General features: G+C 35.0%; 106 protein-coding genes, 5 pseudogenes and 1 riboswitch (2 of these 112 only partly in view). Of the genes and pseudogenes, 57 read left to right on the top strand and 54 right to left on the bottom strand.

The annotated features are described in order from the left end of the window. Window positions 1-615 carry the end of a copper resistance CopC/CopD family protein gene (locus NKG37_RS20705; RefSeq protein WP_016203651.1) on the top strand. 1,020 nt of this gene lie to the left of the window's left edge, so 615 of the gene's 1,635 nt are visible here — the last part of the coding sequence; its start codon lies off the left edge, out of view; it ends in the stop codon at window positions 613-615. 165 nt (window positions 616-780) lie between these two features. On the opposite strand, the gene NKG37_RS20700 is transcribed toward NKG37_RS20705, so the two are convergent. Further along, on the bottom strand, window positions 781-1,374 hold the full coding sequence (locus NKG37_RS20700; RefSeq protein ID WP_016203652.1) for a biotin transporter BioY: 594 nt from the start codon (window positions 1,372-1,374) through the stop codon (window positions 781-783). A 151-nt stretch (window positions 1,375-1,525) separates the two neighbouring features. On the opposite strand from NKG37_RS20700, the gene NKG37_RS20695 reads away from it, so the two are divergent. The 4 genes from NKG37_RS20695 to NKG37_RS20680 all read left to right on the top strand — a co-directional run bounded on the left by NKG37_RS20695 (window position 1,526) and on the right by NKG37_RS20680 (window position 4,829). After that, window positions 1,526-1,855, top strand: coding sequence for a DUF3889 domain-containing protein (locus tag NKG37_RS20695; RefSeq protein WP_016203653.1), 330 nt, complete (start codon window positions 1,526-1,528; stop codon window positions 1,853-1,855). Window positions 1,856-1,936: 81 nt separating this feature from the next. Beyond that, window positions 1,937-2,650 carry an MOSC domain-containing protein gene (locus NKG37_RS20690; RefSeq protein ID WP_040343607.1) on the top strand — a complete coding sequence of 238 codons (714 nt, stop codon included), beginning with the start codon at window positions 1,937-1,939 and terminating at the stop codon, window positions 2,648-2,650. A gap of 524 nt (window positions 2,651-3,174) precedes the next feature. Continuing rightward, window positions 3,175-3,609 (top strand): MarR family winged helix-turn-helix transcriptional regulator, encoded by a 435-nt coding sequence (locus NKG37_RS20685; RefSeq protein WP_016203655.1) that lies wholly within the window; start codon window positions 3,175-3,177, stop codon window positions 3,607-3,609. Beyond that, window positions 3,606-4,829, top strand: coding sequence for an MFS transporter (locus NKG37_RS20680; protein WP_016203656.1), 1,224 nt, complete (start codon window positions 3,606-3,608; stop codon window positions 4,827-4,829). Before NKG37_RS20685 ends, NKG37_RS20680 begins: the two co-directional genes overlap by 4 nt. Window positions 4,830-4,895: 66 nt before the next feature. On the opposite strand, the gene NKG37_RS20675 is transcribed toward NKG37_RS20680, so the two are convergent. Then, complete coding sequence (locus NKG37_RS20675; protein WP_254415277.1) at window positions 4,896-8,063, bottom strand: S8 family peptidase; 3,168 nt, start codon at window positions 8,061-8,063, stop codon at window positions 4,896-4,898. Window positions 8,064-8,296: 233 nt separating this feature from the next. Here NKG37_RS20675 and manA point away from each other — a divergent pair, with 233 nt between their 5' ends. After that, the gene (gene manA / locus NKG37_RS20670) at window positions 8,297-9,241 is read left to right on the top strand and encodes a mannose-6-phosphate isomerase, class I (RefSeq protein ID WP_169188651.1); all 945 of its coding nucleotides are present in this window, start codon (window positions 8,297-8,299) and stop codon (window positions 9,239-9,241) included. 445 nt (window positions 9,242-9,686) lie between these two features. On the opposite strand, the gene NKG37_RS20665 is transcribed toward manA, so the two are convergent. Then, window positions 9,687-10,478 (bottom strand): histidinol-phosphatase HisJ family protein, encoded by a 792-nt coding sequence (locus NKG37_RS20665; protein WP_254415276.1) that lies wholly within the window; start codon window positions 10,476-10,478, stop codon window positions 9,687-9,689. A 373-nt stretch (window positions 10,479-10,851) separates the two neighbouring features. Here NKG37_RS20665 and NKG37_RS20660 point away from each other — a divergent pair, with 373 nt between their 5' ends. The 6 genes from NKG37_RS20660 (at window position 10,852) to spoIIP (ending at window position 16,242) form a co-directional block, all read left to right on the top strand. Continuing rightward, a complete protein-coding gene (locus tag NKG37_RS20660; protein ID WP_254415275.1) occupies window positions 10,852-11,619 on the top strand; it encodes an alpha/beta hydrolase family protein in 768 nt (255 codons plus the stop codon). A 148-nt stretch (window positions 11,620-11,767) separates the two neighbouring features. Then, window positions 11,768-12,541: a DeoR/GlpR family DNA-binding transcription regulator gene (locus NKG37_RS20655; RefSeq protein WP_016205400.1), complete on the top strand. Its 774-nt coding sequence runs from the start codon at window positions 11,768-11,770 to the stop codon at window positions 12,539-12,541. Then, window positions 12,538-13,410 carry a Cof-type HAD-IIB family hydrolase gene (locus NKG37_RS20650; RefSeq protein WP_016205401.1) on the top strand — a complete coding sequence of 291 codons (873 nt, stop codon included), beginning with the start codon at window positions 12,538-12,540 and terminating at the stop codon, window positions 13,408-13,410. Before NKG37_RS20655 ends, NKG37_RS20650 begins: the two co-directional genes overlap by 4 nt. A 451-nt stretch (window positions 13,411-13,861) precedes the next feature. After that, the gene (locus NKG37_RS20645; protein WP_101731111.1) at window positions 13,862-14,467 is read left to right on the top strand and encodes a lysophospholipid acyltransferase family protein; all 606 of its coding nucleotides are present in this window, start codon (window positions 13,862-13,864) and stop codon (window positions 14,465-14,467) included. Next, window positions 14,464-14,883: a 3-hydroxyacyl-ACP dehydratase FabZ gene (fabZ, locus tag NKG37_RS20640; RefSeq protein ID WP_040344370.1), complete on the top strand. Its 420-nt coding sequence runs from the start codon at window positions 14,464-14,466 to the stop codon at window positions 14,881-14,883. The genes NKG37_RS20645 and fabZ overlap by 4 nt, the downstream gene beginning before the upstream one ends. Before the next feature lie 219 nt (window positions 14,884-15,102). Next, complete coding sequence (spoIIP, locus tag NKG37_RS20635; protein WP_224428332.1) at window positions 15,103-16,242, top strand: stage II sporulation protein P; 1,140 nt, start codon at window positions 15,103-15,105, stop codon at window positions 16,240-16,242. Window positions 16,243-16,774: 532 nt separating this feature from the next. Here spoIIP and NKG37_RS20630 read toward each other — a convergent pair. Together NKG37_RS20630 and NKG37_RS20625 are read right to left on the bottom strand one after the other, a co-directional pair. Continuing rightward, entirely contained in the window at window positions 16,775-17,536 is a 762-nt protein-coding gene (locus NKG37_RS20630) for an N-acetylmuramoyl-L-alanine amidase (RefSeq protein ID WP_160549543.1), read from the bottom strand. Window positions 17,537-18,755: 1,219 nt separating this feature from the next. After that, window positions 18,756-19,736 carry a tyrosine-type recombinase/integrase gene (locus tag NKG37_RS20625; protein WP_254415274.1) on the bottom strand — a complete coding sequence of 327 codons (981 nt, stop codon included), beginning with the start codon at window positions 19,734-19,736 and terminating at the stop codon, window positions 18,756-18,758. Between the two features lie 75 nt (window positions 19,737-19,811). Here NKG37_RS20625 and NKG37_RS20620 point away from each other — a divergent pair, with 75 nt between their 5' ends. From NKG37_RS20620 to NKG37_RS20600, 5 genes and pseudogenes are all read left to right on the top strand, one after another. Continuing rightward, complete coding sequence (locus NKG37_RS20620; protein WP_169188650.1) at window positions 19,812-21,290, top strand: aminotransferase class V-fold PLP-dependent enzyme; 1,479 nt, start codon at window positions 19,812-19,814, stop codon at window positions 21,288-21,290. 268 nt (window positions 21,291-21,558) lie between these two features. Beyond that, window positions 21,559-21,657, top strand: a riboswitch (TPP riboswitch). 71 nt (window positions 21,658-21,728) lie between these two features. Beyond that, a pseudogene (locus NKG37_RS20615) lies at window positions 21,729-21,884 on the top strand (energy-coupled thiamine transporter ThiT); the annotation flags it as partial. 175 nt (window positions 21,885-22,059) lie between these two features. Next, on the top strand, window positions 22,060-23,772 hold the full coding sequence (locus NKG37_RS20610; protein WP_254415273.1) for a glycosyl hydrolase family 18 protein: 1,713 nt from the start codon (window positions 22,060-22,062) through the stop codon (window positions 23,770-23,772). Between the two features lie 146 nt (window positions 23,773-23,918). Beyond that, complete coding sequence (locus NKG37_RS20605) at window positions 23,919-24,608, top strand: DNA alkylation repair protein (protein WP_016203660.1); 690 nt, start codon at window positions 23,919-23,921, stop codon at window positions 24,606-24,608. Between the two features lie 133 nt (window positions 24,609-24,741). After that, entirely contained in the window at window positions 24,742-25,155 is a 414-nt protein-coding gene (locus tag NKG37_RS20600; RefSeq protein ID WP_254415272.1) for a CoA-binding protein, read from the top strand. 273 nt (window positions 25,156-25,428) lie between these two features. Here NKG37_RS20600 and NKG37_RS20595 read toward each other — a convergent pair whose 3' ends face one another. The 3 genes from NKG37_RS20595 to NKG37_RS20585 are packed head-to-tail and all read right to left on the bottom strand — an operon-like array spanning window position 25,429 to window position 26,591. Continuing rightward, complete coding sequence (locus NKG37_RS20595) at window positions 25,429-25,842, bottom strand: DDE-type integrase/transposase/recombinase (protein ID WP_254415271.1); 414 nt, start codon at window positions 25,840-25,842, stop codon at window positions 25,429-25,431. 57 nt (window positions 25,843-25,899) lie between these two features. Beyond that, entirely contained in the window at window positions 25,900-26,265 is a 366-nt protein-coding gene (locus NKG37_RS20590; protein ID WP_254415270.1) for an IS3 family transposase, read from the bottom strand. 8 nt (window positions 26,266-26,273) lie between these two features. Beyond that, window positions 26,274-26,591: a helix-turn-helix domain-containing protein gene (locus NKG37_RS20585; protein ID WP_101729091.1), complete on the bottom strand. Its 318-nt coding sequence runs from the start codon at window positions 26,589-26,591 to the stop codon at window positions 26,274-26,276. Window positions 26,592-27,233: 642 nt separating this feature from the next. Here NKG37_RS20585 and parE point away from each other — a divergent pair. From parE to NKG37_RS20510, 15 genes and pseudogenes are all read left to right on the top strand, one after another. Continuing rightward, entirely contained in the window at window positions 27,234-29,213 is a 1,980-nt protein-coding gene (gene parE / locus NKG37_RS20580; protein WP_016203662.1) for a DNA topoisomerase IV subunit B, read from the top strand. Then, entirely contained in the window at window positions 29,210-31,645 is a 2,436-nt protein-coding gene (gene parC, locus NKG37_RS20575; RefSeq protein WP_016203663.1) for a DNA topoisomerase IV subunit A, read from the top strand. Before parE ends, parC begins: the two co-directional genes overlap by 4 nt. A gap of 746 nt (window positions 31,646-32,391) precedes the next feature. After that, a complete protein-coding gene (locus NKG37_RS20570) occupies window positions 32,392-33,159 on the top strand; it encodes a hypothetical protein (protein WP_016203664.1) in 768 nt (255 codons plus the stop codon). Between the two features lie 131 nt (window positions 33,160-33,290). After that, complete coding sequence (locus NKG37_RS20565; RefSeq protein WP_169188646.1) at window positions 33,291-34,310, top strand: AbrB family transcriptional regulator; 1,020 nt, start codon at window positions 33,291-33,293, stop codon at window positions 34,308-34,310. A 270-nt stretch (window positions 34,311-34,580) separates the two neighbouring features. Beyond that, window positions 34,581-35,282 carry an HAD family hydrolase gene (locus NKG37_RS20560; protein WP_212119068.1) on the top strand — a complete coding sequence of 234 codons (702 nt, stop codon included), beginning with the start codon at window positions 34,581-34,583 and terminating at the stop codon, window positions 35,280-35,282. A 179-nt stretch (window positions 35,283-35,461) separates the two neighbouring features. After that, the gene (locus NKG37_RS20555; protein WP_016203667.1) at window positions 35,462-36,193 is read left to right on the top strand and encodes a class I SAM-dependent DNA methyltransferase; all 732 of its coding nucleotides are present in this window, start codon (window positions 35,462-35,464) and stop codon (window positions 36,191-36,193) included. 22 nt (window positions 36,194-36,215) lie between these two features. Then, window positions 36,216-36,857, top strand: coding sequence for a histidine phosphatase family protein (locus tag NKG37_RS20550; RefSeq protein ID WP_169188644.1), 642 nt, complete (start codon window positions 36,216-36,218; stop codon window positions 36,855-36,857). 120 nt (window positions 36,858-36,977) lie between these two features. Then, on the top strand, window positions 36,978-37,505 hold the full coding sequence (locus NKG37_RS20545; protein ID WP_016203669.1) for an AAA family ATPase: 528 nt from the start codon (window positions 36,978-36,980) through the stop codon (window positions 37,503-37,505). 106 nt (window positions 37,506-37,611) lie between these two features. Then, window positions 37,612-38,415: a PP2C family serine/threonine-protein phosphatase gene (locus NKG37_RS20540; protein WP_016203670.1), complete on the top strand. Its 804-nt coding sequence runs from the start codon at window positions 37,612-37,614 to the stop codon at window positions 38,413-38,415. 148 nt (window positions 38,416-38,563) lie between these two features. After that, complete coding sequence (locus NKG37_RS20535) at window positions 38,564-39,595, top strand: glyceraldehyde-3-phosphate dehydrogenase (protein WP_224427938.1); 1,032 nt, start codon at window positions 38,564-38,566, stop codon at window positions 39,593-39,595. 188 nt (window positions 39,596-39,783) lie between these two features. Further along, window positions 39,784-40,452, top strand: a complete 669-nt coding sequence (locus tag NKG37_RS20530) for a DUF975 family protein (RefSeq protein ID WP_302183196.1) — start codon at window positions 39,784-39,786, stop codon at window positions 40,450-40,452. Window positions 40,453-40,639: 187 nt separating this feature from the next. Then, window positions 40,640-41,353, top strand: a complete 714-nt coding sequence (locus NKG37_RS20525) for an ABC transporter ATP-binding protein (protein WP_016203673.1) — start codon at window positions 40,640-40,642, stop codon at window positions 41,351-41,353. Further along, window positions 41,346-42,515: an ABC transporter permease gene (locus NKG37_RS20520; protein ID WP_198013213.1), complete on the top strand. Its 1,170-nt coding sequence runs from the start codon at window positions 41,346-41,348 to the stop codon at window positions 42,513-42,515. Before NKG37_RS20525 ends, NKG37_RS20520 begins: the two co-directional genes overlap by 8 nt. 36 nt (window positions 42,516-42,551) lie before the next feature. Then, a pseudogene (locus NKG37_RS20515) lies at window positions 42,552-42,698 on the top strand (NUDIX hydrolase N-terminal domain-containing protein); the annotation flags it as partial. A 31-nt stretch (window positions 42,699-42,729) separates the two neighbouring features. Beyond that, the gene (locus NKG37_RS20510; RefSeq protein WP_367976111.1) at window positions 42,730-42,996 is read left to right on the top strand and encodes a nitroreductase family protein; all 267 of its coding nucleotides are present in this window, start codon (window positions 42,730-42,732) and stop codon (window positions 42,994-42,996) included. A gap of 42 nt (window positions 42,997-43,038) precedes the next feature. On the opposite strand, the gene NKG37_RS20505 is transcribed toward NKG37_RS20510, so the two are convergent. Beyond that, window positions 43,039-44,103, bottom strand: a complete 1,065-nt coding sequence (locus NKG37_RS20505; RefSeq protein ID WP_254415269.1) for a DmpA family aminopeptidase — start codon at window positions 44,101-44,103, stop codon at window positions 43,039-43,041. 410 nt (window positions 44,104-44,513) lie between these two features. Here NKG37_RS20505 and NKG37_RS20500 point away from each other — a divergent pair, with 410 nt between their 5' ends. The 4 genes from NKG37_RS20500 to NKG37_RS20485 all read left to right on the top strand — a co-directional run bounded on the left by NKG37_RS20500 (window position 44,514) and on the right by NKG37_RS20485 (window position 48,984). After that, window positions 44,514-45,296: a DeoR/GlpR family DNA-binding transcription regulator gene (locus NKG37_RS20500; protein ID WP_224427941.1), complete on the top strand. Its 783-nt coding sequence runs from the start codon at window positions 44,514-44,516 to the stop codon at window positions 45,294-45,296. Window positions 45,297-45,324: 28 nt separating this feature from the next. Next, on the top strand, window positions 45,325-46,629 hold the full coding sequence (murA, locus tag NKG37_RS20495; RefSeq protein WP_254415268.1) for a UDP-N-acetylglucosamine 1-carboxyvinyltransferase: 1,305 nt from the start codon (window positions 45,325-45,327) through the stop codon (window positions 46,627-46,629). Between the two features lie 149 nt (window positions 46,630-46,778). Next, the gene (locus NKG37_RS20490) at window positions 46,779-47,996 is read left to right on the top strand and encodes a threonine synthase (protein ID WP_254415267.1); all 1,218 of its coding nucleotides are present in this window, start codon (window positions 46,779-46,781) and stop codon (window positions 47,994-47,996) included. Window positions 47,997-48,327: 331 nt separating this feature from the next. Beyond that, entirely contained in the window at window positions 48,328-48,984 is a 657-nt protein-coding gene (locus NKG37_RS20485) for a DUF975 family protein (protein ID WP_016203683.1), read from the top strand. 512 nt (window positions 48,985-49,496) lie between these two features. Here NKG37_RS20485 and NKG37_RS20480 read toward each other — a convergent pair. From NKG37_RS20480 to NKG37_RS20470, 3 genes are read right to left on the bottom strand one after another with little or no spacing between them, the layout of a single operon-like run. After that, window positions 49,497-49,874 carry a hypothetical protein gene (locus tag NKG37_RS20480; protein WP_016203684.1) on the bottom strand — a complete coding sequence of 126 codons (378 nt, stop codon included), beginning with the start codon at window positions 49,872-49,874 and terminating at the stop codon, window positions 49,497-49,499. Between the two features lie 51 nt (window positions 49,875-49,925). After that, complete coding sequence (locus tag NKG37_RS20475) at window positions 49,926-50,774, bottom strand: SDR family oxidoreductase (RefSeq protein ID WP_318010510.1); 849 nt, start codon at window positions 50,772-50,774, stop codon at window positions 49,926-49,928. Continuing rightward, window positions 50,771-51,211 (bottom strand): MarR family winged helix-turn-helix transcriptional regulator, encoded by a 441-nt coding sequence (locus NKG37_RS20470; protein ID WP_016203686.1) that lies wholly within the window; start codon window positions 51,209-51,211, stop codon window positions 50,771-50,773. The genes NKG37_RS20475 and NKG37_RS20470 overlap by 4 nt, the downstream gene beginning before the upstream one ends. Window positions 51,212-51,661: 450 nt before the next feature. On the opposite strand from NKG37_RS20470, the gene NKG37_RS20465 reads away from it, so the two are divergent. Further along, window positions 51,662-52,849 carry an IS4 family transposase gene (locus NKG37_RS20465; protein WP_254414795.1) on the top strand — a complete coding sequence of 396 codons (1,188 nt, stop codon included), beginning with the start codon at window positions 51,662-51,664 and terminating at the stop codon, window positions 52,847-52,849. Between the two features lie 182 nt (window positions 52,850-53,031). Here the strand turns inward: NKG37_RS20465 and NKG37_RS20460 are convergent, their stop codons facing one another. Both NKG37_RS20460 and NKG37_RS20455 read right to left on the bottom strand, forming a co-directional pair. Beyond that, window positions 53,032-55,215, bottom strand: a complete 2,184-nt coding sequence (locus NKG37_RS20460) for an alpha-galactosidase (RefSeq protein WP_169188636.1) — start codon at window positions 55,213-55,215, stop codon at window positions 53,032-53,034. Window positions 55,216-55,293: 78 nt separating this feature from the next. Further along, the gene (locus tag NKG37_RS20455) at window positions 55,294-57,240 is read right to left on the bottom strand and encodes a sucrose-specific PTS transporter subunit IIBC (protein ID WP_169188635.1); all 1,947 of its coding nucleotides are present in this window, start codon (window positions 57,238-57,240) and stop codon (window positions 55,294-55,296) included. 220 nt (window positions 57,241-57,460) lie between these two features. Here NKG37_RS20455 and NKG37_RS20450 point away from each other — a divergent pair, with 220 nt between their 5' ends. Then, window positions 57,461-58,942 carry a sucrose-6-phosphate hydrolase gene (locus NKG37_RS20450; protein ID WP_101731133.1) on the top strand — a complete coding sequence of 494 codons (1,482 nt, stop codon included), beginning with the start codon at window positions 57,461-57,463 and terminating at the stop codon, window positions 58,940-58,942. Between the two features lie 6 nt (window positions 58,943-58,948). Then, window positions 58,949-59,926, top strand: a complete 978-nt coding sequence (locus tag NKG37_RS20445) for a LacI family DNA-binding transcriptional regulator (protein ID WP_224427944.1) — start codon at window positions 58,949-58,951, stop codon at window positions 59,924-59,926. Between the two features lie 53 nt (window positions 59,927-59,979). On the opposite strand, the gene NKG37_RS26405 is transcribed toward NKG37_RS20445, so the two are convergent. The 13 genes and pseudogenes from NKG37_RS26405 to NKG37_RS20390 all read right to left on the bottom strand — a co-directional run bounded on the left by NKG37_RS26405 (window position 59,980) and on the right by NKG37_RS20390 (window position 68,940). Further along, on the bottom strand, window positions 59,980-60,516 hold the full coding sequence (locus NKG37_RS26405; protein WP_367976438.1) for a phosphotransferase: 537 nt from the start codon (window positions 60,514-60,516) through the stop codon (window positions 59,980-59,982). 56 nt (window positions 60,517-60,572) lie between these two features. Then, a complete protein-coding gene (locus NKG37_RS20440) occupies window positions 60,573-60,854 on the bottom strand; it encodes a hypothetical protein (RefSeq protein WP_205835613.1) in 282 nt (93 codons plus the stop codon). Between the two features lie 279 nt (window positions 60,855-61,133). Continuing rightward, window positions 61,134-61,817, bottom strand: coding sequence for a DUF421 domain-containing protein (locus NKG37_RS20435; RefSeq protein ID WP_118889972.1), 684 nt, complete (start codon window positions 61,815-61,817; stop codon window positions 61,134-61,136). A 23-nt stretch (window positions 61,818-61,840) separates the two neighbouring features. Continuing rightward, window positions 61,841-62,155, bottom strand: a complete 315-nt coding sequence (locus NKG37_RS26190; RefSeq protein WP_283950795.1) for a CBO0543 family protein — start codon at window positions 62,153-62,155, stop codon at window positions 61,841-61,843. 560 nt (window positions 62,156-62,715) lie between these two features. Further along, window positions 62,716-64,233: a phospholipase D-like domain-containing protein gene (locus NKG37_RS20430; RefSeq protein ID WP_224428499.1), complete on the bottom strand. Its 1,518-nt coding sequence runs from the start codon at window positions 64,231-64,233 to the stop codon at window positions 62,716-62,718. Window positions 64,234-64,585: 352 nt separating this feature from the next. Then, window positions 64,586-65,092, bottom strand: a pseudogene (locus NKG37_RS20425) (DUF421 domain-containing protein). 115 nt (window positions 65,093-65,207) lie between these two features. After that, a complete protein-coding gene (locus NKG37_RS20420; protein WP_169188631.1) occupies window positions 65,208-66,068 on the bottom strand; it encodes a DUF421 domain-containing protein in 861 nt (286 codons plus the stop codon). A gap of 29 nt (window positions 66,069-66,097) precedes the next feature. Next, window positions 66,098-66,304: a DUF1657 domain-containing protein gene (locus NKG37_RS20415; protein ID WP_009336483.1), complete on the bottom strand. Its 207-nt coding sequence runs from the start codon at window positions 66,302-66,304 to the stop codon at window positions 66,098-66,100. Window positions 66,305-66,315: 11 nt separating this feature from the next. Then, window positions 66,316-66,666 carry a stage V sporulation protein AE gene (spoVAE, locus tag NKG37_RS20410; protein WP_098797242.1) on the bottom strand — a complete coding sequence of 117 codons (351 nt, stop codon included), beginning with the start codon at window positions 66,664-66,666 and terminating at the stop codon, window positions 66,316-66,318. Continuing rightward, window positions 66,663-67,682: a stage V sporulation protein AD gene (spoVAD, locus tag NKG37_RS20405; RefSeq protein WP_061794311.1), complete on the bottom strand. Its 1,020-nt coding sequence runs from the start codon at window positions 67,680-67,682 to the stop codon at window positions 66,663-66,665. Before spoVAD ends, spoVAE begins: the two co-directional genes overlap by 4 nt. Then, complete coding sequence (gene spoVAC, locus NKG37_RS20400) at window positions 67,682-68,161, bottom strand: stage V sporulation protein AC (RefSeq protein ID WP_066235783.1); 480 nt, start codon at window positions 68,159-68,161, stop codon at window positions 67,682-67,684. Before spoVAC ends, spoVAD begins: the two co-directional genes overlap by 1 nt. A gap of 17 nt (window positions 68,162-68,178) precedes the next feature. After that, window positions 68,179-68,652, bottom strand: coding sequence for a YhcN/YlaJ family sporulation lipoprotein (locus tag NKG37_RS20395; RefSeq protein ID WP_066235784.1), 474 nt, complete (start codon window positions 68,650-68,652; stop codon window positions 68,179-68,181). A gap of 81 nt (window positions 68,653-68,733) precedes the next feature. Then, entirely contained in the window at window positions 68,734-68,940 is a 207-nt protein-coding gene (locus NKG37_RS20390; protein WP_013352384.1) for a DUF1657 domain-containing protein, read from the bottom strand. Between the two features lie 738 nt (window positions 68,941-69,678). Between NKG37_RS20390 and NKG37_RS20385 the strand changes: the two genes are divergently transcribed. Continuing rightward, entirely contained in the window at window positions 69,679-71,160 is a 1,482-nt protein-coding gene (locus tag NKG37_RS20385) for a spore germination protein (protein WP_254415266.1), read from the top strand. Between the two features lie 8 nt (window positions 71,161-71,168). Then, complete coding sequence (locus tag NKG37_RS20380) at window positions 71,169-72,263, top strand: GerAB/ArcD/ProY family transporter (RefSeq protein ID WP_254415265.1); 1,095 nt, start codon at window positions 71,169-71,171, stop codon at window positions 72,261-72,263. A 323-nt stretch (window positions 72,264-72,586) separates the two neighbouring features. On the opposite strand, the gene NKG37_RS20375 is transcribed toward NKG37_RS20380, so the two are convergent. After that, on the bottom strand, window positions 72,587-73,774 hold the full coding sequence (locus NKG37_RS20375) for an IS4 family transposase (protein WP_254414795.1): 1,188 nt from the start codon (window positions 73,772-73,774) through the stop codon (window positions 72,587-72,589). 396 nt (window positions 73,775-74,170) lie between these two features. Here NKG37_RS20375 and NKG37_RS20370 point away from each other — a divergent pair, with 396 nt between their 5' ends. The 6 genes from NKG37_RS20370 to NKG37_RS20350 all read left to right on the top strand — a co-directional run bounded on the left by NKG37_RS20370 (window position 74,171) and on the right by NKG37_RS20350 (window position 80,112). Further along, window positions 74,171-75,487, top strand: a complete 1,317-nt coding sequence (locus tag NKG37_RS20370) for an ISLre2 family transposase (RefSeq protein ID WP_254415264.1) — start codon at window positions 74,171-74,173, stop codon at window positions 75,485-75,487. 115 nt (window positions 75,488-75,602) lie between these two features. Continuing rightward, the gene (locus NKG37_RS20365) at window positions 75,603-76,640 is read left to right on the top strand and encodes a Ger(x)C family spore germination protein (RefSeq protein ID WP_254416431.1); all 1,038 of its coding nucleotides are present in this window, start codon (window positions 75,603-75,605) and stop codon (window positions 76,638-76,640) included. A gap of 444 nt (window positions 76,641-77,084) precedes the next feature. Beyond that, the gene (locus NKG37_RS26185) at window positions 77,085-77,399 is read left to right on the top strand and encodes a CBO0543 family protein (protein WP_283950795.1); all 315 of its coding nucleotides are present in this window, start codon (window positions 77,085-77,087) and stop codon (window positions 77,397-77,399) included. A 23-nt stretch (window positions 77,400-77,422) separates the two neighbouring features. Continuing rightward, window positions 77,423-78,133, top strand: coding sequence for a tyrosine-type recombinase/integrase (locus tag NKG37_RS20360; RefSeq protein WP_254415263.1), 711 nt, complete (start codon window positions 77,423-77,425; stop codon window positions 78,131-78,133). Next, entirely contained in the window at window positions 78,120-79,103 is a 984-nt protein-coding gene (locus tag NKG37_RS20355; RefSeq protein WP_254415262.1) for a tyrosine-type recombinase/integrase, read from the top strand. Before NKG37_RS20360 ends, NKG37_RS20355 begins: the two co-directional genes overlap by 14 nt. Further along, the gene (locus NKG37_RS20350) at window positions 79,090-80,112 is read left to right on the top strand and encodes a site-specific integrase (RefSeq protein ID WP_016205460.1); all 1,023 of its coding nucleotides are present in this window, start codon (window positions 79,090-79,092) and stop codon (window positions 80,110-80,112) included. Before NKG37_RS20355 ends, NKG37_RS20350 begins: the two co-directional genes overlap by 14 nt. A 52-nt stretch (window positions 80,113-80,164) precedes the next feature. Here NKG37_RS20350 and NKG37_RS20345 read toward each other — a convergent pair whose 3' ends face one another. Genes NKG37_RS20345 through istA form a run of 3 tightly spaced genes read right to left on the bottom strand, consistent with a single transcriptional unit; the run spans window position 80,165 to window position 82,067 of the window. Further along, window positions 80,165-80,536, bottom strand: coding sequence for an ATP-binding protein (locus tag NKG37_RS20345; RefSeq protein ID WP_235678819.1), 372 nt, complete (start codon window positions 80,534-80,536; stop codon window positions 80,165-80,167). 2 nt (window positions 80,537-80,538) lie between these two features. Next, the gene (locus NKG37_RS20340; protein ID WP_254415261.1) at window positions 80,539-81,219 is read right to left on the bottom strand and encodes a hypothetical protein; all 681 of its coding nucleotides are present in this window, start codon (window positions 81,217-81,219) and stop codon (window positions 80,539-80,541) included. Beyond that, window positions 81,192-82,067 (bottom strand): IS21 family transposase, encoded by an 876-nt coding sequence (istA, locus tag NKG37_RS20335; protein ID WP_254415260.1) that lies wholly within the window; start codon window positions 82,065-82,067, stop codon window positions 81,192-81,194. Before istA ends, NKG37_RS20340 begins: the two co-directional genes overlap by 28 nt. A 536-nt stretch (window positions 82,068-82,603) precedes the next feature. Here istA and NKG37_RS20330 point away from each other — a divergent pair. Further along, a complete protein-coding gene (locus NKG37_RS20330) occupies window positions 82,604-83,173 on the top strand; it encodes a YitT family protein (RefSeq protein WP_224428600.1) in 570 nt (189 codons plus the stop codon). 126 nt (window positions 83,174-83,299) lie between these two features. Further along, window positions 83,300-83,707 carry a hypothetical protein gene (locus NKG37_RS20325; RefSeq protein WP_254415259.1) on the top strand — a complete coding sequence of 136 codons (408 nt, stop codon included), beginning with the start codon at window positions 83,300-83,302 and terminating at the stop codon, window positions 83,705-83,707. Here the strand turns inward: NKG37_RS20325 and NKG37_RS20320 are convergent. From NKG37_RS20320 to NKG37_RS20300, 5 genes and pseudogenes are all read right to left on the bottom strand, one after another. Continuing rightward, window positions 83,625-84,227, bottom strand: a complete 603-nt coding sequence (locus NKG37_RS20320; RefSeq protein WP_254415258.1) for a Ger(x)C family spore germination protein — start codon at window positions 84,225-84,227, stop codon at window positions 83,625-83,627. The two genes, NKG37_RS20325 and NKG37_RS20320, sit on opposite strands and share 83 nt — an antisense overlap. 14 nt (window positions 84,228-84,241) lie before the next feature. Then, window positions 84,242-84,598, bottom strand: coding sequence for a spore germination protein (locus tag NKG37_RS20315; RefSeq protein WP_254415257.1), 357 nt, complete (start codon window positions 84,596-84,598; stop codon window positions 84,242-84,244). After that, window positions 84,492-85,787 (bottom strand): spore germination protein, encoded by a 1,296-nt coding sequence (locus tag NKG37_RS20310; protein WP_254415256.1) that lies wholly within the window; start codon window positions 85,785-85,787, stop codon window positions 84,492-84,494. The genes NKG37_RS20315 and NKG37_RS20310 overlap by 107 nt, the downstream gene beginning before the upstream one ends. A 9-nt stretch (window positions 85,788-85,796) precedes the next feature. Beyond that, complete coding sequence (locus NKG37_RS20305) at window positions 85,797-86,840, bottom strand: GerAB/ArcD/ProY family transporter (RefSeq protein WP_169188622.1); 1,044 nt, start codon at window positions 86,838-86,840, stop codon at window positions 85,797-85,799. A 278-nt stretch (window positions 86,841-87,118) separates the two neighbouring features. Then, window positions 87,119-87,818: pseudogene (locus tag NKG37_RS20300) on the bottom strand (N-acetylmuramoyl-L-alanine amidase). Window positions 87,819-88,182: 364 nt separating this feature from the next. On the opposite strand from NKG37_RS20300, the gene NKG37_RS20295 reads away from it, so the two are divergent. After that, window positions 88,183-88,635 (top strand): hypothetical protein, encoded by a 453-nt coding sequence (locus tag NKG37_RS20295; RefSeq protein WP_060668915.1) that lies wholly within the window; start codon window positions 88,183-88,185, stop codon window positions 88,633-88,635. 254 nt (window positions 88,636-88,889) lie between these two features. On the opposite strand, the gene NKG37_RS20290 is transcribed toward NKG37_RS20295, so the two are convergent. Then, the gene (locus NKG37_RS20290) at window positions 88,890-89,465 is read right to left on the bottom strand and encodes a recombinase family protein (RefSeq protein ID WP_254415255.1); all 576 of its coding nucleotides are present in this window, start codon (window positions 89,463-89,465) and stop codon (window positions 88,890-88,892) included. A gap of 146 nt (window positions 89,466-89,611) precedes the next feature. On the opposite strand from NKG37_RS20290, the pseudogene NKG37_RS20285 reads away from it, so the two are divergent. Next, window positions 89,612-92,567: pseudogene (locus tag NKG37_RS20285) on the top strand (Tn3 family transposase). 84 nt (window positions 92,568-92,651) lie between these two features. On the opposite strand, the gene NKG37_RS20280 reads toward NKG37_RS20285, so the two are convergent. The 4 genes from NKG37_RS20280 to NKG37_RS20265 all read right to left on the bottom strand — a co-directional run bounded on the left by NKG37_RS20280 (window position 92,652) and on the right by NKG37_RS20265 (window position 94,973). Further along, window positions 92,652-93,302: a DUF2812 domain-containing protein gene (locus NKG37_RS20280; protein ID WP_254415254.1), complete on the bottom strand. Its 651-nt coding sequence runs from the start codon at window positions 93,300-93,302 to the stop codon at window positions 92,652-92,654. Then, a complete protein-coding gene (locus tag NKG37_RS20275) occupies window positions 93,253-93,363 on the bottom strand; it encodes a hypothetical protein (protein ID WP_254416430.1) in 111 nt (36 codons plus the stop codon). The genes NKG37_RS20280 and NKG37_RS20275 overlap by 50 nt, the downstream gene beginning before the upstream one ends. Before the next feature lie 305 nt (window positions 93,364-93,668). Beyond that, window positions 93,669-94,802 carry a polysaccharide deacetylase family protein gene (locus NKG37_RS20270; protein ID WP_254415253.1) on the bottom strand — a complete coding sequence of 378 codons (1,134 nt, stop codon included), beginning with the start codon at window positions 94,800-94,802 and terminating at the stop codon, window positions 93,669-93,671. A 3-nt stretch (window positions 94,803-94,805) separates the two neighbouring features. Continuing rightward, window positions 94,806-94,973 carry a hypothetical protein gene (locus NKG37_RS20265; protein ID WP_254415252.1) on the bottom strand — a complete coding sequence of 56 codons (168 nt, stop codon included), beginning with the start codon at window positions 94,971-94,973 and terminating at the stop codon, window positions 94,806-94,808. Between the two features lie 163 nt (window positions 94,974-95,136). On the opposite strand from NKG37_RS20265, the gene NKG37_RS20260 reads away from it, so the two are divergent. Both NKG37_RS20260 and NKG37_RS20255 read left to right on the top strand, forming a co-directional pair. Beyond that, entirely contained in the window at window positions 95,137-96,003 is an 867-nt protein-coding gene (locus NKG37_RS20260) for a permease (protein WP_169188619.1), read from the top strand. A gap of 15 nt (window positions 96,004-96,018) precedes the next feature. Further along, entirely contained in the window at window positions 96,019-96,861 is an 843-nt protein-coding gene (locus NKG37_RS20255; protein ID WP_254415251.1) for a TIGR03943 family putative permease subunit, read from the top strand. An 87-nt stretch (window positions 96,862-96,948) separates the two neighbouring features. Here NKG37_RS20255 and NKG37_RS20250 read toward each other — a convergent pair whose 3' ends face one another. Further along, window positions 96,949-97,470 (bottom strand): GNAT family N-acetyltransferase, encoded by a 522-nt coding sequence (locus tag NKG37_RS20250; protein ID WP_169188617.1) that lies wholly within the window; start codon window positions 97,468-97,470, stop codon window positions 96,949-96,951. 306 nt (window positions 97,471-97,776) lie between these two features. Here NKG37_RS20250 and NKG37_RS20245 point away from each other — a divergent pair, with 306 nt between their 5' ends. The 3 genes from NKG37_RS20245 to NKG37_RS20235 all read left to right on the top strand — a co-directional run bounded on the left by NKG37_RS20245 (window position 97,777) and on the right by NKG37_RS20235 (window position 100,329). Continuing rightward, window positions 97,777-97,995 carry a hypothetical protein gene (locus tag NKG37_RS20245; RefSeq protein ID WP_254415250.1) on the top strand — a complete coding sequence of 73 codons (219 nt, stop codon included), beginning with the start codon at window positions 97,777-97,779 and terminating at the stop codon, window positions 97,993-97,995. 134 nt (window positions 97,996-98,129) lie between these two features. Beyond that, entirely contained in the window at window positions 98,130-99,080 is a 951-nt protein-coding gene (locus NKG37_RS20240; RefSeq protein ID WP_016203700.1) for an L-lactate dehydrogenase, read from the top strand. 118 nt (window positions 99,081-99,198) lie between these two features. Continuing rightward, complete coding sequence (locus NKG37_RS20235) at window positions 99,199-100,329, top strand: glycoside hydrolase domain-containing protein (RefSeq protein ID WP_254415249.1); 1,131 nt, start codon at window positions 99,199-99,201, stop codon at window positions 100,327-100,329. A gap of 260 nt (window positions 100,330-100,589) precedes the next feature. Here the strand turns inward: NKG37_RS20235 and NKG37_RS20230 are convergent, their stop codons facing one another. The 12 genes from NKG37_RS20230 to NKG37_RS20175 form a co-directional block, all read right to left on the bottom strand. Further along, on the bottom strand, window positions 100,590-101,810 hold the full coding sequence (locus NKG37_RS20230) for an MFS transporter (protein WP_254415248.1): 1,221 nt from the start codon (window positions 101,808-101,810) through the stop codon (window positions 100,590-100,592). Between the two features lie 61 nt (window positions 101,811-101,871). After that, entirely contained in the window at window positions 101,872-102,171 is a 300-nt protein-coding gene (locus NKG37_RS20225; RefSeq protein WP_016203704.1) for a phospholipase A2 family protein, read from the bottom strand. 152 nt (window positions 102,172-102,323) lie between these two features. Then, a complete protein-coding gene (locus NKG37_RS20220; protein WP_016203705.1) occupies window positions 102,324-102,866 on the bottom strand; it encodes an aminodeoxychorismate lyase in 543 nt (180 codons plus the stop codon). Continuing rightward, window positions 102,863-103,237 carry a hypothetical protein gene (locus NKG37_RS20215; RefSeq protein WP_016203706.1) on the bottom strand — a complete coding sequence of 125 codons (375 nt, stop codon included), beginning with the start codon at window positions 103,235-103,237 and terminating at the stop codon, window positions 102,863-102,865. The genes NKG37_RS20220 and NKG37_RS20215 overlap by 4 nt, the downstream gene beginning before the upstream one ends. Window positions 103,238-103,507: 270 nt before the next feature. Continuing rightward, complete coding sequence (locus NKG37_RS20210) at window positions 103,508-104,776, bottom strand: sensor domain-containing protein (RefSeq protein ID WP_016203707.1); 1,269 nt, start codon at window positions 104,774-104,776, stop codon at window positions 103,508-103,510. 222 nt (window positions 104,777-104,998) lie between these two features. Next, a complete protein-coding gene (locus NKG37_RS20205) occupies window positions 104,999-106,114 on the bottom strand; it encodes an IS4 family transposase (RefSeq protein ID WP_118977695.1) in 1,116 nt (371 codons plus the stop codon). A gap of 391 nt (window positions 106,115-106,505) precedes the next feature. Continuing rightward, window positions 106,506-107,822, bottom strand: a complete 1,317-nt coding sequence (locus NKG37_RS20200; RefSeq protein ID WP_254414845.1) for an ISLre2 family transposase — start codon at window positions 107,820-107,822, stop codon at window positions 106,506-106,508. A gap of 702 nt (window positions 107,823-108,524) precedes the next feature. Further along, on the bottom strand, window positions 108,525-109,250 hold the full coding sequence (locus NKG37_RS20195) for an MBL fold metallo-hydrolase (RefSeq protein WP_254415247.1): 726 nt from the start codon (window positions 109,248-109,250) through the stop codon (window positions 108,525-108,527). Between the two features lie 137 nt (window positions 109,251-109,387). After that, window positions 109,388-111,265, bottom strand: coding sequence for a molecular chaperone HtpG (gene htpG, locus NKG37_RS20190; RefSeq protein WP_254416429.1), 1,878 nt, complete (start codon window positions 111,263-111,265; stop codon window positions 109,388-109,390). 570 nt (window positions 111,266-111,835) lie between these two features. Next, window positions 111,836-113,401: a catalase gene (locus tag NKG37_RS20185; protein ID WP_169188613.1), complete on the bottom strand. Its 1,566-nt coding sequence runs from the start codon at window positions 113,399-113,401 to the stop codon at window positions 111,836-111,838. A 102-nt stretch (window positions 113,402-113,503) separates the two neighbouring features. Next, window positions 113,504-113,917 (bottom strand): GNAT family N-acetyltransferase, encoded by a 414-nt coding sequence (locus NKG37_RS20180; protein WP_169188612.1) that lies wholly within the window; start codon window positions 113,915-113,917, stop codon window positions 113,504-113,506. A 120-nt stretch (window positions 113,918-114,037) separates the two neighbouring features. Continuing rightward, a complete protein-coding gene (locus tag NKG37_RS20175) occupies window positions 114,038-114,793 on the bottom strand; it encodes a DUF1129 family protein (RefSeq protein ID WP_169188611.1) in 756 nt (251 codons plus the stop codon). A 166-nt stretch (window positions 114,794-114,959) separates the two neighbouring features. On the opposite strand from NKG37_RS20175, the gene NKG37_RS20170 reads away from it, so the two are divergent. Next, window positions 114,960-115,343, top strand: the beginning of a protein-coding gene (locus NKG37_RS20170) for a DDE-type integrase/transposase/recombinase (protein ID WP_169187685.1). It continues 1,056 nt past the right edge of the window; only the first 384 of its 1,440 coding nucleotides appear in the window; its start codon is at window positions 114,960-114,962; the stop codon falls past the right edge of the window.

Below are 115,343 nucleotides of genomic sequence, written 5' to 3'. Positions count from 1 at the left end.
CTTTTCTCAGTTGCAGTTTTAGCTATTTCGGGAGTAATAAATGCTTCTTTATTAATCCCTGATTTTCATTCACTAGTAAGTACGGCATACGGAAAAACCTTGTTAATTAAAATTGGTTTGCTTGTATTTATGCTTATATTTGGAGCGTATCACTTGGTTAGTAGAATTCTATTAGGAAAGAAAGATTTCTATAAAAAATCAATAAAAATTGAAATCGGTCTAGGTATCTTAATATTACTTGTGACTAGTGCATTTACACAAATTCAAACACCAACCTTGCCAATTGATTTGCCTTTTTATAAAGAAGCAGAACTTGGTGGTTATAATGAAAATATTAGTTTATCGATTACACCGAAAAAGACTGGTGTGCAAAATCAATATGAAGTATTTGTATTTGATAATAATCGCAATCCAATCGATCCAATCGAACAAATTACGATTACGTTAAAGCATGGAGAAAAAGAAACTTCATTTCCTCTAACACAGGAAAAGGAAGGACACTATTTTGCAGAAAATCTCCAATTAAATCAGCCAGGAAAATGGGATGTGGAAATACATGTTTTGACCGATGAATTAGAATCGCTGGACTTTTCTTATCCTATCCAAGTAAGATAATGTTTCATTGATAGAATAATCGGGAATGGAAATAGGCAAGTATTTCTCGGGAAAGCGCAGAATCAGACAGGATTTTTAAATTAAACAGTCGTTTTATGGCGAAAAATAGAGGAAGTCGGCGGTTTTAGTAATAAACAAGTCCCCACAGATGTGGGGACTTGTTTATTACTGATTAGAATTAGAACTCCAATTTGTATGGAGCGCACTTTTTTTAACAACGGAATTATACAATCGATAACCAACAATTCCAGCGATAAACGTAAGAATGATATCTTTTACTAACGGAAGAACCATCCAACTCCACAATAGTTGATAAGTAAAGCCTTCTGGTGCAGCATACCAAAGTTTATATGCCATATACATCCAGCTAGTTCCGATTATGTAATTAATGATTAAACCGATGAATCCGCTAAAAATATAGACAGGAACAGATTGTTTTCTTTCAACTATTAATCCAACAAAGAAAGCAGTAATGATAAAAGCTAAAATAAATCCGAAAGATGGTTTTGTAATCGTAATAAGACCACCTGATATACCTGCGAAAATTGGAATGCCGATGAGACCAACGAGCATATAAACAATCATTGCAACACTACCGAGTCTTTTTCCTAAAAGTAATCCTGCAAGGATAGCAAAAAATGTTTGAAGGGTCACTGGAACACCTCCAATTACTAGAAAACTTGCTACATTCGCACCAACTGCCATAAAAGCAACAAATAAGGCAATCATCGTAATATCAATTGTTTTCCACTGTTTCAAGCTTGTCACTCCCTTTTATAATATTTACTTTATTTACTATACTTCCCGAAATAATTTATGTCAACCTGAAAATAATTTAGTTAACATATTAAACGTACATAATTTCTCATTCCATGTTCATACTAAAAATATGATGAAAGGAGATGATTGCATGAAAAAAATAAAGTTTCCATTCATAGGCATCTTATTGCTGAGTGTATTTCTTATGCAGTTACTTCCTCTACAAACAGAAGCAGAAGCATTACCTTCTTATGTTAAATGGGGCAGAATTGCCATGACAAAGGCTCAAGAAAAATACCCTAATAGTGAGGTTACCGATTATCTGCATGTTGGTAAGGAAGATAAAAAAGGAACTTCAGTGGAAAAGTTTAAGCTTATTGTAAAGCAGGATCAAAAAGAAATAGGTGTATTTGTCAACTTAACTTTTGATACGCGAACAGAACGTTTATTATCAGTTGAAATGAAAGAAACCCAACCTTAATATCCAAAGAACTCTCTAAAAGAATTGGTTTTAGGGAGTTTTTTTGTTTTAATGGAAGAAAGAGAAAGGTGGGGGAGAGTTATGATTGTTGGAAAGGTACATAAAATGATGCGTTATCCTGTAAAATCTTTTACCGGAGAAAGTATTTCGAAAGCACGAATCATGTCTTATGGTATATATGGGGATAGAAGTCATGCTTTTATCGATAAGTCGAGTAAGGACAAGCATTTAACGATTACTCAATATCCTAAAATGGTTACATACAAAGCAGCGTTTATAGGGGATGATTGTTTAGAAGCTTTTCCTAAAATGAAAATTAGTGCAAGCGATGGTTCGGAATACAATTGGGATGATTCAGCTTTATTAGAAAGGCTGGAAAAAGAAACAAATCGAACGTTGGAAACAATCACCTATTCTCCAAACTATGTTCCGTTCCCGGCAATTGAAGAAGACAATATTTTGTTAATCTCTACACAGGCACTATCCGAATTATCTTCTTCGTATGGTGAAGTAATTGATGAAAGGAGATTTAGAGGGAATATCTTATATGATTTACAAAATAGTATGAAGGAAGAAGACTTGATAGGAAAACAAATAAAAATTGGTACAGAAGTAATTCTTGAAATCAACAAGTATTGTGAAAGATGTATGATTATTACGGTCGATCCCGAAACAGGCACAAGGCAACCAAAGTTATTGAAACAACTTGTGAAAGACCAAAATAATCATTTTGGTCTCTATGCGAGTGTCATTCAAACCGGAACTATCTATGCTGGCGATGTAATTTCTATCTAATCAGAAGGATTAAGAAGGGACTGTGGACTTACGTCTGCAGTTTTTTATCCCACTCTTAACGGACAATAAGATTCCCTCCTCAAGCTTATGAGAATACGAGGAAGATAGGCGGGAGATCAACTGTCCGTAAAGGTCCGATTGGTTCAACTAACCATCAGTGGGGAGGAAGGAAAACCCCCTCTGATGGAAGTTTCACTTTATATAGACATAGAAATCAAAAATAATTCCATAAAGAACTAACAGCCTTATTAATCAAACGATTGATTAATAAGGCTGTTTTTAAATAAGGCTGTTTTCGTAAAGTTATACACTTCGCTTTCCGTGGGGCGAAGCTTGAGTCTCCTCACCGGGGTCTCAGACTGTCTCGCTAATCCCCGTGACGTCTTCGTGTATTCCGGCTGCTCCATTTTTCCTACTAATTCTTTTTCCTATTGAAAAAACACAATCCTTTAGTAATATATTGCTATCAGTCCTTAAAATATGATATAGTTACCTAGGTAATTAATTTTAGATCGGAGAAAGAGATGAACACGACTCATGAATTATTCCATTCTATCCAGCAGCTTGCAAGGCAATTTACAAAACACTTAAATACAGCATTAGAGCCCTTTGATATTTATAGTTCGGAATGGGCAATTTTGTTTGTATTAAAAAAGAACGGTCCGCTTACTCAAAAGGAAATTGCTGAATATTTATCCATAGAAGCACCACCTGTAACACGTACGGTGAAAAAGCTGGTTGAGAAAAAATATGTGCTTCAAGTAAAGGGAGAAGACAAACGCACGAACAAAGTGTTTTTGACGGACGTAGCATTACAAAAGTACGAAGAATGGGAAGTCGCTGTTTTACAGGCAAACCAAGAATTGCTTGCACAATTGCCAGTTGATTCTTGGGTATATTTGCAACAAACTATTTCGCAGTGGTCTCAATCATTAGCAAGCAAGGAGGAAAAAAATTGAATAAAGAACCATTATGGACAAAGGGGTTTATCCAAATATGGATAAGTAACTTTTTTTTATTTATGACGTTTTATTTTTTATTAGTATCATTACCAATTTATGCGATTCGAGAACTGAATGGAAAGCAGTCAACAGCAGGATTGATCGTTACGGTCTTCATAATTACTGCGATAATCATTCGACCAATAGCAGGTAATTTAATGCAAAAGTTTGGAAAGAAGGCCATATTTATAACATCCTTACTTATTTTCTTACTTGCCGCAATTTTTTATTTATTTACTGATTCTATTGAAGGTTTACTTGTGGTTCGTGCCTTGCACGGGATTGGATTTGGGATGGCTACCACTGCAACTGGAACCATTGTTGCAGACATTTTGCCGAGTTCCAGAAGAGGAGAGGGCATGGGGTATTATTCCATGAGTATGAACTTAGCAATGGTTGTTGGTCCTTTTATTGGATTGCAAGCTATTAACTCATGGGGAAATACAACACTATTTACATTAGCGCTTATTTTTGCATTTTTAGCTATTTTAACAGGTGGGTTCATGAAATTTGAGCCAGTGGTAGAAACGGAAACGGTCGAGAAAGAAAATAATAGTAAGAAGGGATTTAAATTCGAGCAAATCATGGAAAATACAGCGGTGAAAATTAGTATCGTTGCTGCGATGTTTGGAATCGTTTATTCGTCCATTCTTTCCTTTGTTTCTGTCTATGCAGAAAATATAGGGCTTGTTAGTGTATCCGGTTATTTCTTTGTAGTTTATGCAATTTTTATGCTTATGGCAAGACCTTTTGCAGGAAAATGGTTTGATCGATATGGAGCAAATAAAATCGTTTATCCATGCATCGTATTATTTGCTATTGGAATGATTGTCCTTGGAATGGCTCAATCAGAATGGATGTTTTTACTTTCTGCAGCATTAATTGGCTTAGGATATGGCTCTATGTTCCCATGTCTACAAACAATCGCCATCCAAAAAGCAGCTCCACAGAGACGGGGACTTGCAACAGCAACATTCTTATCAATTTTTGATATCGGGATTGGCTTTGGTTCATATATTGTCGGAATTATTGGCGACGCAATCGGCTTAAATACTTTTTATTCTTTAAGTAGCATTTATATTTTGATTGGTATTGTTTTTTATTACTATTTACACGGGAAAATGATTGGAAAAGAAACAATCGTAACCAAGAAAGAAAAATATAATACAGGTGCATAAATTAAGAAGGCTCTCTTTTTTCGAAACGGTAATGTTTCTCGAAAAGAGAGCCTTCTTTTGATATTTTTATTTAGCCTTTTTGACAATCTTAGTAACGGTTTTGCTGACATTCCCAGCTTTATCTTTTGCTGTTATATTCAGGGAGGTTTTTTCCTTTTGTTTCTTTATTTTAATGGAAAATACCCCTTTGTTATCTGCTTTTCCTTCTGCCAAAACTTTATTTTTAATTTTAATGGTTATCGTTGCATTTGCTTCAGCTTTGCCTGTAATCTTTGTTGTTTTAGTAGTAACATTGTTTACACTTGGAGCAGCAGGAGCTATTTTATCAGCAACCGTAATTGTTTTTTGTTTGCTTGCATTTTTTGCTTTATCTGTAGCAGTTAGGCTGATCTTGGTGTTCGCTTTTTGCTTTTTGATTTTAATCGTATACTTTCCATTCTTATCAGCAATAGCAGAACCGAGCGTAGTTTTTCCGACTTTAGCTGTAACGGTAGAACCAGTCTCTGCTTTACCGGAAATTTTATCAGACTTATTACTAATCGTTCCATTTACAGATGGTACAGAAGGAGGCGTGTTATCAATCACTTTAATTGTTGTTGCTTTACTTTTATTTTTCGCTCCATCTGTAGCTGTTACGGAAACAACTGTGTTTCGTTTTTGCTTTTTGATTTTTATAGCAAATTTTCCGTTTAAGTCTGCATTTCCATTACCAATCGCATTTCCATTTACAGTTGCGGAAATACTAGCAAAAGCCTCACTCGTTCCTTTCAGCACTACATCATTATCGCCAAGTTTTTGAACGGTAGGAGCGCTTGGTGCTTTTGTGTCATTTTGAACCGTTGTTCGAATGGATGTACTAGCCTTCCCATCTTTACTTGAAAAATGGATATAAAGAAGTTGGTTTGTTTGAGTCAGCGGTATTTCTGCTGCAAATTTCCCGTTTTTATCAGTTGTAGCCGAATAAGTTTTACTGCCCAGTTTTACACTTATTACACTTCCTTGTTCAGCTGTACCTGTAAGTAATCGAGTACTATTATAAATCGGTGCAACCTTAGCTTTTAATTGCAAGGCACTAAAAGCAGAATAGGCATTTAATCTGCCCCAACCAGATACTTTATCAAAGCCTACTGGATAGCTATCTACAGGAAAGTCCTCAGGAAATTCTTCCATATACTCGTTTTCAGGATTGTCATTTTCTTTAAAGATAATGGATGTAGCTGTATCTGTTAAATATTTTTCTACTTCTTTCGGTTTTAGGTTTCCGTTTAAAGAGAGCAGTAATCCAGCCACAGCAGCAACGTGTGGGGTAGCCATAGAAGTACCACTGTAAAGCACTAAATTACCATTAGGAACAAGACTTGGAATATTAGAACCTGGTGCTACAAGATCCAGCTCTTTTCCATAGCTTGAATAATCGGCAACGATGTCTAAATCATTTGAGGCACCAACTGCCGTAACGTATTGAGAAGAACCTGGATAATCAAGACCTTCATAGCCTCCATTTCCACTAGCGGCAATGATAGTGACGTTTTTGCTATAGGCGTATTGAAGCATCGATTCAAGCACTCTGCTATACCCACCGCCTAAACTCATATTAATTACTTTTGCGCCATGATCTACTGCATATTTAATTCCTTTAGCAATTTGTTCTGTATCCCCCGAACCTGAGGCGTCTAATATTTTTACCGGCATTATTTTTGCATTGGAATGGATGCCAGACATGGAAAAAGCATTATTTATGCCAGCAGCGATAATACCACTTACATGGGTTCCATGATTATTGTCATCATATACATTCGTTGATTCATTGATAAAATTATAGCCAGCAGTAATTTTATTTTTAAAGTCAGCTAAAGAAGCATCGACACCAGTATCTAATACAGCGATTGTCGTTTGTTTCATGTTAGAAGATTGCTGAAGCTGATATAGTTTTTCGAATTGTATATCAGCCCCTTTTTTCCCATTTGTTTGTGCTGTATTTTTTAATGACCATTGATAAGGGGCAGACACATCACTTGGCAAAGCCAATAATGAATATTGTTGCACTGGCTCTATATACTCGACTTCTTTGGCTTGCTCCATTTTGTTAATGAGAGTATTAGCACTTTTGGCCGTATATTTACCTTGATCTAATTCAATTGTAAACATGCCGTCTGCAATTTGTTCTGTGCCTTCTAAACCATTAATCGTTTGTGCGGTTGCTTTACCTAGACTGTTTTTTAAGGAAGAAACAGTTCTTCCTGCTTTCATTTTGACGATAAATTTATTATTCATTTCTTTGTTGCTAATAGTGGAACTAGAAGCCCCTAATGTCTTAAAAATATCGGCAATGGTTTTGCCTTCTAATTTCGACAAATCTATTTTTTTAGCTATTTTTTCCATTTTTGTTTGTAAAGCAGCAGGTGATGCTTCGTTAGCAATAGCATATAAATTATTTATTGCCTTTGCTTCGTTTTTGCTTATCTTGTAATTGCTAGTTGTCCCATTTTCTAGCAAGTTAGTGAAAATTGGTTTTAATGTTGTTAAATTTGTTAATACTTCTTGTCGCAATGTTTTATTAAATATCATTTTTGCTGTCAGAAAAGGAGAGACTTGATAATATAAGCTAGAAAGATTTGTCCCATTTTCTGTAGATGATAAAATGGTATCTCGAATGGTTCGTAATTGTGTAAGCAATGTTCGATTATCTTTTGTATCCAGCATGCTTAATTCGACTGGACATGCTTCTTCCACTTCAACGGTAGGTGCCAACTTTGTATCCTTTACTATTAAGGAAAAATCTCCATTTGTTTCAGGGAACTCATCCTCGTCTATGTATTCCTCATCCTCTAAGTTGGAATAATAGTCTACTCTAATATAATATGGTCCATCCCATGCAATTGGAAAATAGATTACGCCTGCATAGTCAATAAAGCTAACTGTGTTATATTGGCTAAAAGTATTACTTAATTGCGCATTTTCTTTACTAGAATAGACAGAAATATTCATTTCTTCCGTAGAATTTAATTTAATCTCTAAATGAGTTGCGTTTTTTACGACTGATGCAGGATCAATCAGAAACCATTTTACATTTTCATCTGCTTGAAAAGATGATGTTATTTCTTTTCCAATGGAAAGAGTTTCAGCATGGGTGATGTTTTCCATCGCTTTTGCTTCTTTCATCGGTAGGATGTTAAAAACTAATGAAACAATTAGTAATAAAGCAAAAAAAGATTTCCAATTACACTTTTTCATAAATTTCCCCCTATAGGTGATATATTACAAATCTATTAAATCACCTTTCTATCATTTTGTCCTCTTATTTTTTGTATTTTTAGCAAAAAATGTATATCTTTTTTGTAATCTACTAGGAAAATTCTCACTAATTTTTTGCTTTTATTTTCTATTTTTGAAAATCGAAACCGTTTTATTACGGAATATGTTAGAATAGTTTTGTAAATATTGTAAAGAAGGAGTTCCATTATCAAATGAACGAGCCATTATTTTTTAAACCAGTATTTAAAGAAAGAATTTGGGGAGGTACTGCGCTCCGTAGCTTTGGTTATGATATACCGAGTGAAATAACAGGGGAATGCTGGGCGTTTTCCGCACATCCGCACGGACAAAGTATGGTTAAGAACGGACCGCTAGCAGGTAAAAATTTAGAAGAATTATGGGAAAATCATCGTGAGCTTTTTGGAAATATAGATGGTGATCGTTTTCCATTATTAACAAAAATATTAGATGCAAATCAAGACTTATCTGTACAAGTCCATCCGAATGATGATTATGCAAAAGTTCATGAAAATGGGGAGCTTGGGAAAACAGAATGTTGGTATATTATTGATTGTCAGGATGGGGCAGAAATCATCTTTGGCCATCATGCAAACACAAAAGAAGAATTAAAAGCGATGATAGCTGAAAACAGATGGGATGAGCTATTAAACAAGGTACCAGTAAAGAAAGGCGATTTCTTCTTTGTACCTAGTGGAACAATTCATGCTATTGGAGAAGGTATTATCATACTTGAAACACAGCAAAACTCAGATACAACTTATCGTGTCTATGATTATGATCGTACAGATAGTGAAGGTAATAAAAGGGAATTACATATTGAGCAATCAATTAATGTAACAACAGTCCCACACCAATTAGCAGCAACTTCTCCAACCGTTGAGCAAAAAGGAGATTTGGAAATTACCAACTTTGTTGAATGCGATTATTTTACAGTTGAAAAATGGGCATTAGATGGAAAAGCAAATAGAGAGCAAGAGCAATCTTTCTTATTATGTAGCGTAATTGAGGGAGACGGCTCTCTAGAAAAGGATGGGAAAGAATTTGCTTTCCAAAAAGGAGATCATTTCTTGCTGCCAAATAAATTTGGTGCATTTGAATTAAATGGGAAAGCAGAGTTAATTGTTTCCTATATTTAAAAGTAGTTTGTTTAGATAAATAAAAAGAGGATGGGACATAACTAAATAGATACTCTGTAAAGACGAACAATTTCTAATATAGCTAGTAAATAGCGGCTGCTTTCGCATACTTTTTACAAGAGGAAATATAATTAGTTGGAAAAACAGAGCAGCCGGAATACACGAAGACTCCTATGGGATTAGCGAGACAGTCTGAGACCCTGCAGGCCACAGGCCGAAGCGGCTCAGCGCGAGCCCCATGGAAAGCGAAGTGTATTCCGGCTGCGGGGAATCGCACCAAACTTCATGGAAACATCCTTTGAAAAACAAATAAAAGCCCGAACAATTATACGGAACATTCATTAGCATCTTCGTATAATTGTTCGGAATTATCCTTGGCTGGAATACTTATGTCCCAGCCTCTTTTTATTTATTTAGAGATCTAATTTAGACCAATATCCTAATTTCACATGTCTATTCGTATTGGTTTTCTTTTTTCAAATGTATAATAGGAAGAGAAACCAGCTTCTTTTGCTAAATTAAGTGCTTCTGTGAAGCCTGCGCCAACATCTTCTTTTTTATGGGAATCAGAGCCAATCGTTAGTATTTCGCCTCCTAATTCTTTATATAACTTTAAAACTTCTAGAAATGGCAATGATTCATTTAATTTTGTTCTCCAACCAGAAGTATTAATTTCTAATCCAATTCCTCTTTTTATAGCCATTTTTAATATGGAACTAATAATTTCTTGATAGTCTGCAAAGGTATATATTCCTCTTGTAGCATGCGCATATCGTTTCATTAAGTCAAAATGTGCAAGCACATCGATATCTGCATATGTAACTAATTCATACATCTCTTTAAAATAGGCGAGATAAATATCCTCGTTTGGGTGTGCGTTCATATATTTACGAAGTGTTAGACCAGCAAGATTATGAACAGAGCCGAGTACATAATCAAAAGGAATTGTTGATAAAACAGCTTTATATTGTTCGCGCATTAAATGTGGTTCGCATAATTCAATTCCTATCTTTATTAGAAGTTGATCTTCATAAATAACTTGGCATTTCTGGATATCTGCTAGGTAGTTTGGCCAATTCATATGTCCATAGGTAGGAGCATTTGGATTGACCGAAAAGTGTTCCGTAAAACAAATTTCTTGCACTCCTTTAGTTATTGCCTCTTTGCAAATTTCCATCAGTATTGCTTTCGAATCAAAAGAATGATTGGAATGGTGATGGTAATCAATATAATACATAAGAATCTCCTTTTTATAGACCATTTTATCCCAACTCTTAACGGACAGTAAGACTTAACCATAAGCTTATGAGAATACTAGGAAGATAGGTGGGAGACCAGCTGTCCGTAAAGGTCCGATTGTCTCAACTAACCATCAGTGGGGGAGGAAGGAAATACCCCACTGGTGGAAGTTTCCCTGTATTTGACCAGTAGATAATATTTTCTCTATAGTCTATTTTATCATAATGTTTTTTTAAAACATGAATTGCCAAGGAAGTAACTTTCCTTTATGATGAAAAAAAGATTTCAGAAAATTGTTGTTTTAAACTTACTAAACAGGTAGGAATAATATATAATGAATAATTATCATGTGTAATTAGGGGGAAGTGGAGATGACTGAGGTAAAGACAATCAAATGGAAGGACGATGATCTCATACTGTCTGTCGATTATCCAAATAAAATCTACAACGAATATAAAGTAATAATTATCTGCCATGGGTTGATTGGCAGTAGAGTTGGAGTAGACCGACTGTTTGTTAAGGCAAGTAATTTACTTACTGAAATGGGCTATTTAGTGATTCGATTTGATTATAAGGGATGTGGAGAATCTAGTGGTGAATATGGCAGGAATCGATTGTCCGATTTAATTGACCAGACAGAAGCAATGATTCAATTTGCGTATGATGAGCTCTCGATAAAAGAACTTATTTTACTAGGGCATAGTCTTGGTGGCGCAGTCGCATTATTCACTGCAATCAACAATTCGCGCGTTAGCCGTTTAATTCAGTGGGCTGCTGTTGGGAAACCAGCATTTGATATTAAACGAATATTTGGAGAGGAAAGGTTGTCCGAATTAGCAGAAAAAGAAGTAGTTGATTTTTATGGTTATTCGTTTTACCAAACATATTTTGATTCTTTATCGGATTATTTCCCGTTAGAAAGCTGTCGACAGTTTTCTGGAGATGTTCTTATAGCGCACGGAACAGCAGATAAGGATATTCCGTATCAGTATTTGAATGAATATAAACAAGAGTATTTACGAAGAGATAAAGGAACGGTTGAAACATTACTTATTGAAAATGGAGAGCATACATTTTCATCCTCAAGTCAATTTAATCAATTAATAAATGGAACGATCAAGTGGTTAGAAGGTAACTAATTAAAAAAACGCAGATGGATAGATTCAGCATCCATTTGCGTTTTTTTAAGTGAAAATAATTATTTTACTTATTTTAGTTTGTTATTGTGGAAACTTTTAAGTAAATAACTTAAAATAGAAAGAGAAGAAATGAATTTGAGGGGATAATATGGCACAAGAACAAAGATTAATAGACATTGTTCACTATTTAAATCAGCATGAAAAAATTACTGTGGAAGAAATTTGTTCCCTCTTTCACGTTTCTCGTGATACAGCTAGACGTGATTTAGTAAAGCTTGAAGAGGAACAGGCAATTATTCGAACAAGAGGTGGTGCACTATTACCTAAAGTTCATCGGAAAGTAGATAATTATCATAATCGATTGAAATCCGTTTCAGAAGAAAAGAAAGCTATTGGAAAAATAGCGGCATCCTTTGTTAGAGATAATGACCATATTATTCTAGATGCTTCTACGACCGTTCAGGCAATGGGAAATTATATTAACCAAGAATGTACGGTGATCACAAACTCCATTAATTTGGCTGATATTTTATCAGATAAACAATTGCCGAAAATTCACTTATTAGGTGGAGTAATGCAAAAAGAACATCGATATTTATATGGAAATTCTGTAATTCAGCGATTAGATAAATATTATGTAGATAAAGTGTTCATCGGTATTGTCGGTATATCCGAAAAAGGACTTACTATTGTCGACGAAGAAGATGGCGCAGTTAAAAAGAAGATGATGAAACAAGCAAAGCAAGTCATTGTAGTAGGGGATAATAGCAAGATTGGCATTACCGACTTTTATCAGTTTGCTAAGCTTTCCGATATTGATCTCTTTATCACAGATAAAGAACCTGAAGACTGGTTTATAGAATTACTAAACGAAAATGGTGTTGAATTATTGGTGGCAAACAGAAGGGATGGAGAAGCATGATTTCATGTATCGTAACAGATTTAGATGGAACACTTTTAAATCATGAAAGCAAAATTAGTCCTCAAAATGTGGAAAGTTTGAAAATGGCACAAGAAAAAGGCGTAGAAGTGATTGTAGCAACAGGGAGAAACTATCCAGATGTTATCGAAATTTTTAAAGATACCGGTTTAAAAACATGGATAATTGCGGCTAATGGGGCAACGATTCATGACCCTGAAGGCAACCGTTTTGATCATGTACCCATGGATAAACAGAAAGCGATGAAATTATTGCAATGGTTGGAAGAAAGAGATTATTATTATGAGGTTTTTAGTAATGATTATCTATATTCGCCACAACGAGGGAGACAATTAATTGAAATAGAGCTTGATCGACTTTGTACAGCTAATCCAGAAATTAGTCGAGCAGAACTAGAGAAACATGCAATTACCCAATTTTCACAAACCGGTTTTTCGTATATTAATAGTTATAAGGAAATAGAAATGCCTACTATTGATGTATACAATATTTTAGCCTTTTCCTTTGATAAACAAAAATTGGATGCAGGTTGGGAAACATTCAAAGATGATCCATCGATTACACTCGTGACATCTGGTACGTATAATTTTGAATTTGAGCATAAGGATGCATCAAAAGGGAATGCATTAGTAAAACTAGCAAAACATTTAGGTGTTCAATTAAAAGATATATTAGCAATGGGTGATAGTATGAATGATTTATCAATGTTAGAAAAAGTCGGCTATCCAGTTGCTATGGGGAACGCAAGAGAAGATGTAAAAAATGCTTCAATTGAAATTGCTGAAACGAATGATGAGCATGGCGTAGCTAATACGGTTAAGCGACTTGTTTTATCTTCAATTGCTATATAATTTATAAAAAAGATTTTTAGAAACTTAAATGGAATTTTCATGCGTTGCTTGGAGTGGAAAGCAACATCTCTATTCAAAGGGACTAATAAATATACTATATCCAAACTTCTATTTCTAAAATTCAGGGGTTTGTCTACAGTCTGAAAGAAGAAGGCGAATCCTTCTTCTTTTTTTATACCATTTAAAAACATATTCCCGAAAGAAATGATAATTATCGACTAGTAATCGTTTTTTCTAGAACTATTGCGCCTATTAGTAGGGGTTTAGCACTATTTTTTTTAGCGATTTTGAGATATAATAAGTAGGTAGTAAAAAATATAGTATCTACTACTAATAGTAGATGATATAATTTAAAATGATGATTTTATTGTGGCTTATTAAAATCTTACATATAGTGAAAGATCACATAAATAAACATGAAGTTATTTTGCACATAAAGGAGAAAGAAAAAATGTATGCATTTACGAGTCGATTTGCAAATGTTGTTTTAAAAATTTTTGGGAGAACAAAAGTAATTAATAAAAATAAATTACCGAAGGATACTGGTTATGTCGTAGCTTGTTCCCATATAGGATGGGTCGATGTTGTGGCACTCGGTACTTCTTTGTTACCAAATGAAATTCATTTCATGGCAAAAAAAGAGTTATTTGCTAAACCTCAATCAGCTAAATTTTTTTATAGCATAAATGCCTTTCCAGTTGATAGAGAGAATCCTGGTCCCAGCAGTATTAAAACGCCAGTTAAACTACTAAAGGAAAAGAAGATTATCGGGATTTTTCCTAGTGGCACTAGGACTTCAGAGGATGTCCCTTTAAAAAAGGGTGCTGCTACAATCGCTAATTTGGCAAGGGTACCAATTGTTCCAGCTGCATATAGTGGTCCAACTGATTTAAAAGGACTGTTAAGGGGAAAAAAAATACATGTTATATTTGGTGATCCAATTTCCTTAAAAAATGAGGATGGAACAAAGAAAGATCCAGCTGATATTACTAAAGAATTAAGTGATGTAATGGCCCAATTACAAAATGAATTAGATAAAAGAGGCGGTCAGAAATGATGAATCTACAGAAAGTAAAGGATATACTAAGTCGTTATCCTCTGCCTCTAGTAGATGAAATATTAGAGTTAAAAGAAGGACAAATGGCTGTTGGGGTTAAGCAAATCAATAAGGAAGACACATTTGCAACAGGGCAAAACCCAAATAATCCAATTATGCCAGGCGTCCTTATTATTGAAGCGATTGCGCAAGTTACGGCAGTAGCTATTCATAGTGAAGAAAAACATAGTAATAAATTTGCTCTTCTAGCAGGGATAAATCATTCTAGAATACGAAAAGCGGTTTTTCCGGGTGATGAGCTGTGCATGGAAGTCATGGTAGAAAAGGTGAAAAATAGCTTTGCGAAGGCAAAAGGAAAAGCGACCGTAGCTGGCGAACTGATTTGCGAGGCGGAGTTTCTTTTTGCATTTCAGTAATATAAAAAGCCACTTTACTAAAAGATTATAATTAAAGTGGCTTTTTATATTGGCTGTCATCTTATCTTCATCAGTAAATTTTACGCATTCAAATAATTTACAAAACTTCAAATCATTCATTAAAATAATTACATTTCCCTATCAAATATTTCATAGATTACAAGACTATTCTTTAGTAGATTGGCATATATCTGTAATGAGAAAGGGGATGTACTTATTATGCAAACCTCCAAAACACGTACATTAATTCAATATTTGAATACAACAATATTAGGAATTATCCTAATGTTTATCCTTATTGCAGGAATCACGACCTCTATTTTTTCCTTCAAATTGACTTCAGATAATGTTGCCAGTATTTTAAAATCGGTAAATTCAACAGAAATTTACACGGAAATATTTCATAGTGAAAATCATCTATTTCCAAAATCAGATGGGAAAGGACTTTCTCTTGGAAATATCTTGTTCCAAATAGCAACTAATATTCGTTTAGATGATACGCGTACACTTTTAGGTAGAGAATTACCTGCTTTGACTTCTTTTCATACAGAAATTGTTGTCGCAGAAGAAGGGACAAGCCTTGCTAATCTACCATTTGAGTCTACTCCTTCAGAAGAACTTATGAAAAATCCGAAAGAAGTGGATGAAGAAAAAGTAGAGAAGGAAGAAAAACCATCAGAGAATAAAGCACCAGTTGCTACTCCTAAAAATAAAACGGTGTTAGTCTACAATACTCATAATTTAGAAGCCTATCTACCACTTTTAAAGAATGCGAATGAAAATGAAGCAGTAAGTTCGGATGAACGAGCAAATGTGGTTGGATTGAGTAATAAACTAAGTAATCTATTGCAAGACGAAGGAATTGGAGTTCAATTAGATAAAACAAATATTAACCAAAAACTTCTTGATAGAGGTTGGAACTTTTTTTCATCTTATGCGGTTTCAAAAGAGGTAGTGGAGACAGCAGTTAGCGAAAATAAACATTTAAACTATTTAATTGATATACACCGAGATTCTGCAAGAAAGAAAACTACTACAGCAACAATTGATGGAAACAGCTATGCAAAATTGCTTTTTATTATTGGTGATGCGAACAAAGGTTATGAAAAAAATCAGGAATTTGCGAAAAAGCTTCATGCAGAATTGGATAAGAAGTATCCTGGTATTTCTAGAGGCGTATTCTTAAAAGGAAAAGAAGAAGGGAATGGGGTATATAATCAGGACTTCTCTGATCGTGCTATTCTTCTAGAAGTCGGTGGAATAGACAATACACAAGCAGAATTGAATCGCAGTATTGAAGCATTTTCCGAGATTTTCAGCAAAGTATACTGGGAAGAAAATGACGCAACACAGCAATAATGTAAAAAAAGATGAACCTTCATTTTATAAGTAGTTCAGTTTTTGTGGAGAAACATCGTAAATAGCACATAGATTATCATACCTTTTAGCACAGTAAATAGCAGAACTATTTTCCTTGATATATCAACGTTTTTATAAGAAATTAACAACAAACTATCATAACAAATAGCACCCAAAATCAATGCCTATTGTCATTGTGCGAATTAGTGTGCTAATTTACTTGTAAAATACTATGTGATTATCAGTCTGTTGCGAGAAAAATCAAGGATTTATAACAGTATGTGGTAAAATACACTTAAAGATTATGAAAATTTAGTTCTTCAACGAGGCAGGTTTGTTGAACAAGGGAGCATAGCCGTTATAGGACTTTATTTTTTCCTATTGAAGGTAAATTCTTTTGCGATGCAGAAATTTGTAAGATAAAAACAAACATAAATTTTGAAGTATGTTGAAATAGGAAGAAAGAGAGACATCGTGAATCTCTCTTTCTCATTTTTTCTATTTGAAGACCAATATTAGGAGGAATAACTAATTATTCTGAATACACAATCGCATCAAATCCGGCATTCCTTGCTTTAGTTGCTAAAGATTCTGCATTTTCTTTTGATGTGAAAGCTCCAATTTGGACTTTGTATAAACCATCTCTAAGTAAAACTATAGCATCGAATCCTTTTGACCTTGCATCTGCAGCAAGTTTGTCCGCATTAGACTTGATACGAAATGCACCTATTTGAACTTTATACAGAATAGTTGGTTTTCTCGTTAAATTAAATGCCCTAGCTAGTCCATTAGCGTGTCCTGTGGCAATAGTCGCTAAGAAACTTGTGGATTTTAATTTTTTAGCGTCATTAGGGTTATCTATAAACCCATTTTCCGTTAACATAGCTGGCATTCTTGATTCCCGTAATACATGGAAGTTAGCTGTTTTTTTACCACGATCAACAAAATCTACTGCCTTAATAATTTCATCATGAATGATATCCCGATATGTGGTTGTAGGGGCTCCAACACCAGGATAAATATAGCTTTCGAAGCCTGTCCCCCCACCAGCATTAATATGGATGGAAAGGTAGTAGTCTGCTCCCCAATTGTTTGCGGCATTTGTTCTTTCACTTAAGCTTACAGTTTGATCGCCTGTTCTACTCATTAGGATTGTTACACCTTCGTATTCATTCAATAAGATATCTCTTAGAGTTATAGCTATCTGTAAAGTAAGATTCTTTTCTTGCAGTCCATTTCCTACAGCTCCAGGGTCTGAACCGCCATGTCCAGGATCAATAAAAAGTTTAACCATCTTAATTCATCACCTCCATTAATAATATATTAAAAAGGTGCTAATATGCTTGGGCTAATAAATCAAAGATAAAATTATGCTCAAAAACTATTATCATTACAATCGTTACAATTATGTTTTTTACAAGGTCTTGTACCCATTATTAAGCCTCCTTTTAATTGAAGTCATAATAGTAAATCCAGGAATTAGACAACCTGTAACGGCTACAGTATATTCTGGCTGAAAAAATGCTGATAGTTGGGGGCTAATAAAAAAATGTGAAATACTGCACTTAAAGTAACGGGGGCTTTAATTGAATAAGAACAACACATTCTATAAAAAAGGGGTTGGGACAAAACTAGATAGCCAATCTGTAAAGACGAACAATCTCTAATTTATCTCTTAAATAAAGGTTCCTTTTATACAATGGTTATTTATGTTTTTAAATATAGTCAAGTGTAAAAACTAATTCGTTCCATTGCGCTACAGAAACACGATTCGCCGGGGAGCAACCTAAGCCTCCTCGGCTAAAGCCTGTGGGGTCTAAAGATTGCTCTACTTCCCGCAGGAGTCGAGTGTCTTCCGCTCCATTCCACTCTGTTTTTAAAGGCAATTCCCTAAAAAATATTGTTTTTTTTAGAAAAAATGAATTAGTAGGAAATATGGAGCAGCCTGAATACACGTAGACTCCTATGGGAGCTGCGAGAAAGTCCGAGACCCTGCAGGCCAGAGGCCGAAGCGGCTCGGCGCTCGCCCCATGGAAAGCGAAGTGTATTCAGGCTGCGGATATTAACACTAACTGTACTGAAACAGCCTTTTATAAAACTAATAAAACCCGAACAATCATTTAGGATTATTTGATAGTTGTTCGGGTTTGTCTATGACTGGAATACTTATGTCCCAGCCTCTTTTTTTTGTTGCGTTAATTGTATTGTTAATTCGCTTGCTATTTACGTTGCGAAAACGTATGTTTTTGGGGCTGTGATTTTAAGTTTTCTCCACGTTATCTGAACTACTTATTCATTTTAGGTTCATCTTTTTTTACATTCAAGAAAATATAAGGTTTCTTAAGTCAATTTGGTATTTAGTTTAAGCTCCAATCGGTTTGTAAAGTTCCGACTATTCCTTTTCGTAAGTAAAATCGACTCAACGACCGTTTACCGAGTTTCTTTTTCTCAGGAAATGTCACTCCGCCTAATGTACCTAAATGGGTGCACTTCGCTTTTCTTATTAGTCAAGCCTATTTTTGTTCTTTTTCCTGTAAATATTGTTTATATCTTCTTAGCGCTGCTTCACTTGTTAAATGAAACTGCTGCATTACGTTCTCATCGCACACACCGTTTGCTAGTTCCTCTAAAATGGCTGTATTTCGGAAATTAACAGCTGAAATTTTTCGCAATCCAGCTCTTCTTACTTCATCTTTAATCATTTCTTGAATTGCACGGACAGACAATACTTTTGGCTTTTGTCGATCATAATCATATTGAAAGGAATAAGAAATATTGTTGAAAGCGACAAAAACGGGATCGTTGGAATAATACTTTGGCCGAAACGATTCTGGAATTGAGAAATAGTAATCTCGTAATTTTGCCATAATGTTGTGAGGAAGGGAAAGGATTAATTGAGTAGTGTCTCTACTAAGCGTAAGCTCACCTTGTGCAAGGTTTAAATCCTTCATCTTGATACTATGTAGTTCAAAAGGTGTAAGACCAAAAGTTCGTAACAATGCTACAATTGTCCAATTTCTTGTCAACAGATAATTTCGAGCTGATTTTTTTGTAACTTCTGCATCTTTTGTTAATAGCATTTGCGCTAGTAGGCTATATTCATTTTGGGTTATAAAATCTTTGTCCGTTAGAGTACGTAATGGGGCAGCTTCAGCTAGTTTGTGAATTTCATGAGCGCAGATACATTGGTGATAAATCATTAATCGACTAAGAACAGATGCTAGCCTACGTATAGTAGCTTGCGACAATTGCTTTTCCTTTAAATAATGAAAGTAGGCGCGAATATCATCAGCTCGTAATGCTTTTATTGTTTCAAATTTAGTGTTTTCTTTGTAGATATCGAGCCAGCTGAAAAATTTCTTTAAGTCAGATTCGTACTGTTTTAATGTAAGTTTGCTTCGTCCAGATTGGTTTAAATTCTCCATATAATCAAGTGCATAATCAGGCAAGGTAATCATCATATATGTTCCATCCTTCTTATGAATTTTTTTCAAACAATCCGAAATGCAATAACCTCTCTTCTTATTTTAACATAGGTTAAAGAAGGAGAGAGAAAGGGGATTTTTAAATTGATCAGAATTAAAGTTGGTGAATCTATATACCATTATAATACTGAATTGGAGCATTATTTTTCAAAGATAAAGAATCATATCATTGGAAATAACTTAACCTTTTCTACACCTTATGGAACTAAAAAGCTGCTATATGCTGACTGGACAGCAAGTGGCAGATTATATAAAACGATTGAAGAAAAGATTACACATAAATTAGGTCCCTATGTTGCTAATACGCATACAGAATCAAATATTACAGGTACGTATATGACAAAAGCGTATAAGGAAGCAAAACGAATCATTAAAAAACACGTTCATGCAGGTGAGAATGATATTATATTGTTTGATGGTTTTGGCATGACAGCAGTAGTCAACAAATTACAAAGAATTATAGGATTAAAAAATTCATGTGCTAAAAAGGAAAAAATAGCTGTGGTCTTTGTCACACATATGGAACATCATTCAAATTACTTATCTTGGCTCGAGACAAATGCTGATGTCATCATGGTTAAACCGAACAAAAAGGGCGATGTAGATATAGACCATTTAGAATCATTGCTAGTGGAATATAAAGACATCCCATTAAAAATCGGGGCATTTACTGCCTGTTCCAATGTGACTGGAAGAAAAACAAATTATCACGTGCTTGCGAAAATCATGCATAAGCATAAAGGCTATTGCTTTGTCGATTTTGCAGCATCTGCCCCTTATGTATCGATTAATATGCATCCGGCTAATAAAGAGGAAAGATTGGACGCTATTTATTTCTCTCCCCATAAATTTTTAGGTGGTCCTGGCACTAGCGGCGTATTAGTGATGGCAAAGGAACTTATTTATTCAAGCATACCAGATCATCCAGGCGGAGGAACAGTAGATTTCACAAATGAATGGGGAGATATTTTATACAAAAAGGATGACGAAGAAAGAGAGGATGGGGGAACACCTGGGTTTCTACAGGCAATTAAATCTGCACTCTGTATTCAACTAAAAGAAGAAATGGGAGTAGAAAGAATAGAACAAAGGGAGAAGGAATTAGTACATCTAGCAATAACAGAACTAAAAAAATTGAATAAAGTTCGAATTTTAGAAGAGGAAAATGAAGATAGGTTAGGGATTATTTCGATTATTTGCGAAGATATTCATTATGATTTAGTCGTGAAGTTACTTAATGATCGCTTTGGCATTCAAGTAAGAGGTGGGTGTTCATGTGCGGGGCCTTATGGACATTATTTACTACCGATTACGCATAAACAATCCAAAGAATTAAGTAAGGAAATACAAGATGGGGATTTTTCGCACAAGCCAGGCTGGGTTCGAATTTCCCTACATCCTACGATGAGTAACGAGGATGTGTATTATATTGTAGCTGCGATTAAAAAGATTATAATCTATCAGGAAGAATGGAAGAGAGATTATGTTACGAAGCCGTCAAGTTGTGAGTATCAATCAGTCAAAAGAAACGAGATGGATTTGAAGGATTTGTTTACCGTGTGACTTTTTAGAAGCTTATCGCTAAACAAGAAAGTTTTTCAAGCTGACTATATTATATATTTGAAAAAATACATCTAAAAATAATAACTATGGCGAGCAAATTTTTACTGATTAAAGGATGAATCATATTAATTAGAGGCAAAACGGGAACCCAAACAATTTAAGAAAGTGTTTGGGTAATTTCTTTTGAAAAAAAAGAAAAATTCTGTATTTAATAAAAATACATATTTGAAGAACGATTTATGCTATAATAAATTTAATTTGATAAAAAGCAAACCACAAGGGGAGCGTAATGCTGAGAGTGATCCATTGATCTGACCCTTCGAACCTGTTAGTTAATGCTAACGTAGGAATGTGGGAAGAATGTATATAGTAGAAACTATATGATTCATTTCGCGCGTAAGTTCTCCTTTTGGTCTGCACAAAAAAGGAGATTTTTTTATGAAAAATATGAAATTAGTTGTCATGATAGAAGTGGCGATCATGGCTGCAATTGCACTTATTCTCGATTTATTGCCATCTATTCCTGTATTTAATACTTCAATTTCTTTTGCAATGGTACCTATTTTTATCGTTGCATTCCGTTGGGGCTTTAAAGATCGGATATAATGAGGAAGTATAATTATTTGATTAATATGGAGAGAGCCATCTGTCAATGTCTGGTGGTTCTTTTTTTGTCGAAATCTGTGTTAATATGAAACTAGCTCTGTTTTCATTACGTCTATTATTCTAGTAATTGAAACAACAAAAGGACTACTTCAAGGAGGTACAAATGACACAAATAAATTATTCCTTTCAAAAAAAAACGCCAAATAAAAAACTCTTTATTGGTTTTATTCTAGCTGTATTATTAGTTGTAATCTCTACTATCCTGTTAATTTTTTACCCATTCGGTAATAAAGATAAGATAAATTACTTTCAAGGAGAAAACCCTATCTTCTTAAATGGGGAACAGATCGGCAATGCAATCTTTGATAAGGATACGGTATATTTACCTTTAAAAATATGGCAAGAAAAAATAGATGACAGCATTACGTATGATGAAAATAGTAATTCCGTTATTGTGACGACAAAAGATAAAGTGATTCAATTTCCATCCGATTCCGTTTCCTATTATGTAAATGATAAAAATACGGAGCTTTCTTTTCATCCATTAAGAGATGAGGATGGAACGATTTATGTTGCACTTGATCCATTAGCAAGTTTTTATCCAATCGAATACACCATTTTAGATGATAAGCATGTTGTTCTTTTAGAAGAAAATGGCCAAGAAAGAGCGGATGGGATATTTACATCTAAAAAGGTGAGAAAAGATTTCACAAGATTGCGTTCAGAAGCAACATTATACTCTCCTTATACAGATGACTTAGCTCCTGGTGAGCATATAACAATTGAAAAAGAAGAAGAAGACTTTTATTTTGTTAGAAAAGAGAATGGAATCGCTGGATTTGTGAAAAAGAAATATGTTGAAAAAGGTAAATCGGCGGTTGTTCAAGTAGAATTAGAACAGAAGGAACCAAAACTGAATAAAATCAACGGTCCTATCCAATTAACTTGGGAAGCCGTATACTCTAGAAATCCAGATACTTCAAGCATTCCAAAAATGAACGGTGTAAATGTTGTTTCTCCCACTTGGTTTAAGCTGTCGGGAGATGACGGCAATGTTAGTAATCTAGGATCAAAAGCATACGTAGATTGGGCGCATAAACAAGGCTATCAAGTATGGGGATTGTTTTCTAATAATTTTGATCCTGATAATACACATGAAGTATTGAAGGATTATCAGAAAAGGCAAGCAATAATTAGACAACTTTTAGTCTATAGTGAAATGTATAATTTAGATGGGATTAACATTGATATTGAAAATGTTCGCGAAGAAGATGGTAAATATGTCACTCAGTTTGTGAGAGAAGCAACGCCATATTTACATGAGGCGGGAATTACAGTGTCCATGGACATTACGTTTATCGCTGGCGGAAATTATTCTGCATTTTTACAGCGTGACCACCTAGCTGAAATCGTCGATTATTTAGTTGTAATGGCATATGATGAGCACTGGGCGACAAGTCCAATTGCTGGGAGTGTAGCGAGTTTCCCTTGGGTAGAGGCTAATTTAGAAACCTTACTCGATATTGTTCCAAATGATAAGCTCGTTTTAGGTGTACCTTTATATGCTCGTTTATGGGAAGAGAAGGAAAGCGGAGAAATATCTTCTAAGGCACTTTCAATGGCAAAGGTCGAGGAATGGTTAGAAAAGTATAAAGTGACACCAACGTACGATGAAGTTAGCGGTCAAAACTATGGGGAATATTTTGACGAGAAAACAAAATCTACCTATAAAATTTGGCTGGAAGATGAACTATCTTTAGCAAAAAGAGCCGTATTAGTAGAAAAATATGAGTTAGCTGGACTTGCAAGTTGGTCCCGCACTTTTGCAAACGAAACAGCATGGAATGCACTATCCTTAGAAACAAAGAAACAGTAACGAAGAAACCACTTTCTTTTGAGGAAAGTGGTTTTTGCATTTTATACACTATATTTGGAAATAAATGCTTGTTGTGAGGTTCATTTTAATTATAATATGGATTTAACCGTTAAGTAATGATGAAGTTAACAAGAAGGAGCATATTTATGAATAAATCCAAGGATAATTTAACTAGTAACTTATTAGAAAACTTGTCTTTTATATTTGATCAAAATCAGGATAGAGAAAAGGCCATACCGATGGAAAAATATATGAAGAATCATTTCAAGTTTTTAGGTATTAAAACACCGGAACGAAGAGCGCTGATGAAACAGTTTTTTTCAGAAACAGACCTTTTAAAGTTAGACTTTCAGCAAAATTTTGTGCAAAGTTTGTGGGAGAAAAAGGAGCGTGAATACCAATATGCAGCGTTAGATTATATAAACAAATCACTGAAAAAAATAAGTAAGCAGGACCTCCCCTTATTTGAAAAGTTGATTATGACGAAATCTTGGTGGGATACAGTTGATAGCATTGCTCCTCATGCTGTTGGTCATATTGCAAAGATCGCTCCAGAAGTGAAGGATGAAGTAATAGAGACTTGGGCTTATGGAGATCATTTATGGCTGCGAAGAGCTTCTATACTATTTCAGCTTAAATATAAAGAAGATACAGAAGAAAGTCGCCTGTACCGATATATCTTGCATAATGCATCAAGTAAGGAATTCTTTATTCAAAAAGCGATTGGCTGGAGTTTAAGGGAATACTCAAAAACCAATCCAGAATCAGTTAGACAGTTTATTCACGAACATAGTTTATCTAAGTTAAGTATACGTGAAGGCAGTAAATATATTTAATTAAATGCAACTTTCTTTAGAAAACTAGAAAAATTTGCTATTGTTAAAGTGGCATGTAGGAATGCTTTCTGTAGTTTTTTCTTCCCTGATTTGGGGAAACGTATAAAAAATGATAGAAAAAGGAGCGGTTAAAATGGCTATTAATAATCCAAGTCGTGAAGAAATTGGTGAAATTTTAAAAAAAGCAAAGAGAATTGCGGTTGTTGGTTTAAGTGATAATCCTTCTAGGACCTCTTATATGGTTTCAGAAGCAATGAAAAATGCTGGATATGAAATTACTCCTGTTAATCCAACTGTAGACGAGGTACTTGGAGTTAAAGCGGTTAAGCAGTTAACAGATATTGAAGGACATGTCGATATTGTCAATGTATTTAGAAGATCTGAATATTTGCCAGAGGTTGCAGCTGAGTTCGAAAAAATAGATGCAGATGTATTTTGGGCACAATTGGGACTAGTACATGAAGAAACGTTTGATGATTTAAAAGAAAAAGGGTATACGGTAATCATGGATCGTTGCATTAAAGTCGAACATGCGATGACAAAATAATAAAAAAAGGCAGAGTGATTTGAACTGACCTAGCGAAATGAGACATATATAAAACACCTAACCATTATTAAATTTAACACTTTTCGACTAATTTGATATTGGTTCTTTACTGGAAATAATTCAGGCACTTTGTCACTTTACTTGGAGCCTCTGCGGGCATAGATTCTTTAGCCAGGAAGCCAGCTATCTTCAATAGAATCTGTAGGCTATCATGCCCGCCACTCCAAATAAAGTGCACGTCTTTTTTACATGATAAGTGAACCCTAATCCCCATTAAGCTGCATTTAACCCAAATTCTTTTGGAGTTAAGTAGCCTAATTTTGCTTGAATTCTATCTTCATTATAATGATGAATATATCCTTCTACTCTAGAAATAACCTCTAAATTCGATAACGTATTAAACTTACAATACTGAAATTCCTCGGCTTTTAGATTTGAATGAAAAGATTCAATCACCGCATTATCCCAACAGTTTCCTCTTCTGGACATACTACTTATCATATGAATTTCTTTCACATAATTTTGAAAGATATATGAAGTATACACACTTCCTTGATCAGAATGAATTATAACTCCTTCTGGCTGATGCCGCTTATCTAGAGCTTCCTCCAAAGTATCAATTACTAAAGGTGTTTGTTGATGGTTATAAACCTTATAAGCTATGATTTCATTATTGTACAAATCCATAATTGTAGACAGATATAGAGTCTCGCTACCATATTGAATATACGTAATATCCGTTACCTACTTCTCATTTGGTTTACATGCGCTAAAATCTCGATTAATAATATTAGGTGCGATTACTTCACTCTCTCCTTGTGATTTCCATCTACGTTTCGGCTTCACCCTACACTGCAAATGATACTTCTGCATAATCTTTTGAACTGTATTCCTATTGAGATGAATATGATGATCTCGCTTTAAAATAGCTCTAATTTTACGGTGACCATTTCTATATTTTGTAGCCTTACAGATTTCAATAATCAGCTCTTCATGCTCATTTTTATGTTCCCCAAAACCTTTTGTCCAACGGTAATAACTAGAACGAGGAACCTCCAATACTTTTAAAATGGAGGTAACACTATATTTTTCTCGAAATTGTTCAACCAATTGTACTACTATCCTTTTATCGACACCTTTCTCATCGCCAAATACTTTTTTAAGATTTCATTCTCCATCTTTAGGTGAGTAAGTTGATTATTAATTCGCTCATCCTTGCTTAAAGATTCCGGACCATGTCCGAATGTGTATTGTTTACCGATTGGTTGGTCAAACCGATAAATCTCCCCATTTTCATACCATCTCATCCATGTTTCAACTTGAGATTTATTCTTAATTCCATACTTACCCATAATTTCTCTTGTTGTTAATTTCCCTTCAAGCTTGTCCCTTACTACCGCCCATTTGATTTCACTTGTATAAATATTTTTGCCCATGCAAAAACACCTCCGATTAATATTCCATACTTATTTCAAGTATGGCCATTATGGAGGTGTTTTATATTGTCTCACTAATTTAGGTTAGTCCAAATTAAGAAAAAATCATTCTGCCTTTTTTTATTATTTTATAAAGGAATAGTGAATAAAATTGGTTAATTTGAACGGATAAAACGCTGTCATGCGCTAAAAATGCACATTGTTTTTCGAAACTTATTCGTTTTTCCAAAGAATCTGTGTTAACATAATATAGATAAAAAGAGGGAATCCTCTTTAAAAAAGTTCTTTTGCTTTTGCGATGATTGGTATAATATTGGTTTTGCCGGGAAAAAATCGAAAGATAAAATTTGAAAAAAAACGTGGAAAATGTAATTATGTGCTACAATACGATATGAGAACGAATGTTCTATTTCGGGAATTGGTATCAACAACTGTTTATAATAATTCAATATAATTGAAAGAAAAAAGAAGGTTGAAAGAAAAGCCTTCTTTTAAGCTCGTCTAACAAGAAAAGAAGTTATCCGATAAATTTTTTTGATTTTAGAGGATAATTAGTTTTTTAGACGAATACATAAACAATTGTTCGACATGATACATAGAAAGATAATATGTCGGATTTGTAGAAGTGAAAGGGGTATGTCAGTGGCAAAGAATCAGCAAGCATTCGAATATAATGATGATGCCATTCAAGTGTTAGAAGGTTTAGAAGCTGTAAGAAAACGTCCTGGTATGTATATCGGGAGTACAGATTCTAGAGGTTTGCATCATCTTGTATATGAAATTGTAGATAACGCAGTCGATGAAGCACTGGCTGGATTTGGAGATACGATTATTGTAAAAATTCATCGTGACAATTCCATAAGTGTTAAAGATAGAGGACGTGGAATGCCGACTGGAATGCATAAGATTGGAAAGCCAACTCCTGAAGTTATCTTTACCATTCTTCATGCTGGAGGAAAATTTGGACAAGGTGGCTACAAAACAAGTGGTGGTCTACATGGCGTAGGGGCTTCGGTAGTTAACGCATTATCAGAATGGGTTGTTGTAAAGATAAAGCGTGATGGCTTTATTTATGAACAACGTTTTGAAAATGGCGGCAAACCTGTCACAACATTAGAAAAAGTCGGAAAAACAAATCAAACTGGAACAACGATTCACTTTAAGCCAGATCCAGCGATTTTTTCAACGACTACTTATAACTATGAAACGCTTTGTGAGCGATTAAGAGAATCTGCCTTTTTATTAAAAGGATTAAGAATTGAAATTATTGATGAAAGAAACAATGAGCAAAGTGTCTTTCATTATGAAAATGGAATCGAAGCATTTGTTGAATACTTAAACGAAGAGAAAGATACACTTCATCCAGTAGTTAGCCTTGAGGGTGAAAGTAATGGAATTGAAGTAGAATATGCTTTTCAATTCAACGATGGCTATTCAGAAAATGTTTTGTCATTTGTTAATAATGTCCGCACGAAAGACGGCGGTACACATGAGGCTGGTGCCAAAACAGCAATGACTCGGATGTTTAATGAATATGCACGTAAAGTTAGTCTTCTCAAAGAAAAGGATAAAAACTTAGATGGTTCTGATATTCGTGAGGGTCTATCTGCAATAGTTTCCGTGCGAGTACCAGAAGACTTACTACAATTCGAGGGACAAACAAAAGGAAAATTAGGGACTAGTGAAGCAAGATCTGCTGTAGATGCCGTTGTATCGGAACACTTAGCCTATTTCTTTGAAGAAAACCCTGAAGTCAGTTCGCTTTTAATTAAAAAATCGATTAAAGCAGCACAAGCAAGAGAAGCAGCTCGAAAAGCAAGAGAAGAAGCAAGAAGTGGGAAAAAGCGTAAGCGCGGCGAAGCGGTTCTTTCGGGTAAGCTCACACCTGCCCAATCGAAAAATCCACAGAAAAATGAATTATATTTAGTGGAAGGAGATTCGGCGGGTGGTTCAGCAAAACAAGGAAGAGATCGTCGCTTCCAAGCAGTACTGCCTCTTCGTGGGAAAGTAATCAATACGGAAAAAGCAAAGCTTGCAGATATCTTTAAAAATGAAGAGATTAATACAATTATTCATGCGATCGGCGCAGGCGTTGGTGCGGACTTTAATGTAGAAGACACTAACTATGACAAAGTCATTATTATGACAGATGCGGATACAGATGGGGCACATATTCAAGTACTTCTATTAACGTTTTTCTATCGTTATATGAAACCACTTGTAGAAGCTGGTAAAGTATACATCGCCCTACCACCTCTATACAAGGTAAGTAAAGGTTCTGGAAAAAAAGAAGTAATCGAATACTCATGGAGTGACGATGACTTGCAAGATGCGATTAAAAAAATCGGCAAAGGTTATATTTTGCAGCGATATAAAGGACTTGGCGAGATGAATGCCGATCAATTATGGGAAACAACCATGAATCCGGAAACTAGAACGTTAATACGTGTTAAAATAGATGATCTTGCACGAGCGGAACGTCGTGTAACAACTTTAATGGGTGATAAAGTAGAACCACGGAGAAAATGGATTGAAGCAAATGTTGCATTCGGATTAGAAGAAGAAGGTAACATTCTGGAAAACGAAAATATTATGGTCACTGAGGAGGAGAGCCCATCATGAGTTCATTAGAGCAATACCGTGATTTGCCTTTGGAGGATGTTCTCGGTGATCGTTTTGGACGGTATAGTAAATACATCATCCAAGAGCGGGCTTTACCTGATGCACGGGATGGACTAAAGCCTGTTCAGCGTCGAATTCTTTATGCTATGCATGAAGAAGGTAATACACATGAGAAAAACTTTCGAAAATCAGCAAAAACAGTCGGTAACGTTATCGGTAATTACCATCCACATGGAGATTCATCCGTTTATGAAGCTATGGTGCGTATGAGTCAAGAGTGGAAGGTTCGGAATGTTTTAATTGAAATGCACGGAAATAACGGAAGTATTGACGGAGATCCACCGGCAGCAATGCGTTATACGGAAGCAAGACTTTCGGCAATTTCTGCAGAATTACTGCGTGATATCGAAAAAAGAACCGTAGATTTCATTCCAAACTTTGATGATACATCGAATGAGCCAACTGTCTTGCCAGCAAAATTTCCAAACCTTTTAGTCAATGGCTCGACAGGTATTTCAGCAGGATATGCAACAGATATACCTCCCCATCATTTAGGTGAAGTAATTGATGGTGTAATTGAGCGAATGGATTCGCCAAATTGCACAGTAGAAGACATTATGAAGCATATCAAAGGTCCAGATTTTCCAACAGGCGGAATTATCCAAGGGGTAGAAGGCATTAAAAAAGCGTATGAGACCGGTAAAGGAAAAATCATTGTCCGTGGAAAAACCGATATTGAAACATTACGAGGCGGTAAACAGCAAATCGTGATTACGGAAGTTCCTTATGAGTTAAATAAAAGCAATCTCGTTAAAAAGATCGATGAATTGCGATTAGACCGAAAAGTCGAAGGGATTGCAGAAGTAAGAGATGAAACAGATCGAACAGGCTTACGAATTGTCATCGAGCTAAAAAAAGAAGTCGACGCAAATGGAATTTTAAATTTCTTATTTAAAAATACAGATTTACAAATTACGTACAGCTTTAATATGGTTGCCATTTACAACAAGCGTCCAAAGCTTATGGGCATTATTGCATTATTAGATGCGTATATAGAGCATCAAAAAGAAACAATTAAGCGTCGTACAGAATTTGATCTGCAAAAAGCAAAGGATCGTCAACATATTGTAGATGGATTAATAAAAGCATTGTCAATTCTAGATGAAGTCATTGCAACTATCCGTGCATCAAAGGATAAACGAGATGCGAAAAATAACTTGATTGCCGCCTTTCAATTTACTGAGCCACAAGCAGAAGCAATCGTGTCACTACAATTATATCGTTTAACAAATACAGATATAACAGCATTACAAGCAGAAGCAGAAGACTTAGCGAATAAAATTGACGAGTGGACTGCTATATTAGCAAGTGAAAAGAAATTGCTTTCCGTTATCAAAAAAGAACTAAAAGACGTGAAAAAGCGCTTTGTAAGCGAAAGACGTACATTAATCCAAGATGAAATTGAAGAAATCAAAATCAATCTGGAAGTATTAGTAGCAAGTGAAGACGTTATTGTAACGGTTACAAAAGATGGCTATATTAAACGTACGAGTCAACGTTCTTATGCAGCAAGCAATGGTCAAGATTTTGGCATGAAGGATACAGATAGAATTCTTGCTAAAATCGATGTAAATACAACTGAAGTTGTGTTATTGTTCACAGACAAAGGCAACTATTTATATTTACCAGTTCATGAATTGCCTGATATTCGTTGGAAAGATTTAGGTCAACATATTTCAAATATTATTCCGATTGATCGAGATGAATCGATTATTAAGGCAATGCCAATTAAGGACTTTGAAAGACCTCAATACCTGCTTTTCTTTACGAAAAATGGTATGGCAAAGAAAACAGAATTGATTAACTATAAAGCACAGCGTTACTCAAAACCATTAGTAGCTATTAATCTTAAAGGTGACGATGAAGTAGTTGATGTCCATCTTACAAATGGTAAACAAGAAGTGTTAATTGCCACACATATTGGTTATGCACTACGATTCCATGAAGAAGAAATTAATATCGTTGGTGCTAGAGCAGCTGGTGTCAAAGGCATTAATCTAAAAGATAATGATTATGTCATAGCTGGTAAGGTTATTACGAATCCTCAAAAAGAAAGTGTCGTTATCATGACACAGCGTGGTTCGATAAAGAAAATGAAGCTAACTGAATTTGAGTTCTCTGGAAGAGCAAAACGAGGTTTAATCATGCTTCGTGAATTAAAAGCGAACCCGCATCGAGTTGTTGGTATGGCTATACTTGAAGCACAAGATACTGTTTATCTTCAAACAGAAAAAGGAGAAATAGAATCTGTTAAAGTTGGCGAGCTCCGCTTTAATGATCGTTATTCAAATGGTTCCTTTGTTATTGATGAAACAGAAGCAGGCAAAATTGTAGAATTGTGGGAAGAAAAAATTACTCACGATGAAGCGTAAATAAAATAGTTTGAGGGGTTCCCAATTTGCAAAATGTCTTTGCAGGTTGGGAATCTTTTTTTTGAGAGTATTTGGTTTTGATTGTAGAGAAAGCAGCAATTTTAGAGCGGGAGGGATAATGAGGTATACAGTAGTAAATGAATGAAAACCACTTTTGCCAAGAACGATAAGAAAAATGGCGTTCATCAGACGAATGAAAACCACTTTTGCCAAGAACGATAAGAAAAATGGCGTTCATCAGACGAATGAAAACCACTTTTGCCAAGAACGATAAGAAAAATGGCGTTCATCAGACGAATGAAAACCACTTTTGCCAAGAACGATAAGAAAAATGGCGTTCATCAGACGAATGAAAACCACTTTTGCCAAGAAAGATAAGAAAAATGGCGTTCATCAGGCGAATGAAAACCACTTTTGCCAAGAACGATAAGAAAAATGGCGTTCATCAGACGAATGAAAACCACTTTTGCCAAGAACGATAAGAAAAATGGCGTTCATCAGACGAATGAAAACCACTTTTGCCAAGAAAGATAGGAAAATAGCATTCATCAGGCGAATGAAAACCACTTTTATTAAAAATATCAGGAAAAAGGGAGTTCATCCCTCCTCCATCCAATGTCACTATACCTTATGTAATATTTAAATAACAAATATCCCGTTATTTTATAAATTTTCTTTTCCTTACTTACATGATTTTACCAAAAAAGGACATCCTAAAAAGTATTAAGATGTAGGGAGGTTTTAGCATGAGAAGAGAATTGCTTGTTGCTTTATGTGCTTTCTTTTTAATGACTTTAACTGCTATTACTGGTGTATATGCAATGGAGAAGGATGAGAAAACAAACAAATTAATCTTTGAAGAAAAAACGGATATAACAAATGACGACCAAGAAGAAATGATTCAATTAAAAGGAGATGGATCGGATCAGCCTGAAAATAGCAATTTCTTTAAGGAATTGTTACTAAAGGTCACGAAGGAAAAAGATAAGCCAGCGATATTAACTGTAGAAGGTGGATTTGATCCTAAATTACATATCATCGATATCAATGACGATCACCAGAAAGAATTATTGCTGACTGTTTCTGCGAATGAGAGAGGAACAGAAAAAAACTTTTATTTCTTTCAGCTACAGGAAAATAATTTAGTAGAATTGCAAAAGCCAGAGTTGGCTTCAGTTGAAAGTCAGTTTAAAGATGCATATAAAGCAGAATTAAAAATAAATAAAGAAAAGACATATATCTTTGACTTATATGATCGCAGAAATCACTATGAAAAGCTTGGACTTTACCATAAAGGAAGATTAAATGAACCAACTGAATTAATTCTTTCCCCCTTTTCTGAGCTAAAGGTAACGAGATATAATAATCAAACTGCAATTAAAGGGAAACAGAGAATAAGTGGGTTAGCAACGGTTGATACGATTGGTTATTTAGAAACTTGGTGGACTTGGAATAAAGAGGATTGGGTTTTACAAAAAGTCAAAGTGAAGGAAATTAGTTATAAAGGAAACTAATGTTAACAAAAATAAAATAGATCCTTCATTTTATTGGAAAATAAGTAGTATAATGAAAGTACTTATTTTTAGAAAGGATCGAAATTATGTCATTACTTTTCTTATGTTTAACCGCTATACTTGGAGGATGGGTGTTTCAAGTATGTCAACTTCCGCTTTCTTGGCTGCTTGGCCCCATGTTCGGTACAATTCTTTATGTCCGCCTTGCAAAACATTCTCCGAAACTACCTTTCTCTTTTCGAGATATAGGACTTCTTGTCATTGGATATATCATCGGAAAACAATTCACAAAACAAACACTAATAGAAATGGGAATTCACCTACCTTCTATGCTTTTAATGACTGTTGTCATGATTGCCTTTAGTTTAATTCTTGCCTTTATTACCTCTAAATTAACGCATAGTAATTTAAAATCGACGGTTGCTGGTTGTATTCCAGGTGGACTTTCCCAAATGGTTGCCATTAGTTCCGAAATTAAAGGAATCGATCTTACCGTAGTAACGATTATTCAAATCAGTAGAATTTTATCTGTTATGATTCTCGTGCCACTACTTGTATATAGTCCAATATTGTATGGAAACCAAGCGATTGCTACGGTAACAGCTGCTGTAGAAAGCGCAAGTTATCATTGGGTGATTTTTCTGCTCCTTTTCTTTTGCTATCTCATCGCAAATTTAGTGAAAAAATGCAAATTCCCTGCACCTTTTATGATTGGGCCGATGCTTCTTATTGCAACTATATCGATTGTCGGAGTTGATTTGCCAGCGATTCCAACTTCATTAACGAGTTTAGCGCAAATATTAGTAGGTATTGATCTTGGATTGCAAATTAAATTTGGTAATATCGAAAATAAAGCAAAATTTTTAAGCGTAGTAGCGGTAACGTCCTCATTACTTGTTCTTTTTTCTCTCATTCTTGGTTATATCCTTGTAAGTGTAGACCGTGATATCTCCTTATTGACTGCTTTTATTGGTCTCGCACCAGGTGGAATGGCAGAAATGGCGGTGTTAGGACAATCTGTTCACGCTAACCTACCGATTATTACGACCTATCAGTTATTTCGATTATTATTTATCTTGTTTTGTGTGCCAATCATTATGAAATGGGGATTTCAACGTGTAGAACAAAGATTAGAAGAGCGAAAAAGTTAATCGTGTTTATATTGTTTCAAACTTAGAAGTAGTAGCCCCAATAGTTACAAAATGGTCAGCTATTTTAATAGATTGGAAGGTTTTAAACTATAGGTTCAACGCTATTGGATTTTATAGAAAAAACGGGATTTGAAACAACTAGTATTAGATTTTTTAAGAGTTTTATGTCATATAGTGTCAATTATTTGATTACATGAATTCTAGTGTATATAAATGAATATTGGGGTTACAACTTGAAATACTTATTTTTTATTAAGGGTGAGTTCGGTAATGAAATTAAATAATCCTATACGCGCGATATTTTTTGACCTAGGTTGGACAATTTTTCGACCTTTTACAGGTAATTGGAAAATTACTACAAAAGCTCTGGAGTATATTAATTTGGAAAACCTACATTCTATCTCCAAGGAAAGGCTTCATATAACATTTTTGAAAGCAAATGAATATTTGAAAATGGAAATTTACAAGACTGAATTGGAGGAACTTGAAAGGTATATGAATTATTATAAGACAATTGCTGACGAGCTACCTGAGATTAAATTAACATTACAACAAGCTGAAATCATTGCCTATGATAGAGTATATAACGATTCCAATTATATATTTTATGAGGATGCAAAAAAAACAATGGAAGCATTAAAAGAGAAGTATAAAATTGGGATTATATCTGACACCGATCCATCCATTATAAGAGTCCTCAAAAACGCAGGATTTTATGATTATTTTGATGATATGACGTTTAATTTTGAGCTTGGCGTGAATAAACCTAACCCAGTTATATTTGAACAAGCACTTAAAGGAATGAATGTACCAGCAAAAGAAACCGTATTTATTGATGATTATGAAATAAATTTAGATAGTGCTACTAACATTGGGATTCAGTCAATATTAATCCTTTCAAGACCGAATGCTCAAAAAAGCTCAAGATATTTAACTATTAATAAGTTATCCGATTTATTGTTTATTTTATGAAAAATGTAACAATTGGTAGTTCACTCATCTTCGCTAATTTAAATAAATAAGCTGTGAATAATCTTTAAACATACATTAAAGTTACATTCAAAAAAAGGCGAATCTACCTAAATGGTATAAAATAGGATAGAAACATATAAACGAATTTTCTTTTAGAAGAGATTAGAAGAGGTGAATGAGTGGCATATCATGGTTCCTCCGTATATGACAATGAGCAATTTTTTGAAAATTATCGAGCAAGAAGAAATCGAGATACAAGTCCTAATAATAGTATAGAAAGGCCGATCTTATTTGAATTATTAGGAGAAGTTAAAGGCAAATCGATTCTCGATTTAGGATGTGGAGATGCTAAATTCGGGATAGAATTATTAGAAAAGGGTGCAGAAAAGTATACAGGTGTAGAAGGTTCAAAGAGAATGTTTGATGAAGCTTCCAGTCATCTAAATGGAACAAACGGTTACGTTAACCACTCCACATTAGAAGAATGGAATTTTACGAACTCCAAGACTGATTTGGTTGTTTCAAGGTTAGTATTTCACTATATAAAAGATTTATATAAGATATTTCAAGCTGTCTATAATAATTTAAACGATAATGGGAAATTTGTTTTTAGTGTACAACACCCGCTACTGCTGTCTTCTATAGAGAGTGCAACCTCTTCAGAAAAAAGAACAAATTGGATTGTAGATAATTATTTCTCAATGGGAGAAAGAACGGAGCCTTGGATAGGTAAGGATGTAGTAAAATATCATCGAACAATAGAGGAATATGTTCGAATGTTGAAACAAGCAGGCTTTAAAGTAACAGATTTACGGGAAGGAATGCCTAAACAAGAGCACTTTCAGCACGAAAAAGAGTTCGAAAGACGGAAAAGGATTCCGCTTTTCTTGATTTTATCCTGTGAAAAATAAAGAGAAAGAAAGGATGTTCGAAATGGAAAAGGAATTAAGGTTATATTTTATTAGACATGGAGAGACCCAATATAATATCGAGAGAAGAATGCAGGGGTTTTGTGATTCACCGTTAACAGAAAATGGGATACTCCAAGCGAAATCTGTCGGCGCTGGTTTAGTAGATGTTCCTTTTGAGGCTGCTTATGCGAGTGATAGTCAGAGAGTATTAGACACTGCTAAATTTGCTTTAGGTACTAGGAATATCAAAATAACAAAAGATGCTAGATTGAAAGAAATGAATTTTGGTATGTTGGAAGCAATGCTACAGACAGATATTATTACAGAGCATGGAGATATTCTTGAGAGACTATTTTCTTTTAAAGATGTGGAAAGTAAAGTGCAGGATGGCGAATCATTTACTGAATTATTAAATAGAACAAACGCTGCTGTTGCTGATATTATAGCTGCCCACAGAGATACCGGCGGAAACATAGCAGTCTTTTCTCATGGAGTAACTATTGGCTATTTAATGAAATCCCTTTTAAACACGGACGGATTTCCACACCATGACAATTGCTGTGTATCCGTTATTCTTGTAAAAGATGGTCAAATAATGGTGGAAAAAGTAGCGGATGCCTCTTTCCGTGACAGTGGAAAGTTAACTTTGAGCATGGAAAACTAAAAACGAAGAAAATAATTCCATGAGCTTCTATCAAAGTTTTCTCTATTTGTAGAGTCAAATAGAATGACCATTTACTACAATTTCATGCATAATAGGACCCTTATAGAAAGGAGGAGTTTTATGGTGAAAACTGCTCCAAATAAAATCCATATTATCGGGTCCGTAGGTAGTGGAAAGACAACATTGGCGAGGGATTTATCAAAGATGATGCAAATTCCTTATTATGAATTAGATAATGTCGTTTGGAAGCGAACGGAAAATGGTGATAGTAGAAGAACGGAAGAAGAAAGAAAAGAATTTTTACATTCAATCACAGAAACGGATAAATGGGTTATTGAAGGAGTTCATAGTGAACCATGGGTTAGCAAAAGTTTCTATCAAGCAGATATAATTATTTTCTTGGATACTAATTATGCTATTCGAACATATCGGATTATAAAAAGATTTTTTAAACAAAAGCTTGGTCTAGAAAAAGCAAATTATCAACCAAATTGGCAGATTTTCTTTAAAATGTTTAAATGGAATAAACACTTTGAGCAAGTAGGGAAACCTTATTTTTTTAAGACATATGAAAAGTATCAAAATAAAATCTTTGTAGTTAAGAATAATAAAGCTATTTATCGGAAATATTTTTTGAAAAGTGATTGACATTATGAATGGCCGGAAGCTCCAATTGCGGAAGAGACTGAAATTATTGCATTATGTGAAAGGATAATAATATATTTTAAAGAAGTTATGCTTGAGGAAGTGAAATATGGAATATAAATGGGTAGGTAGTGATAAGCATTTTGTTGATCAAATTAATATTCTTCAGCTAAAAAATAACTTAGTAGTTGGCCGATTTGGAGGGAATTCATCTTCAGGTCAATATAAAAATGAGGACGGTTGCTTAATCTGGATAGATGAACAAAATGATTGGGAACTAGTGACTCTCTTAGATGCACATGATACAGCGCAGAGTGCAGATTTAGTCATAAAAAGTATTGATGAAAAACGAAAAGAGATAAAAATGATTCTACAATTATCGTTAAATCAAGTGTTTCCACAAATTACTTCCTTTTTCTTAAACCATTTTTCCAACGAGGAATTTCTAGAAAAATGCAAAATGATTCAAGGAGAAACTGCATGCTTAATCGTTATACGAAAAGAAAACTTTCTATGGTGGTTATCGATTGGTGATTGCATCCTTGCATTAAATCATCCAGAACTTGCAAGATTAGGAGAATACCAGCAAAATCATCGAAGTTTTTATGAATGGATTGGCCAAAATAGTACCTTCCATCAAGGAGTGCCCTCTTATAGTTTAGGAGTGAAAGAATTAAGGAAAGGAAAAACACATATATTTCTGACTACAGATGGTCTTACTGAATGTCCCAACAGTGATTATTATACAATTGCCCCTATCTTTCACCCATTTGGAAAGCTAACTAATCAAGAAGGAGTCTATAGCTTATTAAAAGACATAAAAAAGAACAAAGTTCGTGATAGTACAACAATCATTTCTTGGTTCGTAACCAATAAAGAAGAGTCTACAATGCCAAGTGATTTAAATAGGTAAAAGAAATCACCTACTTCCCTTAAGTCAATAGATAAGAAAAAATACATCTTATTTTAAAGGATAAATAAGATGTATTTTATTTCAAATGTGTTATACTTAATTGGTGATAATGATTAATTAGTATAACTTATTTAAAGGGGCGAATTGAATGACTATATCAGTTGCGATTAATGGGTTTGGGAGAATTGGAAGAATGGTTCTTAGAAATGCAATTAATGACCAAAATATACATATTACTGCTATTAATGCTAGTTATTCATCTGAAACGATAGCACATTTAATAAAGTATGACACAATTCATGGCAAGTTCCATGGTAAAGTAGTTGCTATGGATGATTCGATTGTTATCAATGGACAAAAAATCCTGTTAGTGAATAACCGTAATCCAGAAAATTTACCTTGGAAGGAACTAGATATTGATATTGTTATAGAAGCGACAGGTAAATTTAATGCAAGAGACAAAGCAGCCTTGCATTTGAAAGCCGGCGCAAAAAAAGTTGTATTAACAGCACCTGGTGTAAATGCGGATGCAACCATTGTGATGGGTGTGAATGAAGAGACTTTAAATATTAATAAACATTACATTATTTCCAATGCTTCGTGTACGACCAATTGCTTAGGACCAGTCGTTAAGGTTATAGATGAGCATTTCAAGATAAAAAATGGATTAATGACGACCATTCATTCCTATACAAATGATCAAAATAATATTGATAATCCGCATAAGGATTTGCGCAGAGCAAGATCTTGCGGACAAAATATTATTCCAACTACAACAGGTGCTGCTAAAGCTTTAAAACAGATTCTTCCTCACTTAGAAGGAAAACTTCATGGAATGGCATTGCGAGTACCAACCCAGAATGTTTCACTAGTGGATTTAGTCGTTGATTTAGAGAAAAATGTAACGTCAGAAGCTATTAATCAAGTCTTTGAAGAAGTAGCAAAAGGAAAGCTTAAAGGTATCCTTGCTATTACCGATGAACCTTTAGTATCTGTTGACTTTAACACAACTACCCAATCAGCCACCATTGATGCTTTATCTACAATGGTTATAGGACAAAACAAAGTAAAGATCCTTGCATGGTATGACAATGAATGGGGCTATTCAAACCGAGTAGTAGATTTAGTAAAACTCGTTGGAAGTAAAATGCGTGTGGAGATGGATAGTCAAGCAGTCTAAGAGAAATCTAGATCAGTAACATAGAAAAAGGATAGTTGTACAAGGTTATTTACCAAACGTACAAACTTTCCTTTTTCTATGTTTTTCTGTTATCTTCCATACATTTCTTTTTCATAAAAACAAATAAAACGCATATTTATATTTAGGGATGAAAGGAGGAATTTTTAAATAGCAGAATTAGGGGAGGAATGAAATTGAAGATAAGACAAATTAAATCACAAGCGAGGCAATCATTAAGAGGCTCATGGGGAAAAGGTGTTTTATTAACCTTAATTTATTTCCTTATTAGTATCGTTGTAACGACATTAATAGAAATTTTATTTAGTGGCGGGATTCATAATTGGCTTTATCAAGACTATTCTCCGCTTGGCTCAGAATTAATCAATTTTATTATCTATATCTTGTATATCCCGCTCACAGTAGGTATTCTCTGGTTTTATTTAGGACTTGTACGCGCGGAAAAACCTGAAGTTCCTCAAGTTTTCAGTATTTACATAAATGCTAATCTTTCTTTAAAGCTTATTGGAACAAATATTATGATCGGCATTTTTACTTTTTTATGGACTTTATTGTTAGTTATTCCTGGTATTATTAAAGGGCTAGCATATTCACAGACATTGTATTTGTTTAAAGACAATCCAGAGTATGGAATCTTTGAAGCAATTACGGAAAGCAGAAGAAGAATGGATGGATACAAGTGGAAATATTTTTTATTAAACTTAAGCTTTATTGGATGGGGTCTGCTTTGTATACTTTCATTAGGAATCGGCTTTCTTTGGTTAGTTCCTTACATCTATACCTCTAATGCCACTTTTTATCATAATCATATTGCGGAAAAAGAGGTTATTGAACTTTAAAATATTCGTCTTACAAGCAAATATATTTCGCAATCAGATGACTGCTTTATTTAGGACTACAATCGTGGTCCTATTTTTTTTATGAATCTGGTATCCATCAAAGAAATTTTGTTTGTATTATTTTAAAATAGAAACTTTCTTACATCTTTACTCGTATGTAATTGTAACAAGTGAGGGAGGATGTACAATGTCTCTTATAGATGTAGCGATACAATCGGCGGGATACGAGCAAAAGAAAGAAATTATTAAGGATATTGATTTTTCGATTGAGAAAGGAGAATTAGTTGGTTTAATTGGGCCGAATGGGGCTGGTAAAAGCACCACGATAAAGAGTCTATTAGGACTAATAGAACATATAGAAGGAAAGATATCATACATAGAGGACTTAAATTATTCTTATTTACCAGAACGACCCATTTTTTATGATGAATTAACATTATGGGAACATCTAGATTTTGTGGCAGCAGTGGAAGGATTAGAAGAAAAACAATACAAGCAAAAAGCAAATGAGTTACTAAATCAGTACAAACTATGGGACTACGCCCATGAAAATCCAACTAAATATTCTAAAGGGATGCAGCAAAAAGCGATGCTTATCCTTGCGATGATCACTAATCCTTTCCTTTATATTATTGATGAGCCATTTATGGGTCTTGATCCAAATGCAATGAAGCTTTTTCTTGAATCGATCGAAATGGAACGAAATCGTGGGGCTGGGATACTAATGTCTACCCATGTGTTAGACACAGCAGAAAAAATTTGTGATCGATTTCTTATAATACATAATGGTCACCTAGTTGCAAAAGGAACGTTAGAGGATATTCGGGGACTGTGTCAGTTACCGGATGGCTCTCTGTATGATTGTTTTCATTTGCTCGCAGAGGATAATGAAAGTGAATAGTAGAAAGCTATTTTTTTCACGGTTGATCAAGAATTGGCGCTATCAATGGAATGTGTTTCGATCCATTGCAGATTGGACGGTAATTATCTATATTCTTGTCCCTGCAGTTATTTTTTGTGGAATCATCTACCGTTCATGGTGGATTGAATTACCTGTTTGGATTCACAACATCCCTTTTATCATACCGTTTTTCTTTTTAGCCGTTCTTGCTTGGATTGGCCATATTCGTACCTATCTTGTCGAAGCGGATAAAGTATTTTTAGTAAAACAACTTGATTTGTTATGGAAATTAAAAATATTAAGTTATTGTAATTCCCTTTTTTGGCAAATCCTTGTTATGGGCGCAGGATTTCTATGCCTCTTACCATTTTTGCTTCATTATTATTTGTTAAGCTGGCAGGAAATCCTTGTATTATTTGTCTATTTTAACGCCTTACAATCTTGTTTTCTATTACTTAAATACCATATCAGAAAAATTGCTTCCATTTTTCAAAAAAGTTTCATTATGTTTTTCCTATTTTTGATATGTATTTGGTCTAGCCAATGGATTTATCGTATCGTTGCTAACCAATATTATGTTCCGGTTTATGTTATTTCAGGTATCCTTCTTATTTTGTCGATTTTCTTTAGTCTAAAAGCCTTACATAAGATAGGTTCTCTTGACTTACATATTGAAATGGAACAGGAACGTAAAACAAGCATGGTTCAGTTTATTTATTTGGCAGCACCTGAAATAGAAAAGCCAGTGATCATGAACAGAAAAAAGCCGCGTACATTCAAAAATTCTAAACGGATTTTTAAAAAACGCACACCATCTAACGGTTTTATCGAATTATTTATTAAAATTATTCTGCGTAATTCTAGTTATTTATATGGCTATTTTATGTTGATTAACAGTACAACATGGGCAATGATTATCGTACCGCCATTATGGCTAAAAATAATTATTTTTATCGGTTTTTCTATCATGATGTATGGATGGTTAATTAGTTTATGGAATAAAGTGTGTCAATACCATCCATTAATGAAAAAGTATATGGAAAGTGATGCCTTTTTTTCTGCAAGGAAAAAGGGCGTAATGGTAATGATTGCTCTTGCTTTAGGAATCGTATTCTTTTTTAACTATGTGGCTTGGTATGTTATGAAGATGGTAGGTGTTTAGATTGTTTAACTTTATTTCAATATTGGAGGTCATATTATGGAACCGAAATGGTTGCAATGGGGAAAACAGCTTCAAGCAATTGCACAAGCAGGTTTAACGTATTCGAAAGATGTATATGATTTGGAAAGATTTGAAGACATCAGGAAATTAAGCATGGAGATAATGTCGGAATATACAAAGATTAGCAGTGCTTATTTCGGATAAACAGAACGGAATGCATGCTTTTGACAGTGGGACAGCATGGGGCTTCTTATCTTTGCAGGCTATTAAAGAAGGTTTGAAAACACATGCGATTGGTGGATTTGATAAGGCAAAGGCTCGAGAAGTCTTAAATATTCCAGAAGAATTTGATATTCAAGTAACTATCGCAATAGGGTATCAAGGCGAAAAAGAGGCATTGTCTGAAGACTTTCAAGCACGAGAGCAACCATCTAATCGTCGTCCTTTATCCGAATCGATTTTAGAAGGGAAGTATAAATAATAAAAAAACAGACGCACTAATGATACAAATGCGTCTGTTTTTTTAGCAAAGACTAATATGATGTTTATTTATTAAATCTTGTAGGGTTGGTCGTTCGTTTCCCTCGCGTCCAATTACATGTGTCGCTGTAATGAGAGAATTTAGCACAGCTTCTTCAGTAGCTTCTCCAACTGCTCTAAAAGCTTTATCTATATCCTCTTCATGAATTGTTGATACAGGCACACTCGAATATGGATTTTCGTGCGGAATTTTTGTGGCTGTAGAAAAACCAATTACTACTTCACCGCTGCCTGTCGTAATGATGGAACCAGTACGAGCGAGTCCAGTGACAGCACGCTTAATAATGCGATTTAATTGTCTCTCTGAAACAGGAAGATCTGTTGCGACTATTATAATGACTGATCCCTTATCCTTATCATTTCTTGCTTGAATAAGATGCTCTTTTAGTTCCTGCCCAATTGGCTTTCCAGCTATCACTAAATCGCACAATATTCCGAAATTAGTCAAGGTTAAGACACCCAATGTATAGCTACCATGTTTCATATCTATTATACGTGATGACGTACCAATTCCTCCCTTTAAGGAGTAACATAACATGCCGCGACCTGCTCCAATTGAACCTTCCTCAAACGTAGGTGAGGCATTGACAATCGCATCGAAAACATGTTGTTTGGTGATATTTCTTGCTCTTATATCATTCAGGAACATATCATTACATTCACAAACAATCGGATTAACGGTTCCTGTAGTCTTACCGATTTCCGTATTATTATCTAGCATATATTCAATTAATGCATCTGCAGCAGCACCAATGCTTAATGTATTTGTTAAAAGGATAGGGGTTTCGATTGTTCCTAATTCATTTATTTGCATCAAACCCATCGTTTTTCCAAAGCCATTAATAACATGACTTGAAGCAATTACCTTTTCCTTAAATACGTTTCCTTGATGTGGCAATATTGTTGTAACACCTGTTTGTGTATCACCATTTTTTAAGGTAACATGGCCAACTGTAACGCCATCGACATCTGTAATGGCATTTTTGCTTCCAGTTTTTAGTTTACCTATCGTAACTCCATAATCCCGTATCCGCTTTTGTTTGATCATAAATAACCTACCTTCCGTATTGATAGTATTATTTTTTCAAAATGAAAGAAATTTATCAAGTTTTTCGCAAACTCATTCGAAATAATTTATAAAAACAGTCGTTTCATCTTGTAAGTGTTTATTAGGAGCGAAAATGGCGAGAGAAACAGCAAGACGAATGGAATATGATATAAAGCTTTAATATGATGAAAACAATAAATGATAAAGATTGCTGGTGAAGCAGTCTTTTTTGTACTTTCCTTCTTTAAATGCTTGCTAAACAATACAATATTCAAAATAAGAACAAATGTTCTCTCATGGTAAAAAACGAATAAAACGGAATGAAAATGAAAGAAAAAGAATAATAAGTTTGACAAAACTTAATAAAACGGAATAATATAAATTTAGATTTTAATGAGAAAGGGTAGCATATGTTAGCGGAGGAAAGAAGACAAAGAATTTTAGAAATTATAGCAAGAGATGGCAAAGTAATCGCCAAAGATTTAGCAGCTAAATTTGAAATGTCCCTTGATTCGATAAGAAGAGACTTATCCATTATGGAAGAACAAGGATTACTGCAAAAAACATATGGTGGTGCCATTCTTCCTGAACCAACACCTAAAGTGCGGACAATGTCGCAACCAGATGCAATTAGATACGGAGCAGGTGCTCCACATGAAAATGCTATATCTAAATTAGCAGCTTCCTGCATTAAAAAAAATGATACTGTTTTTATTGGAGGAGCAGGTATTCATTATGGAATGATGAAATATTTGCCAACTGATTTCCCTTATACAATCATTACCAATTCTCTAAAAATTGCCGAACATATTAGAACACGAGAAAATATTAGTTCCTATTTAATCGGTGGAAAGCTAAGGGGTGTTTCATCTGGTAGTATGATAGATTGTCTGGCTATGGAAATGATGCGTAAATTTTCTTTGGATATTTGTTTTTTAACAGGAGGAGGAATTAACGTAAAAGGTATTAGTACTTCTACTCCTGAAGCTGCAGCATTTGCTCAGACCGTTTCCAGTGTTGCACATAAAGTAGTATGCCTTGCTCCCCATGAAAAGATAGGGCTTGAAATGTTTATGCAATCTATACCAATGGAGGAGATAGATATCCTGATCACAGATTTAGGGGCTCCGGAAAAAATAATTCAAGAGATAAAAAAGAAAAGAACGCAAATTATTTTTGCGGATTTACATTGATTAGAATGAGAGGAATAGGAGATTCATAATGAGATGGATGAACATAGAAGGACCTTCAAAGCTAGAAGGTTCCTTAACCGTACCAGGTTCGAAAAATAGCTCGCTCGCAATTCTTGCAGCAGCATGCTTAGCTAGTGAACCCGTAATTTTAAAGAATATCCCAAACATCGCAGATTTTGGTGTGCTTCGTCAAATTGGCGAGGAAATTGGATGTGTGATGCATCGAGACAGTACAGGGGACGTTCATATTGATCCTACTAAAATAAATAATACAATCATAGAACCTGAAAAGTCTGGCAAATTCAGAACAGCTTATTACTTTATCGGAGCATTACTCGCTAAATTTGGAAAAGTATCACTCGGCTATCCAGGCGGGGATGATTTTGTAAGTAGACCAATTGACCAACATATCAAGGCTTTAGAAAAATTAGGGGCAACATTCACCTTTTTCAAAGATTATTATGAAGTAGAGGCTTCTAAATTAAAAGGTGCGACCATCTATTTTGATACGATCACATCAGGCGCAACAATTAATAGTATGCTAGCAGCGGTATTAGCTGAAGGGGAAACGATTTTATTAAATGCGGCAAGAGATCCAGAAGTAACAGATACTGCGTTATTTTTAAATCAAATGGGTGCTAAAATCATCGGTGCTGGTACAGAAACAATCAAAATTAAAGGTGTTAAGCAATTAAATGGATGTAGCTACAGCGTTATTCCTGACCGTCTAATTGCGGGAGCTTTTCTCATTTCGTCCGGAATCACAGGAGGCACGATTACTGTAAAAGATATTATTCCAGAACATCTTACCTCCTGCATTATGAAATTGAAAGAGATTGGTGTAGGTATTGAAATAAAAGAAAATAATGTTACATCTTTTTTAGATGGTAGAATTAAAGCGACAAGAGTAAGAACTGCTATGTTTCCAGGGTTTCCGACGGATTTGCAGCAGCCTTTAACCGTATTATTAACACAAGCGAGTGGGAAAAGTGCGCTTCGGGAAACGGTTTATCCGAATCGATTTAATCATGTATATCAGTTGAATAAAATGGGAGCGAGCATTGAGGTAGCAAATGGAGTTGCTCATATAAAAGGAAAATCGTCACTGCACGGTGCATTAGTCCATGCTTCCGATGTCAGAGCTGGAATATGTCTTATGCTTGCAGGGGTTATTGCGGAAGGAAAGACAGTAATTACTGGAATGGAACATATAGAACGGGGATATGATAATGCGGTAGCAGCATTTAATAGCCTAGGAGCAAATATTACTTTGCATTATTCTGACGAGATTACGAATGATATTTTGATAGAAGAACTTAAAAAAATTAATTAGTAAAACGAAATTGTCTAATCGGATTATTTTTTATATAATGATAGATAAATAATGATAACACTTGCTGATTGGAAAAACCAAAGGCGTCTTTTTATAGGGCTCTTTTGGTTTTTTTTGTTAGTTTATTACTTTTATATCGGAGGAAAACAATGACTTTTAGCTATGTGTCCCATTTAGAATGTCCAAAATGTCAGGCAATATTAGAGGTTACAAAAATTCAACAGCTTTGTGAATGTGGATCTCCTTTACTAGTACGCTATGATTTACAGAAAGCTAAGAAACATGTTTCAAAGGAGAAAATAGAAAGGCGCGCAAAAAGTTTATGGCGCTATCATGAACTTCTACCAGTAACAGCAGAAGAAAATGTCGTTTCCTTAGGAGAAGGGGGCACACCATTAGAAAAAATGCCAAGATTAGGTGAGCATTATCAGCTTGCTAATTTATACATAAAGGATGAGGGAATCATTCCAACCGGTTCCTTTAAAACAAGAGGAGCAAGTGTTGGAATTTCAAAAGCGAAAGAGCTTGGGGTAGAACAGCTTGCAATGCCTACAAATGGTAATGCGGGTGCAGCTTGGGCACTTTATGCAGCTAAGGCGAATATCAAAGCAACTATTGTCATGCCTGTCGATGCTCCTGCTATTACAAGAAAAGAAGTTTATATAGCCGGTGGAGATTTGCATTTAGTAGAGGGACTAATAAGTGATGCGGGCAAAATAGTTGGCCAATTAGTTGCTCAAAAAAGAGTTTATGATGCTTCTACTTTGAAAGAACCATACCGAATCGAAGGAAAGAAGACGATGGGATATGAGATTGTGGAGCAATTTAATTGGAAGGTTCCTGATGTGATCTTATATCCAACAGGTGGTGGCGTTGGTATTATCGGTATATATAAAGCGTTAAAAGAAATGCAAGAACTCGGTTGGATAGCAGACAACAAGCTTCCTAGATTAGTCGCAGTACAAGCAGAAGGATGTTCTCCTATTGTAGAAGCTTGGAAAAAAGGGGAAACAGAGTCTACGTTTTATGAGAATTCGGAGACCTGTGCTTTCGGTATAAATGTACCTAAAGCATTAGGCGATTTTCTAGTATTGGAAAGTTTGTATAAGTCTAATGGATGCGCTGTTGCTGTTTCAGAAGACGAATTACTCGCTGCCCAAAAGTTAGTCGCAGAGCTAGAAGGGAACTTTATTTGTCCAGAAGGAGCAGCAACCTTTGCAGCTGCTGAAAAGTTAAGAAAAGAAGGCTGGATGAAAGAAGAAGAGGTTGTCGTTTGTTTAAATACAGGCGCAGGAATAAAATATCCAGAAACGGTGGAACTTTCTAATATTCCAACTTTACAGCCAGGTGAAAGCATTAAAAGTTAATCTTTTGTTAATAGTATAAGGATTAATAGTAGAAAATTAAATTAGTTAAATTCAATAAAACCGCCAATTTATCGGCGGTTTTATCTATTCCAACCTATTATTTTGGTAATTTATTAAATAAGCTTCGTAAAAATAGTGAAACCTTTCTATAAAAAAATCGTATGATAGATGAAAAGTACAAAAAGGAGGAATAGAGAGGGCGTTAAAAAGAGCATCAAATTATTATATTTGGAATATTTATCAAATAAACCTTTAATATTCCAAAAAAATCGCTATAATGAAATGGACAGCAAATAAGATCGGCTGTTGTTTACATAAAGGAGGATATGAATTGAAAATTTCAGAAATTAAGTATGAAGCAAGACAATCGTTAAAAGGGGAATGGGGAAAAGTAGTAGGACTTACTTTCCTATATTTTATTTTAAGTACGGTAATAAATTTCTCGATTGAGGTTTACGCTAGTGGAGGAATCGTAAATTGGTTTAATCAAGATTACACACCACCACTGGCAACCATATTAAATGCCATTATTAGTGTTATTTTAATCCCATTAACTGTTGCTATTAGTTGGTTTTATCTAGATATCGTTAGAGAAAAAAGTCCTGAAATTCCGCAGGTTTTTACGATATATACGGATGCAAAATTAGCTCTAAAAGCAATTGGTACTACTATCATGGTCGGTATATTTACATTCTTATGGTCTTTATTATTATTAATTCCGGGAATTATCAAAGGGCTAGCATATTCACAGACATTTATGATCTTAAAGGATCATCCAGAATTATCGGTATTTGAAGCAATAACAGAAAGCAGAAGAAGAATGGATGGCTACAAATGGAAATTCTTCCTGTTAAACGTAAGCTTTATTGGTTGGGCCTTTTTATGTCTATTATCTTTAGGGATTGGTTTCTTATGGTTAACGCCATATTACTATACAACTATTGCAACTTTTTATCATGACTTAATTGCAGATAAAGAAACACTTTAAATTTCAGTGGATAGTTTATAGAGATACCCAGAAAGCAGATGTTAAATCAGTTTTCTGGGTTTTTTATTGTTATGTAAACTAGAAGAGAGAGAATAAGTGTAGAAATTGAAATGCCCAGCATCTGAATAGCCTTATAGATTAACGAATAATAGTATTTATATAGTATTGGGAAAATGGAAAAGAAATCTGATTATAAACTTGGAGTAAATTTCAGATGACTATAAACGCAATGAAGAAATGGATAAGTTTATGAATAAGCTCACGGCTAATATAAGGATCGATTGTCATTAAATATTTAAACAACTAAATAAATGAATTTAGTATATGAAAAATAGTGATGAATTGGATTAAAGCGGAGTGATTAAATAAGACTATATTAAGATAAATTTTTTGTTTTGTCTCACTATCTAGAGTATACTTTGATTTGAGACGTAGTTTTCTTTTATTTTAATTACTGTGTATAATATATATTATGTTCGGGGCGTTATAATAAATATAAGAATATAGTAAAACTACATTCTCTCTACTCTATTCTTATACTGTTTATCTTTAATATTAGTTAAATCAATAAATTTCGTACTATATTCAATGATATCATTCATATATAATTGGTGTGATTTTGCAAATTGTTTTGCATCTTCAAGCAATTGCTTATCATAAGTTGTTTTATACTGAACACGATCTTTTGGTCTAGATTCCTTAGAGAATTCTACAATTCCGGTTGTTAATAAATTTTTAAGTCCGTTTTCAATTAAATAATTAATATGTGTATCGTATTCTTCAGACATTCGATTTAATTTATTAATGATTTCTTTACTAATATTAGTTCTGAATTTAATCCTTGTTTGATCTGTTTCTTGAATCAATTTTCCGTTTACTAATCTCCACAAAATGGTAATCCTCCTATAATAATGAATATTTCTTGTGTTTGCTGTTAATCCTTAGATCCAACTCTCTTTAAAATCCTCTATATATTTTCTAATATTTGTAGGCGTTTTGCCTGTTACTTTTTCATAATCATGCTTAATTCCTTTTGCAAGGCCAAGTTTTGTCGGCATATGAACACCAACGACAACATTTACAAATCCTTCATCTTCACCTATTTTCTTCATATATTCCCTAAATTCTTTGACTGATGGGTTTGTATATTGAATTTTTACTCCAAGCACTTCGGTCATTATACTTGCAACATCAAAAAAGTCGAGAGCTTCATTCCCTGTTACGGCATAAATTTGGTTTTTATGCTTTCCTTCATTAACTAGCGTTAAAGCAGAGATTTCAGCAAGATCTCTAGTATCAATAAAGCTTGTTTTCCCTTTACCTGCTGGAACAAAGATACGTTGTCTTTCTTTAATTTCCTTACAAAGAAAATCATTTAAATTTTGCATAAAATATCCGGCGCGAACAAATGTATAAGGTATGTTATAGCTTTTTATTAGCTTTTCCATTTTGTAATGGTGGATAAATGGCATGAATTGGACGTCTTTTAACGATAAATAGGTAATGTGTTTAATCTCTTTATCCTTTGCCTTTTCTAAAAAAGTAGCGAATGGAAGGTTTTCACCAGGTGGGTACATTAAAAAAATGCGGTCAATATTTTCAAGAGCCCCATCAAATGTAGTTGGATCTGAAAAATCAAGACTAACGTATTCATATATATCACCAAACTTAGCTCTAGCTCTTTCAACATTTCGAACCCCACATAATATTGGTATATCTATGTCTTTTAAATAGTTAGCAACCTGTAATCCAACTTTTCCCGTAAAACCTGTTACTAAAATCTTCATCATATATCTCCCCTGTTGTTATAACTATCTATTCTATCTGAGATCTTATTTAACATGCGTATTGTGTTTAATAGCTCTTCTTCAGAAAAATCATGCAAAATGTATTGATACAACTCAACATGCTCTCTTTTTTTGCTTTGTACAAGTTTTTTTCCTTTTTCAGATAAAACTAAAGTGACAACTCTTCGGTCTATTTTACTTCGGTTCCTTTCAATTAATCCTAAGTTTTCAAGCTTATCAGCAATGCCAGTTGCAGCACCTGATGTCACACCAAAATGCTCTGATATTTCCCTTGTTCTAATTTCACCTTTATTTTGAATCATAAAAAGAAATATCATTAAGTTATGGGTAATCACTCCTTCATCTCTAGGCTTCATAATTGAAACACTTACTTCACTTGCTCTTTTTAATGAAGTTAATAAATTTTCAAAGATGTTCATACAATGGACCTTCCTTTATAAATACTTTAGTAACTAAGATACTTTATTTTTAAGTATATTACTAATTAAGATAATATTCAAGTTGTAACGGTAAGTAATGAAGATGATATCTTCAAGGATAATGATCAATGATCAAATAATGAAAGCCGGTGGAATCCTACGAAGAGTAAAATTCCACCGGCTTTTTCATCTCAGAGGAGGTCTTGTCCCAATGTCATAAACCTAAATTGTAAAAATATGTAAATATTAAAAAAGATTCATAAAATTGTTGTATAAAATTGAAAAAACCCCTTGACTTTTCAGAAACACCTCCATAATCAGCGTGAATACCAGTTCTTGGTATATCTCGTACGAAATGGGGTTTTTTTGTTGAAAAAAAGCAAGTTTTTAGAAGCGATTGAAGTATGTAGGGAGGTATTGTACGATTTCCATTTCATGTGCGATTCCCGCATGAAATCAACCTACTTTACACGTAAAGGAGGCAAATTGACTTTCCCAGAAACAATTTTGTTTGTGCTAAATCTAGTAACGAGAAGCTTGCAGATTGAGTTGAATGACTTTTTTGAGTTGATTAAAAAAGAAGGAGAAATTATAAGTAAACAGGGATTTTCACAAGCGCGAAAAAAAATAAAACCAGAAGCCTTCAAGACGTTATTTGACACCATTACGACGTGGTTTTATCAGACAAATAACTCCTTTAAATATAAGGGCTTCCGGTTATATGCGATTGATGCGTCTATCATAGAAATAGCCAATTCCCAAAGGCTAAGAGATACCTTCGGCGCATCAAAGGGCAATGGCAAGGAACTTGCCAGAGCCATGGTATCTACTATTTATGATATCGGAAATGATTTATTTGTAAAGGGGATAATCACAAAATGTACAGATAGCGAGCGCACAGTAGCGATAGAATTAATTGATAGTTTCCTAGAACTGCGTTCTAACCACGACCTTTTTCTTTTTGACCGTGGGTATCCATCTCAATATTTCTTTCACTATCTTTTGAAGAATAAAGTGAATTTTGTTGTTAGAACGCCAGTTAATTTTTACCGAGCCGCTATAAAAGAAGGGATCCCTGATCAGGTCATTGAACTCAAGTATAAAAGCAACGTCATGCGTTTGCGTGCGGTCCGTATCCCATTAGGCTCTGGAGAAGATGAATTACTTATAACGAATATATTAGATGAGTCTTTTGATATTCCGGCTTTTAAAGAGTTGTACTTTAAACGATGGTCAATCGAAACAAAATACGATGTCTTAAAAAACAAAATACAGATTGAAAGATTCTCAGGCGAAACAAAACAGACGATTGAACAAGAGTTTTATGCTGCTTTATTTTTAAGCAACATGGCTTCCCTACTAAAGCATGAGTCAGATGTGATCATCGCCGAGGATCAGAAGGATAAAGACTTAAAGCACAAATATAAAACTAACACCAATATTTTAATTGGCGCACTAAAAGATAAGCTCATTTGTTTAATCATTGAACCAAGTCAAAGGCGAAGAAAAAAGATGTATAAAGACCTACTGAACGAAGTTCAGCGAAATAGAGTCCCAATTAGACCTGGAAGGAAATTTAAACGTTCCAGAGGGCTAAATGCGAATAAACATGGATTTGGACAACGACCAGCTATCTAACAAAACGAACAAATAGGAAAATCAGGGAAATGCCAAAAAAATTAAATAGGCACTTCCCGGGCATCCTATTGGCTTTTTTAGTTATCAGAATATTATAAACATCAATTTTGGTTTACCACTGGTAATTACTGGTTTCTTAACTTGATGACATTGGGTCTTGTCCCAGTCTCATATGAATTGTTTTACCTATTAACTTTGATAAAATGATAAATTAAGGTTTTATAATCTTCTTTCACTCGAGGAATAGTTACACCAGCATAATTAAGTTCACTACCAGAATACATTCTACCAGTGTCCATTTCCTTATATGTTGCATAATCATCTAGATAATTAACAGGTAAATAGTTTACTGGTACAGCAGGACGAGCTACTCCGTTAAAATAAATGACTATTGCTTCTTCCTCATTTTTAAACATCCAAGCCGTTTCAAAATATTCTCCTGGGGACTTTAATCGATAAAATTCCCCAAATTGAAATAGTTTTCTATGCTGTTTATAAAAGGATATTTGGTTTTCTATTTCTGTGAGTTCCTCTTTTGATACATCCATTAAGTTAAGTTCATAACCAAAATTGGCACTCATTGCTACTAAACCTCTAGTTTCAAGAGAGGTTATCCTTCCTACTTGATGATTCGGTACAGGTGAAACATGTGCGGCCATCATAATGGGAGGATAAAGCAAACTGTATCCATATTGGATTTTTGTCCTACATAAGGCATCTGTATTATCGCTCGTCCAATTTTGGGCCATGTAATACATCATTCCAGGATCAAATCTTCCCCCTCCACTTGAACAATTTTCAAATAGTACATTGGGAAATTGTTTCACTAGCTTCTCGAGAATTCGATATAAGCCAAGTATATATCGATGACTTATCTCTCCTTGTTGATCTTTAGGGAAGGCTGCACTCCCAATATCGGTTAAATGACGGTTCATATCCCATTTAATATAATCAATTTTGCCTGTTTCTAAATGTTCTGTTAATACATTTATTAAAAAGTCTTGCACTTCACGATTTGATAAATCTAGGACTAGCTGTCTTCTTCCTTCTAAAGGTGAATATGCAGGGCTATGTATAACCCAATCAGAGTTTGCTTTAAATAGTTCGCTATTTCTTGAAATCATTTCTGGTTCAAACCATAAACCAAATTTCATTCCTTTATTTCTCACCATCTCAGCTAAGCCAGCTATTCCGTTCGGTAACTTTTCCTTATTCTCCTTCCAATCTCCAAGCGAGGAAGTATCATCCATTCTGTTGCCGAACCACCCATCATCTAAAACAAACATTTCCATGCCGACCTGTGATGCTAATTCAGCTAATTTTTCACATTTTTCTTCTGATATATCAAAGTAATTAGCTTCCCACGTATTTAATAGAATCGGTCGTTCGCGATTTCGAAAGGGCTTTGGACATAGATGTTCTTGATAGAGTTTATGAAAAGTGTTGCTCATATGATTTAATCCCTGATTAGAATAAACCATCACAGCTTCTGGTGTTTCAAATTTACCTCCAGGTGAAAGCTTCCATGAAAATCCTTCTGCATTTATGCCGAGCTGTACTCGTGATGAACCATATTGTTCTACTTCTACTTGTGCTTGAAAATTCCCACTATAAATGAGATGAAATGCACGTGCTTCTCCACTAAATTCATCTGTATTTGGGTTTAAAAGTGCTAAAAATGGTTGATGTTGTGGACTACTTACACCACGAGTACTTTCTATTTTTTGAATACCATTATGCAATCTCCTTCTGCTAATGTTTGCCTCATTCGTATGGGACCCGTAAAGAGTTAACAAATCAAAAGTAGTTGACGCGATATCTACTTGAAGACTTCCTGCATTGTCAAGGAATACTTCTTGATTACCGTAATTTAAGAATGTTACATGTCGTGTTATTACAGGTAGTTGTTCATAAAGATGATAGAAAAGCTTCATTTCCAACTTCTGAATATCATCATAAAGGGTAATAGTCAGTGTAGTAACTTCTGAATCTTTGCCTTCTAATGTGGGTAACCCCTCTATGCGCTTTTTCCCAGTTTGAATTTCGAATTTCTTATAAGAAAAATCTGTTCGTGTATGATTCGTATGAGAACGTATTGTATAATTCGAGATTCGGTGATCACCGCTTTGTTGCGTACTTGTTTCCAGAGGTAGTGCATTTAAGCTAAACACTCTCTCATCAGGAATTGGATTAGTTGCAAAACCACGATCAATCATTTGAAGCTGGGTGCTGCCATTAAAACTTTCTAATCTTCTACCCCAATAACGATGGGTGACGTATTTTTCTTTTTCTATTGAAATCACATAACTCAATATTTCGTTTTGTAGATGGAGTGTTTTTCCATCTTTTTCAAGAAAAATAGGCAAATTAATACCTCCTATAAACAAGTTGTTTCTTTCTATCTCAATTGGTTTCTTATAATCTAGTACATAGATTACTTAAGGTTATTTGTTTACTGATGGGATTAACGTGATTGCTTTTTCTCCAACAGTCAGTTCTGCATCGACCATGCTTTTAACCTCTTCATAAGCTTTGGAATTCGTGACAATTATCATCACAGTAGAATCAAAACCGGCTTCGTGAATCTTCTCGATATCAAATTCGCCAAGCAAGTCCCCTTTCTTTAACTTCTGACCTTGCTTAACATAGGTTTTGAACCCTTCCCCTGCTAATTTTACTGTGTCTATCCCGATATGCAAAAGAATCTCTGCTCCCTTTTCCGTTTGAATGCCATAAGCATGTTTGGAATCGTTTGTAACAGTTAGAATACCTTCAGCTGGGGCATATATTTTGCCGATTCGAGGGATAATAGCAATTCCTTTTCCCATTGCGCCTGAAGCGAAAACTGGATCATTTACAGTAGCTAAATCAATAGCCTTCCCCTCAACCGGAGCAGCGATTTCTTCGTTTGTTGCTATATTAGTAACAGGAGTAGTGCTTCTTTCTGTTGTACTGGTACTTCCAGTATTAATAGATGAAACTTTTAATTTATTTCGCCCATAAATCATTGTTGCTACGAATGCGAGTATAAAACTAATTAATATTCCAACCATAAACATTGGAATTGATTTTGGAGCTATTGCAATGAAACCAATTAATCCTGCAGGACCTAAAGATACATTACGTACTCCTGTAAAGCCCATGAATGCTGCTCCTATACCAGCTGCAACCAAAGCAATAAAAAATGGGAATTTCAATTTTAAGTTAATCCCAAACATCGCGGGTTCAGTTATACCTAACATAGCTGAAAAAGATGCTGATGATGCTAGCCCTTTTTGTTTTTGATTTTTTGATATAAAGAAAATAGCTAAACATGCCGCTCCTTGTGCTACGTTAGCAGCAGAAGCTATCGGAAAAAGAAAACTTCCGCCTGTTTTGGCAATATCTGCAAGTAGTTGTGTCTCAATTGCTGGGAAGGATTGATGCAAGCCTGTTAATACAACTGCAGAATAACCCAAACCAAATAATCCATACCCTACTCCACCAAGCGTATCGATTAACCAGAGCAACCCATCTGTTAATTGATTTGAAACACCACGTAATAAAGGTCCAACAAATGCGAATGTAACAAATCCTGTAATAATCACGGATAATAATGGTGTAAAAGTAAAATCGATTGCATTGTTTAAATGTTTATGGAAGAACTTTTCAAGTGTTGCCAAAATCCAAGCAACTCCAATTACCGGCAATACTTGACCTTGATAACCCGCTTGAGCAATTTGCAAGCCAAAGACATCCCAATATGGCATCTGTCCCGTAGCTAATGCCTCTGCTACGCCATAACCATTTACTAAATTAGGCATAACAAGCATCATACCTGCTGCTGCACCAAGGTAAGGATTTCCTCCAAAACGTTTTGTTGCGGAAAAACCAATTAAAATAGGCAAGAAGGCAAAGGGAGCTGAAGCCATTAAGTTAACAATATCTGCAAAACCTTGTATACCTGGTATCATCTCTACAATCGATTGTGGACCAAACAAACCTTGTCCAGTTAAAACATTATTTAAAGCCATCAATAAACCACCAGCTACTAAAGCAGGTATTAGCGGTACGAAGATATCAGATAATAGCTTTACTAGTTTCATTACAGGATTGGTTTCTTTTTTCTCCGTAACCTCTTTCAACTCTTCTTTTGTAGCTTCGCCAACACCTGTGATAGTAATTAATTCTTTATAAACAACATTTACATCACCAGGACCGACGATGATTTGGTATTGGCCATTTGCTTTAAAAGTTCCCTTTAAATCAGGATCCTCATCCAAAGAGATTTGATCGATCTGCTTCGTATCTTTAACAACTAAGCGTAGTCTTGTTGCGCAGTGTGTAGCAGCAATTAAGTTGTTTTCCCCTAAAGCTTTTGCTATCCGTTCTGCCACTTCTCTGTGTTTCATGTGAATTCCCCTTTCTATTAAATCGCTTTCAAAACCTTTTGCACGATAAACTTAACACCATTTTTATTTTGTGTCAAACGTTTATCATATATTTGAATATTTTTTTATAAATACTCTTAAATATTGTTATAAAACAAGGAAAACGTTTGACATATATTTAGAGGCGTTTTAAAATTCCATTAAGTAACCTAAGGATTTATAACGGAGGAGTTTAACTTACATGACAGAAATTATTAGCAAATGGACACGGGAACTTAGATATAAACCTTATTCTGAATGGGATGATGAATATGTGGTAGCTTTAACAAATTCAGTAGCCAGTTCTAAATGGCGAACTGGCTATCATATTGAGCCAAAAACTGGACTATTAAATGATCCGAATGGCTTCTCTTTCTTTAATGGCAAATGGCAGCTATTTTTTCAATACTACCCATTCGGGGCTGCTCATGGCCTAAAAAGTTGGTATCACTTAGAAAGTGAAGATCTCATTCATTGGGAAGAAAAAGGGATTGCCCTACAATCTGACAATAATTATGACTCTCATGGAGTATATTCTGGCTCAGCTTATCCAATCGATGAGGAAAAGCTATTCCTATTTTACACAGGCAATGTTAGAGATGATAATTGGAATCGTTTTACCTTTCAAAATGGTGCTTTTATGTATACAGACGGAACTATCGAAAAATTTGACAATCCATTAGTTAACCAGCCGGAAGAAACAACAGATCATTTTAGAGATCCCCAAATCTTTCGTTATCAAAATCAATTCTATATGATTATTGGTGCACAGAAACAATCAGATAAAACAGGAGCTATTTTTCTCTATAAAGCATTATCAAATAATATAAAGAACTGGAACTTAATTGGGGAATTGACTTTTTCTCGTTCTGAGCTCGGTTTTATGATTGAATGCCCTACCCTTATTTTTATTAAGGAGGTTCCTGTCTTACTTTTCTGTCCACAAGGGTTATCACAATCAATACACCCATACGAAAATATCTATCCGAATATGTACATTATTGGAGAAACATTTGAGCCTACTAATGCAGCAATTACCAATGCTACAAGTCTGCAAAATCTAGATGAAGGCTTTGAAGTCTATGCAACACAGGCATTTAATGCACCTGATGGGAGAGCTCTGTCTGTTAGTTGGATTGGTTTACCAGAAATAAGCTATCCGACTGATAAGGAAGGCTATCAAGGTATGTTGAGTTTAGTGAAAGAACTGACCTTGCATAATGGTAAACTGAAACAATATCCAGTAGATGAAACAAAAAGTTTGCGTCAAATAGAGCATATATTTCATCGTTCACTTGACACAAAAACCAATCGTTTTGAATTAGAATTGACGATACCCAAAAATGAAATCGTCGAACTAAAACTCTTTTCAAATGCTGATGAAACCCGCTATTTAGCCTTTACACTCGATTCAGTAAATGGTAAAGTTTCTGTAGATAGAGAATTTGCAGGCGAGCGCTTTGGAGAAGAATATGGCTTTAAACGAGAAGCGTTTGTTACCAAAAAGGAAGAAATGAAAATAAATCTATTTGCTGATACTTCTGTTTTTGAGTGCTTTGTAAATGAGGGTGAACGGGTTATTTCTGGGCGTGTTTTTCCAGATGAATCACAAACATTTGTTTACCTTCATTCTAAAATAGATCTCAGCGGAAAACTATGGAGACTAAATAATCAGAAGAGGTAGAATAAAATGGTTGCAAAATTAACCGATGTAGCCAAGTTAGCTGGAGTGAGTCCTACAACGGTAAGCCGTGTTATCAATAAAAAAGGCTATCTTTCAGAAAAAACAATAGCTAAAGTTCATGAAGCGATGAAAGAGCTTCATTATCATCCCAATAATCTAGCGCGCAGTTTACAAGGGAAGTCCACAAAACTAGTAGGATTAATCTTCCCTGCCTTGAATAATGTGTTTTATGCAGAACTAATCGATCACTTAGAGCGAGAGCTGTTTAATATGGGATATAAGACAATTCAATGCAATAGTGAACATAATTCGGATAAAGAACGTGAATATATTCAGATGCTCCAAGCAAATCAAGTGGAAGGAATAATTGCTGGTGCTCATAATCTAAACCATGATGATTATACAAATATCAAGGCACCTATTATTAGTTTTGACCGTTTTCTTGCATCAAGTATACCGATTGTGAGCAGTGACAATTATCAAGGTGGTGTTTTAGCTACTCGTTCTTTAATAAACCACGGTATTCAAAAAATAATCATGTTAACGGGAAGCAATGATATTAAATCGCCAACCCACTTGCGTACTAAAGGGTATATAGATGAGATGAATAAAGCTGGTTTAGATCCCAAAGTAATTTCAATAAACGGAAGCTTTACTCCCTTAAGAAAATCAGTAGAGATATCTAAAATGCTTAAGTCAGAACAGCCAGAAGGAATCTTTTGCTCAGATGACATGAAAGCTCTTTTAGTTATAAATGAAGCGGAAAAACTTGGTTTATCAGCACCTAAAGACTTTAAACTTGTTGGTTATGATGGAACCTCTTTTATTGAAAACTATTTTCCTAAACTAACTACTGTCAAACAGCCTCTCGGAGAATTAGCTAAACTTTGTGTAGAACTACTTATACAGAAGATAGAAGGAGACAATAATCAAGAGGATCGTTATGAAATTCCCGTAAAACTAATAAGTGGGCAAACAAGTTGATCTTTCATCTCGTTTGCCCATTTATTTTATCAGATACGATATCCATTATTCTTTTATTGTTTCTTCTCCTTTTCAAATGTGTAATGATAAAGAAATGAAAATCTTGCTAACGCTGAGTTCCAGTCTATATTTTGTTTATTGCTAATGGCATAAAGTAAATTATGAAAAACTGGTTGTAATCCGTAAAATTTACTAACTCTGTCAAACAATGATTCCGATGGCTCCGTAGATTGATAATGAGCTAATACATCTCTTGTAAACTTTGGGCCAAACGACCAATAGATTCCTGCAAAATCAAAGGCGGGATCTCCTATTTGAGCATCAGTAAAATCGATGACACCAGTTATCCTCTCCTTTCGTTCCTGATAAATTATGTTTGATATGGTTAAGTCACCATGAATAACTACTTTTTTATTAAGTGAATCTGGATAATCATCTAGGAAATCATCAAATATATGGCTAATTTGTTCTTGTTGTTGGTTGCTTAAAAAAGGAAATAATTCTTTCTTAATGTTACCGTATAAGTCTTTCCAATACGTTAATGTGTGGATGGTTGTTAGATTTGTTCCCTCTAATTCTAATAAATGAATACTATGTAATTTCGTTAGAAAATCACCTATTCATTTTGCATTCTCCTTATTTTTAATTAATCAAGCATCAAAGCTATTTTCCCGTCTACATTTTCTATTAAAGTATTTACATCTGCATATCCCCAATACCGTACATACATGACGATATTTCCTCTAGAAGCAAATACTTCTTTCAAACTAAATTCCGGATCCTCATGCACTATTAACAGATCAAAATCAGAATGCTTTATTTGCACATAGTCTTCTCTGCTATAAGTAAACCGTTCTCTACTTATTAAGTCATCTATTAAATTGTCTGTTAGCCCTGTTATTCTCAACTGAAAAATTCTTGTATCCATACTGGGAGTATATTCACCGCTCCCATCTTCCCACCTTTTTCCTGGTACCACTCCGTTTTCATTTGTCTCATATTGTAATGGTGCTAAAGGGCTCCATTTAGGGGTAGCGTCAGGAAAATGCGGATTTACAACGTTAAGGAAACCAAAATATAAAAAGTCTAATTTCTCGGTGTTATAAGTGAAAAATTAGGCTTTAGTTACTTCATTAAAGCGCCTGATTGTTGAAGACTAAAGTTTATATTCACCAAGAAAATTGATGTGCTCTTATCCTAACAAATTTTATTTAGGACTTACATGTATGCCTTCACTCTCTCGCCAATCTGCGTAAAGTATACGCTTTACATTATCATATCCATTGGTAGTTAATTGGTTATCTAACCACTGTTGATCAAATCCGAGTTCATGTAAATTATCCCATAAAATTTCCCCATCTATAATTAACGATGTTGGGAGGTCTACTGGACTTTCTGGAAGATTGAGATCTTGCTTGTCTGGTTTTTGATACTTGGATTTTAATAATAAACTTATTTGCCCATTAGCTTCCAATATACCGTATTTGACTTCGCGAACTGAAAAGACATTATTTTGACGGAGTATACTCAATACTTGATTTACATCCAATTTGTTCTTTGTAAGTAACTTTCTGTCCATAACACCATCTCGAATGATGATGTTAGGATTGCCTAATAAGAGAGAACGTGTCGATTTATTTTTTAGAGTCATAAACTCTATTCCCAACATAAGAAACGTCCACAATCCGATGGCATATAAAAAATGAAAAATCCCTACCTTATCTTCATAAATGGTATTTCCTAATAAATCTCCAAGTACTAACACAAAAACTAAGTGAAACGGGGTTAACTGATAGATGGATGTTCTGCCTGTTATGATAATGATAAAAAATAAAGTGGCAAAACCAACGATGACTTTGATCGTCAGTAAACCAATATTGACTTCTTCCAACGTTTTTTCCTCCAATTTAAATTTTACTTAGTTGTAAGATCTTGAGGTTTAGATAAAGAGGCTAGTTTTAGTATTAAAGCTCGAGTTACAATTCCAACCATGATGTAATATATGAATGAATATCTGTATCTCCACTCTAAATAATTAACAAGTTTGACCCACTCGCAAAAGGGTTCACCTATATAGGCATATGTTAGTGCCATAATGATCTGGGCTAAAATAAAAGATTTCCATCTTCTAAAATATTGATATAACAACATGTAAGCTACAGGTACCATTGAAAAATCAAAAGGAAAGGCCCTAGGAATAAAAGGTAGGAATGCAATGGGTAATCCCAAAAACTGTATTGTGCACCAACTACATCTAATAAGGTTGTTGTCAAGATAATTATGGTACCAAATAACAAAATTTCTAAAATAATGTCTCGTTTAACAAGTTTAGCCCATATAACCCAAGGCACAACTAAAAAAACGACTAGTATCCACCATTCCCAAGTTAAAAAGTTTAGCCCATATAACCCAAGGCACAACTAAAAAAACGACTAGTATCCACCATTCCCAAGTTAAAAACTCATTTTTAGCCAACCATTTAATTCTAAATGATAGAGCTTATCTTCTAATAAATGTATTTCCTTAAGATTTTCAAATATATTATCTATTGATATCACCTCTATATTTAAATGAAAAGGTAACAGATATTTTTGAATTCAAACTCTTTGAGCTGCCTTTTTAGTATTACCGTTTTTTAGTAATGAATTTCCATCGTAAATAAGAAAAAAACCATGTTGGAAGTTCTTATAATACACGGGTTTTCGACTTTTTTTAATAAGTCAGAAATATATTAAAAACAAAGTTAAATCTAGATTTAAGATAGAACAATAAAAATAGGATACATCAACTTATAATAATGGAGAAAGCAGACGAGCACCTTGTTCAACAATGCGCTCGGTCAGGGATCGTTGCAACAAGTCTTCAATTCTTAATGGTACAGAATCAGTAAGATCCCTCTCGAACTGCTCTGTGAGTTCCCTTGCCACATCAGCACTGTACACGACTTGACACACCTCATAATTCAGGCGAAAACTTCTCATATCATAGTTTGCTGAGCCTACGGCAGCAATCTCCTCATCGATGGTCAACACCTTCGCATGTATCATTCCTTTGTCGTACTGGTAGATTTGAACTCCAGCTTCTATAAGTTCTCCGTAATAAGTACGGCTTGCAAGACCCACGATTTTTTGATTATTGTGGCGAGGAACCAGCAATCTTACACGGACACCACGAGTTACTGCTGTCTTTAATGCCATGATAATATCCGTTTCTGGTACAAAATAGGGTGTTGTTATATCAATAGTCTTGGTCGCCTGTGTTATACATATAAAGTAAGCTTGACGAATAACTGGGGTAGGAATTCCAGGGTTTCCTTCCAACGTATGGATGTACGCTTTTTGCAATTCTCCTGTCTTTGTTTGGGTATTGTCTGTTTTACCTTCTATAGGCCATAACTCAGATCCGAATTCGGCAGGCCATCTTGAAAGATCTATGCTGCCGGTTGGATTGATTTCCTTTGATTTATATTTTGGGATTTTAGTGGCCTTTTTCGTTGCCTCAGATTTTGTTTTTGACTTTATCCGTTCTGGTACAGCGATATTCCAATGAACGTCGAAGATAGTCTGCAAGTCGCCTGTTGCTTCCCCTATAATTTGCAAATGAGTGTCCCTCCAAAATCCTACGTCTGGCTTTAATCCTGTATATTCATACCCAACGTTCATACCGCCAGTAAAGGATTCCTTTCTGTCAATCGTCACAATCTTACAATGATCCCGATAATTCCAATTGGACAAAATCCAGGGAAATCGCAGAGGAAATATTGTCCTGCATTCTATCCCTGCTTCAACCATCTGCCGGATTTTTTCACGCGGGAATTTATAACTCCCCAAGCTATCTCTCATAAAACGAACCTGCACTCCATTTAATGCTTTTTCGATTAGCAGTTCTGTGATTCGATTACCAATTTGGTCGTTCCGATAGATGAAATATTCCAGATCAATGGTTTCTTGGGCTTTTTGTAGGGATTCGATAAGTTGTTCATATTTTGCTATCCCATTGTTAAACACTTGGACTTGGCCCATTCGAAGCCCATTCACAGTGAAATGCCGTAAAGCATTGGCAATTACCGATGCTGAAGCACCGAATGTCTCAGGTAATTTGTTAGATTCATTTTTAGAACAGGTCAATCTTTTTCGATGAATAAACTTAGGGTTTGATATGCTAAGATATAGCCAGAAACCAATGACAGGTAAAAAAAGGACGATTATTATCCAATTCAAAGCCTTGGCAGGCCGACGAACTTCCCAAATTGCTATGAATAAGATAAAGAACGTATTTAACAGGTATAGATAAAAAATCCACTCCAACTGGAATCCCTCCTTCTGTTTCTCTTATCATGTACAAACTATGTAACCAGTATACGTATGGAATATGAAGGGATTGTCTGTTATATATTATGGACTACCTTTATAAGAACTTGTATAAGATATTAAGAACGAAAAAAAGAGAATTAAGGTTGGGAAAGTTCTGACATCAAGAAAGGCTTAATGATCTGGGCACTGTCCTAACTAGAGACTTAGTGATTTTGAAAATTACCATCTGGTAAATTCCTAAATATAGGTATAATTTTTTATAAATTTGGAAAATGAAATTGGTAAATGCAATAAGGAGTAAATAAGAGAAAACATTAATTTATATTGGGAGGAAATCGTCTTAAAATTAGTCGTTAACATCTTTTTTGTTAATGTTTAATGAATGATCGGTATCTCTAACAGCAGCATAAAAAAAATCTTTGATTTGAAGATATCACTTTGCCTTTAGTTCTTCCTTTAACCACTTTTCATTTTTGTTGATAAATTTTAATTTACGCTTTTGCACTTTCCCTTCAATGACAACGACTATGGGTAATCCGCGGTATTCCACTTTCATATGTAAATCTTTTGGAGTAATAGGAACTAATTCTTTTCTTGGAAAAATGCTAATTTCACCTGTTGCTTCCAAAATCGCATATTCATTATCGTGAATATCCGGATATCCTGTTGTTCTTAAATTAGACAACAGCTCAGGTAAAGGATATCTACTTTCCTTTAAATTTCGATTAAGATAAAAAAGAATCGCTCCAAAATCATGAGGGGTAAGTTGGGATAGAGCTGATTTCCCTAAAATATTTACTGCTACAATAAACACAATATAGATAAAAATAACTTTAACTAAAAAAATAGACACTTCTAACACCTCGTAAAAAAATTCACCTTAGTCCGAAATTGGACTAAGGTTTTTAAACTTATTTCAATTAAAAATGGTATCTTTTTTTCGTCATGTATGAATCTAAGCTAAATCCTTATCCTTTTAAAATAGGGGTCACTTTATCAATGGCTTCTTGTAATTTTTCACTGTTTAACCTATACATTTGTTTGGCGTCTTTTGATTCCGTTCCAAGAGCAAATAGTTCTAAGTCTGCTTGACATTTTTTCAAGGTTGAAAGAATTAAGGGTCTTTCTTGTGGGGGGGCGACTTGTAATTTATCGTCAAACAGATCAATCGTTAACTCTCCGTAAGAATTAACCTGTCCCAGAAATACATTTTCAATCGTTACCCCTAGTTTTTCTAATTCAGTTTGTAGCCAAGCCCGACTTCGTCCAATCGTGGCTAGTGGTTCATCCATTATTGTACCATCCATAATAATGGTCTGAGGCTCCTTGATTGAAGCAACCTTCAAGTTTATATCCTTTGCTGTTAAAGGTTGATTTTCTTTCTTTAGCATCACAGATAAATCACCTGTTGCCTCTAAAACAGCAAATTCTACATCAGAGACTTGAAAGACATCCTTCCTGCGAAGTAGCTCTAACAGTTCATCTGTCGTATATCTTTCCTTTTTTAAATTATCTTCCATAATCTTCCCATCTTTGATAAATACAGTTGCTTTTCCTTCTATAAAATTGCGAAAACCTTTACTTTTTAAGGAAATTAAACCAGTGAAAAAGGGAATAGCCGCAAAAATGACAATTCCAATAATTCCGTGAAAAATCTTCCGTTCAAGTCCCGTAGCCACTTCTGCACCAATACTTCCAATAGACATACCGGTGACATATTCAAAGAAAGATAGTTCTGAAATTTGCTTTTTCCCTAACCATTTTGTAATGAAAAATAAAACAGCAACAAATAATGCTGAGCGTACAGCTATATCTAACCATTCAGGCACTGCTTACACCCCCTGTAAATATAGTTTTTCTAGAAACCTTTGTACTGAAGTTCCTCTCCTTCTAGTTCTCCTACTCTTTTTTTTAAATCTTTTGTTACTTCGTGTACTACCATCATAGCCTCATGCAAAGTTCGCTTCGATTCATCATCAAGAGTCCGTAATGCTAAACTTGAGAGACTTGCTTCTACCCCTTTTAGACTGGCAAAACACTGTTTAACATCTGATCCTACTGTCATCCTAATTCTCCTTATCCTTTTGGCTTAAAAATTAAAGCTCCTATCATGCCGAAAACAATGGCAGCTGAAATACCAGAACTAGTTACTTCAAACATTCCTGTCAGTACACCAACTAACCCATGTTTTTCTGCTTCCTGCATCGCACCATGAACAAGCGAATTCCCAAAACTTGTAATCGGAACGGTAGCCCCTGCCCCAGCAAAATCAATCAAAGGCTCGTATAGTCCAAATCCATCTAAAAGAGCCCCAATCACTACAAGAGCACTTAAGGTATGACCTGGTGTCAATTTAAATACATCAAACATAATTTGCCCAATGATACAAATTAAACCGCCTACGACAAAAGCCCAAAAATAGATCATGTTAATTGTTCACCTCCGTATTCAATTGACACTGCATGGGCGATACAAGGAATTGTTTCATTTTGCTGAAAGGACAACGGTGAAAGCAAAGCACCTGTAGCCACAACTAACATTCGTTTAAATTCACCTTTTTTCATGCGGTTTAATAAATGCCCATAAACTACCGTTGCTGAACAGCCTGCACCGCTTGCTCCTGCAAGAACGGGTTGTCCTTCCCGATAAATCATAAGGCCACAATCCTGGTATTGTTCTTCACTAATAGGAGTTCCATGCTTTTTAAATAGATCCATGGACACTTCCTGTCCGATTTGGCCAAGGTCACCGGTTACAATTAAATCGTAATAAGATGGCTCAACATTTCGTTCCTTTAAATGGGCTTCAATGGTATCAACCGCAGCTGGCGCCATAGCTCCTCCCATGTTAAATGGATCTGTCAATCCCATATCGATTACACGACCAATTGTGGCAGATGTGACATGAGGTCCTTCCCCAGAATCACTTAATAGGGCTGCACCTGCACCAGTAACCGTCCATTGTGCCGTAGGTGGCTTTTGTCCACCATACTCAGTTGGATACCGAAATTGTTTTTCAACAGCTGTATCATGACTGGAAGCTCCTGTTAACAAATATTTCGCTCCTTTTGTATTTACAATATAAGCACCTAGAGCCAGTCCTTCCATCGAGGTAGAGCAAGCACCGAATAAGCCAAAATAAGGAGCTCCAATCGTTCTGCTAGCGAAACTTGTTGGGGTGATTTGATTGATTAAGTCCCCAGCTAGGATAAATTGAACTTGATCCTTTTGTATGCCCCCTTTTTCCATGGCTTTTTGGCAAGCCTCTTCAAAAAGGATTTTATGTGCTTTCTCATAGGAATCCTGCCCAAGCCATAAATCAGCATGAAGAGTATCGAAATCATCTGGGATAGCACCATTGGCTTCAAATGGTCCACCAACGGTTCCAGTGGAGATAATGACAGGCTTTTGTTCGAAGATCCATGTACGATGACCTGCTAGCATTATAAACCACCCCATCTGATTAAAATTGTTTTAATTAAGGCAATGATAAAAGCAGAAAACACACCAAATAAAATGACAGAACCGGCTAGTTTAAACATATTGCCGCCTACGCCCAGTACAAATCCTTCGGTTCGATGTTCAATGGCAGGTGATATGACCGCATTGCCAAAACCTGTTACAGGTACAGCTGTTCCAGCCCCACCAAATTGGGCCATTCGATCATATACGCCAAAACCAGTAAGAAGCATTGTAATAAAAATTAACGTACCCACCGTCGGATTTCCGGCCGTTTGCTCAGTAAAATCGAAATAATAAATGTAAAAGTCTGAAATAAGCTGACCAATCAAACAAATAAGTCCACCGGTTAAAAAGGCCTTAATACAATTTTTAACAACCGGTCTTTTGATCTCTCGTTGTTTTTGCAATTTTTGATATTCCTGTTGCACAGGAGTAAGTTGTTTCTTTTGATTGTTAGACATAACTCGATCCTTCCTCTTTAGGTTTGTTCCTTCATAAGACTTTTCAGTTTGTTCAAATCATTTTTTAAGTTCTTCTTATTCATATCGTTTTTTTTCAGTCTTTGCTCGACCTTTTCAAGCTCCCAGAATATTTTTTTATCAGTCGAAACAAAAACTTTATAGTCGGGATACTTTTTTTCTAAGTCGGATTTTACTGACTTCTCGATACTCTTTAATCGAAATCGATCAAAATTCTCAACTTTAATCGCTGCCATAAGCTCTTTATCAGTATTCACAGCTTTTACGTCTGTAATATCTTCCTTGGCAATTATCTTTTCTTTCGCATGATTGGCAACGGATTGATCAATTGGCTTACTTGTATGTACTTGTGAAATACCAAAAGTACTATTACCTTGAGTAAATTCATTTTGATTACCATTACATCCTGATGCGAAACCAATGACCATTATAATAAAAAGTAGGTTTTTCAATGTGGTTATTTTATCTTTCAAAAAAACACCTCCATTTTTTTTCATTATTTGAACAGCTGAAAAAAGGTTGGTTAAGAGGCCAACCTTTTTTCGCCTTACTAATTACTGTTGTTTGTATTGAGGTTCTTCTTGTTCGATTTGTTGAACACGTGGTTCAATGCTGTCTACAACGGATTGGGTTTGCTTAGCTGCATCTTGGTAAAGTTGCTTAGCTTGTTGATTATCTGTACTAAGAGCAAATGTTTCAAAGCTAGCTTGAGCACTTTTCAATCCTGCTAGAGCTGTTTTAACGTCATTTATTACTGTCATGATAATTTCCTCCTTGAATTTTTTTTACTCTTTTATTTTGCTTTATGGAGAATTTTTTATTCAATGATTTTTGGGAAATTTAAATCTAAATTATTTTTGACGTATAGCTCCATTTTTTCGATAATAACCCCTTTTCCATATCCCCATCATTTCTTCTATTTCTCGTTGACAGCAATAGCTCTTATAACTTTTCATTTTTTCTTTTCTCAACTTCAATTTCTTTTACACCCCTACCTTTATAAAATAAGATGATTGTATTTCCTGAAAGGACTAATATTTTTCCCATTTTTCGGATATTATCCCAAAGTTTTAAGAGTTTCTCCCTCTTAATCATCCTATTTATGGGTATTTAACATTGAAAATGTAATAACAAAGATAAACGCATGCATTTGTCGCCGTATTAAGGTTTGTCTAATACATAAAAAGGAACTGTTTTGTTATTAAACATCAAATTTTTCATACATTTTAGAAGGTGAAAAAATGACAACAAAACAAAAAAGGAAATCCTTTCAACGTTTAACGTTAAAACCAAAAAAGGACATTGAAGAAATAAAATTTGGGATTAATCTGAGAGAAAAAGGGTAATAACTGACAAGAAACCAACCTCTTAAACTAGACACAATAATGGTTTAACGCTGTCCATTATGATGTATTGGTTCTACGATCCTTCTATCCATATTCTGTATAAAATAATTTTTTTAACAGACACTATAAAAAACGTTGAAGGAAATGATAAGAATGACAGAGCGTAATAATAATGAGAGCTTGCCAGGTTATGAAAAAATTAAATCGATTCTTAATGAATCACCCGACTTGAATTGTCGAAAGATTGAAGCTGGACAAGTGGGGATTCATATTATTTTCATGAAGAATTTAATTAAGCCAGAGATTCTAAATGAATATGTCATTAAATACATTGAACAACTTTCTGTAGAATACTTACATTACACCTATTTAATGAAAAACATTCCTATAGAAGAAATAATGGTAAATATAGAGGAACAAGAAGTTATCTCTTCCCTATTAAATGGATTTGCTTATATTTATTTCTTAGAAGAGAAAAAGGGATTCATGGTGAACTGCGCAAATCCCATTGAACGCTCTATTGAGAAAGCAGAAACAGAATCGTTAGTATATGGACCTAAAATTTCGTTCACTGAATCATTAACTTCTAACGTTAAGATAATCAGACAAAATCTAAATGATTATAATTTGTGCACGGATGAAATAAAGATTGGGGAACGCGTTCAAAAGCAAGTAAGAATTGTATATATAAAAGATATTGCGAACGATGACACTCTTCAGACACTTAAGGAAAGGATTAAACAATTAAAAACGGATAATATAATTGACAGTGCCGTTTTGGCTCAATGCCTAGAAGATAATCATTACTCTTTTTTTCCACAATTTATATTAACAGAGCTGCCCGATCGATTCATCTACTCGATTATAAACGGGCGAATTGGTGTTTTTATAGATGGTAGCCCAGTAGGGATTATAGGTCCTGCTAATTTTTTCTCATTTTTCGAATCAACAGAAGATATCTATTTGAGATGGTCTTTAAGTACATTTATTCGTTTTATCCGATTTTTTGCTATGGTAGGTTCTATTTTTTTAACAGCCATTTATGTGGCTGCCATGACTTATCATTTTGAACTCATACCATCTAAATTGTTATTTATCATTGGACAATCACGTTCACAAGTTCCTTTTCCGCCCTTATTAGAAGCACTCTTACTAGAATTGTTAATTGAGTTACTTAGAGAATCTGGTGCCCGCCTTCCTTCAAAAGTAGGACAAACAATGGGAATTGTAGGAGGTATTGTCATTGGCCAAGCAACGGTTGAGGCAGGATTAACTAGCAATATTTTAATTATCATTGTTGCATTTAGTGCATTAGGGGCATTTTCGGCTCCTATTTATGAAATGGGCACTGCTGTCAGAATTGCTAGATTTCCAATCATTATTTTAGCAGGTGTTTGGGGGTTAAATGGAATCATTTTTGGTATATGTATTCTAATGGTTCACTTGTTAAAATTAACTTCTTTAAATAAACCTTATCTTGCACCTCTATATCCGCTAAGAATGAAAGATTTGCAATATTTTTTAATACGTCTCCCCCACCATTTTTATATGAGGCGACCGTTAGTAAATCGACCAAAAGACTCCATTCGCCTGAAGGAGCGATTAAGAAATATAACAGATTTAGATGAATTTTGAGGTGCAAAATGAAATCAAATATACGATTTGTTAACGCCTTTATGGCGTTTTATATCATACACACTTCGCAAATTGGTATGGGAATTCTTGAAGTTCCAAGAATTGTGTATCTAGAATCAAAAAAAGATGCTTGGATATCCATTTTACTATCTGGTTTATTCGTTAGCTTGATTACATGGTTAATGATTTCTATCCTAAAAAAAAATGAAGGTGGTACTCTTTTTGAAATTCATGAACATATATTCGGACGCTTGATTGGTAGTATTTTTAACTTCCTTATTGTCATTTACTTTATTGCCGTCCATTATTCGATTACCATTAGTCATGTCGAGTTGTCACTAACATGGGGATATGAAGGTGTCTATGAATGGGTCGGGGTATTGGCTTTATTAATATTAACCATTTATGCTGTATCCGGCGGATTTAGAGTAGTAACCGGTGTTTGCTTCTTATCCTTTTTATTGACTATATGGCTGCTATTTGTTGTGTACCGACCACTTCAAACCATAAACCTAACTAGGATTTTACCTATTATGACGACAACTCCTTCAGAAATTATGAAAGGAGTTGTCAAGAGCAGTTATACAATGTTAGGTTTCGAGACGTTATTTTTTATTTTTCCATTTATAAAGGAGAAAAATAAACTACAGCTGTTTAGTCAAATAGCAGTCTGGTTTACGACCATTCTTGTTTTAATAACAACTGTTGTTTCTATTTTATTTTTTAGCGCGAAAGAATTAGAGAAGAATGTATGGCCTGTTGTCAGCATGATTAGCACGGTCCATTTTCCATTTATTGAGCGCTTTGAATTTGTTGCGGTTCCATTATGGATTTTAGTTATTTTTCCAAACCTATGTATCACTCTGTATATTTCTTCCATGGGTATTAAACAGATTTTTCATATAAAACAGAAATATGGAATATGGCTCATCTCCATTATCCCTTTTATCTGCAGTTTTTTAATTACTAAAAGAGTAGATAATAATTATTTTTTTGATCAAATTGGCAAAATTGGATTTTTTCTGTGGTTTATCTATCCGATTTTCTTGTATGGAATAACCATTATAAAATCAAAAATCAATACTCGTTCCAGAAGGAGTTGAAAGAATGAAAAAAATTGTTATTCTGCTGTGTTCTCTTCTTTGTACTGCATGTATGGCCCCTGAAAAAATAATAGAAATGCAAGGAATTTCAACGATTATTGGTTTTGACGTATGAGTAAAATGTTTGTGGGAGAATAAATATCCTTTTTGTCTAGTTGGGGGACGAGTCCCAATGTCATCAAGTTAAGAAACCAGTAATTACCAGTGGTAAACCAAAATTGATGTTTATAATATTCTGATAACTAAAAAAGCCAATAGGATGCCCGGGAAGTGCCTATTTAATTTTTTTGGCATTTCCCTGATTTTCCTATTTGTTCGTTTTGTTAGATAGCTGGTCGTTGTCCAAATCCATGTTTATTCGCATTTAGCCCTCTGGAACGTTTAAATTTCCTTCCAGGTCTAATTGGGACTCTATTTCGCTGAACTTCGTTCAGTAGGTCTTTATACATCTTTTTTCTTCGCCTTTGACTTGGTTCAATGATTAAACAAATGAGCTTATCTTTTAGTGCGCCAATTAAAATATTGGTGTTAGTTTTATATTTGTGCTTTAAGTCTTTATCCTTCTGATCCTCGGCGATGATCACATCTGACTCATGCTTTAGTAGGGAAGCCATGTTGCTTAAAAATAAAGCAGCATAAAACTCTTGTTCAATCGTCTGTTTTGTTTCGCCTGAGAATCTTTCAATCTGTATTTTGTTTTTTAAGACATCGTATTTTGTTTCGATTGACCATCGTTTAAAGTACAACTCTTTAAAAGCCGGAATATCAAAAGACTCATCTAATATATTCGTTATAAGTAATTCATCTTCTCCAGAGCCTAATGGGATACGGACCGCACGCAAACGCATGACGTTGCTTTTATACTTGAGTTCAATGACCTGATCAGGGATCCCTTCTTTTATAGCGGCTCGGTAAAAATTAACTGGCGTTCTAACAACAAAATTCACTTTATTCTTCAAAAGATAGTGAAAGAAATATTGAGATGGATACCCACGGTCAAAAAGAAAAAGGTCGTGGTTAGAACGCAGTTCTAGGAAACTATCAATTAATTCTATCGCTACTGTGCGCTCGCTATCTGTACATTTTGTGATTATCCCCTTTACAAATAAATCATTTCCGATATCATAAATAGTAGATACCATGGCTCTGGCAAGTTCCTTGCCATTGCCCTTTGATGCGCCGAAGGTATCTCTTAGCCTTTGGGAATTGGCTATTTCTATGATAGACGCATCAATCGCATATAACCGGAAGCCCTTATATTTAAAGGAGTTATTTGTCTGATAAAACCACGTCGTAATGGTGTCAAATAACGTCTTGAAGGCTTCTGGTTTTATTTTTTTTCGCGCTTGTGAAAATCCCTGTTTACTTATAATTTCTCCTTCTTTTTTAATCAACTCAAAAAAGTCATTCAACTCAATCTGCAAGCTTCTCGTTACTAGATTTAGCACAAACAAAATTGTTTCTGGGAAAGTCAATTTGCCTCCTTTACGTGTAAAGTAGGTTGATTTCATGCGGGAATCGCACATGAAATGGAAATCGTACAATACCTCCCTACATACTTCAATCGCTTCTAAAAACTTGCTTTTTTTCAACAAAAAAACCCCATTTCGTACGAGATATACCAAGAACTGGTATTCACGCTGATTATGGAGGTGTTTCTGAAAAGTCAAGGGGTTTTTTCAATTTTATACAACAATTTTATGAATCTTTTTTAATATTTACATATTTTTACAATTTAGGTTTATGACATTGGGACGAGTCCCCCAACTAGACAAAAAGGCCACCAAGCGAAAGCGCGGTAGCTGGAAAAAATTAAGTATTAAAAAAGAGAGCTTCCTTTTGTAAAGTAGAGTTTGACTAGAAAACTACGAAAAGGAGAGGCTCTCATGAATCAATGTAACATAAAAATGCCATCATTAAAAGAATTGGAAAAAACTTTATTTCGAACACTACAAATGACGTTTCAAGAAATCCTTATTCAAACGTTAGAAAATTGGGATCAAGAGATTGCCAAGCAACGAGACAAAAGAAGATTTGCTTTACGAGATAAACGAGAAATACGATTAGATACAGCGTTTGGAGCTGTGGAGCTGAAGCGTAATTATTATTTCGATCGTGTAACCAAAAAATATATTTGTCTGTTAGATCATTATTTACAGTTTCAAGGGAATAAAGGGTTTAGTCCACTATTAGAAGAATGGGGGCTAGAATTAGCGACAAATGGTTCCTCCTATCGAAAGGCGGTGGAAACGTTCGAACAATTTTTAGGCTATTCGGCGATGAGCCACGAAGCATTACGGCAACATCTTCTTCAAACAAGCGTACTTCCCGCTAAGGAAAAACGTCCTTTTCAAAAGGTGTTGTTTGTCGAAGTAGATGGATTATATGTGAAGAGTCAAGAAAAGAAAAAGCGTGGATGGGAGTTGAAATTCGCCGCTGTACATGAGGGATGGAAAGAAAACGGAAAGCGAATCAGGCTCCGAAATAAAAGGCATTTTCTTTATGAAGGAAAAGAACCCTTTTGGGAAGCCTTTGAAACGTTCTTACAGAATCATTATGCGTATGATCCTACCCAAACCTTGCTTATTATTAATGGTGATGGAGCAGGCTGGATAACGGCATGTCGGGAGTATTTTCGGGAACGCGCCTTTTTCACCATGGACCGTTTTCATGTCGCTCGTTCGATGAAGCAACTAATGAAGAGCCATCCTCGATACCGCTACATGAAAAGAGCGTTAAAAAACTACCAGGTAGAAACATTACTTCTAGAGTTGAATAGCGCAGTAGGAACAATGGATACACCAGAAGAAGAAGAAAAACTAGCACATTTCCTCGGCTTTTTAACGCATCATCAGGAAACCATAAAAGATTACCGTAGTTGGTTACAGGAAAAAGGTGTGGACACGACAGCGTATCGTCCAATGGGAAGTGCAGAGGCGATGATGAATCAATTAGCCAAACGATTAAAGAATGGAAGAGCATGGAGCAAAAAAGGGGTCATGAGCATGGCGCGCTTGTGGATTGGATTGAAGGATGACCTATCCATCCAAACGATATATGGGAAATGGGAAAAAGCCACGGAAAAATCAAAGAAAGAGCATCGAGCGAAAAGAAAAATACCCACAAAATTAGTAACAGAAACCGTGCGTCAGAACATGCCATACTTAAATCAAGCGATTGGAAAACCCGTTCACTTTGCCTTACAGGGATTAAAAGGTTTTTAAAAAATGAGAGAATCAACAGTTGGAAGAACAAAACCAATTGGAAAGCGGATACAAACTTAGAGGTTTTACTTTATAAAAAAGGGAGCTAAAAAAACTCCCACAAAAACTTGACTCAATCGGTTTTGACTTGCTTGATGACAATACATACAAAGGCACTATCAGTTTGTTACAATTTGACCGAAAAGAAGAAAAGACTAGTGTAACCCTTTCGGCTGAAGGAACGACTAGTAAGGAAATCAGACAAAAACTAGAGGAACAGACAAGCCATGATATTACGTCTGGTCAATTAAGGACCATACTGTTTAATAAAAATATGGCAGAAACAGTAGGAATTTCTTCTTTTCTGGATACTATGCAACGAGATAGCAGTATCAGTGATTTAATCTTTTTGGCCATTACTGATAATGCTGAGGAGACGATTAAAAATAAAAACTATGAAGAATATCCCGAAATGGGATCCTATATCTATCAACTATTGGATAAACACGAAAAGAAAGAAATGTTAGTCAACTCCAACTTACATGATTTTATAACCACACTATATGAAATTGGTATCGATCCTACCCTACCCATGATAAAAAATGCAAATGGGGTAGCACCTTCTATAGATGGTGTTGCATTATTCAAAGAAGATAAAATTGTTGGATCTATTTCGTTGATAAACACCCTTTACATAAAATTATTCACAAATAAAAAGGCATTTTTAGGGGATATAACTGTAGAGATTGCTGCTGAAGAACTAGAGAAAAGAGGTATGGCCGAACTCAACCTTCCTAAAAGTGATATTTATAAGATTACACTTCATCCAATAAAGTACAAAGGAAACATTGAAATAAAGAACGAAGAATTGGTTCATTTAAATGCAACGATTTCCGTTTCAACATTAGAATTTCAACCATCTATTTCTGTGAAAAATAAAGATTCACTAAACAAAATGGAGCAACTAATTGGTGAAGCCCTAAACAAAGAATTTGGATATATACTTGAGGAATTTAAAAATTTAAATACGGATCCCATCGGAATCGGAAGAAAAATAAGAAGTGTTAGAAAATATTCCCATTTAACTGAGGGAGATTTAAGACAAAAATATTCAGCACTAAAGATAAAACCAAATATAAAGGTGGAAATTAAGCGAACTGGAGCAGTTGATTAACATGTTTTTTTAGGAACAAAATCGTTAACGCGACTTAACACGACCCAAGTGTTGATGAACTCCAACATGGTTTTTTTCTTATTTACGATGGAAATTCATTACTAAAAAACGGTAATACTAAAAAGGCAGCTCAAAGAGTTTGAATTCAAAAATATCTGTTACCTTTTCATTTAAATATAGAGGTGATATCAATAGATAATATATTTGAAAATCTTAAGGAAATACATTTATTAGAAGATAAGCTCTATCATTTAGAATTAAATGGTTGGCTAAAAATGAGTTTTTAACTTGGGAATGGTGGATACTAGTCGTTTTTTTAGTTGTGCCTTGGGTTATATGGGCTAAACTTGTTAAACGAGACATTATTTTAGAAATTTTGTTATTTGGTACCATAATTATCATAACAACAACCTTATTAGATGTAGTTGGTGCACAATACAGTTTTTGGGATTACCCATTGCATTCCTACCTTTTATTCCTAGGGCCTTTCCTTTTGATTTTTCAATGGTACCTGTAGCTTACATGTTGTTATATCAATATTTTAGAAGATGGAAATCTTTTATTTTAGCCCAGATCATTATGGCACTAACATATGCCTATATAGGTGAACCCTTTTGCGAGTGGGTCAAACTTGTTAATTATTTAGAGTGGAGATACAGATATTCATTCATATATTACATCATGGTTGGAATTGTAACTCGAGCTTTAATACTAAAACTAGCCTCTTTATCTAAACCTCAAGATCTTACAACTAAGTAAAATTTAAATTGGAGGAAAAAACGTTGGAAGAAGTCAATATTGGTTTACTGACGATCAAAGTCATCGTTGGTTTTGCCACTTTATTTTTTATCATTATCATAACAGGCAGAACATCCATCTATCAGTTAACCCCGTTTCACTTAGTTTTTGTGTTAGTACTTGGAGATTTTTTAGGAAATACCATTTATGAAGATAAGGTAGGGATTTTTCATTTTTTATATGCCATCCTTCTCCTAGTAGCACGTCTTGGAATTCGAGCAGGAGACATTAAATCCTTAAAACTTACAGATCTTGATTGGGAAAATAAAACCATAGTACTAAAACAGAATAAAACCAAAAGAATGGTTTCTTATCCAATACTTAATGATATTGGTTGGGCATTGATTGACTATCTAAAGGAAGCTCGTCCAGTAAGTGATTCACCATTTGTTTTTTTACGGATGAATGCACCGTATGAGGCATTTGGTAGAGATGCCAATCTACATAACATTATAACTAAGCATACAAGAAAGGCTGGTATCACTGTCTCGAAGGAAAAACGCCATGGTTTACATTCACTTAGGCATACATTAGCAAGTTCTCTCCTAGAACAAGGTACCCCTCTCCCTGTAATCTCAGAAGTTCTTGGGCATATCAACTCAAGATCTACGGCAGTATATTTACAAACTGATATCAAAAGTTTAAGAAAATGTGCTCTAGATCCAGAGGAGGTATTTAAAAATGACTCAAGATAAAGTTATTTTTACAAGCAATCTTAGCGAGCTTTTAAACGGATATGTAAAGGAACAGAGAGCTATTGGTTATAAATATATTAAAGGTGCTTCTCTATTGAAATATCTTGATATTTTTCTCGTCGAAAGTCACTTGACCGAGAAACGGCTTACTAAAGAAATAGTATTACAATGGACTAGAAAGAAACCGAATGAGACTGATAGTACTAGAAGCGGAAGAATTTCAATAGTTAGAGGCTTTGCAAAATACATGGTTCGACTTGGGTATGAAGCTTATATTTATCCAGCTGCAGCTGTGACAATTACAAGATATTCTTATATGCCACATATTTTTACTGAAGATGAAATGAGAGATTTATTTATTGTTTGTGATAATGCTCCAGTTTCTAAAGCATCACCTAATAGAAATATTGTCCTACAGCTACTAATAAGAATGTTATATGGATGTGGTCTTAGAATCTCAGAAGCTCTAAAGTTGAAACTAGATGATGTTGATTTAGAAAACGGAACTCTATTAGTTCGAAAAGCCAAACTCGGTAAGGAAAGACTTGTTCCAATGGCAGAAACATTGACAGAGCAATGCCGTCAGTACTCACATAAGGTTCATAGTTTTGGGTCCTCTGAAGATTACTTTTTTCCATCACCATATGGCGGGCATTATAAGGAGGGTACTGTATATAAGCTCTTCAGGGATTTACTATGGAAAGCTGGAATATCCCATAGTGGTAAAGGCCCAAGACTTCATGATCTAAGGCATACTTTTTCTGTTCATTGTTTAAAGAAGTGGGTACTAAATGGAGAGGATTTAACAAATCTCCTTCCCTATCTTTCTACTTACTTAGGTCATGTCGATTTAAGAGGTACCCAACATTATCTAAGACTTACAGCTGAATTATATCCAACGATTACTGCTTCTATTGAAGAACACTATTCAACCTTAATACCGGAGGTATTTTTTCATGAAGCAGACTGATTTCGCTAAGACTTTGACTCGCTATTTATCGCAATATCTTCCAGGACAGAGAAATGTCAGTACAAATACAATCAAGTCATATCGGGACACGTTTAAACAGATACTGAAATTTTGTGATACGGAATTACAAATCAGCCCCGAATCCTTGACTTTTAATATGATAAAATCCGATACCATACAAGACTTTCTAGTTTGGCTTGAAAAGACAAAAGAGATAAGCATTAATACACGTAATCAACGTTTAGCAGCTATTCACAGTTTCTATCGATATGTGCAGATGGAAAATCCAGAAAATATGTTTGAGTGCCAGAAAATATTATGTATCCCATTCAAAAAGAGAGAAATAAAGCCAATAGATTATCTGACACAAGAAAGTCTAAAGGTTTTATTTGAACAACCGAACACAAATACAGCTAAGGGTCGTCGTGATTTAATTATTATGGCCCTTCTTTATGACACAGGAGCACGAATACAGGAATTAATCGATTTAAAAGTTGGAAATATTCGTCTAGCTAAACCAGCTACTGTTTTATTGATGGGGAAAGGTGGCAAGGCAAGATACGTTCCTATCATGGGGAAAACTAGAGATTTATTAGAAAACTATCTTAAAGAGAATTATTTGTTGGAAAATGGTAAACAAAATCATCCATTATTTTATAATAGTGCCCGCCAGCCCTTTACACGGCCGGGAATAACATATATTTTGGAGAAATATTTAATAAAAGCCAAGGAATTACATTCAGAAATAATGTTCCCAGATAAATTGAAACCTCATATGATGAGACACACTAAGGCTATGCATCTATTAGAAGCTGGGGTTAACCTTATTTATATTAGGGACTTATTAGGGCATGTCAATGTAAGTACAACTGAACATTATGCCAGAACTAACTCTCAAATGAAGAGGAAAGCGTTGGAGGCAGTCTATATGGAAGTTGTTAAGCAGAATGTTCCCGTTTGGGATGAAAATAAGGATTTAATGAATTGGTTAAAGGAACTCTGTAAATAAAATGTTATGGAAAGATTTTAGATGAAGGAACTACAGTATTGTAGAAAATTGTTTAGAGTCTTTCCATAAGCATAAACTTTCGATAATTACCTACACCTGGTGGCCCTAATAAAATCAAATTGTACAGCTGTTCTATCCAAGTTAAATCTTTTAATCTATTTAGTTGTTTGTTGCTTAAAGACTTTTGTTCTTTTAAATTAAACTCCTCAAGTGTTTTGCTGAAAGGAAAAGTTGCCCACTTTAATCGGTTGTTTAGTTGCTTTTCTTCTCTTCGAGTTTGCTCATAAGAAGTGACATCTAACAGGAATTGAGTAAATGAAAGGTCTTTTTGCTCAGCTTCTCTGATCAAATGGGGGAGATGCTTGGCAGTTTCAACGAGTCTTAACCCTTTCATTATGTCTTGTAATTGTTGGATTTGGCTCATCGCTATTCAACCTCCATTAAAACCGTGTAAGTATCTACTTTTCTTTTGTATGCTTCTGTTTCTAAAACCCATTCTGATAGCCTGTTCAAATTCTTAACTTCTTTCTTTTTATCAATAACTGTTTCATGTACCTGGCGCTGACGTTTCACATATGCAATGATATCGCCAAAATCAGTTGCACTGTATAATTTCCTTTTTAAACACTCTGCTAACGCTTTAGTCAGTACTTCGTTATCGATACCTTTTGTTTCGCGCAAGATGATTTGCAACTGGTCTTTAATGTAACGAGGATTTTTTTCCCTAACCTTCTCTAAATATTTAAAGGCTAGTTCTTTATCTTCAAATCTCTCAGCCACTGTATTAATGAATGCTCCAACACCTTTTGTACGATCCCTACTATGTTTTTTATCTTTTATTAACATCCCTTTCCCTTCGGGAATTGAATGTTTTGCAATAATTTCGCCAGTATCAGGTATATAAATAACTAATTCTTTAGTCTCCGTTTCCTTGATACATACTTTTTCATATTTGTTATAAGTTCCAAGTGGAAGAGAGTACCGATTAGATTGGTAACGAATAGTATTGTCCTTATGAACACATCTTGCTATACTTATCTCATAGTTATTTTGAATATCTATATTTTGGGAGACTGGTTTTAAGTGTTGCTTTTCCAGGAGGAACACTTCGAATGGTCTCTTTTTTGTTGTATTGTGTATTTTAACTCATTCCAAGAGTCGATGTTATGAAACACTCTATGTTTGGCATAGTTTTGTTTGATAAATCCAACTACATTTTCTATTCTTCCCTTACTCTCAGGGTCAGCTTTTCTACAAACCCGAAGGTTTATTCCTCTGGATTCTCTATACTGCTGAAATTCTTTAGTTAAAATTAGATCTCCACCATTTTCGCTAACAACAATTAAACTATCTTGGTCATAAACGATCTCATTGGTCATTCCTCCATACCATTTAAACGCGTTCTCATGGGCTTGTATAACATCCCGTGTTGTAAATGGTCTATCCAACCACTCTTTATACTTTTGTCTAGAATGTGATAAGACAAAAGCTATAAAGTTGAGTTTGGCTTCCTTATTATCAACAGTTTTTTGTCTCGTATGACCAAAATCTACTTGCATTTGTTCTCCCATTGGGGGATCAGGAATTGCCTCATACATTCGAGGAGATGTTTCCTTATTTATTTTGTATTCTTCTCTTAATGCTTTTACATATGTTCTTACTGTACTTTCTCCAACAGTTAGATCTTTATATTTCTCTAAAAGCCAATCATAAACTTGTGCTGCTGACATATCCGGATGCATTCTCAACCAAGATAAAATCAGTTCTTTATATGGATCTAATTTTTTCTTTTTATACTGAAGAGAATCAACCCATTCCGCCATCTCCGAAGGAGATCTCTTTAAGTGCCTGTAAACAGTTGTTCGAGAAACCCCTAACTTTTCAGCTATCTTTGTCTGACTAAATCCTTGCTTTAATAATTGCTTTATCTCCATGTACATTTCCCACTTATCCACCTTCGCTAACCTCCACTGCAAGTATGAACTATGATCATTTTACAGTGATAGGTTGATATTTTTTGCTGGTATATTTGGGTAAATAAGCGTTTCATCTTATCAAGCAAAAACTGTACACTTTATTCTAGCAGTCACATCTCATTAATTTAAATAATTTAACTTGCCTATAAAGGAAATAAACATAAATGATTTTAGTTTTGCACGAATTATTTCGTCAGCTCAAGGAAACTTACCTTATTACACAATAAATAAAAAAACGGAGTGAACTAAAAAGGGATTTATATATATATGGGATCAAGGGAGTAATAGTAACTTTACTGAAGTTTAAATTATTTTTTACTTATGGGATTTCGGAGCATTAAAGTACCTAAAGAATTACTTTCTTTAGATACTTTAATGCCTTTTAAGAAAGGGGGAAAGTGGAGGCGATTATCCCCTAATAAATGAAGTATTCCCTAATATATTTAATTTTTCCTCTGCATTCTTATTCTTAACCTTAAAACCCCGACATATTATTAGATTAAAAATGAGAAAAGGTGATTGTTATTTTTCAGAAATTAATAGCTACTCTTATTGGAAGTCTGTTATTAGGAGTTGGTGTGAATGGGTTTCTAGTTCCTCATCATTTAATAGATGGTGGAATCCTTGGGATCGCACTATTACTTCATTATTTTTTTAAATTTCCAACTGGTATTATAATGGTGGGGTTAAGTATCCCTATTTGTATATTTTCCTCAATAAATAAAAAAGAGTATTTTTTTAGTAGTTTGCAAGGCTTATTGGTTTCGTCCTTATTTATTGATTTACTTGTTCCTCTTCGTTCTCAATTTTTTATTCCCCAACTTGCAAGCGCACTAATTGGAGGTGCAATAATTGGAGTTGGTGTTGGTCTAATGCTGCGATATAAGACAAGCACTGGAGGAACTGACTTACTAGCTGAAATTATTTCTGAAACTTTTTCGTTAAATATTGCACTTGTAATCATACTGATAGATGGAATTATTGTGTTGGCATGTCTGGCTTTATTAAAATTAGATACCTTCATTTATTCATGTATAGCTATTACCTCTGTGGGTTTAATAACATCCTTAATTAAAGGAAAATAATTTTTTATTGAGAGTCCCAACAACAAACGTGGAAACATACGCTAAGCAATATCGACATGAAGAAAGCCGATTTTTCCTACGGTGTAGTTAATGGGATGGGAATAATAAGCCTATAAGATTAGTGTTATGATTGTTTTTTTTAATTACATAAGTCTATTGTTGATGGGTATTTTAAAATTATTAGTTTATATTGCGGAGGAGTTTTATGAGGAAAAAAATTCGCTAATACTAATAGTGTTTTTAAGTACTTTCATTTTAACAATTACGGATCTTATTGGACCATTTAATACTATTGGCTCTGGTACAGCAGGCTTAAAGGAGAAAAATGATGAACTTTACAAAGAAATTAAAGTGTATAGAGAGGAACATAAAATTGAACCGATTGATGCAAAAGTCGATAGAGTGTGGAAGGCAATTCCTGGATACAATGAATTGGATGTAGATATTGAATCTAGTTATAAAAAAATGAAATCAGATGGTAATTTTCACAAAAACAAAGTTGTTTATAAGGAAAAACCTCCAAATGTCCATTAAATTGTTGCAGGCGGACCGGAGCAAGGATAGAGAACTGTCTGAAACTTTGCTCGGGATTGTGAAGAATGGATGCCTTTGGCGATAATCTAAAAAATGGAGTTGCCAGCAAGATTTCTTCAAGAGGCTCTCTTGTACTAAACAGCCAGGCCAAGTATCTTATTTCACGATAACGGTTGATCAATTCCAGCACTTCTCCGACTTTGTTTTCCTTCATCAATCTCTCGCTGAACAAGATGGCAGAGATTTGTCCCCAGTTTAAGCGCTGTTGTGATGTACTGTACAAATCATTTGCCGCCTCTGTAAACGAGGAACCTTCGCCTTTGCCCACCCAAACCGGGGGCTGCTCCGCTTTTTGCTGTCCCTCCAGCTTGGCCACTGTCAAGAAATCAAGCAATTGCACATATAAGGTGTATTGGCCATCGACATAGTCTATTCCAACAGCCGTAGCATAGTTCATGTTTTGCACTTCATATCTGCTCCAGCAACCGGTAAGGGTGAGAAGAAGGAAAAGTGCAACCATACTTTTATATCTCCTCATTTATGCCTGTCCCCTTGCCTTGTAGAATCTCGTGTCTTCAACATGTCCGGTCGAGTGTTTCGCCATGGCCAAGGTAATCGAAACAAAGCGTTGGCCAAGTCTTTAAATGGAGGTGATATTGGGGCCAAGTAAGGCAAGCCGCATGAACGCAATGAGGCTAAATGGCTGAGCACAATAAATAATCCAAGAAAGAAGCCATAAATGCCAAGCGTGGCAGACAGAATGAAAAGAAAAAAGCGTAAGGTACTAATCGTTCCAGCCAATGATAGGCTCGATAAAGTTGAACCAAAGATTTGTAATTGCTCCGATGACAACGATACCTGGGGATAAGAATCCAGCACGAATGGCCGCATCCCCCAGGATAAGTCCTCCTACAACCGTTACCGTGGAGCCGACCGCAGATGGCAATCGGATACCAGCTTCCCGCAGGATTTCTAAGAAGAGAAGTGCAATAAACATTTCAACTGCCACATCAAAAGGGATTCCCAACCGGTTAATCCCCAAAGTGGCAAGTAGATAATAGGGCAGCTGATCTTGATGATAGGAAAGAATAGCAACAAAAAATGCAGGAAGCAGTAGCGATACGGACAAGCCAAGTAAACGAAGCGTTTGACCAAATGTAGCTGCCAAAGCAGTAAAGTGGATATCTTCGGGTGCTTTCACAAGCAAAAATAAATTGGCAGGCGCAATCAACGCAGCCGGTGTACCATCCACAATCAACGCTACACGCCCATTGAGCATACAGTTCACGGTAAAGTCTGCTCTGCCTGTATACCCCATCAAAGGAAACAATGCTTTTGTCGGTTCCATTAATTCTTCTAGCTGAGTGGCGCTAAACGCTCCGTCAATGTGAAGATCATCTAATTTATTCTTTACATCTTGAACAATCTTAGGATCAACAATGTCACGCATGTAAAGAATTGCAACGGTTGTTTTTGTGCGAACGCCTACTTTTTTCGTTTCATAAACCATGCTGGTTGATTTGATTCGTTTCCGAATTAACGCCACATTGACTCCCAGTTCCTCCACAAATCCATCCTTTGGCCCCCGTACCGAGACCTCAATACTGGATTCTTCCGGATTTCGCGCGGGTTTTTTTGAGATATCGAGGGAGAACAAGGAACGTAGGGTCGGAGTATACAAAAGCAGTTTGCCTTCAAAAATATCCGTTTCGGCCGTTTGCTCCCACTCTTCAAGCGTAACGAGTTCTAATTGTAATTGACTCGACTCGGCTATTTCCTCCTGATGATGAAAACCATTGTTTTCATAAAATCGGGTCAAATGAGGAAGCGCAGTTTCATGAATGAACGTTTGGTTGTCACTTAAACCCTCACAATAAAGCAACAGGATTCTCGATTGTTCATCATTAGGGTTTAATTTGTAAACATGGTGCTTAACATCTTGACACATTTTAAAGTGTTGGATGAGTGATTGTTCATTAAGTGGTTGCAAGACGGTTGCCTCTGTATTAGGCGTTGGCCTCTTGCTTTCTGCCCCCTGATTTCCAAATAATCTTATCATTCGTCGGAATAGTTTATTCATCCTAGCTAGTCACTCCTTTTGGCTAATTCTTGAGATGATTATTCGACCGATATACAGGATCAAGGTCCCTGCTGTAAAGATACAAAATGAAGGAAAATAAAATCTTCCTAACGAGTCTAGAAAAGCCATGTCGCTCATCGGCAGCAAAATGGCAACAAGCATGGCCAATGCGCCAAATAACACGGGTAACCATCTGCGTTTTTGTAAATTCCACAATTCTCCCAAGAGATAGATAGAAAGGGACACACGAATAAATGTACCGGATAGCCACTGATAAATCGAAAAAAAATTGACATGCTCCACATATTCTCCCAGTCTCACGATTCTCCATTGAGCGTAAGCGGGGTATCTTTGGTTAGCCGCTTCATCAGGGCCAAATATAGCAATCGATCCCATTAATGGTCCTAACGTAAGTCCTGTAAGGATGAAGCACATCAACATCAAGCTTTTAAATCCTGTTTTTTTTGTTAATTTGTGCTGAATCAGCAACATCAAGAAAGACAACTCCAGCAATCCCCCGGCAACGTAAGGAACACCTTTCCATAATGGAGTTGTCCCGTTTTCTAACAAAGGAAAAAGCAGGGTATAATCTTTAAACTGAAAATTGGCAATCGCCACAAGATGACCTAGAATAACAACAAATGGCAACAATATTCCGCTCACAATTGCAATTGTACGGAGTCCTTGAAAAGCAGCAAAGAAGCTTGCAACAAGTGTGGTTCCCGCAAGAACTAGTATCGGTGTTTGCGGCAAGTAAGATGCGATTGTCCATGTTAGAGTATCTTTTAAGGAAATAAAGCCCATGAGCCATAATAACAAACTATAAATAATTACTAAGATTGCAGATAAAAACTTTCCAAAGTGCTGATCTAGCCACTTTTTCATGTGTTGATTGTTCATGTTTTGAATGATGTAGTTCAAGCAACCAATCCAAACAGGTGAAGCGACAAAAACAAGAAGCACTACGAGCCAGGCATCTCGCTTTGATGCTTCGAGTAGTAAAGGGATAATAATCACGTGGTTCATTAATCCAACCGAAAGCATAATAATCATGTATGACTGAATAGGAGTAATCTTAGGAAAAAACTCACCTCAAATCCAACAATTGGAAATAGAAACATCATGAGCTATAATTCCCTCAACAACTTCGTTCTATTCATCTGATATTAAGCTAGTCCTGGCTTATATCGGCCGGACTAACTTAGAGCAAGAAAAAAATGCTAAGCCCGTCACATCAAAGACTTAGCGTATATTTTGTTCATCCAGCCTAGTTATCCATTTTGATAAAACTTTAACGTGCTCGCAGTCAAGCAACCGTTTTCCCAACGAAACTACACATTTTCAATAATAATCCTTTGTGCTGTTCTCAGGTTGCGTTTTACAGTTCTCAACACATTTTCTTCTTCTGCGTAAGCACCTACTTGCACACCGTCAACAATTACACGTTTAATAGCCATATTTGCTTTTCAGATTAGTCGATTTTCTCTTCAAATTAAACGCGCGTGCTAACCCATTAACATGCCCTTGGGCAACCGCTTGCCGCCAATTCGGGTCTCTTAATTTTTGGGCATCGCTTGCATGATCAATAAATCCGTTCTCCGTTAATAAAGCGGACATTCTGGTTTCTCGCAGTACATGGAAATCGGCCTTTTTTTTACCACGGTTATGCAAGTTATTTACTTTGACAATTTCTTCATGCATAATGTCCCGAATTAACGCTGTTCTCGATGAATCAGACAAACTGTTATGAATATAATCTTCATACCCATGAGCTGAACCGTTAAATGCATTAACGTGGATGGATAGAAAATAATCTGCACCCCAAGCATTCGCATCATCTGTACGTTCTTTCAAGCTGCGCGTAATATCTGCTGTTCTACTCATTTTAATTTGCAGGCCTTCATAATGGTTTTCCAAGAGATTTCGGATGCTATGGGAAATATTTAAGGTAATTTCTTTTTCCTGCATCCCATTGCCAATAGCTCCTGGGTCCACTCCCCCGTGACCAGGATCTAAATATAATTTAAACATTTTACACCACCTCGTACAAATACAATATGATCGAAGAGTAACGGAGGTATAGGCATTCGTCTGAGGTACATATAAAAATAGGTGATGATAGGCATTACATTTCATTGAATCAGATGATTTATTTTAAAGCTAAGAAATTTTCCAAATGCGAGACCATATGTATGAGCAGCAGGAATTAATGTTCCATATTTTTCGTGGGTCAGGCAAACTCTTGTTCATCTAGACAGTAGGCTGATTGATTATTGATGCTTCTTTCTTAACAAAACACCTAAGTGATTCTCTGTGCATATACTGTATCATTACTACAGGATTATGATTAAATACAACTCAATCCATACATAAAATAATCAAGGAGAGGTTAATTTTGAAAATTCCAAAGACAGCCAAAGTTAGTATCCCCTTTCCATCCGTATGGGGGATTGATGCTTCTATTGCGGGGAGATCCATTATTAGAGGTATACTTACCATTGATTCCATTGTAGACAACAAAGTAGTCGGTACAGTTAATTTTCGTGGTATACCTATTCCGATTAATGGGTATTGGGACGAAAGCGCTAAACAAATAAGTTTCGATTCACCATATGCCTCCTTTTTTGGCAACTTGACAATATTTGATGAGACCGCTATAAGCATTCTGCATTTCGTTTTAAGTGGACGGTTTATAACGAAACCTCCCTCTTTGCTGGCTGGTGAATATGGAAATTGGATTGCTACAACCTTTACAACCCGTTTGGGACCTCCCATATATACTAGTGTTTTACCACCTGCTGGTGCCTTTTCAGTCTCAAGTATGCTCTTGGGACAGCAATTGTTTTAATTAGACCATGACTTTATAAAAACAACCTTCCTTTGTGATTGACTAAGGTTGTTTTTTATAAAGTGTTCTCGAAAAATACAGCCTTGCTTTAAATCTGAGTTTAGGGTATATCTCCGTTAAAATGTACTCGGAACCCTTTGATGATCGTGCCTAGTTAGATAAACAAATATTGATACTTCCTTATAGAAATAGCCTGCTTGGTTAGGTACGTTGTTTCACAATCCCCGGAAATTTTTAATATAAGTAATGAATGCTTATTTTTTTCCTTCCGATAGCTTTCTATATAAAGAAGCTCTAGATACATTTGTAATTTCACAAATTTGATTTACAGTCATATTTCCTTCTTTATATAGCTTTACTGCATAATTCATTCCTGCGTGATTTTTATGATATTTCTTTAACCGTCCTTTAAACTTTCCTTCTTTCTTTGCGAGCTCAATTCCTTCACGCTGACGCATACGAATAAGGTCTCGCTCTAATTGGTTAACACCAGCCATTACCGTAATTAAGAATTGGCTATATGGATTATCTTCTGATAAATCTAGCCATGTATCCTTATGTGATTTTAAGCGTGCCTTTTTATTTCGTATTAAATCAATCAATTCAAATAAATCTTGCGTACTTCGAGTGATCCGAGTTAAATCTGTAACATAAATAATGTCACCTTCCTGTAAATCCTCTAACATTTTTTGAAGTTGTTCACGATCTTTTGTGGCTCCTGAAATTTTTTCTTCATAAATAATATCCATTCCAATTTCGTTCAATTGCCGAAATTGCCTTGAAGGATTTTGGCTAGTCGAACTGACGTGTACATAACCGATTTTCTGCAAAATTTCACCTCGTTTTTGAGACAAGTCTTATGAGACACTCTTAACTATGATTTTATCAGTCTACTATACTTGTATCAATAGAGTACACTCTATTGATACATAATTGAGCTAATAAATTGAAAAATACAGAAATGGGATGATACTGAATGAAAATTGCGAGAGGTAGAGAATTGCTTACACCGGAACAGAGACAGGGTTTTATGCAAATCCATGAAGATGAATAGATATTGGGGACCTACTTCACCTTTTCCATACGTGATTTAGAAATAATTAATAAGCGAAGGAGAGAAGAAAACCGTTTAGGGTTTGCTATTCAATTAGCCGTTCTTCGGTATCCCGGTTGGCCATACACCCATATCAAAAGTATCCCAGATACAGTCATACATTATATATCGAAACAAATCGGTACCACTCCATCTTCGCTAAGTCATTATCTTCAAAGAGAAAATGCACTTTGGGATCATTTGAAAGAAATACTAAGTGAATACAACTTTGTAACTTTTACCCTAAAATAATATCGAATAACATTTAAGCATCTTCATCAATTAGCTTTGGAAAACGGTGATGCCATTTATTACATGAATGCATATATTTTCTAAGAAAAAACAAAATCATACTGCCTGCTATCACTACACTTGAAAGAATGGTGTGGGAGGCGAGAGAAATGGCTGAAAAGAAGCTGTTTAATACAGTTAGTCAATCTCTAACAAGTGAGCAAAAAGAAAAGCTTGAAGAAATCATTACTTCGCAACATTCATCCGATTCCAATAAAACGATACTGGGTTGGTTAAAGGAACCACCGGGTCATCCTTCATCCGAAACATTTCTAAAAGTAATAGAACGACTCGAATACATACGAGGTATGGAATTAGAAACGGTACAAATTAATCATTTGCATCGCAATCGCTTGTTACAGCTATCTCGCTAAGGTTCAAGATATGAGCCTTATGCGTTCCGTGACTTTCAAGAAAATAAACGATACTCGATGTCTATTTATTACACCTTACTCAGGATTTAACGGATAAAGCCTTTGAAATTCATGACAGACAAATACTCAGTCTGTTATCAAAAGGAAGTAAGGCTCAAGAAGAAATTCAGAAACAAAACGGGAAAAAGCTGAATGAGAAGGTTATACACTATACGAACATCGGACAAGCTTTAATCAAAGCAAAACGGGAAAAACTAGACGTTTTTGAGGTTTTAGAATCGGTTATTGAATGGAATTCTTTTGTTTCTTCAGTGGAAGAAGCTCAGGAGCTTGCACGTCCTGCCGACTATGACTATTTAGACTTACTGCAAAAACGATTTTATTCTCTTAGAAAATATACGCCAACCCTATTAAGGGTATTGGAATTTCATTCCACAAAGGCGAATAAGCCACTTTTACAAGCTGTAGAGATTATACGAGGAATGAACGAATCTGGGAAGCGAAAAGTGCCTGATAACTCACCTGTGGATTTTATTTCAAAACGGTGGAAAAAGCATTTATACGAGGATGATGGTACAACAATCAATCGGCATTACTATGAAATGGCTGTTTTAACAGAACTTCGGGAGCATATTCAGGCAGGAGATGTTTCTATTATGGGCATTAGACAATATAGAGATTTTGAGGAATATTTGTTTTCCGAAGATACATGGAATCAAACGAAGGAGAATACAAGATTATCGGTTAGTTTATCATTCAAGGATTATATTACAGAGAGAACTAGCAGCCTTAATGGGAGGTTACAGTGGTTAGCTGCTAATTCCAACAAGTTAGATGGAGTTTCTCTTGAAAAAGGAAAGCTGTCACTTGCACGATTAGAAAAAGATGTTCCAGAAGAAGCAAAGAAATTTAGTGCAAGCCTGTATCAGATGCTACCAAGAATAAAATTAACCGATTTACTTATGGATGTTGCCCATATAACAGGATTTCATGAACAATTTACACATGCTTCTAACAAACGAAAACCAGATAAAGAAGAAACAATCATTATTATGGCTGCTCTTTTAGGAATGGGAATGAATATTGGCTTGAGCAAAATGGCTGAAGCAACACCCGGGCTTACATATAAGCAACTAGCCAATGTGTCTCAATGGCGCATGTATGAAGACGCAATGAATAAAGCCCAAGCTGTATTAGTAAATTTTCATCACAAGCTATAATTGTCTTCTTATTGGGGAGACGGCACAACATCTTCGTCAGATGGTATGAGAATGCAGCTAGGAATTTCATCACTACATACAGATGCAAACCCACATTATGGAACTGGAAAAGGAGCCACCATCTATCGTTTTACAAGTGATCAATTTTCTTCTTATTACACAAAGATTATTCATACTAATTCAAGGGATGCGATTCATGTTTTGGATGGTTTGTTACACCATGAGACGGATCTAAATATAGTAGAGCATTATACAGACACGGCTGGTTACATAGACCAAATATTCGGACTGACCCATTTATTAGGATTTAAATTTGCTCCAAGAATAAGAGATTTATCAGATTCAAAATTATTTACAATAGATAAAGCAAGCGAATCTCCAAAATTAGAAGCCATTTTACGTGGACAAATAAATACAAAGGTCATTAAAGAAAATTATGAAGATGTTTTGCGATTAGCTCATTCTATAAGGGAAGGAACAGTTTCAGCATCCCTTATTATGGGGAAACTAGGTTCCTATTCAAGAAAAAACAGCTTAGCTACCGCCTTGCGTGAGATGGGCCGAATAGAAAAAACGATCTTTATTTTGAATTATATATCGGATGAATCATTAAGAAGAAAAATACAACGAGGATTGAATAAAGGAGAAGCCATGAATGGATTGGCAAGGGCTATTTTCTTTGGAAAACAAGGTGAGCTTAGGGAACGAACCATATAGCATCAATTGCAAAGAGCCAGTGCCTTAAACATCATTATCAATGCCATCAGTATCTAGAATACTTTACATCTAACAAAGGCAGTTGAATATCAAAAACGGTCAGGTAGTTTTAATGAAGAATTATTGCACCATATGTCACCTCTAGGTTGGGAACATATTAATTTACTTGGAGAATACCATTTTAATTCGGAGAAAATGGTCTCGTTAGATTCTTTAAGACCCTTGAAACTTTCTTAACGTTGTTAAAACTGGGGGAATAGTCGGGGAAATGGGGTTAGCGTTGTAAATCCGCATTTTCCTGACTGTACCCCATTTATAAGACTAGCGATTGCTCCAATCAACCTTGTTATTCATATAGGACGAATCACCACGCATTAAAGCTATATTGTCTTCTACGTCGGCTAATCTGACAAACGGTAAATGATCGCTCTCTAAAGGTAATGTTTTTGTTTCCTCTTTTACAAGCTGTAGAAATGGAATGAGTGCACTAAATACTGCAGCAACTGAAAATAGTAAGCCAATGATAGAATTAAAGCGATAGTGCTTTTTCCAAGGTGCATCGTGGTCAATGGGGTTTCCACTTAATAAGTTTTTTCGTAAAGCACGGATAGAAATGGCTGCTTGTAAGGAGGTCAATACAGTATATCCAATGATTATGGTTAAAAGGGTTTGTTGTAAAGCGAAGCCTTCCATTAAAACTAAAGTAGGTGTTTTATCAAGAAACCATATAGCAGCTAGCATACAGGTCATAAAAACTATAGCAATTGTACCTATCCAAGCGTTTGACCCTAACTTTTTATCAAATTTTTTTAAAGTATAGGCCTGTTCTGCTGGATCTGTATGAAGTTCTGGTGCATTACGTTCATTTGGTGATGAAAAAACGTGAAAATATTGATAGCTTGTTACATAATCCCATCCACTATCAGCATAATTGCAGTTGTTCTGGAGAAAGACTCCTTTTTGTTGAAACATCTATTCTATATTTTGTTTTTTTCGTTTCCCCTTTTTCGAACTTGGCAAAATATAAACCCATCTTTTTCAAATGATAGCCCTTATTTGCCATATCTGTAAACCAACATTCATGTTCTCCGATTCGCCAATAATTACTGGGTCTGAGTTTTCGAACTGTTTTTTTCAAAGTATTCACCTCTCTAAAATTTTTCCATCTAGAATTATTCCTTCTTTCCATTTAATAAGTATTATGTATTACGATATATCGATTAACATAATAATACTCTTTCCAATATTTGTTGTAAATATAAAAAGATAACCTCCATTTTTTACGTTGGGAGGTTATCCAATATTTAGCTTCATATAAAATGAATATTCTTGTGATTATTATTGATAAGCTTTTATTCCAAGAAGTTCATCCAACCCTACAATTTTGAATCCACGCTCTTGAACCGCTTTAATTATTTTTGGCAACGCTTTGGCTGTTTCTGTTTTTTCTGAATCAGAATGCATCAAAATAATATCGCCATTACGCAAATTATCTGTTACATTTTTAATTATATTTTCTGCTTCCATTTGAGACCAATCAAGTGTATCGATCGACCAAATAATAATGGAATATCCCTTGGTTGTCGCATTGTCTATTAACATTTCATTTGTTTCTCCATAAGGTGGCCGTATCATCGCTGGTTCTTTTCCGATAATGGAATAAATGGCATTACCTGCTTGCGTAATTTCATTTATTTGTTTTTCCTTGGTTAAAGTAGTCAAATCGACATGATGATAACTATGACTTAATATTACATTTCCGTTATCATAAGCATTTTTAACTACTTGCGGATACTTTTCTGCTTCACTGCCAATAAAGAAAAAATTCCCTGTCACTTTATAGTTATGCAAGATATTAATAACTTGAGGTGTAACATTATTGTCGGGTCCATCATCAAATGTTAGCGAAATTTTCTTTTCATTTGGTCCGTTTACATATAAATTGGGTTGATTTTCTTTCCATTTCACGATGTCATTCCTCCAATTTTGCATCGTATTCCAAGCATTCGTCGTTAACTGATTGGAGTTACCTTTAATATCTAAAATATAGTTATCCTCATTTGGCAGAACAATAGTTTGATTATAAACAGATAAATGGTCAACCTTTTCTGTTTCATTAGAAAGGATGAACTTAAGCTGGACCTCTTCTGAAAAGGAGTAAACTAAAATTTGTTCTCCCTTTCCCGCTCTAATCTCTGCAGGTTCTCCTAATACTTTTTTTAAATCAGATAAACTAATGGTTTTCAACTGTTTATTATAGGAGCGAATATCATAAATCTTTCCCTCTGCAGTAAAGCCAAACACGGTATTCTTATCGTCATAGGTTGCGTAATAACCGTTCCCAACATGATCCGTTTTGGCTGGCCCTGGCCCTCCCCAATGGCTTTTTACCTCTTGCATGGTACTTGAAAATACATTAAAGGAGCTTGAATCTGCTTCTCCCTTTTTTGCGTGATTAACAATAATGGACAAATATTAGGCAGTAAGATCACTATTTTTTTGTTCTTGTTTCGTCGCACTTTGTTGAAGAGTCTCTGATTCCTTCGTTTTCTGTGCGCTACATCCCACAATGAAAATGAACTGAAAAATAACTACTACACTAAGCAAATGTTTTACCTTCAGTTCCCCTCCACTTCCCTTCAAATTATTGGTTACCTCCTCTTAATGTAAAGGGTATGGCAACTATTTGCAATGAATAAAAGAACCACATCTACAACCCTATTTTTGGTTCTCATCTGATTTTAATAATTGTTCCTTATAATGAGAAACTCATGTACTCATACCAAAAAGTAGGTGTTCCTAGAAAATGAATGTTGAAACATTATTACAATTAAATACGATTTTTATAAGTATTATTATTGAGGCATTGCCCTTTATCCTAATAGGAGTTCTTATTTCTGGAATCATTCAAATCTTTGTTTCAGAAGAACTTATTGCAAAAATAATCCCGAAGAATCCAATTCTTGCGATTCTAAGTGCTTCTTTAGTAGGGAGTATTATCCCAGCATGTGAATGTGGAATTATTCCCATTACGCGGCGTTTAATTTTAAAAGGTGTTCCTGTACCTGCGAGTATCGCCTTTATGTTAACTGGTCCGATTATTAACCCAGTGGTGATTTTCTCTACGTATGTGGCGTTCGGAAATAGCTGGAGAATGGTTATTCTTCGCTCTGTGCTTGCGCTTATTTGTTCTATTCTTGTTGGTCTTATTCTTCATAAGACGGTAAAACAATCTCCATTGAAAAATAACAAAATAGAACATATACATTTTCATTCCTTCAAGGAGCGGATCGACGCAATGTTCAAGCATTCAATCGATGAATTTTTCTCTGTAGGAAAATACTTAGTTATTGGCTCGTTTATTGCTGCAGCTGTGCAAACATTCGTGAAAACCTCCACCCTTGTTTCGATAGGAACGGGTCAGGCTTCCTCGCATCTAGTTATGATGGGACTTGGCTTTATATTAAGTCTTTGTTCCCAAGCAGATGCATTTGTGGCAGCGAGTTTTAGAAACAGCTTTTCGGAAGGCTCCATCCTTGCTTTCCTTATATTTGGTCCAATGTTAGATATTAAAAATACATTAATGTTGTTAAGCACATTTAAAGCAAAGTTTGTCATGTTATTAACTGGTGTAATTACAGCAATTGTATTTCTTGTAACAATTTTCCTATAAAGAGGTGAAAAAATCATGCTTCGGGTATTTGTGTTAATTGGCTTCACTTATTTACTTTTACATTTACATGCAACCGGCGATATTTCGAAATATATTAATATGAAATATTCGTATATTTCCGAGTCTGCTATTTATATATTTGTTCTCTTTACAATTATATCTGTCTATAACTATGTGAAAAAAGATAAACATAGCCATGATGGGACATGTGATCAATGTGGTCATGATCATTCCCATGAAGAAAATAGCTGGTGGAAGCGTGGATTAACGATTATAACTTTGCTGATTCCTGTTATAACTGGTTTAATACTGCCAGTAGCAACCCTTGATTCTAATATCGTCGAAAAAAAGGGATTATATTTCCCTGCATATGATGAAGACGATGAATATAGCCAGTATCAATTCCTACAGCCAAATACAAGCAGCTATTATGGCAAAGAAGGATATGCAGAAGTAATGGATAAAGGTTTGGATAAAATAAAGAATCTCAAAGAAATTACTTTAGGTGAAGATAATTTTTTAAATGATTTAGAAACCATTTATAATTATCCAGGTGAATTTATGGGTAGACAAGTTACTATCACAGGTTTTTCTTATCATGAAGAAGATTTAACGAATAATCAGTTGTTCTTGTTACGCTTTGGCATTATTCACTGTATTGCAGATGCTGGGGTGTTTGGAATGCTGCTTGATATTCCAGAAGAGATGAAGGCAGATAATGATCAGTGGTTACAAGTAACGGGAAAATTGGAAACAATCTATTATCAACCATTTAAGAAAACTATACCTATTCTTAAAGTGACAGATTGGAAATCAATAAATCAGCCAAATGATCCATATGTATATAGACAATATTAAATAAAAAGGGAATGTTCGTTTGTTCGCAACATTCCCTTTTTATTTATATATTGTTCGCTAAATCTCTTGTATTCAGTCATGAAAGGTTCAAGTATATTTCTCCATTCGGATATCATCCCACATTTTATCTTGGTAAAAGGTAAATTGTTTGTTTTTGCCGATTTCTTGATAGCCCAGCTTTTGATACAACTTATGGGCATTTTTATTAAATTCAAATACACCGAGCTCAATTCTTTTGAGACCTTGTTTTTTTATCTCTTCTTCCAAGTATTTCAGTGAAATAGAGCCGACACCTCTCCCTCTCGCTATTTCTTCACCAATGGTGATGGCAATCCATGCTGTTCCTCGTTCCTTTTTATATAAATGCATCGGATCCACTGTGTAATTCATTTCTCCAATCAGTATGTCTCCAAGATAAATTTCATACATTTGATATTTCGTTAGGCGTTTTTTTATTTCTTCTTTTGTAATCAGTACATAGCTTTCTATATCATCTTGATTTCTGCAAGGATGAATTAATGGGACTAATTTTGGGTCATTCTCCCATTTATTTAAACTGGCTATTAGTTTATCTGTTGGCACACCTATTTTTTTAAAGGAAATTTTCATCTATGGTTCCCTCACCTTTGTATAGTCTTCTCTTATTATAAGCGAAGACACAGGAACTTTGTTCGTATTTTTTGCAGGAAAGAAAGGATAAGTTTTTTGAAGTCGATATGGTAACTATCTTCGAACAGCAAAGAGCTGATGGGCTTCATAATCGTTCATCTTGCTTCAACCCTACGATCCATGATTCCCTCCACTTTTCTTTTGAATTGTCCTAAATGTTGCACTATGTTTTTTGTTCTATTTTATTTTGTTTACCCATATTTATTGTATGATGAAAAAACTTTGTTAAAGGAGTGACGTCGATAGATGGTTACCATTCGCTTTTTTGAGAATAGTACGAATGTATTGACCCAATTACGGCAGGAAATACCAAATATTGATCAACAAGTGAAGATTAAAGGCCGTAAAGGTAAGGTACTGTCCATTAATCAAGTAAAAGACCATGTATATCAGGTCAATATAGAATTTGAAAAAATCGTAAAAAAGGCAGCTGTTGCAGCAGATAATAAAAAAAGAAGACGCTAGAATTTGGAGAAGCCATTTTTTTAGGCTTCTCTTTGTTTATTCTAAGTGAGTATTTCTTGTTTCTATTTAAGATACATAATTCCTAAAGAACAACAAACCATAAAAGTAAACTATGTTCTAAAGGAGAGGATCTTATGCTAAGTAATAAAGTCAGTCGTGTTGCATTAATTGGTACAGGTTTTGTTGGTTCTAGCTATGCTTTTGCATTAATGAATCAAGGGATTGTCGATGAGTTATTATTAATCGATCTTAATAAAGATAAAGCTTATGGTGATGTAATGGATTTGAATCATGGGAAGGTATTTGCTCCTAATCCAATAAACATTAAATATGGTGAGTATAAAGATTGTACAGACATGGATCTAGTTGTCATCTGTGCTGGAGCAAATCAAAAGCCTGGAGAAACTCGACTTGATTTAGTTGAAAAGAATTTAAAAATCTTTAAATCGATTGTTGATCAAGTAATGGAAAGTGGCTTCCATGGAATATTCTTAGTTGCAACAAACCCAGTAGATATTTTGACTTATGCTACTTGGAGATACAGTGGCTTGCCGAAAAACCAAGTTATTGGCTCTGGAACGATATTAGATACTGCTCGATTCCGCTTTTTGCTTGGAGATTACTTTAAAGTTGCTCCAACCAATGTTCATGCCTATATTATAGGGGAACATGGTGACAGCGAGCTTCCAGCTTATAGTTCTGCCGATGTTGCTGGTATTCCTGTATATAAGTTAATGCAAAGAGCTGCTCATTATAAAATGGAAGATTTAGACGAAATTTTTGTTAATGTACGTGATGCAGCTTATAAAATCATTGAAGGAAAAGGTGCTACTTATTATGGGATTGCAATGGGGCTTGTGAGAATAACAAAAGCAATCTTAAGTAATGAGAATAGTGTCTTAACTGTTTCCACCTATTTAGATGGCCAATACGGGGAAAAAGATGTCTATATTGGTGTTCCTGCGGTTATAAATCGCGAGGGTATACGTGAGATCGTTGAATTGGAATTAGCGGAAGATGAACAACAAAAATTTCATAAAAGTGCAAGTGTTTTAAAAGATATTCTTAAACCCCATTTTAGCTAAGCACTGAATTCAGATCAAAATGCTTCTGAAGGTATTACTTCCCATACAAAAAGCCCACACCCAATAAACCTAATTTACATACTTTATATGGTAAGTAAATTAGGAAAGGTGTGACAGAATGAATTGGAAGAAATACATTCTTATAGCAGCTGCTACTTTCTTGATTCTTTTTTCTGGAATTGTTACTGTTTTGCTTTTTCAAAGTAAGGTCGAAGCAGACAAAGAACAAAGCAATGCAGTTAATTCACAAGGTACTGCTACAACGGAAAGCAACCAAGGCAATGTTAATATTTCAGTAACGAACAATATACAAAATATAGTAAGTGGTGAATCAAAAGCAACGATTGAAAATAAGGTGAAAAATGATATTCAGGACAAAGATGCTTCCATTAATAATAAAATTGAAAATCAGTCAGAAAACGAAGCATCGGTAACAATCAATAATGCTATCGAGAATATTTTAAAAGGTCAGGTTAATGGAACAACAAATAATAATATTACTAATAATATCCTTTCTAATGGCAAAACAGAATTAGCGAATAATCTTTTAAATAATTTAGATTTAAATGTAGATGTTAATGTCTCCAATGAAGTCAATACAAATGGAAAACAAGAAGCTTCCAACAATGATAAGGAAGATACAAGTAATAATGATGATGGCAATAAAAATGAAGAGAATAACGGTAGTGATTCAAACGGAAATAAGGAAGAAGATAAGGAAACTTCCTATTTATGGGGCATTGATTCTGCAAGTGAAACAACAGAAGATTTTTATGCTTGTGTAAGAGATAATTTCGGTGATCCGAAAGTCGTTGCGCGCTATTTAGGAACAAATGAAGGGGTATCACATGGATTAACATCGGAACAAGTTGATTTAATTCATTCTAATGAAGTGGATATCTTGCTTATTTATAATGGTTTTACCGATGCAACAGGCTTTGATAATGGGGTAAATGAAGCGAAAAAAGCGGTCGAATTAGCACAAGAACTTGGTGCTCCAGATGGAGTCGCTATTTTTGCGGATATTGAGCCAAATTATCCTGTTGATGCTGCCTTTATTGAAGGTTGGTATGACGAGGTAAGCAAGTCAGCCTATGAACCTGCTATTTATGGTATTTTTGATTCAGGAGAGGCGCTTACAAATGCTTTTAATAAGGCCGCTGAAAATAAAGGAGAAATAAAAGAGAATACGTATTTATGGTCTGCTTCACCAAACATTGGGATTACAACAGAAGAAGAAGGAGTATAATGTAGACGCACCAGAGGGTTCCCTTGCTTACGGCTGGCAATACGGTATTAATGATGAAACATGCAATATAGATACTAATTTGTTTAACAGTAACCTAACAGATGTATTATGGAAACATTAAATAAAGTAACATCTTACTAACGAGTCTTCGGAAAGTAAGATGTTTTTTTATAAAGAGAAGCAACAGGTATTTACTTACTTGATGCTTCTCTTTATTAGTTGATCAACACAAGATCACAACAAACTTTACGAAAAGCAGCCTAAATTTTATCTCTCTTTTTTAATTGTTTGGAAGAAGTTCTTGGACGGATAAATAAAGAACTAGTAAATGAACTTAAAAGGATTGCACTTAGCACGATCATTCCAACACTTATTGTAACCTTTTCTATTAAGTAAATGGAAAATACGGGGGCAATGGAAGCCCCTATAAATAAAATAACGGTATAGCAGGTAATAGCTAAGTTCTTGTGTTTACCTCCCCATTCATGGATAAGCGCTATATTCGCAGGAATGGACACAGAGATTCCTCCGATAAATAAAATAATCGCGATGCCGATTAACCACTTAGAACCTAAAAAGGCTAAGATGCAAATAGAGAAAATGGCAATTAATAGGCCTGATCGCAAAACGAGTTGCTTCCCATAAAGTTTGATCAAAAAATTAGATGCGAGTGTAAAAAAGACGCCGATCATTCCAACTAATTTTAGATTGAAAATTGTTGTTGGCGTAAATGCCTGTTCTTTAAGAAAGGGATCGATGAATGTAGAGAAGGAAACATAGGAAAACAGTAATGTTGCTGTTATCCAATAGCAGAGGTAAATATGCTTTTTCGCGAGTAGTTCTTTCATTTGTAAAATAATATCTTGGTTTTCCACTTGTATTTGATGATTGCTGGTCTTTGGCAAATGATAAAAAATAAAAAGCAGCATGAGGAAATAGAGGATTCCAAAAACAATAAATACTGCTTGCCAATTCCATAAGTTAAGAACAAAATTACTAATAAATGGACCAATGATTCCAGCAAGCAAGAATCCGGTATTGATCCATGCTATAGCAAGCACCTTTTTTTCAACTGGAAACCACTCCAAAGCAAATCCGAGTGCGTTAGGAGCAAAAGAAGCAGCGATAAAGCCTTGTATTCCTCTAAAAATAAGAAAAAGTACATAATTAGGAGATAGAGAAATGAATGGTGTAATGAAAGTCATTCCGATAAAGCATACTAAAAAAAGATGATATCTCTGCACTTTGACTGACAGCAATCCAAAGAAAATTAATCCTACCGCATAGCAAAAAGAAAATATACTGCTGCTCCAACCACTGTGAAGAGGTTGGATTTTGTATGTAGCCATTAAAGCGTTTAATAAAGGGATTGTTACATACAAACTGGAAACAACAAGTAACCCGCCAAAGAAAAGCGTTCTTAATGTTACTCTTTGCTCCCGCTTTTCTTTAGATTCTTCCGTAAAATAGAATGAGTTCATTTCCTGCCTCCTTTATTTGGAGATACACTATCTTAAGTATATTAGGGTTCACAGAAAGTTATTATCGATTGCGTCTCCATCCACCATTAATTTCAAGTCGAAATCGCATAAAGTCATTAATTAATCTGGCGGTCTTTCCTTCTTGATTACGTTCCCTTATCTTTGATTGAACACAGCGTAGTAATCTTTCATCACAATAGCGACAAGATCCGTACGCTTCTACACATTGATCATGTCTGTGGCAGCAGGAATCAACATAGTTTATTGGAGCACCAGGTCCACTGCATCCTGGTCCACAATAGCGATAACCACCAGGCAGGCAAATTTTAATTGTATTTTTTTTGCTTCTTTTCTTTTGCATTATTCATTCCCCTTTCCATATAGATTATGAAGCTTGTATGAAATGGTATGGGGAAACAATCTATATAGGAAGTAGAAAACAGAAGATTGTGTTTTAACCAAAAATAAAAAAGCTTGTCCAATAGAGTAAACCCCTTTTGGACAAGCTTTTTATCAGCTTTGCTTTTTGAAGATAGTGGAAATAATATCATCGGTCGACATATCGCTTTTGATTTTAAACGATCCAAGTTTTAAATAATTCGCTACCCCTTTTTTCTCTACTTTTTGTGAGAATTGTAGTGGCGTTTCTTTAATAAACTTCTCTTCATTTAAAATACTTCCAACATCATAGCTAGTCATACCGCTTGTAACTCGAATAGTAATTGTTTTTACTTCCTCTTTTTTCTCTTCTTCTTTATTATCATCTTTCTTTTCATCAGAAGAATTAGATTCAGATGCTTGTTTTTTTAGCTCTTCTTCTTTTTGTTTGGCTTCCTCAGATGTTTGAACAACATAGCCGCTGCTCGTTAAAATTTCTTTCATTTCTTCCACAGTTGGTGTGTTGGCTACATCGCCATCCACTTTTTCTACCTTTTCGACATTGTTATTTTCTTCTGCATTAACAGAATCATCTTTAGTAGAAAAATAGACAATTCCACTAACAGAAGTTGCTAAAAGTAATCCAGCTGCGAAACTTGTAATTATTGTTGGTTTCATTGTAAAACACTTCTCCTTTCCTCTTTTGCAAGTAAGTAAGGAGCTAACATCTCTTCTACTTCAGCTTGAGTAAGCTTCTTTTGAGCGGCAATAGTTTCAACTGAATACTTTCGTCTATGCAAGTCAAGTACTTCTCTTAAAACAGTGCGGTCTTTGGAAGCTAGCTGAACGCCTGCTTCTTTTTCCATAATTTCTATGTCTAACTCAAGATTGCGTATTTGTTTTTGCAACTGTGCTATTTCTTCCATCACAGAAAGGTGAATTACATCTATTTCACGTTGTTCTGATTTTGACGTTTGTTTTGCTTTTATAACGGAAGTAATGAGCAAAATGGCTGCTGCAATAAACAAAATGGCTAATGTCCATTCCATTTTAAAGATCCTCCCTCTTTCAGAATCCACTTTCCTAAGTATCTATTATACATTCTTTTTTAATTTTTTTCGATCATATTCTACAAAATCCTTCAATAGTTAGACAAGTTGGGATAATTATGCAACTTTTATTATATGAATATAGTTGAAAACATGCTTTAAAACAATAGATTTATGCTATTTGAAAGTGCTCGTTTCAAAATTGATTTACCACTTTAGGTATATAGTCTTATAAAAAAAGATTCATAGGCAAATGCCTATGAATCTTTTTTAATTTGTATGTGTAATTTGAAAACCGTTTTTTCCCGTTTTCTTCATATGATACATAATCTTATCAGCATTTTGCATTAATGTTTCTACATCTTTTCCATGATTTGGATAGATGCTAATTCCGATACTGCATGTAATCGAATAAAGTTTATTATCCATTCTAAGCGGGTGACTGAAAATAGCCACTAGCCTTTGAGCGTAATTTTCTAACTCTTGTTCTGTGTTCATGCCTTCTATTAGAAGAATAAATTCGTCTCCTCCTAAACGACAAAGGAAATCTTGTTCTCTTACTGAACCTTTCATTCTTGAAGCGATTAGCTTTAGAGCTCGATCCCCATATTTGTGTCCAAGTGTATCATTAATTTGTTTGAAATCATCAATATCGATGAATAGCAAGGCAAATGTATGTATCTCGTCTCTGTCCTCCAATAAATTAGAAAGGGTTTTATATAAATAACGTCGATTAGGTAGCTCTGTCAAGGAATCATATAATGCTTGCCGCTTTATAATTGTTTCATAAGCCTTTCTTTCTGAAATATCTCTTGCGATAGTTGAGAGGAAATGAACATTTTGATGGCTTGCTTTATGACTTACGATTGTTTGGGATACAGGTATTTGTTTTCCAAATGAGTTAAAAAGGGTATTTTCTCCCTTCCATATACTTTTCTCTTTAGAAAGTTCATTTTCATTATGTTCTACAAACTTATTCGTCCATAGTTGTGCATTAACAGATTGAAGATTTTCAACTCCCTCTGGAATACCTAGAAAGTTTCTAGCTGAGGGATTTAAATAGGTCGTATTTCCATTGCTATCAGCTGTTGCAATAAAATCAGGAGAAGCTTCAATGATATCTAGCAATTGTTGTTGACGCACTTGATTCTTCTTCCATAAGGTAATGTCACGGTTTATACCTCTATATCCGATTGTTTTGTTCTTCTCATTTAGTACGGGCTTTGCATTGGCCTCAATAAATACGTCATAACCATCCCGATGAATCATCGTAAAATCAAGATTATGTAAGCTGCTATTCTTCTCCTTAGCAGTTGAAATAATTGCTTTTAAAGTTTCGACTTCATCGGTTTTAATAAATAAAAACACTGATTTTCCAAGTAGTTCATTAGCTGAATACCCTAATGTTTCTTCTACTATCGAATTGGAATACGTAAATTCCCAATGTTCATTTATTTGCCAAATCCAGTCACTAACCTGCTCTACTAGCATCTGAAAAAAATCAAGAGATGGCATATCATTATCTTTCCTACCATTCATAGTTAAGTCTCCTACTAAAGAATAATTATATAGGCAAATGGGTATTTTCTGTATTTTCTATTATTTAACTATTATCACTAGTGTTGCATAAATATTGTCGCAATTTTCAGTCTTATTATCCTCCTTGTTTAGAGCCAAAAAGGTAAATACCTATTCAAAGGTGGCTCCATCCATTTGGGTTTTTTTTACAATTAGACTTGTGCGACAACAACAATTTGCTTATTAAGGGATGGCTTTCCCTTCAATCTTTCGAAGCCAGATATGGGCTGGTTTCCACAATGCAGCCCTTAAATAACGGCTAATTTGTAAGGTTTTTCGCTTACTTCTTGTTTCAAGTTGTACGAGAACATGTAGGCAAAAAACAATCAGTGCGATAAACACTTGGTTTTGAATCGCCCATTCACTTTGACCGTAGAACTTTTTGATGCTGAGATGCTGTTTGATCCATTTAAAGAACAACTCAATTGCCCACCGTGATTTGTACATCTCTGAAATTTCTTCGGCACTCAAATCAAAACGATTGGTAATTAAATGCAGTTCATTTCCTTTTGAATCCATCACTTTTAGAAGACGAAAGTAATTTTCAGCACGGTTTTGAGTCGTACCAATCAACACCATTTGATCTGACAAAACAGCTGAATTCTCGGGTAGTTTAAAATTATAAACTTCCCGTATGACTGCGTTTTTCCGTAGCCTTGAAAGAAAAAAGTAACCATCATCTGTCATTCGGTCAAAGCGCTCGTAATCTAGGTAGCCACGGTCAAACACATACATGCATTCTTTATCATCCACCATGATTTCAAGCTGACCACGGTCATGTTCTTTTGCCGTTGTCATAACGGCCTTTTCAGGATAGGATATACCCTTTTCCATAAACACAAGGCGCAAATGTAACTTTACACCTGCTTTTGTTTTGCGGAATTTAGCCCATTTATGATTGGTCAAATTAAGTGGCAATGTGCTTGAATCAATGATTTTTAACGGCATCACGAGTTTCGTGTAATGCGTTTTGGCATGAATTTGTGACACTAAATCAAGGAAAAGCCTTTGAAATAGATCAGGGTTTATGCCGTTTAACCGCCGTGACAACTGAGAAATACTAATAGAATCAAGGTCTATCCCTTTTTGAAGCTGGTCATCGAAAAGACAATCACCCAGCGCATGCAGACTTTCAATTTCTTGTAGCTGCGCAAAAAGTAGTAATTTTAGAAATGACTCTGTCGTTAATTTTTTCGTATAGTAATCTAATTTCATCGTTTTCACGTTTTCTTCAAATAATTGAAGATTTATAGGTGAAAACCATTGTCCAAATGAAGTTTTTCGTGTAATCTTGTCCATGTGCTGGTCCTTTTTTAGTGGATTTGGACGGGTTACCACCTGACTAATCCATTATAAAGGACTTTTTCTTTGCATAAAATAATAATATTGAACATTTTGAGTATTTTTAATAGTGAATTTAAATTAATGCAACACTAGTGAACTATTATATCATTATTAGTCTATTATTAAAAGATTGCTTTGAAATCAAGAGAAATGTGTGCTATTTAATTTTGCTTTCATATGACATTATAACCGATATTTAAAAAAGTTTGCTAAATATGTGGTACATGCGATTGAGTCAAGTTTTTGTGGGAGTTTTTTTAGCTCCCTTTTTTATAAAGTAAAACCTCTAAGTTTGTATCCGCTTTCCAATTGGTTTTGTTCTTCCAACTGTTGATTCTCTCATTTTTTAAAAACCTTTTAATCCCTGTAAGGCAAAGTGAACGGGTTTTCCAATCGCTTGATTTAAGTATGGCATGTTCTGACGCACGGTTTCTGTTACTAATTTTGTGGGTATTTTTCTTTTCGCTCGATGCTCTTTCTTTGATTTTTCCGTGGCTTTTTCCCATTTCCCATATATCGTTTGGATGGATAGGTCATCCTTCAATCCAATCCACAAGCGCGCCATGCTCATGACCCCTTTTTTGCTCCATGCTCTTCCATTCTTTAATCGTTTGGCTAATTGATTCATCATCGCCTCTGCACTTCCCATTGGACGATACGCTGTCGTGTCCACACCTTTTTCCTGTAACCAACTACGGTAATCTTTTATGGTTTCCTGATGATGCGTTAAAAAGGCAAGGAAATGCTCTAGTTTTTCTTCTTTTTCTGGTGTATCCATTGTTCCTACTGCGCTATTCAACTCTAGAAGTAATGTTTCTACCTGGTAGTTTCTTAACGCTCTTTTCATGTAGCGGTATCGAGGATGGCTCTTCATTAGTTGCTTCATCGAACGAGCGACATGAAAACGATCCATGGTGAAAAAGGCGCGTTCCCGAAAATACTCCCGACATGCCGTTATCCAGCCTGCTCCATCACCATTAATAATAAGCAAGGTTTGGGTAGGATCATACGCATAATGATTCTGTAAGAACGTTTCAAAGGCTTCCCAAAAGGGTTCTTTTCCTTCATAAAGAAAATGCCTTTTATTTCGGAGCCTGATTCGCTTTCCGTTTTCTTTCCATCCCTCGTGTACAGCGGCGAATTTCAACTCCCATCCACGCTTTTTCTTTTCTTGACTCTTCACATATAATCCATCTACTTCGACAAACAATACCTTTTGAAAAGGGCGTTTTTCCTTAGCGGGAAGTACGCTTGTTTGAAGAAGATGTTGCCGTAATGCTTCGTGGCTCATCGCCGAATAGCCTAAAAATTGTTCGAACGTTTCCACCGCCTTTCGATAGGAGGAGCCATTCGTCGCTAGTTCTAACCCCCATTCTTCTAGTAGCGGACTAAATCCCTTATTCCCCTGAAACTGTAAATAGTGATCTAATAGACAAATATATTTTTTAGTCACACGATCAAAATAATAATTACGCTTCAGCTCCACAGCTCCAAACGCTGTATCTAATCGTATTTCTCGTTTATCACGTAAAGCAAATCTTCTTTTGTCTCGTTGCTTGGCAATCTCTTGATCCCAATTTTCTAACGTTTGAATAAGGATTTCTTGAAACGTCATTTGTAGTGTTCGAAATAAAGTTTTTTCCAATTCTTTTAATGATGGCATTTTTATGTTACATTGATTCATGAGAGCCTCTCCTTTTCGTAGTTTTCTAGTCAAACTCTACTTTACAAAAGGAAGCTCTCTTTTTTAATACTTAATTTTTTCCAGCTACCGCGCTTTCGCTTGGTGGCCTTTTTGTCTAGTTGGGGGACTCGTCCCCCAACTAGACAAAAAGGATATTATTTATTCTCCCACAAACATTTTACTCATACTCTTCTTTATACTGGCTGTATGTTATTTGGTGTAGCCATTTGGGATCTATCGGTATCCATTTTAGCTAGTTTTTTCCGAAATGTTGTCTCTGAACAATTAATTACTTTTGTGAGCAGAATTTCAGGCCTAATTTTGGTGCTTTTTGGCGGTTATTTTGGAATGCGGGGAATTCAATTCTTTTTATAATATATTTTGCTAAAATGATTATATTTAAAGGGCTGTTTTCTAAAGGATTGTTGTTTTTTCAATAGGAAAAAAGAATTAATAGGAAAATTGGAGCAGCCGGAATACACGAAGATACCACGGGGATTAGCGAGACAGTCTGAGACCCCGGAGTGAAGCTGAGCAGGCTTAAGCTTAGTCCCATGGAAAGCGAAGTGAATTCAGGCTGCGGGTAATCGCAACAAACTTTACGAAAACAGCCATTTAAAAAAGAATTTCCTCAACTTATTTATAATAGGTTGAGGAAAAACCTCCAATTGCCCATCTTAGTTAGCTAGCTTTTGTTTTTACTAGACTTTGTAATTGTTCCATTACATTTTCAGTAACAATACCGCCATGATAGCATACTACTTGTTTAATAGGATACGCTAAAAATTTTTCTATTGATTGAATCGCAAGTTCCATATCTGGCGTACTTACCGGATTAGGAGGCTGAAGGTGACCATTTGTAGCAAGTAAGGTATCCCCAGCAATTAAAGTACCTGATTTTTTATGAAATAAACTAATATGACCTGGGGTATGGCCCGGAGTATGAATAATTTCTATCCCGCCATTAATTTCTAAGGTTTGAGCATCTTCTAATGAAACAGTAACCTGTGCTTTTGGGGGATGGAGATAAGTGAATTTTAAGAAATCTGATAATTCCTCCCATTGTTCTTCAGTGAATTTAGCAGGATTTGTTTTTAATAATGGTAAATCACCCTCTATATATGGAATTTCTTCTTTATGTGCATAGATTGTTAAGTGTTGCGTACAGGCAGTTAATATTTCTGGCAGGCTTCCAATATGATTAATATCTTGGTGTGTTATCAAAATTCCAGTTAAATCTTCCAAAGATTTATTTGCTTTATCCATGACAAGATTTATTTCTTCCATATAACCTGGCATTCCAGTATCGATTAACAATGTTTGTTTTTCATCCCATATAAGGGTTGGGTGAATGACAAAGGAATCTTTTTCAATCGTCAAAGTCTCTATTCCTTTTAATTCTGCCATAGTATTGTTCCCCATCTCTGATTGTTTTTTTATAAGTATAGCGGTTTCGTTTTAAATAGTAAAACATTAATTAAATAAGAAAGAAGATGTTTTTGAATTAGAAAAGCCGCTCTGTTAATAGAGCGGCTTTGATTTTGTTATTTCATCAGTTTACACATATTATTGGTGAATTCAACTGGATCTTCAATCGATAACCCTTCAATTAACAATGCTTGGTTATAGAGAAGATTTGTGTAGAGCGTTACTTTATCTTTATCATTTTCAAACGCATCTTTTAATGATTGGAAAATTTCATGGTTTTTGTTAATTTCTAAGACTTTATCTGCTTTAATGTTTTGATTATCTGGCATCATGCTTAGGACCTTTTCCATTTCAATCGAAACTTCCCCTTCAGCTGTTAAGCAAACAGGATGTGATTTTAAGCGTGTGGAAACTTTTACGTTTTTTACTTTATCGGAAAGAATGTCCTTCATATAATCGAATAATGCTTTATTTTCTTCCGTTACTTCTTTTTCCTCTTTTTCTTCTTCTTGGTCAAGACCTAAATCACCGCTAGATACAGATTTAAACTCTTTCTCTTTATAAGTAGCAATCATTTTAATTGCAAATTCATCAATGTCATCAGTTAAATACAGAATTTCATAGCCTTTATCTGCTACTAATTCTGTTTGTGGAAGCTTCTCTATACGATCGATAGAATCACCAGTTGCATAATAAATGAATTTTTGATCTTCTGGCATTCTTTCTACATATTCATCTAGCGATACTAATTTTTTTTCTTTAGATGAATAGAATAATAGTAAATCCTGAAGCATCTCTTTATTCATTCCAAAATCATTATAGACACCGAATTTGATTTGTCTTCCGAATGATTGATAGAAGGATTCGTATTTTTCCCTTTCATCCTTCAGAAGGCTAAGGAGTTGACTTTTGATTTTCTTTGTTAAGTTCTTTTCAATACGTTTTAACTGGCGATCTTGCTGCAGCATTTCTCTAGAAATATTAAGCGATAAATCTTCAGAATCGACCATACCTTTCACAAAGCTAAAGTAATCTGGTAGCAAGTCACCGCATTTTTCCATAATTAAGACACCATTTGAATAGAGCTCTAGTCCCTTTTCGTACTCTTTCGAATAATAATCGAACGGTGTTTTTTCCGGAATATATAAAATCGCGTTATAACGAATAGCCCCATCTACACTAACATGAATATGCTTTAATGGTTTATCATAGCCATAGCGTTTTTCTTCATAGAAATTTTGGTAGTCTTCTTCTGTTAATTCGCTCTTATTCTTTCTCCAAATTGGAACCATACTGTTGATGATTTGTTCTTCGATAATTTCCTCATATTCATTTTCTGTGCCCTCTTTTAATTTGCTAGAGGTCACATCCATTTTAATTGGATAGCGAATAAAATCAGAGTATTTTTTAATAATCGTTTTTAAACGATATTCCTCAAGAAATTCATCATACTGATCGTCTTCTGTATTATCTTTCATTTTAAGGATGATATCTGTACCAATTATGTCTTTATCTGTTTCTTCAATTGTATATCCATCTGCGCCTTTAGAGAACCATTTATAGGAAGTATCGCTATTTAATGATTTTGTAATCACTGTTACTTCATCTGCTACCATAAATGCAGCATAGAAGCCAACACCGAATTGACCAATAATGTCATGTCCATCTTTTGCTTCATTTTCCATTTTAAAGGATAAGGAACCACTCTTCGCAATCGTACCTAAGTTCGTTTCTAACTCTTCCTTCGTCATCCCAATACCAGTATCAGAAATAGTTAATGTACGATTTTCTTTATCTGCTTTAATTTTAATAAAATAATTATCTTTTTCAAAATTAATAGTGTCATCTGTTAAGGCTTTATAATAAATCTTGTCAATCGCATCACTTGCATTAGAAATCAATTCTCGTAGGAAAACTTCTTTTTGAGAATAAATAGAGTTAATCATCATTTCTAATAATCGTTTCGATTCCGCTTTAAATTCTTTTGTTTCGATCATTTTCCGCACCCTTTCTGTATGATTACTATGTAATAATATTAGCACTTAAGAGTCTTGAGTGCTAATCTATTAATTAAATATCATATTTTATCTACCATGTCAATAATTAGGATATTAGTTGTAGAAATTGTGTGGTAGAGTTTTAAGATTAGATTTTAAGCTGGATGAGTGCTTAGAATGGGATAAATGTGGTGATTTACGAGTAGTAGTAGGGTTTTATTCCGGTATATCAGCCAAAATAGCTTGGATATCAGCCAAAATTCCGATATATCAGCCAATACTGCTTGGATATCAGCCAAAATTTTGATATATCAGCCAAAATAGCTTGGATATCAGCCAAAATTCCGATATATCAGCCAATACTGCTTGGATATCAGCCAAAATTTCGATATATCAGCCAACACTGCTTGGATATCAGCCAAAATTCCGATATATCAGCCAACACAACTTGGATATCAGCCAAAATTCCGATATATCAGCCAACACAACTTGGATATCAGACAAAGCCTCACCACTACATTCATAAAAAAGACCACCCAACCTTGGGTAGCCTATTTTAAAAGAAAATCAATATGGATCAGAAGGATGAGACATGCTTTCTGCTTCACCTACTGCTTTCTCCATTTTATCTTGATTGGATTTCAATACTTTTTTAATGCCTTCTGCGATTCTTTTTCCGTAATCCGGATCACATTTTGTACAGTTTTCAATCATAATCTCTTGAATTTCTTTTCGGCAGTTTGCTAAAGCATTGGAAAGATTGGAAATCAGTTCCTCTCTTTCAAAATCAGTAAATCTTCGGTATGTTTCTCCAGCTTGGCCAAAGTTATTTTCGCGAGAAATTGATTCTCGCTGTAATTTCCCTTCGACATAAGGCTCATGTTCTTTACCAGGGTTTTTCGCTTCTTTTAATCCACCAATCGTTGACGGTTCATAATTTATATGTGGGTTTTGGTGTTTGCCAAATTCAGTTCGGAAGTCCATTTGACCCCCTTCTTGATTTGTTGCAACATGTTTCTTTGGTCGGTTAATTGGTAATTGTAAATAATTGGAGCCAACGCGGTATCTTTGTGTATCAGAGTAAGAAAAGGTTCTCCCTTGTAATAGTTTATCATCTGAGAAGTCTAATCCATCAACAAGAACACCTGTACCGAATGCGGACTGCTCTACTTCCACAAAATAGTTTTCTGGATTTTTATTGAGAACCATTTTACCTACAGGTAGCCAAGGGGAATCTTCTTTATACCATAATTTTGTTGGATCAAGTGGATCATAATCCAGCTCAGGATGCTCGTCATCCTCCATGATTTGTACGAATAATTCCCATTCAGGGTAATCGCCATTTTCAATAGCTTCATATAAATCTTGCGTGGCATGGCTATAATTCATCGCTTGGATTTTATCCGCTTCTTTTTGGGTTAAATTTTTTATTCCTTGTTTCGGCTCCCAATGATATTTTACCAATACAGCTTTTCCTTCTTCATTTACCCATTTATAAGCATGCACACCAGAACCTTGCATATGGCGATAGCTTGCAGGGATACCCCATGGGGAGAATAAAAAAGTAATCATATGCATTGATTCAGGAGATTGAGACAGAAAATCAAACATTCTTTCTGGATCCGAAAGGTTTGTGACAGGATCTGGTCGAAAAGAATGGACCATATCAGGGAATTTTAAAGGATCACGAATAAAGAATATCTTAAGGTTATTGCCAACTAAATCCCAATTTCCATCTTCCGTGTAAAACTTAATGGCAAATCCTCGAGGATCTCTTAAAGTTTCAGGAGAATGTAATCCATGTACCACTGTAGAAAAACGGACAAATAAAGGCGTTTTCTTCCCTTTTTCTTGAAAAAGTTTAGCCCGAGTGTACTTGGAAATTGGCTCATCTCCAACAGTACCATAGCTTTCAAAATAGCCATGCGCCCCAGCGCCTCGCGCATGAACGATTCTTTCCGGAATTTTTTCTCTGTCAAAATGACTTATTTTTTCGAGAAAATCATAATTTTCCAGTGTAGTTGGCCCGCGGCTTCCAACTGTCCTAACATTCTGGTTGTTTGTAACAGGGTGGCCTTGGCGATTCGTTAATTCATCTTCTTGGTGTTGATTGTGCCTTTGCTCATCTTTCATTAACTTGCATACCTCCTTTTTATGTACTTCACTAGTTTTTCCAGATTAAAGAATGGGTATGCATAGTAAATAATAAAGAACCACATTTTTATCATGTGGTTCTTAAAGAAGCAGAGACATACCAGGTGCATCATGTTCTCTTTCTGCAAAGCCTAATTTTTTATAAAAAGGATGCTTACCTTTAGCAGAAAATAATTGGATTGATTGGATACCTGATTCTTTACATTTATAAATTAGTTTCTCAATAACTTGTTTTCCTAGTCCGTTTCCTTGTTCGTCTGGGTGAACCATGACATCACAAATTAATGATTGATATACACCATCAGAAATCATCCGACCAAAAGCGATTAGCTTTTGATCATTATAGATGGAGATAGAATACCAGCTATTCTTAGCTGCTTCATATAATTGTTCACGTGTATAATTACCTTTTTTATTTTTTAATAAGCCGCTGTCCTCATGTAATCGGGCAAATTGAGAGAATGATGGTAGTTCTTCCGTAATTAGATAATCCATGATAATATTTTCCCCTTTATATCCGTATCTTCATAATAATATTTATACATTATTATGAATTAATATTCAATCATTTTTTCGAAAAAAGCATATCTTTTTCTAGATATGCTTAATGGTATATTAGGTTGTCTTTTTCTCCTGTTTCCCTTTCCAAATTATCCAAATAAAATATCCTAACATGATTGCTATCAAAGTAGCAGAAGATATAATGGACTTTGTTTCTTTAGAAAAAGAAAGAGGTTCTACTATGACTATTGGAAGGTATATAATCACTGGGAAAAATATAATCCATGTTTTACTCCACCATGCAAACCAGCATATATAAGCAAATGGTATAATAAAGAAAATGGTTTGTTTGGCTAAAGTATCCATCATAAAAATGGGTCCATAATTATTTCCATAAAACGTCAATCCAAAAAATAGCCCTGTCAATAATATTTGTATAAGAAACAACAAGCCGAATGTCTTTTTGTTGGATACACTTCTTGAAGAAATAAATCGAAAAACGACAACATACAAACCAAGCATGAATAAACAGATAAATATTGAACCGATACCAACAAATAAGGAAATTTGATTTTCACCTAGGATAATTTTTCCGATAAGCGTGTATGCAATTAAACAAATGAATACATGCGGTAAAAGTTTCCCCCATTCCTTGAGATCTGTCTGCATTTCGCTAGCTAAGCTCTCCATATATTCTTTTGGGGATTCTCCTGTTACCTCATGGATATTCTTCCCATTTGCTTCTGCTTCTCGTAAATGATCGGTTAATTCTTCGACAATCTCGTTAATTTCTTTATCTTTCTTACCAGAAGAAAGTAAATATAGATGTAGGTTGTCAATAAATGCTGCTGCTTCTCTCGATAGTTTCATTTATTTCTCCTCCTTTATCTCTTTCGTATTGTCAAAACTTTTATAGTAAATAGGTTATTAAATCCTATCTGAGAGGGCTTTATAAGCAAAAAAATTGCCACCCCCTGAATTCTAAGGATAATTGAGGTTACGACACTCTCAACAACCTAGAAAAGGAAGTGACAATTTGTACCCTCAAATTATAACCTATTTATTAACTTTTATAAACTATCAAGAACAACTAATTCGAACATTGCTTACTTTATTGATTGGTAAGAGTATGTTTGATAAGCCTACTGAACAGCCAGTAAATAAACCATATCGAAAACTTCAAGTGGACGACCTTCCGGTCATTGAAGTTCTGGAACAGCTTGATTATCGAGTTCTTCTTAGTGAATATCTAGAGAAGAACGGGAAACCACTTAAACCTGTTCAAAGGCGTAAGAATGCAAAAGTTTCCGTACCTAAATCCATGAACTGCCCAAAGTGTGGTGCTCCATCAGATTATCTTTATGCCAACAATGGAGATAAAGGCCAGTATCAATGCAAGGTGTGTACAGAGCTCTTCAGT

The organism is Niallia sp. RD1 (assembly GCF_024219955.1).
GTDB lineage: Bacteria > Bacillota > Bacilli > Bacillales > Cytobacillaceae > Niallia > Niallia alba.
The sequence above is the reverse complement of the archived record's forward strand: the minus strand, read 5'-3'. Positions and strand labels throughout refer to the sequence as shown.

Coding starts and splice junctions, on each gene's coding strand:
- NKG37_RS20695 (WP_016203653.1), top strand. CDS start 1,526: ATGAAAAAAATAAAGTTTCCATTCATAGGCATCTTATTGCTGAGTGTA.
- NKG37_RS20690 (WP_040343607.1), top strand. CDS start 1,937: ATGATTGTTGGAAAGGTACATAAAATGATGCGTTATCCTGTAAAATCT.
- NKG37_RS20685 (WP_016203655.1), top strand. CDS start 3,175: ATGAACACGACTCATGAATTATTCCATTCTATCCAGCAGCTTGCAAGG.
- NKG37_RS20675 (WP_254415277.1), bottom strand. CDS start 8,063: ATGAAAAAGTGTAATTGGAAATCTTTTTTTGCTTTATTACTAATTGTT.
- manA (WP_169188651.1), top strand. CDS start 8,297: ATGAACGAGCCATTATTTTTTAAACCAGTATTTAAAGAAAGAATTTGG.
- NKG37_RS20665 (WP_254415276.1), bottom strand. CDS start 10,478: ATGTATTATATTGATTACCATCACCATTCCAATCATTCTTTTGATTCG.
- NKG37_RS20660 (WP_254415275.1), top strand. CDS start 10,852: ATGACTGAGGTAAAGACAATCAAATGGAAGGACGATGATCTCATACTG.
- NKG37_RS20655 (WP_016205400.1), top strand. CDS start 11,768: ATGGCACAAGAACAAAGATTAATAGACATTGTTCACTATTTAAATCAG.
- NKG37_RS20650 (WP_016205401.1), top strand. CDS start 12,538: ATGATTTCATGTATCGTAACAGATTTAGATGGAACACTTTTAAATCAT.
- NKG37_RS20645 (WP_101731111.1), top strand. CDS start 13,862: ATGTATGCATTTACGAGTCGATTTGCAAATGTTGTTTTAAAAATTTTT.
- fabZ (WP_040344370.1), top strand. CDS start 14,464: ATGATGAATCTACAGAAAGTAAAGGATATACTAAGTCGTTATCCTCTG.
- spoIIP (WP_224428332.1), top strand. CDS start 15,103: ATGCAAACCTCCAAAACACGTACATTAATTCAATATTTGAATACAACA.
- NKG37_RS20630 (WP_160549543.1), bottom strand. CDS start 17,536: ATGGTTAAACTTTTTATTGATCCTGGACATGGCGGTTCAGACCCTGGA.
- NKG37_RS20610 (WP_254415273.1), top strand. CDS start 22,060: ATGACACAAATAAATTATTCCTTTCAAAAAAAAACGCCAAATAAAAAA.
- NKG37_RS20605 (WP_016203660.1), top strand. CDS start 23,919: ATGAATAAATCCAAGGATAATTTAACTAGTAACTTATTAGAAAACTTG.
- NKG37_RS20600 (WP_254415272.1), top strand. CDS start 24,742: ATGGCTATTAATAATCCAAGTCGTGAAGAAATTGGTGAAATTTTAAAA.
- NKG37_RS20595 (WP_254415271.1), bottom strand. CDS start 25,842: ATGGATTTGTACAATAATGAAATCATAGCTTATAAGGTTTATAACCAT.
- NKG37_RS20585 (WP_101729091.1), bottom strand. CDS start 26,591: ATGGGCAAAAATATTTATACAAGTGAAATCAAATGGGCGGTAGTAAGG.
- parC (WP_016203663.1), top strand. CDS start 29,210: ATGAGTTCATTAGAGCAATACCGTGATTTGCCTTTGGAGGATGTTCTC.
- NKG37_RS20570 (WP_016203664.1), top strand. CDS start 32,392: ATGAGAAGAGAATTGCTTGTTGCTTTATGTGCTTTCTTTTTAATGACT.
- NKG37_RS20560 (WP_212119068.1), top strand. CDS start 34,581: ATGAAATTAAATAATCCTATACGCGCGATATTTTTTGACCTAGGTTGG.
- NKG37_RS20550 (WP_169188644.1), top strand. CDS start 36,216: ATGGAAAAGGAATTAAGGTTATATTTTATTAGACATGGAGAGACCCAA.
- NKG37_RS20545 (WP_016203669.1), top strand. CDS start 36,978: ATGGTGAAAACTGCTCCAAATAAAATCCATATTATCGGGTCCGTAGGT.
- NKG37_RS20540 (WP_016203670.1), top strand. CDS start 37,612: ATGGAATATAAATGGGTAGGTAGTGATAAGCATTTTGTTGATCAAATT.
- NKG37_RS20535 (WP_224427938.1), top strand. CDS start 38,564: ATGACTATATCAGTTGCGATTAATGGGTTTGGGAGAATTGGAAGAATG.
- NKG37_RS20530 (WP_302183196.1), top strand. CDS start 39,784: ATGAAATTGAAGATAAGACAAATTAAATCACAAGCGAGGCAATCATTA.
- NKG37_RS20525 (WP_016203673.1), top strand. CDS start 40,640: ATGTCTCTTATAGATGTAGCGATACAATCGGCGGGATACGAGCAAAAG.
- NKG37_RS20510 (WP_367976111.1), top strand. CDS start 42,730: ATGCATGCTTTTGACAGTGGGACAGCATGGGGCTTCTTATCTTTGCAG.
- NKG37_RS20505 (WP_254415269.1), bottom strand. CDS start 44,103: ATGATCAAACAAAAGCGGATACGGGATTATGGAGTTACGATAGGTAAA.
- NKG37_RS20500 (WP_224427941.1), top strand. CDS start 44,514: ATGTTAGCGGAGGAAAGAAGACAAAGAATTTTAGAAATTATAGCAAGA.
- murA (WP_254415268.1), top strand. CDS start 45,325: ATGAGATGGATGAACATAGAAGGACCTTCAAAGCTAGAAGGTTCCTTA.
- NKG37_RS20490 (WP_254415267.1), top strand. CDS start 46,779: ATGACTTTTAGCTATGTGTCCCATTTAGAATGTCCAAAATGTCAGGCA.
- NKG37_RS20475 (WP_318010510.1), bottom strand. CDS start 50,774: ATGATGAAGATTTTAGTAACAGGTTTTACGGGAAAAGTTGGATTACAG.
- NKG37_RS20470 (WP_016203686.1), bottom strand. CDS start 51,211: ATGAACATCTTTGAAAATTTATTAACTTCATTAAAAAGAGCAAGTGAA.
- NKG37_RS20465 (WP_254414795.1), top strand. CDS start 51,662: ATGAAATCAACCTACTTTACACGTAAAGGAGGCAAATTGACTTTCCCA.
- NKG37_RS20455 (WP_169188635.1), bottom strand. CDS start 57,240: ATGAAACACAGAGAAGTGGCAGAACGGATAGCAAAAGCTTTAGGGGAA.
- NKG37_RS20450 (WP_101731133.1), top strand. CDS start 57,461: ATGACAGAAATTATTAGCAAATGGACACGGGAACTTAGATATAAACCT.
- NKG37_RS20445 (WP_224427944.1), top strand. CDS start 58,949: ATGGTTGCAAAATTAACCGATGTAGCCAAGTTAGCTGGAGTGAGTCCT.
- NKG37_RS20440 (WP_205835613.1), bottom strand. CDS start 60,854: ATGGATACAAGAATTTTTCAGTTGAGAATAACAGGGCTAACAGACAAT.
- NKG37_RS20415 (WP_009336483.1), bottom strand. CDS start 66,304: ATGACAGTAGGATCAGATGTTAAACAGTGTTTTGCCAGTCTAAAAGGG.
- spoVAE (WP_098797242.1), bottom strand. CDS start 66,666: ATGATCTATTTTTGGGCTTTTGTCGTAGGCGGTTTAATTTGTATCATT.
- spoVAD (WP_061794311.1), bottom strand. CDS start 67,682: ATGCTAGCAGGTCATCGTACATGGATCTTCGAACAAAAGCCTGTCATT.
- spoVAC (WP_066235783.1), bottom strand. CDS start 68,161: ATGTCTAACAATCAAAAGAAACAACTTACTCCTGTGCAACAGGAATAT.
- NKG37_RS20390 (WP_013352384.1), bottom strand. CDS start 68,940: ATGACAGTAATAAATGACGTTAAAACAGCTCTAGCAGGATTGAAAAGT.
- NKG37_RS20385 (WP_254415266.1), top strand. CDS start 69,679: ATGACAGAGCGTAATAATAATGAGAGCTTGCCAGGTTATGAAAAAATT.
- NKG37_RS20380 (WP_254415265.1), top strand. CDS start 71,169: ATGAAATCAAATATACGATTTGTTAACGCCTTTATGGCGTTTTATATC.
- NKG37_RS20375 (WP_254414795.1), bottom strand. CDS start 73,774: ATGAAATCAACCTACTTTACACGTAAAGGAGGCAAATTGACTTTCCCA.
- NKG37_RS20370 (WP_254415264.1), top strand. CDS start 74,171: ATGCCATCATTAAAAGAATTGGAAAAAACTTTATTTCGAACACTACAA.
- NKG37_RS20355 (WP_254415262.1), top strand. CDS start 78,120: ATGACTCAAGATAAAGTTATTTTTACAAGCAATCTTAGCGAGCTTTTA.
- NKG37_RS20350 (WP_016205460.1), top strand. CDS start 79,090: ATGAAGCAGACTGATTTCGCTAAGACTTTGACTCGCTATTTATCGCAA.
- NKG37_RS20345 (WP_235678819.1), bottom strand. CDS start 80,536: ATGAGCCAAATCCAACAATTACAAGACATAATGAAAGGGTTAAGACTC.
- NKG37_RS20325 (WP_254415259.1), top strand. CDS start 83,300: ATGATTGTTTTTTTTAATTACATAAGTCTATTGTTGATGGGTATTTTA.
- NKG37_RS20320 (WP_254415258.1), bottom strand. CDS start 84,227: ATGGTTGCACTTTTCCTTCTTCTCACCCTTACCGGTTGCTGGAGCAGA.
- NKG37_RS20315 (WP_254415257.1), bottom strand. CDS start 84,598: ATGCGGCCATTCGTGCTGGATTCTTATCCCCAGGTATCGTTGTCATCG.
- NKG37_RS20310 (WP_254415256.1), bottom strand. CDS start 85,787: ATGAATAAACTATTCCGACGAATGATAAGATTATTTGGAAATCAGGGG.
- NKG37_RS20305 (WP_169188622.1), bottom strand. CDS start 86,840: ATGATTATTATGCTTTCGGTTGGATTAATGAACCACGTGATTATTATC.
- NKG37_RS20280 (WP_254415254.1), bottom strand. CDS start 93,302: ATGTTTCAACAAAAAGGAGTCTTTCTCCAGAACAACTGCAATTATGCT.
- NKG37_RS20275 (WP_254416430.1), bottom strand. CDS start 93,363: ATGGGTTTATATTTTGCCAAGTTCGAAAAAGGGGAAACGAAAAAAACA.
- NKG37_RS20260 (WP_169188619.1), top strand. CDS start 95,137: ATGAATGTTGAAACATTATTACAATTAAATACGATTTTTATAAGTATT.
- NKG37_RS20255 (WP_254415251.1), top strand. CDS start 96,019: ATGCTTCGGGTATTTGTGTTAATTGGCTTCACTTATTTACTTTTACAT.
- NKG37_RS20250 (WP_169188617.1), bottom strand. CDS start 97,470: ATGAAAATTTCCTTTAAAAAAATAGGTGTGCCAACAGATAAACTAATA.
- NKG37_RS20245 (WP_254415250.1), top strand. CDS start 97,777: ATGGTTACCATTCGCTTTTTTGAGAATAGTACGAATGTATTGACCCAA.
- NKG37_RS20240 (WP_016203700.1), top strand. CDS start 98,130: ATGCTAAGTAATAAAGTCAGTCGTGTTGCATTAATTGGTACAGGTTTT.
- NKG37_RS20235 (WP_254415249.1), top strand. CDS start 99,199: ATGAATTGGAAGAAATACATTCTTATAGCAGCTGCTACTTTCTTGATT.
- NKG37_RS20230 (WP_254415248.1), bottom strand. CDS start 101,810: ATGAACTCATTCTATTTTACGGAAGAATCTAAAGAAAAGCGGGAGCAA.
- NKG37_RS20225 (WP_016203704.1), bottom strand. CDS start 102,171: ATGCAAAAGAAAAGAAGCAAAAAAAATACAATTAAAATTTGCCTGCCT.
- NKG37_RS20220 (WP_016203705.1), bottom strand. CDS start 102,866: ATGAAACCAACAATAATTACAAGTTTCGCAGCTGGATTACTTTTAGCA.
- NKG37_RS20215 (WP_016203706.1), bottom strand. CDS start 103,237: ATGGAATGGACATTAGCCATTTTGTTTATTGCAGCAGCCATTTTGCTC.
- NKG37_RS20210 (WP_016203707.1), bottom strand. CDS start 104,776: ATGAATGGTAGGAAAGATAATGATATGCCATCTCTTGATTTTTTTCAG.
- NKG37_RS20205 (WP_118977695.1), bottom strand. CDS start 106,114: ATGGACAAGATTACACGAAAAACTTCATTTGGACAATGGTTTTCACCT.
- NKG37_RS20200 (WP_254414845.1), bottom strand. CDS start 107,822: ATGCCATCATTAAAAGAATTGGAAAAAACTTTATTTCGAACACTACAA.
- NKG37_RS20195 (WP_254415247.1), bottom strand. CDS start 109,250: ATGGCAGAATTAAAAGGAATAGAGACTTTGACGATTGAAAAAGATTCC.
- NKG37_RS20185 (WP_169188613.1), bottom strand. CDS start 113,401: ATGAAAGATGAGCAAAGGCACAATCAACACCAAGAAGATGAATTAACG.
- NKG37_RS20180 (WP_169188612.1), bottom strand. CDS start 113,917: ATGGATTATCTAATTACGGAAGAACTACCATCATTCTCTCAATTTGCC.
- NKG37_RS20175 (WP_169188611.1), bottom strand. CDS start 114,793: ATGAAACTATCGAGAGAAGCAGCAGCATTTATTGACAACCTACATCTA.